This window comes from Natroniella sulfidigena (assembly GCF_023223645.1).
Classification (GTDB): domain Bacteria; phylum Bacillota; class Halanaerobiia; order Halobacteroidales; family Halobacteroidaceae; genus Natroniella; species Natroniella sulfidigena.
This window is the reverse complement of sequence record NZ_JALKBY010000005.1, coordinates 1-115,343: the sequence shown is the minus strand read 5'-3', so window position 1 is coordinate 115,343 and position 115,343 is coordinate 1. Positions and strand designations below refer to the sequence as shown.

The window sequence follows — 115,343 nt, the reverse complement described above, 5'->3', positions numbered from 1 at the left end:
TAAAACCAATAGCTATTGCTATAAAAGAAATCCAAACAAATACTAATCTACTGACTTCATCAATCCAAACAAGAGATCCACCAAAAAATCTACGAGAAACTATATTAGTAAAGATTATACCTACCAAAAATACTAACAGTCCCATCATCAAAATTTCTATCCCTTTATATACATAACTTAAAAGTTTATTCATAATTCATCCCTTTCATTTTAGTTATTAAATATATGGGAGCAATCCTGCCCCCATATTCAATACTAATTAGAGATAGTCTTCAGCTTTTTCTTGAATCTCATTAATTATATCTTCAGTATGTGGATATTCTTCAATGAATTCACCAATAATTGGTTGAACTTTCTCCATAAATGGTTCAAGCTCTGGATAAGTTACTTCTACTCCATCTTCAGTAATTTCTTCAATGATTTCTTCATCATTAGCCATTACATCATCTCTAATTTGTTCTCCTGCAAGTTCAGCAGCTCTCTGAACAACTTCCTGATCTTCCTCTGCAAGTCCATTCCAGATACCTTTGTTAATCACAATATATCCTGGACTATACATATGATTAGTTATAGCTACATGATCTTGAACTTCATACCATCCTGCATCATAACTAGTAGCAAGTGGGTTATCTTGTCCATCGATTACACCCTGTTGTAATGAAGTAAAGACCTCATCCATTGCCATGACAGTAGTATCAAATCCTAATCTATCCATCATATCTATAATTGTTTCACCTTCAAAGACTCGTAAGTCAATTCCTTCAGCATCCTCAACCGATTCGATTGCTCTTTCGTTATTTGAGATAACTCTAAAACCATTTGGAAAAGAGTTTAATACTTTAACATCTAAATCTTCTAGGTATTCATAAACCTCTGCTCCAATTGGACCATTTAATACTTCATCTGCATGGTCATAATCAACAAACATGTAAGGCATTTGCATAATTCTGAATTCTGGAATAGTATTCTCCCACATGTTTCCTGTCATCGCCATTTCAACACTTCCCATTTGTACTCCTTCAATAAACTCTTGCTCAGATCCTAATTGATTATTAGGATAAATTTCTACCTCTACTCTACCTTCTGTTTCTTCTTCTACCATTGTTTTAAATGTTTCTTCTAAGTTCTGATTTACTGGATGATCTGTAGCATAATAATTAGCAATTCTTAAAGTGACCTCTTCCTCCTCTGTAGAAGAACACCCAACAACTAAAAACATCATACTTAACGATAAAACTAATGCTATCACCATAGATTTTTTATTAAACATTTTATTATATCCCCCTTAATTCTTTAAAATTTAATTTTTAAATGCTTTAAAACCATTCAGTTGAACTTTTATCACCTCCATCATTTTAAATCACTCCATAACTCTACCTCCCATAAAAAATCCCGTACTTATAAACTTATTAAACTTGTTTTTGATTACAAAACATCGTTTTTGTATCTAGGAAAATAAAAAAAGCAATCAATAATTATGTTTCTTATACCAAAACAAAGTTTTGTTATATCGGCTTATATTGACTTATGTCATCTTATACTATACTTATTAAAGATTAAATCTAAAATTCCTGCAAAAATATTAAATTTTTTTAAAATTAATAATTATTTAATTGTCTAGGATTATACCCTAACCGCTGAGAAATCTTAAGTCCTATCTCTTTAACTAACTTAGATAATTCATCAATTCTATCTTTGCTGACCCTCATTGTTGGCCCGGAAACACTAACGGCAGCTACTGCTTCATCATTATAATTAAAGATTGGTGCCGCTACACAACGAATCCCTAATTCATGTTCAATCTCATCCATAGCATAACCTCTATTTCTAATTAAAGCCAACCGTTCCTTAAACTGCTCAGGATCAGTGATTGTATTTTCGGTATATTCTGGTAAACCTTTAGTTTCTATTATCCGATCTACTTCTTCTTCAGATAGATAAGCTAAGATTGCCTTGCCTAAACCTGTGCAATGAACAGGTGCTCTCTTGCCCACTTGGGAATACATTCTGATTGTATTAGAACTCTCAACTTTATCGATATAGATAATCTCTCCTTGATCAAGTACTGCTAAGTGAACTGCTTCTCCAGTCTCTTCAACCAACTCTTCTAAATATAGCTTAGCATATTCTCTAATTTCTAAATCATTAAAAATTTTACTCCCTAATTCAAAGATCTTTAAACCAAGTTTATAATTTCCAGTTTTAGAATCTTGCTCTACTAACCCTCGATAAACTAAAGTTGATAATAATCTATGAACCGAACTTTTATGAATATCTAATCTATTTCCTAATTCTGTTACTCCTAATCCCTCTTCGTACTTTGCTAACTCTTCAAGAATATTGATTGAGCGATCTACAGATTTGACTAAATTACTTGGTCTCTTCTTCATTAACAATCATCCCCTTCTAAAACTTATGCTACTTATTTCTAATTACAAAACTCTGTTTTAGTTAAAATTCAACAAAAATCTGAAAATTCCTGCTTCTAAACTAGATCTTATCATATTTTAATTATAAATTACAGAGGTTATTATTTGAATCCATAATAAAAGAGACCAGATTAAATAATCTGATCTTTTCAATAATTAGTTATATCTCTTTCTCATTCTCGAACTAGGAATCTTCAACTCTTTTCTATATTTTGCAACCGTTCTTCGTGAAATATCTATGCCTCTTTCTGCTAATTTCTGGCTGATCTTTTGATCACTCAATGGTTTATTAGGATCTTCATTATCAACTACTTCTTGTAACTGCTGTTTGACACTTACTGCCGATACTTGACCACCCTTAGTCTTAATACTACCACTGAATAAAAACTTCATTGAAAATAAGCCGTAAGGAGTCTGAATATACTTATTGCTAGTAGCTCTACTGACTGTAGATTCATGCATCTCAATCCGCTCAGCAACCTCTTTCATAGTCAATGGCTTTAAATACTTCAATCCCTTTTCCAAAAATTCATGTTGGACATCTATTAACTCTTGAACTATATTATAAACCGTTCTTCTTCTTTGTTCTATACTCTTAACCAACCACAAGGCAGATTCTAATTTCTCTTCCATATACCCTTGTAATTCGTCTTTAGATTTATTCTTAGCTAATAATTTTTTGTAGTACTTACTAATTCGTAAGGTAGGAAAACTAAAATCATTTAAGATAGTCACATACCTATCATTGACCTTCCTTACAACAATATCAGGTTCTATATAACTATTATCAGTAATTTCTTTCCTGAATTTATTAGCAGGAACAGGATCTAACGTCTTGATTAAATCAATTACTTGTTGAGCATGAATCGGCTTAATCTTTAAACTTTTCGCAATTTTTCTGACCTGGTTTTTACTTACTTCTTCCAAATGAGTATCAACAACCTCTTTAGCCAGTTCAATTTCCTGTTTGTTTTTCTTACTTTTTAATTCTTCTAATTGTGTTAGCAATGCTTCTTCCATCCCTGAAGTAGCTATTCCTATCGGATCGAATCTCTTTATCTTCTCTAAAACAACCTCAATCTGGCTGACAGCTACTTCTAATTCTGTAGCTAATCTAGCAGTATCATTAAAGAACCCAGATTGATCTAAATTGCCGATTATCTGCTTCCCAATCTCTTCTTCAGAAGAATTAGTAACAACCAATTTTAACTGTTGCCTTAAATACTCATCTAGCGTCAACTCTTTAGCAACAAAATTTTCATAATTGAACTCATCTTGATCAGCAGTATAATTAGCATAATCAGTTGCAGAGGAATCATAATCATCCTCTAGTTCCAATAAAGGATTCTCCAACATTTCTTCATCTATATAATCCTTTAATTCTAAAGAGGAAAGTTGTAACAGCTCTATCGCCTGCTGTAACTTAGGAGTCATCACTAATTGCTGTTCTTGCTTAACATCTAATCCATAATTTAATTCCATCATCTTTACTCACCTCTTTCAGTTCTTTACTTATAGTTTACTATAAAAAAAACAACTACTCAAGTCTGAGTAGTTGTTACCAATAATTAACTAATATTTAGCTAGTAGATCTTCAATTTGTTTAGCAGTAGATAGGGCCAACACCTGATCGACTACTTCTTCAGCCTGCTGCAAGGTTAAACTCCTAATAACCTCTTTAACCTCAGCAATAGAGACTGCACTCATACTAAATTCATCCAATCCAATCCCTACTAAAAATGGAGCCAACCTTCTATCTCCAGCCATCTCACCACACATCCCAACCCAGCTATCATGCTTATGAGCAGCTTCAACTACCCGTTTAATCAACCTTAATACTGCTGGATGGAAAGGCTGGTATAGATCAGCCACCTGTTCATTCATTCGGTCAGTAGCAGTAGTATATTGGATCAAATCATTGGTTCCAATACTGAAAAAGTCAACCTCCTTAGCCAATAAATCGGCAATCATTGCTGCAGCAGGAACTTCAATCATCATTCCTACTTCAAGCTCTGAATTGAATTCGACCCCTTCCTTAGTCAAATCTTCTTTAACCTCTGCTAAAATCTGATTAGCAGCTTGTAGTTCTTCTAATGATGAAATCATAGGATACATAATCTTGACTTGTCCATATTTACTAGCTCGTAAAATTGCCCGTAGTTGTGTCTTAAAGATATCTACCCGCTCTAAAGAGATTCTAATCGCTCGATAACCAAGGAATGGATTCATCTCATCTGGCAAATCCAAGTAGGGAAGCTCCTTATCGCCACCAATATCCAAGGTTCTAATCACCGTTGGCCCGTCTATTCTTTCTGCAACTTCCTTATAAGCCTCAAATTGCTCCTCTTCTGTAGGTAATGAATCACGATCCATATACAAAAACTCACTACGATAAAGACCAATTCCCTCAGCACCATTTTCTAAGGCACTGGTCACATCAGCAGGAGTTCCAATATTTGCTGCAAGTTCCACCCGATGACCATCTTCAGTTTCAGCAGGTAGATCTTTCAGTTCAGCTAACTTCTCTTGTCGCTTCTGATAATCTGCTAATTTTTGTTGATACTCTGTTAGTTGCTCCTCAGTAGGATCAACAATTACAACTCCAGCAATCCCATCGACTATCACAGTAGTTCCTGTCTCTACAGCCTCTAAAATCTCTTTAGCCCCTACAACAGCTGGAATCCCTAATGAGCGAGCCATAATCGCAGTATGAGAAGTTCGTCCTCCAATCTTAGTAGCAAATCCTAAGACTTGCTCCTTATCAACTTGGGCTGTATCAGATGGAGTCAAGTCATCAGCAATCAGAATAACTTCCCGTTCTAGTTGAGCCAAAGATTGAGCTTCAACCCCCAATAAATTTCGTAAAATCCGATCACCAACATCTCGAATATCGCTGGCCCGCTCTTTCATATAGTCATCATCCATATTAGCAAACATACTAGCAAACCCTTCAATAGCCTCCTCTAAGGCTGCTTCAACATTAATTGCTTCAGCTTCAAGCTTATTCTCAATAGCTGAAGTCAGCTCCGGATCATCTAAGACCATTAAATGGGCTTGAAATATTTCAGCCTTGTCACTACCCATCTCTTCTTCTACTTTCTTCTTAATAGCTATCAATTGTTCTTTAGAAGCTAATAATGCTTCTTTTAATCTATCTTTTTCTTCTGCAATATCTTCAACCTTAACCTTATCATAAGAGAGTTCTTCTTCTAATAGCAATACTTCACCAATAGCAATCCCAGGTGATGCTGCAACTCCAGTTAGTTTAATCAATTTATATCCTCTCCTTACTCATCAAATCCACTTTCAATCAACTTTACTACAGCAGCAACTGCCTCCTCTTCATCCTCACCTTCAGCCTTAACAGTAATTTCTGTCTGCTGACTGACACCTAAGCCCATAATTCCCATAATACTTTTAGCATTCACTTCATTATTATCTTTAGCCAGTTTGATTTCAGATTGATAATTATTCGCCTCTTGGACAATTAAAGAAGCAGGACGAGCATGAAGTCCAGCACTACTAGTAACCATAACTTGTTGTTCAGTCATCTTATTCCCTCCATAAATTTTAATTTTGTCTTTTCTACTTTTAGATTATGCAAGTTAAATTCCAACCTGATTTGTAAAGACAATAATTAATGATTATGTTTATTATGGGTATAATTAAAGAGTTATATTCAATTAATTGCTTCTAATCATGATCAAAAGTCTAATACCAGCTTAATTGTAATGTTTTTAAAAAAGCTATCAATTATTAGACCTCACATCACTAATTTGCAAGAAAAAAAGAACAACCACTTGATACTTTTTACCAAGTGGTTGTTCTTTTTTATCAGGTCAATCAACTAAGCCATACTTTCTAGCCTTAGCAGCAACGGTCTTATGGGTAATACCTAACGCCTTACCAGCAGCATTAAAGCTATGATGCTTCTCTAAAGCCAACTTAATAACCTCTTTTTCATAATCTTGCCAAGTAGCTACTTCTCCATCTGCTTGTAAACTGACTAAAGCATCAGCCCCTTGATAACCTTGTTTTAAGTAATCTGGTAGATTATCTACTGTAATTTGAGCTGTTTCTGTAAAGTTGATTGCCCGCTCAATTATATTCTGTAACTCCCTTACATTTCCGGGCCAACAATATTCAGCTAACAACTGCAAAGCAGCTTGAGAAATACTATCAACCTTCTGGTCCAACTTAGCTGCTAGCTTAGTCAAAAAATGTTCAGCCAATAAAGGGATATCCTCTTTTCGCTCCCGCAGCGCTGGTAAAACGATTGGAATTACATTTAAACGATAATATAAATCTTCTCTAAACTCTCCTTCTTCCATCATCTGCTCTAAATCACGATTAGTCGCAGTAATAATTCTGATATCAACCTCAATAGTTTCTACTCCACCAACCCGCTCAAAACTTCGCTCCTGTAAGACACGCAATAATTTAACCTGTAATTCAACCGGTAACTCCCCTATCTCATCCAAAAAAATCGTCCCACCATCTGCCAATTCGAACTTACCGATCTTATTATTAACTGCTCCTGTAAAAGCACCTTGCCTATGACCAAACAACTCACTTTCAATCAAATTAGGGGGTATAGCAGCACAATTAACCCGGATAAAAGGCCCATCCTTACGGGCACTAGCATAATGAATCGCCTCTGCAACTAACTCCTTACCAGTTCCACTCTCTCCTCTGATCAAAACGGTCGAAGTCGTTTCTGCTGCCTTAGTTGCCCTAACCAACGCCTCCTTTAAAACACCACTATTCCCGACAATTCTTTGGAAGGATTTATCTACTCCCCGCTCCCGCTTTAACTCCTGCTCTAAGTATTCCGCTTTAGCTGATAACTCATTTAATCTATTAGCTAATTTCTCTACTTCAGTCTTCTTTTTAGCAACTACTACTACCCCTTCAACCTCTCCATCAACCTGCAATGGATAGATATTAGAAATAATAACTAAACCATCATCTTTTTCAGTTACAACTCCAAAGACCCCCTGACCTGTCTCTAATACCTGCTGATAAGCTTGACTATCACTAATCTCTTGGATTGAACAACCAACAATCTCTTGTTGCTCTATTCCAATTAATTCCGCATAGCTTGGATTAACATAATCAATCTTACCAACTTGATTAATCACACAGATACCATCTTGAACCGATTCTAAAATCAGATCAAGCCGCTCTTTTAAGGCCTTTACCTCTCTTAATTCTCCAGATAACTTTTCCAGTGTAGAAACATCCTGAAAAACAGCAATCCCACCTACCACCTGTCCATTAACGATAATTGGTGTTCTATTGGTTATAATTATAGCCTGATTGATCTCTAGACGCCTACCAAGTTCAGGCGTTGCAGCTTGAATAACCTCTTTCAACCTAGAGTTTGGGATAATATCAGTTATATCTTCCCCCATTACTTGCTGGCTAGATAAACCAGTAATCTCTTCTGCTGCCCGATTAAAAGTTGTTATTCTCCCTTTATGATCAACAATAATTACTCCATTAGCAATATTATTAAATACCTTTTCTACAGTTAAAGTAGTCTGCTGCAAGAGTTGATCTACTTCATCTTGTACCTGTTTACCCTCTAAATTAAACTCACCTGCTAAAAATTGCATGAATTCAGCTAAAGACTCTGGAGCATTAGAGCCTTTACTTACTACTAACATTTGATCTTGATATCTAATATTTGAGGAAGTCAATGAGATTAAGCTACTAGCAGGAAGAAGCTTGGTTTCATCTTTACCAATAAATAGTTTATCTTGATATTTATTCTGAATCTTTGTTGCTTCTCTGACAATTATAGCTGCTATCCGAGCATGGAGGCCTTTCTGATGTTGAAAAACCATCCATTCCTTTACTTCCATTTTTCTCCCCCTCTATTATAGTCATCCAAATTTAATATAAATCTGATTTTAAAGTTGAATGACTTATAAACCTAGATTGGCTAATTTATTAGATATTTCTTCAGCCTTAGCTGTAACCAACGGAACCATTTCCTCATATAGAACCTCTTCTGTAATTCTAATATTAGGACCAGAAACACTAATTGCAGCCACTACCTTCTCGTTACTATCCCTAATTGGAGCAGCTACACAGCGAACCCCTTCTTCCATCTCTTCAAAGTCAATAGCATAACCTTGCTTTCTAATCTTAATCAACTCTTCTTTCAACTCAGTAGGATCAGTAATTGTATTAGCAGTAAATTCGGTTAACTCAATTTGATCTAATACTTGCTCTAATTGCTCCTCACCTAAGTAAGCTAATAATACTTTTCCTGCTCCTAGTGAATGAGCTGGCCCTCTACTGCCAACATTAGCAAACATCCTAATCATATTAGTAGATTCTACCTGATCTACGTATAAGACTTCACCCTGATCTAAAATAACCAAATTAACTGTTTCATTACATTCTTCTACAATCTCTTCTAAGTAAGGTTTAACTACCGTCTTTAGATCCATCGAATTTTCTAGAGTACCTGCTATCTCAAATAAATGCAAACCTAGTTTATATTTACCACTCTCTTCTTGAGCAGCAAATCCTCGCATTACCAATGTATTCAATAAACGATGAGCTGTACTGATATTTAGCTCAGCTTTCTTACTAATTTCACTTAATGTAATAGGTCGTTGTACCTCAACCAAAATTTCTAAAATATCTAAAGCTCTATCTACAGATTGTACTATTTTGCTTGCCATTCTCAGCCCCCCAATTTTAGATTATGAAATTCATTATATCATAGTCTTTCCTAAATAAAAAGTAACTAAAATTTAGGAATCGGAGGTGCTTGTAATTTATGCTTATTCTGAACTGCTAACCGTTCTACTTTTTCTTTTACCTCTGCTTCAGCTTCTCCTGTCAAGATATAATTATCCAATTGTTCGTAACTGATACCTAGTTCCTCTTCGTCAGTCTGACCTGACCATAATCCTGCAGAAGGTGGCTTGCTAATAATTTCTTTAGGAACTCCTAGTTCTTTGGCCAATTCCCGCACTTCTAATTTGACTAAATTACCTAAAGGAGCGATATCAACCCCTCCATCTCCATGCTTTGTAAAATAACCAATCTTCAATTCACTACGATTATCAGTACCTACTACTAAACTATTTCTCTTACTAGCATAATAATAAAGGGTTGTCATTCGCAAGCGTGGCTTAATATTAGCTACAGCCATATCCTTAGTTACCTCTTGCTCCCCTTCAACCGTCGTTAATAATTGATCAAATGTAGCTGCTAAATCAAAGACTTGATAATTAATCTCAAATTCACCTGCTAACTTCTTAGCATCTTCAGCATCTTGAGGATCACTATAGCAAGGTAAGATCAAACCTAAATTATTTTCTGGAAAGGCCTGTTGGCATAATACTGCAGTTACTGCTGAATCAATTCCTCCACTCAAACCAACTACAGTACCCTGACAACCTGCCTCTTCTACTCGCTCTCGAATCCAATCTACTAATTGCCCTTCTAGTTTGGTATAATTCCTATTTATCATATTATCCCTCCAAAACAAACTATAACCTTTAATTTTTAGCCTGAGTCAATTATATCATAAGCAGTTTGTTATTTTAAGTATAATCAGATTAAATAAAGGGACTTGCTAACCAATCTAATAGGGGATATGTCGGTAATGAAATATCTGTTTTAAGCTGGTAAGCAAAATCAAATGTACTATGTAATTTAATCTGTAATTGCTCTCCAGCTTTAGTAAACAAGTTCAAAGAATCTTCAGTTTTATAAATTTCAAGCTCATTGTGAGGAATCTCTAAAGCTAACTCTTGTCCTTGATCGGATTGATCAAGATATAGTTGATATTCAACTATAATCAACATCAACTTCTCTTGATAGCTAACTGCCCTTAAGAATGGAATCGGTTTAGAGATTCCACAGGGATAATCTTCACTTCTAATCCCTGGTACAACACAATCAAATAAGAGCCCTTGCTCTAAAGTAGTTAAGCTATTTAAAAAATTAACTGCTTCTTTACAATCAATCTTCTCTCCTTGCTTGTCAAATTGATCAGTATTAAATGTCATTAACATCTTGCCTCCTTATTATTAAAGTACCCTACTAAATTGATCTTAAACAAAAACCTTGGCTAATTGATATAAAGCGTAACTTCAATTGATAATTGATAGTTTAAAATTGGTAGTTAAAAACCTTCAAAAACTTTGAACTTATGGGCTTGATCTTCAACTCTCAATTATCAATTATCAACTCTCAATTGTTACATAACATTGTAATATAATTCCAAGATAGGGCGTTTAAAATTGTCCCAATAGTATATACTATTAACTAGCTAGAAAAATAAGTACTTATAGAAAGGTAATTACACATGTGGGATAAAATAAAAGATTTTTTTAAATCAAATAATTTTATAAACCGCTTAGACCTTGAAGCAGAAGAAAAAGTCAGCAGTAACCTTGAAGCTAATATTGATTATCTTAAGGATAACTTAGCTCCTAGTAGTGATCTAGTCTTTAGAAGCTTTCATATTGGCCAAAAGAAAGAAATTGATGCTGAGATAATCTATTTTAATGAGCTTATTAATGCAGATATCTTACAAAAAGAGGTTTTAAGATCATTGATGTTTGACTTGGAACTTGATTGTAGTAATAGAACAATTAAAAAAGAGATCAATGATACCCTGATCAATTCAACTATTCCAATTGGAGAGCTTGAAACTACTCAATCTTTAACTAAAGCACTTGAACAACTTCTTAGTGGGGATGTTATCTTATTCATTGAAGGAATCCCTAAAACCTTTATTTTAGGGATTAAAGAATTAGAAAAAAGAGAGGTACAAACTCCACAGATAGAAGCTGTTACTAGAGGCCCTCAAGAATCATTTATTGAACCTTTATCAACCAATATCTCTTTGATTAGGAGAAGAATAAAAGATAATAATCTGATGATCGATATTAAACAGATTGGAGAACGAACCAAAACCGATCTAGCTATCATCTATATTGATGACATAGTAGATCAAGATATAATTAAAAAAGTCAGGGATAGATTGGAGAGTATTGAGATTGATGGAGTCTTAGAAATCGGCTATATCAATCAATCTTTTCGAGATAACTGGGCATCACCTTTCCCACAATTTCAGACGACAGAACGCCCTGATAAAGCATTAGCTAATCTGTTAGAGGGAAAGGTAGTCTTATTATTGGATGGATCACCTTTTGCCAGTATTATGCCAACAACCTTTATTCAATTTCTTCAATCACCTGAGGATTATTATGATCACTTTTATATTGCTAGTTTATTGCGACTCTTTCGAGTAGCTGCTACTTTTATAACAATCAGTCTTCCTGCGATCTATATCTCTTTGGTTTCTTTCCACCATGAGCTTTTACCGAGAGAGCTAGCATTATCGCTTGCTACAGCAAGGGAAGGGGTTCCTTTTCCTTCAGTTTTGGAAGCATTTATTATGGAGATAAGCTTAGAGTTTTTACGGGAAGCAGGGATTAGATTGCCCGGGCCAATTGGACAGACGATTGGAATTGTAGGTGGTTTAATCTTAGGAGAAGCTGCAGTAGATGCAGGGCTGGTCAGTCCTCCGATGGTAATTGTGGTTGCCCTAACAGCAATCGCTTCTTTTGTTATTCCTAGCTACTCTGCAACAATCCCACTTAGGTTATTGAGATTTTCAATGATGTTATTGGCTGCTGTATTTAGTACCTATGGTTTAATGATTGGATGGCTTTTGATCTTGATCCATCTTTGTAGCTTAGAAAGCCTTGGAGTACCCTATTTTGCTCCCTTTGCTCCAATTAAGCTGACTGATCTAAAGGATAGTTTCATCAAATTCCCTCTTAAGTTTATGGGTAAAAGACCTGAATCGACTCCTACTCAACAGAAAAAAAGGCAACCTGACAAAGAATGATCCACTACCAGTTAGTATGAAAGGAAGATTTGTCTATGCAAAATAAAATCAAAATCATAACCTTACTTTTAATTCTAATGCTAATAGTAGGCTGTTGGGATGTTAGCGAGATAGATCGGACAAGGTTTCCAACCTATATTACATTTGACCAGAAAGCTGATGATGTTTATCGCTTTTCAACCAAAATTCCTGTTTTGAAGGAGGAAGCCCCTGAAGATGTTAGTAATTTCAGATTCAGTGGTCCTTCTTTTTATTCTGGATTTAAAGATCTACAACCTAGAGTCATGGGTAAGATCTCATTAGCACTGTTAAGAATAGCAATCTTTAGTGAAGCCGTAGCTCAAGAAGGACTTAAGCCTCACCTTGATACTTTTTTAAGGGATCCAGTTATACCAGGTAGTACATTATTTGCAATTACTCCTGGCAGAGCTGACGAAATTATTGATATTGAGGTTGCTCCTACTAATGATATCGGCGAATATTTAGAGTTGCTATTTAATGGAGGCACTGATGATCTAATCTTACTAGAGACAACATTAAATGATTTCTTTATTTCACTGCTGACTACAGGAGTTGATCCGATCATCCCCTTACTTAAATATGGGACAGATGATATGGAAGTTAAAGGGGCAGGTATCTTTCAAAACGATCGAATGGTTGGTCAATTAAGTGAAAAAGAGGTACGGGCTTTGACACTGGTTAAAGAAAAAGGTCTTAAAGGAGAAATCGAAATCAAGGTTGAAGATGAGATTGTCAACTATTATATCCAAAATAATAGAGCTAAGATCGAGCCTAGCTCAAAAGATGGTCGACTTAAATTCCAGATTGAATTGACCTTAGATGTTGATATTGATGAAGATACCAACTTTAGACGATTGATTGATAGCCCTTCGACTATTGAAAGATTAGAAGAGGAGTTAAACTCAAATTTAAAAAGAGAAATCTACCTTTTATTTGATACTTTACAAGAATTAAAGAGCGATCCTATAGGCTTAGGTCAAATCACACGGGCCAAACGTTTCGACTTATTTGATCCCGATGAGTGGAGACAAGATTTTAGTAGAGCAGAGATAGAGGTTGATATCAACTCTAGAATCAGACGGTTAGGAATTGCTACTTAAATTTATTGAGCAAAGGAGGAGTAGTATGGAACTTAGTAAGATAAAAAGAGAACAGATCTCAAATCGACAATTGATCTTCATTATTATTCATAATGCTGTGGGAACAGGATTCTTATCTCTACCACGCTCTTTAGCTGAAGTAGCCCAACGTGATAGCTGGTTACCAGTCATTATATCCGGGATACTCTGGAGTGGTGGCTTCTTTCTGATTTATAAACTGGCGATCAAATTTCCTAATGATACACTGGTTGGTTATAGTGATAAGATTGTTGGCCCGTATCTTGGTAAGATAATCAGCCTCAGTTATATTCTATATGCTACATTAGTAACAGGCCTTATCGCAAGAATTTCTATGACCGTCTTAGCCAGTGTCAATCTACCTGACACACCCATACCAGTTACATTAAGCCTCTTTTTATTCACAGGGTTTTATTTGGTTAGCCAAGGAACCAAGGCTTTAGCTAGATTGGATGAGTTTCTCTTTTTTGGTTTAACGCCCCTCTTTCTTGTCTTAGCTCCGATGGCTTTTAATGTTGATTGGATCAATTTTCGACCAATGTTCCAAAGTGAGCCTCTTGAGATTATAGAAGCTACATATCTTACAATGTATAGTTTTCTGGCAGTTGATATCATGTTTATTATCTTTCCCTTTGTCGAAGAACAAAAAAAGGCTTTAAAATCATCATTAATTGGATTATTTATTGTTACTTTGACCTATCTTTTCATCACAGTCTTGGTAGTGGGCTTTTATGGAATAGAGGCCATCCAATATATTACTTGGCCTACTCTTAGTATACTTAAAGCATTAAATGTTCCGTTCTTTGGTCGATTAGAGTTCTTTTTCTTCTTCTTATGGATTGCTATTGCCTTTACTAGCTTTGCTCCTTACTTTTATATAAGTAGCTATGGCTTAGCTGATCTATTCAATTTCAAGCATCAAAACTACAGTAGTTTCATTCTACTTCCGATTATTGCTTTCGTTGCTTTCTTCCCTAAAAATCTATTGGAGATATTCAGCTTCATGGAACTCATAGCTACGGTAGGACTCGCTTTAACCTTCGGAATTCCACTACTCTTTTTAACCATTATTAAACTTAGAGGTTTGGATTGACAAATTATTTAAAGGCCACAATTTTAACTGTGACCTTTAATCAAAAGCTTATTGATTTTCAAAAGTCTGACAATTAGTCTTTTCAAATCGCTCTGCTTGATTTCCACCATCATCCACATTAACCTCTATCGCTGAAGCTGTACAGTGTTCTTGTTCCCAATACCTACAGTTGCTTACATTACATTTTACATTATCTAATGTCATTGCTCTTCCCCCCTTACAAATTTATTATTTGAAAAAGAAAAAATAATATACCATTTATTTATTCTAAAAAATTTAGTTAACACTTTGATGATTTAGTGAATATGATGTACTAAATTATTTCAAGGAGGGTAACTAATGGTACTAAGTAGAGGAAAATTAGTAAATGAGGAACACTTAGAGTTAAGATTAGCTGAGGCATATGTTCCATTTCAAACTTACGAAGAACATTATTCACCAGGAAAGGGCTTAAGACAAGGAACAATCTTTCCTGAGCTCGATCTACCTTATATGAGAAAATAATGACTACTTTTAATTTGAATTGGAGGTGAAATAATGACTCGAGAAGAGCTTAGACTACTTAGAGAAATTCAAGCATTAGAATTTACTGTTCTTGAATTTGCTTTATATTTAGATACTCACTTAGACGATCAAGCTGCATTAGAAGAGTATAATGACTATGCTCAACAGCTTAGAGAGGCGCGAATGGAGTATCAAGACAGATATGGCCCATTGCATATTATGCATCCTAGTGACTATCCATGGGAGTATCCAGAAAGTCCATGGCCATGGCAAATTGAATATTAAAAAGGAGGAAAAAGAATGTGGAGATATGAAAAGATACTTCAATATCCAGTCAGGGTTTCAAGAACTGACTTAAGCTTAGCTAAATTATTATCTGCTCAATATGGTGGTCCAGATAGTGAGTTATCAGCAGGACTTAGATACTTAACCCAAAGGTATGTGATTCCAACTGATGAGGCTAAAGCAATCTTGACCGATATAGGGACAGAGGAGTTGGCCCATTGGGAAATTATTGGTACACTAATCTATAAACTAACTGAAGGAGTTCCTGTGCAAAGGTTACGCAGAGCAGGTCTAGGAGCTGATTATGCCCAACATGGGCGAGCAATCTATCCTAGCGATGCTACAGGCGTACCCTGGACAGCATCTTACATCCAAGCTCATGAAGACCCTATAGCTACTTTACATGAAAATATGGCTGCTGAACAGAAAGCAAGAGCAACTTATGAAAATTTAATTGATTTAAGTAATGATGCTGGAGTAATTGACACCCTTACTTTCCTAAGAAAAAGGGAAGTAGTTCATTTTCAACGCTTCGGAGAGGCTTTGAATATTGTTCGAGATTATCTTGACAATGAAGGGTAATTGATATTTAGTGTCAGTGTGAGTAGTGTGTGTGAGTAAAAGCAAAACATTAGACCTTATGGTTTTGACCTCACTCACACACATGACTGACACTTTTTTATCTATCTATCGCTTCCTGATAATCAGCCACCAACTTATTAAATACTTCCTCCCAAGACTTACTAAGTGAGTATTCTCTAGCATTTGTAGCCAATTTATCTCGTAACTGCTCCTTCTCAATCAACAATTTTAACTTAGCTGTAAACTCTTGACTGCAATTTTCTTGACAAGCTAAGCCATTATAATTATCAATCAAATTTTCCTTAACACCACCTGCCCAAATACCAACAACCGGTAATCCTGAAGCCATAGCTTCTAAAACAACATTACCATAAGTTTCAGTTACAGAAGGGAAAACAAAGATATCAGCAGTAGCATAGATCTTTCTCAACTTCTTACCGGTTAAATAGCCAGTAAAGGTAACATTGTTAGGAGCGTCTTGTTTTAACTTTTCATTCAACGGGCCATCTCCTGTGATAACCAATTCAATCTGCTCTTGATAATCTTCATTTAACTCTCTTAAACTCTTAAATAGTAATTCTAGATTCTTCTCTAAAGCTAAACGACCTACATATAACAAGGTTAACTTATCTTTTAACTGGTAAACCTCTTTTAATCTTTCATCTTCCAGCTGAGGTGAAAATAACTCAGTATCGATTCCTCGCTCCCAGAGCTTTAAATCTTTAATTCCTTGTTCGGCTAACTTTTGTAAGGTGTCTTGAGAGGGACAGAAATTACATTGACAATGGCTGTGAAACCACCTGAAAAATTTCCAGATTGGCCCTGCTAAAAAATCAAGATGATAATAATCAAGATATTTTATAAAACTAGTATGATAAGAAGCTACTACTGGAACATCATGACTAATAGCATACTTCAAACCAAACAGACCTAAATTAAAAGGGGTTATTAAATGAATTAAATCAGGCTGATAAGTTGCTAATTTATCTTTGATCTTAAAATAATTAGGAACAGCTAGTTTACACTCTGGATATAAGAAAAAGTTAAAGCTGAGTATTCTCTGAATATTCTCTTCAAGCTCTAGCGGCTTTTGATCATTATCAGGGCCAAAGATTATATAATCAACCCCTGCTTGTTCAAAATAATCAATCATCCTACTTAAGGTCTTAGTTACCCCATTAATCTGTGGTAAAAAGGTATCAGTAAATATAGCTACCTTCATTAATTTTACCTCCATTTTTATTCTCTTATTAATTGCTATGCTCAAATCAGCCAACTAATAAGTTACAGAAGTAAAATAAAAAAAGCTAACCCTCAGGTTAGCCAATTAAAAATTCATTTTAAATTAAAGCATAGGCCCACTTTGAAAAATAAATACCAATTGCTGCCCCAGTTAATATATCAGAAGGATAATGTACTCCAATATAAGCTCTAGAAACACCAACTAATCCAGCAATCATTTTAAACCATAAGCTGAAATCAGGAAAATTAAATCCCAAAACAATTGCTACTGAAAAGATAGCTGTCGTATGACCAGAAGGAAAAGAACGCATACAAAATGGTGGGTTGACTAGATTTACCTCTTTTAATGCTTTATACGGTCGATTTCGGTCAACGATCATCTTAATCACTTGGACTACTATTCCACTACTCACTAAAGCTAACAAAACTTGCCATCCAGTCTCTTTTAATCTTCCATCACCGAAAGCAACCAGAAAAATTGTTAAGCTACAAGTAAACAATGCTCCCCCTAAATGAGTTATTCGAGGCATTATTAAGTCCAATAGTTTACACTTTAATTTATGGTTAAATAAATAAAATAACTCGATATCCCCATTAATAATCCTCTGTAATAACATTCTCATCCATATGCACCTCTCTTCTTGATACTACATATTATATTATATTTCTCACTCAGACTCAATATTAAATTCAAAATTATCTTAATTTATTTGATCAACCTTCTTGCTCCAGCAAACTTCTTGCGCCAGAAGCGATTAAATGAAGCAACCTCTACATTTCTTTTCTGTAAAATATGGATGAATTCACTATCATTAATCATTACCCCTGAATGGGTTACTACATCAGGCAATAATTCAAAGTAGACCAGATCTAGTGCCTGTAAATCATCAAAATCAACTGCCCTTCCTACTTTTAATAACTCTCTTAAATAAATACTAGGATCTTCTCGATACCACTCTCTAGAATATGTTCTATCCTTCTCAGAAAGATCAATCCCAAACTCTTGATAAAAAAAGATAATCAGACCCAAACAGTCTAAACCCCTTAAAGAACGTCCGTTATGTTTATAAGGAATGTTACGATATTTATTGACTATTTCTCCTATTTTATCATCAAATTTCCTAGTCATAATTCCGCTCCTTTCACTAATTATTCAAATAATTTATTATTATTATATGTAATAATTAGCAATTAGTGCAGATTTAATTTAATTATCAGCGCTAAGTATATTAGCTAAATTAATTGAGCTTAATCTATCTTTAACCCATTGATGATTCTCTTCTAAATACTCTACTGATTTTAATTTAAATTCAAAATCAAGCTCATCATCACCTGAATTATTAAATTCTTTTTCATTAGATTTAGTTGAGTCAATGAAACATAATGGAGGAAATAAGACACACCACCAATTCTCCCCATCCCCTTGTCCAATTGTTATTTCTAATGCTTTATAATTTCCTTCATCTAAAGTTAAATTTCCATAAGTCCTAGTCGGAAAAAAAAGCTCTGTTATATTTAAATCAACTTGATAATCATAGCCTTTAGCTTGAATATTCTCTTCTATCAACCCTGTCAATTCTGCTTGATTATTGACTAATTTTTCTTGGGCCTGACTTACATCTGTTTCCTCTTTTAATAAGTTTTGGGTCATAGTTGTTATTTGCTCTTTTATCTCACGTTTCAATACTTGATCAGCAATAGAATTACTATTAGGAACAATATGTAACCTTAATAAATCTTCCTTTTGATAATCATCATCTACCAAAACAAAAGCTTGACTACTAGCCCACAAAATTAATACTACTAGAATAATACTTACACTGATTACTAATCTAACTCGCTTCATTATTTTTCCTCCTTAGTTGCAGCAGCCTTATGTAATTTGTTAATTGCCCGTTTTTGTAGCCTAGAAATCTGTGCTTGTGAAACACCAATTCGCTCTGCTACTTCAGCTTGAGTTCTCCCTTGATAAAACCTAAGTTTAATAATCAATCTTTCTCGAGCTGTTAAAACCTTAAGTGCTTCTCTAACATTAATCTCATCTGTCAACTCCAAGTTTTCTTCTTCGCTAAGTTGGTCAACTAATCTAATTGGTTCACCTTCATCTTCAAAAACAGGCTTAAATAATGAAATAGGACTTTTAGTAGCTTCTAAGGCATAAACAACCTCTTCTCTTGACATATCTAATTTCTCTGCAATTTGATCTAGAGTTGGTTCTTCAGCATTCTTCTTTCTCAACCTCTCTTTTAATTGCATAGCCCGATAAGCTGTATTTCTCAAAGAACGACTAATTCTTATTTCACGATTATCCCGTAGATAACGTTTTATCTCTCCAATAATCATTGGTACAGCATAAGTAGAGAATCTAACTCCTTTACTCAGATCAAAATTATCAACTGCTTTCACTAATCCTACACAACCAACCTGAAATAAGTCATCTACCGGATGATTAGTATTTCGATAACGCTGTAAAACACTCAATACTAATTTTAAATTACTACTGATTAATTTTCTTCTCGCTTCTTGCTCTCCAGCATTCATTTGTTCAAAAAGCTCCATCATCTCTTCATTAGATAATACAGGTAACTTTGAAGTATCTACTCCAGTTAACTCAACAGATCCCATACCAACACCCCTTTGCTCTATTTCTATCACCTATTATTAACAGTATTATCCAGAAATATACATTTAATTTTAGAAATTTTTTCTCAAAAAAAGAAAAAGCACTTACTGGATAAATTTATCCAGTAAGTGCTTTAAGATATAATTATAAAATTAGAATCAAAAGGCAAAAACCAACGCTTTTTACACTAAGTCTAATCCAACTCTACGATCATTAATAATGTCTTCTAAGCGATTGACCGTACTCTCTACTTCACCATCAATGATTAACTGCCCTCCAGTAATCTCTGGTAATTTCTCTGTTAAAGTTTCAACAATCACTTCACTCCCTGTTACAAAAGGAGGTGTAGCAAGGTGTAATGGTAACCCTAAAGCCAATCCAAATGCACCATCAGCTAAAGCCTGCTCTTCTAACCATTGAGGAGCAGATAATACTACAGGTAATTGTGGTAGATCAACTTCTAACTCTTTAGCAATCTCAACTGCTACCTGCTCAATTCTTCCAATAGATAAACACGGGCCAAAGTTTAAGACCGGTGGAATTCCTAGCTCTTCACAGACAGCCTGCAAATTATCACCAGCAAATTCTGCTGCAGTTGGAGATACTAAACCACAATTTTGTAAACCTCCTGTTGTACAGCCAGCTGATAAGACCAAGATATCTCGTTTAATCAACTCTTTAGTCATCTCTACAGTAAAGATATCATGCCCTTCTCCTTCTAAGTTAGAACAACCAACTACTGCTGCAACCCCCTTGATCTTTCCTTCAGCGATCAACTCAAGTAGAGGTTGATAATTGCCACCTAAAAAGCCACGCAAAGATCTTTCGCTGACTCCAGCTACAACATCATCAAAGCCATGCTCAGTTGGAATATCAATCTCAACTTGGCCTCTCCGCTGCTGATAACTAATTAGTGCCTGATTAATAATCTCTTCTGTAATTTCCTCAGCTTCTTCAGGCTTAAAATCAATCAAATCGGCAGTTGCTTTCTTAGCTACATCATCGATTGCTAACATCTTGACCTGATAGTCTTTAGCTATCTCTTCTAAGCCTGGTAGTGTACAATTAAACTCAGAGATAACTAAATCAATTCCTCCAGTTGCTAATAATGCTTCACTAGTAAAGTTATTACCAGCATGACCAGCAAAGACTTGCTTATAATGGCTACCTCGTGCTTGTAAATCCTGACCAACACAAGTAGAACCTACAATTTTAAATCCTTTTGCTCCCAGTTTTTGAGCCCTCTTTATTGCTTCTTCTGAAATTAAAGCATCTTGTAAGTGAGCAATCATACTCTGTTGATGGCCAGTTACTACAATATTAATATAATCTTGATCAACAACCTTAAATCCTACTTCTTCTTGAGTAATTTCTGGCTCTCCTACAATAACATCATTTAAGAGATTAGTCAGATGTAAACCATACAATCCAGTAGCAACTCCTAAATTTAAGACCTGCATTAGCATATCAACAGGATCACTTGCTAAGTTAGTACTAGTCTTAACCACCGCATCGAATACTTCAGATTTGGCCCCACCTGGAATAATATCTAACTGATTCCATTCTTCTAATCGCGGTTGATATGCCAACTTATCAACTAACTCCATCTTCTCAAACCTAGGTTTATATAAATCTGCCAGTACCTTATCTGCTACCTCAACAGCCTTTTGCTTTGGACTCTCTGCTTCAACCTCTAACAATTCGGCCAACTCATCTAACATCTCTAACCCTTTCAATTCAGTAGCATACTTTCCTTCTCCAATCTCCTTTAAGTTCTGAGCTGTCGTTTCTAATACATGTAAATAACAACCTGCTCCTGCAGCAACTTGGCGTAGGAAGTTACGAGCTACAATAGTATCAGCATCTGCCCCACAGACTCCTCGGGGACTCTTAGGTGTAATTCGACATGGGCCATTAGCACATAACCTACAACAGACACCTTGTCGACCAAATTTACACTTATTAGCTTGCTGTACCTGCCTATTAAAGGATGTTTCTAGCTCCTTCTTACCTTCCATAAAATCACATAGTTTACAATCAGCTGACTGACACATTTCCATTTTAACCCCTCCTGTTTGTATACTGTTTTAGTAGACTTTAAACTAAAACTTTAACTATACTAATTTAGTATAGTTAAAGTTAAAAAATTAATCCAAAAATTGAGCAAAATTATACTCTGCTAGCTTCTGATTAACTTCCTGCTGAATCTCAGCTAGAGCATTATGAATCTTACATCTATTGGTAGCTCGTTTATTACATTCATCTGGATCAATTAAACAACGATTGACTGTAATCTTACCCTCTACTATCTCTACAATATCTTTTAAAGTAATTTTAGCTGGATCAACTGCTAAAGCATAACCTCCATACTTTCCTCGATAGGATTCGACTACTCCTGCTTGAACTAACTTTCTAAAGATCTTAAGTAAAAAACGCTTAGGAATAACTTCAGCCTCAGAAATAGTTTGAGCATCTACCTTCTCTCCTACTCCCTGCCGGGCCAAATATAAGATAGCTCGAAAGGCATAATCTGTTGCTTGGCTTAATTTCATAATTATTACTTCATCTCCTAGTTATAGTTAATAATTTAGCTTATTTTAAGTATACTAAATCAGTTTACTTTTGTCAAGAATTATTCCTATTAAGATTAAAACCCCACAAAGTGAGGTTTTAATCTAGATCAATAGCTAATATTTCTGTCAGTCGATTAAACCCAGAAAAGAGATCAATCACAGCCACTACCTCTAATAATTCCTCTTCATCTAATCCTAATTGATTAAAATCATCATCGGTTAGCTCCTGATAATTATTGGTAGCTTGATCTACAAAGCTCAAAACTCTACTCTCTAACTCATCTAAATTACTATAATCACTAGCTTTAATCTGATCAAGAACTTCTGTAGAATAGCCTAAACTTTCCAAACCTTGATAGTGCTTAGCAATACAGTATTCAGCCTGATTTATAACTGAAACACGCAAAGCAACCATCTTTTTAAGTTCTACTGATAATGCGCCTTTATTCATCACACTGGTTACTTTATTCCAACTGGCCCGTAGAATATCAGGTTTATGGGCCAACGCCTTAAAGACATTAGGCACCATCTGAAATTGCTCTTCAATCTCTGCAAAGATATCTTTAGTAATTCCTGTTGCTTCTTCACTAGAGATATGCTTTATTCTAGACATGCAACTTATAACCTCCTTTAAAACTAGCATATCCTAGAGTTGAATTATAGATTCAAGCTAAAATTATCCATCAAAAAAACCCAGGTCAAGACCTGAGTTTTAGTAATCTATGTTCTTATAATTTAAATACATTTTCAGCTTGTAAACCTTTTTCAGTTTCTACAACTGAAAACTGAACTTCTTGGCCTTCTTCTAAGTCTTTAAATCCATCTTCTTCAATTGCAGAAAAATGAACAAAAACATCTTCTCCATCTTCTTGCTCAATGAATCCAAATCCTTTTTCAGAGTTGAACCACTTTACAGTTCCAGTTGTTCCACCGATATCATTTTCAACTTCAGATTCTGCTACAACCTCTTTTACATCCTCTTCATCAACAAGACCTGCGTCAGCAAATGCATCTCCCATAATTGATGCCATATCTATCCCTCCTATTTAACTAATGATTAACATTGTTTATAATATTGTTTACATCGTATAATGATAACATTTAAATTTTAAATTGTCAACTAATTTAAGCAATTTTTTTGATAAAGTTCTAAAAAATATAATCAGACCTTAATAAAATAAGGAGCATAAGCAATCACTTCACTAGGAACTTCAATAAAAATATTATCCTTTTGCAATGGCAATAAAGTTTTAACCTTTCCTGTTTCACTCTCTACTTTTAAAGCTTTCAAAGTAAAGTTTGATTTTGCTTTACGATACAGACTACTCTCTTCTGTAATTAATAAACCATTAGGGACTGATTTATTATTTAACAAAGAATACACTGCAATTAAGAAAGCATTACTAATATCAGCAGTTACTTGATGCATCAAAGAGGTAACCTTAACATAAAAATCATTCTGTTCAACTTTATTTTTTAATCTTAGATTTAACTTTCTATTTTTCAAATGAAGAAATGTCTTTCTAATCTGTTTTTTTAAGTTATGATCTAACTGACCAGTAAAAAGCAACTTTCCCTGGCCTGCTTTTATCTTGATCTCTAATTTAAGCAGAGCAAATTTTTGGCTTTCAAGAATTTGGCCAATATAGACTGTTCCTGGCTTGGCTAACTCACGCCTATACCCTGTATCCATTCTCTGCTCAGGAAGATAAATATGAAATTGTTGTCCACTCTCTTGTTCTACATAATTAAAACTGGTCTCTTCATATTCAAACGGAGCCATCTTGATTAGTTGTTCTTTAACCCTCTTTCTTCCTTCTAAAGCAAGATCTAAATAACTTCTTAAATCTTTTTGATCAAATTTCCCATGCGGATGTAGTAATTTTAAAAAACCAGCTACAGTCTTTTTGACAGCTCGCTTATCACGGACATCCATCTTCTGATCAAACTCAAAATGCTCATCTAACACTCCTTTGAAATCTAACTCTCTCAATTCAGCTAAAGCTTGGGCTAGATAAGAACTCTGTAAGCCATAATGGGTAGTAAAGCAATCTTCTTTTAATCGCTCCATCTCCCAGCCAGGTAAATAAAAATGAAAACGATCAATCAAGGCTATATCTTGCATTACTTGTGGCAAAGGCTTAAATAAATGGCTTTGATTTATTAAGACAGAAATATCCTGATTTATATTTCCTAAAAAGACCATTGATGCCTCAGCAACAATCTCTTCTTGGCCCCGACTAAAGGAACCTGATTCCATATAATCTTTTAAAATCTGTACTGCAGTTTTATCTTTAAAATCAATATAAGCTACTTCATCAAAAGCAACTACATCCCATTTGCCTACTAAACCTACTTGCTTAGTTCCCATATTATAAAAGAGATTAGCGACTGTAGTCTTACCTCCCGAAACCAGGATAGATTGTTCAGATAATTGGCGATAAGTATAAGATTTACCCGTTCCTCGTGAGCCTAATTCAATAAAATTATAATTTTTTTCTACAAAGGAAATTAATCTACTTAAATAAAGCAACTTCTTTCTCTCTGAGAGATCTAGCGGTTCAAATCCAATACTTCTAAGCAAAAAGCAACGCCATTGAAAATCAGTAAACTCTTCTCGCTTCTCTTTAAATTCTTCTAAATCAAAATTAGTATTATAAATAGGAGTCAACTCTGTTATTTCAAATTTATTCTGATCCTCAAGATAGCTAACAGAAACTTTGGCCCATACTCCATTCTCTAATAAACCAGGATATTTTTTCACAACCTCTTGTTTAATCTTTGCTTTTTTAAGACCTAAGTTCAATACTTGAGCTTCGTATTCAGCCTTATTTCTTATTTTAACCATAATTTTATCTATAATCATCTGATCTGCTTGTCTAATCTTATTTTGAACTTTTAAATCATCCTTAGTCTTAACCACTTGTTGGTTCAATAGTTGCTCAATTTCATCCAAGCTAGTCTCATCATCTTGGTAGGTTAAGATTAAATTTTCAATTAAATAAGTTGGCAAGCTCAAATTACCCTTAAACTGTTGAACTAATTCTTTGTCAATAATCTGTTTTGGAAAAACTCGTTCTGCTTTATTATCTATTAGTGCCATCTTGATATATCACCACTTTATTTAAATTAAATTCTTCCCTGTTTATACTTCTAGATAACTACTACAATAACCTGCAAGAAGCTACAGCAACCTTGAATTTCCTAACCAATCATTGAATAAATATCTAACAAGATAGAATAAGCTAACTAAAAATAATAACTTTTATTCAAATTATCAATTTCAATTGCAGTTGCATTGACTTTTTCTTTTTTCAACAAAAACAAAAGAGCCTTTAGCAAATGCTAAAGGCCCTTTAAAAAATTATTTATTATTCATTAACATTTACTTGCAATTGCTTACGAGCACTTGTCTCTCTTTTAGGCATTCTAATTCTTAAAACACCATTAGAATAGCTAGCATCTATTGCTTCTGCTCTAATAGTAGTTGGCAAAGGAATTGTACGATGAAGACTGCTTGTCTGATTTCCAATAAATGATTGAGCAGAAATAGACACAGAATCTTCTGTCGCAGTTAAATCAATATTATTAGGATTAGCATTTTGCATGCTACATGCAACCACTAAATCATTTTGTGTTTCAGAAATATCTATACTTGGTTGAAAGATGGATTGTTGTCCTCCCTGCATATATGAACCTGAACCAGAAAGATTATTGTTTTGTTGGAATTGTCCTCCAGTTTGCTGAGCAGTATTCATTGCAGTAGCAACTGGCTGTAAGCGATAATTCCAGGCATTAGATGTAAAACCTTGATTATAACCCATCATTCCACTTTGTAAATTTTGACCAACAAAAGCTTGACCTTGACCTAAGAACTGACTCTGATTTTGAGTATGATGCATATAATTTACCTCCTGCTTTATTTTGTATTTAACTCTACTAGTTATAATCTACTTAAATTAGCAAAAGTATTCAGGATTTTTTGATTTTAGGAAAGGTAACTTCTAACAATCCGGCTTTGAAATTTGCTTCCGCTGCATCTACTTCTACTTGTAAAGGAAGGGATAATTCCCTAAAAAAGATTCCCCGAGTGGATTCTTGGTGTAAAATTTCTTTTTCTTTATAATCTTTACTTTCAGCCATGATAAATACTTTATCTGTAGATAATTCTACATTTAAATCTTTTTCTTCAATCCCAGGTAGTTGATAGATATAATAGATCTGCTCCTTATCCTCTAAAATATCTACTTGTGGTGTAATATATTTTGGCTTCATATAACTAGAAACACCTGTTAAATACTTATTCTCTGAACTTTGCAGATCAAAATCAACCATTTTATGACCTCCCAATTTAACTCATAACCTTTTCAACTAATTAATAAATCCTTAAACTTAGTATTGCTTAAATTTGAATATTTATAATCAAATGATACATAAAAAGAACCTTAAATTAAAATACTAGCAAAAAAGAGTTTAATAAGGAGGACTAGTTTTATTGTGGGCCGAGAAAATAGATTAAAGATCATAAATCAAATCAGCAGTTTACGTAACTCAACTGTGCTTAGCTACGTCACTGGAGATAGAAAAAATATCAGTACTAGAATTGCACCTGATGCTATTAAAGTTATTTATCAACATTTAGAAAAAATTTCTCCAAAAGAAAAGATCGATCTATTCATCTATACTAGAGGTGGAGATGTATTAACTCCCTGGCGTTTAATCAATCTAATCAGAGAATATACAGATCATTTCAGTGTATTAGTTCCCTTTCGAGCCTATAGTGCAGGCACATTGATCTGTTTAGGGGCCAACGAAATAGTAATGGGCAAGATGGGAGAGCTAGGGCCAATAGATCCTACAGTAGCTAATGCATTCAATCCACAAAATCCAAATAATCCTACAGCTAAAATCCCAATCAGTGTTGAAGATGTTAGCTCTTATTTAAATTTGGCCCAAGAAAAATTCAACTTAAAAAGTGAAGAGAACTTAATCACAGTCTTTTCACATTTGGCTAATAAAGTCCATCCCTTAGCTTTAGGCAATGTTCATCGTAACTATCTCTTAATCAGATCTACAGCTAAAAAATTACTATCTCTACATCCACTAGGAGAAGATGAAGTAGTTGTTGAAAATATTATTAATTATTTAACTGAAAAACTTTATGCTCATAATTATATGATCTCCCGCCAAGAAGCTAATAAAATTAAATTACCAGTTAAATATCCTAACTCTAAACTAGAAGACTTAATCTGGCGCTTATATGAAGAGTATGAAAGAGATTTAGAATTACAACGTCCCTTTCAACCTTTAGAATATACAGATGAACAGAATCAGTTTAAGGTTAGTGGAGGCTATATAGAGAGTAAGAAAGCTTTAGACTCTTTTACATTTATAGGAAAAATAAATCAGGATAAAATGATGGAAGAACCAGAAGTCAATATAATTCAACAAAAATGGATTCCCTTAATTAGATAAACTTAAGGAGTGATTAGTATGAGAAAGGAATCAGATAAAACCACTCATTATATTATTAATGACAATTCCGGTTACCCTTCTGCTAATTTTTTACCTAATAAACTGAAAGAGAAAGAAGATATTCTTATTATTTCAGAAGACAATAATAAAAGTAGTGGATATATAAGAAAAAATAAACATTAATTAAATCGAACCAGACTTTAAAGTCTGGTTCGATTTGATTTACAAATAAGCCAAAAAATTTCTGAGTGTTGCTACTGAATCAAAATTTCAAAAAACTTTACTTTTTTGTCCAAAATTATTGAAAAATCAGTCAACTTTCTAGTATAATATAAAGCAAAGGTACTATTTTTTTACCTTTACCTATTTGTTACTAAATACTATTTAAACCTTTTTGTTTTTATTAGCTCTATCAAGAAAGTGTTGAACTACTATAAAGTATCGAAGATATACTTTCTAATTAGCAAATTTTCTGAAAATAGATCAAGTTATAATTTCTTCAAAAATTATTCTTCTCTAAAATATTTATTTAAAAGGAGGGATGACTAAAATGAGTAATTCTAAAGAAAACTTTACTGTAAAAGACGTGGCTGAATACTTAAATCGCTCTGAAACAACAATATATAATATGCTAAATAATGATGAGCTACCAGGCATTAAGCTTGGAGGAAAGTGGATCATCAGAAAAAAAGACTTAGATGAATTTCTAAATGAAAAACTAGCTGAGCAACAAAATTAACAAAATAAGAAAGACGGTATCCACCATGGATACCGTCTTTTTTTTGATTTGATGTATTAATATTTATCATTTGACAAAAAATGTAACTTGAGTTATAATATTGATATAAGCTTTTGGACAACCGTAACTAAAACAAGTAATTGATTAAAAATTTAAAAGGAGAGATTAACAATGAGAATAGAAAATGTTAATGTCCTTGGGGTCGATTTAGGTTATGACTCAGTTAAAATGCTTAATGATGAGCAAGAAATTGTTTTTCCATCTTTAGCAGAAAAAGATGGTCAAGGAGTTTTATCTGAAACATCATTTCAAGTAATTAAAAAAGAAGAAGAGTTAGTTGGGGAATTTAATTCTCAAAAAATTATTATCAAGATTCAAGACCAGCTAATTAAAGGGGTTAAAAATCCTGAATTTACTAGCTATCGTGTTGGAGATTATGTCCTAAATCAACACTCCTCTTCAATTGCTTATTCACTATCAGATAACAAATATAAAAACCCAGAAGAATTTGCAAAGCTACTATCAGGTATTTGTTTACTATTTCCTAAAGCAGATAAGATCAATATAAAACATTTAATTACAGGATTACCAATTAAGTATTATGAAAATCATAAAGATTTATTTAAGAATAAACTTGAAAATAAGTTTAAAGTCAAGATCAAAAATGTAAATAATCAATTTGTTACTAAAGAAATCGAAATCAGAAAGGCAACAGTAATTCCACAGGGATTAGCTTCTTATTATGATTTTGTAATGAACAAAGAAGGATTAGTTACTAAAAAGATTGAAGGTGGCTTTGGGATTGTAGATTTAGGAGGGTTGACCATTGATTGTGTTGCTTTTAATGATGGGGAACTAATTAAAGATTCACCAATCTCTTTTAGTGATGGAGTTAAGACAAGGATCTTTAAAAAGATTCAAGATTCTCTAGATATAGATGTTTCTCAAGATATTATTAAAAATCAAATCCTAAAAGAGAAAGATTATATTAAAGTTAGAAATGAAAAGTATGAATTTCAAAGAACCAAAGAACAGGCTATTGATAAATTGGCTTATGATATTGCTTTACAAATTAAAAATCGTTGGGAATCTTATCTTATGATCGATAAAATTTTAATTACTGGTGGAGCTACTGTATTACTATTTGAAAGCTTAGATACTTACTTAGAAGGCTTTCCATGTGAAAGAGTAAATAAAAATCCCCAATTGAGCAATTGTAGAGGCTATGTTAAATTAGGAAAAGCTCTAGAGCGTAAGCGACATAACAAGTTAAAAGAAAAAGCCAAAGAAAGGAAACTGAAAGCGATTAAAAATACTGCTGCTGCTCAAGAAGGATAATTAGGTGATAATTATGTCTAAATTATTTTTAAGCGTTAGAATTACTAAAAAGTTTTTTGAAGAAGAAGAAATAAAAGCAATTGAAAAAGAGATAGAAGCTTGTCAAAGTAAATCAGAATTTATTAGAAAAGCAATTAAAAGTTATCTCAAACAAGACAAGCCCTCCTCTTCTTTACCACAACCTGAAGTAGTTAAGCAAAAATATCTAGCTGATAAAGAAATAACAAAAATCAAAGAGTTAATTAAGAAAAATCAACTCTTATTAAAAGAACTAACCGAAAATAATTTTAATCCTAATTATACTCAAAAAACTTCAGAAATTTATGAAGGTAGAAGTCAAGAACAAAAAACAGAACAAGTTTTAAATCTGTTGAATGATTTTTAGAATGCCAAGCCATAGTGATATGGCTTGGCATATCTTTTTTACTCCTGTTCCTCTTTTCCCTCCTCATCATTATAGGGTTCTGACTTAACTGGTTGATTTGTTTCTTGAGCTTCACTTTCTTTACTCTGCTCTTTACTTTCTTTAATCTGGCTGATTAAATTCATCAATTTTAATAATAAAGTTGGATCTAGTTTACCATCTGAATTATTATTTCCTAGCATTCCTAAAATATTATTTAAAGCTGAATTCGTTTGGTTGTTATCTTGTTGTAAAAAGTTAGATAAAAGGCTACCTATGTCACCTGCATTAGAAGCATTGGAGTTATTACCAGTAGTATTATTAAATAACTGCTGAATCTGTTGTAAATTATCTGTTTGATTATTATTTTCAAAGGAATTATTAGAAGTATTCGAGTTACCTACTAAACTTGCTAGCTGATTAGACAAATCATTCTGTCCTTGCTGTTCTTGCATTACGTTGACAATATTCAATAAATTCAACAGCCCAAGAATTGTAACAACTGTATTGGGTTCTAATTGCTGTTGAGACTGAATATTAAAAACACTCAATAACTTATCAACAAGCTGAGCTTCAGGAAAAAATAAGTAATCATCCTGATACATACTATCTCTCCTCCTTTTTCTACTAATAAGTATATTAAAGGAAAGATAAAAAGTTTCTTAAAAAATCACATTTCTTTTATCTAATTCGTAGTATATATTGTAAAAAGTTGAATTAGAGAAGTTGAAATTTTTAATATTTCAATTAAAGGAGGGATTAGTCAGGATGGAAGATAAAAGAAAAATGGATGATTTGGATAGCAAAAATAGTAGTTCTAATTCCCAGTCTAATAATAATCTTCAACAAAATCTCCTAGATTATCTTGATAGTGATTTATTATTACTTTTGATAATTTTATTCATTTTCTTTCAAAATACAGATGTTTTTTCAAAACACCTAAACTTTTTGACTACGAATATTAAAAAAGTCAAAAAGTACTTAGATGCAGCTGATGCTACCTTACAAGCAATAGATCAAGCTAGCCATGTTCCTGAACAAATGTTAGATTAAATAAATAAAACCTTAAAGTGATATATCACTTTAAGGTTTTATTTATTTTTTTTAACTTGCCACCACATTCTGTACAACTCCAATAATGTTCCAAATATACATTTCCAATTTTATTCATTAAATCTTGTTGGCAGATCTCCTTACCGCAAATCTTACACTGCCAATTAAAATTGCCCCCTTGATGTTGTACATGATTTTTAGAAACTTTAAGATTCATATTTTCGCTCCTTCTCAACTACTCTTCACTCAAGACATCTTATTACAGATGATACGGCTCATTACGCAAAATTTTAAAAGCTCGATAGACCTGTTCTAACAAAATCAATCTAATCATCTGGTGAGTAAATGTCATATGAGAAAAGGTCAATACATAGTCAGCTATATTCCTAATTTTTTGAGCTAAACCTAAAGCCCCACCAATAATAAACTCAATAGTACTATAACCTTGTACCTGTAAATTTCCGATTGATTTAGCCAGCCCTTCTGAAGTCATTGGCTTACCTTGAGGATCTAAAGCTATTGTATAAGCTCTATCATCTAATTTAGTCATGATCTTTTCTGCTTCTTCTTCTTTTATTTGCTTCACTTCAGCAGAACTTAAGTTATTACCTATCTTTTCATCTTTAACTTCTAAGATATCTAATTTAGTGTAACCTTGTAGCCGCTTGCAAAATTGGTCAATACCTTGGTTAATATAATTTTCTTTAACCTTTCCTACTGTTATTATCCTAATTTTCACACTATCTCCTCCACTTCAAACCTAACCTATAAAAACCTAATATTACTATTATTGATTAATAGGTCTTTCCTCTAACTCTAAATTAGTAGTAATTAAGTCCCCATCTCGATAAATTAATAACTCAAGACTATCATTTACTTGATACTCTTGTAATAACTCCTTTAAATCTGACATACTAGTTACTTTCTGTTGCTCAATTTCTAAGATAATATCCCCTTCTTGCAATCCACTCTTAGCAGCAGGACTTTCAGCAATAATTTCAAAGATATAAATACCAGTCTCTTTTTCTAATTCATATCTTTCTAATAAATTATGGTTAATATCTCCACCATAAATTCCAATCCAAGGTCTAACTATCTTCCCTTCAGCAATTAATTCAGCTACTACTTCTTTAGCCAAATTAATTGGAATAGCAAATCCAATCCCTTGAGCCTGTTCAATAATAGCGGTATTGATTCCTATTACTTCACCTTGCTGATTTAATAGACCTCCCCCACTATTTCCTGGATTAATCGCTGCATCTGTCTGAATCATATCTGTTAATTCAGCTATCTCTTGAATCGGCAACCTTCTCTCTAAAGCACTGATTACCCCTACTGTTACAGTGTTAGAAAACCCATACGGATTTCCAATAGCTATAGCCTTTTGACCTACATTTAAATTTTTTGAATCTCCTAATTTAGGAACAGGTAATTCAACCCCTTCAGAATCAATCTTAATTACAGCTAAGTCAGTAATTGGATCCTTACCAATTACTTCCGCTTTATATTCCCTTTCTCCTTCAGCTAAAAAGACATTAATCTCTTCAGCACCTTCTATAACATGATTATTAGTAATAATATAACCTTCGTCATTATAAATAACTCCTGACCCTTCGCCTCTAATTTTTTCTTCTCTTCTACGAGTAAAAAAATCATACATAACTCTTTCCTTAGCAGTAGTTATTTTGACAATCCCCGGGCCAACATCCTTTACTACATCAACAATTTGACCTTGTCCCAAATCTTGATAACTAACCTCCTGATAATTCCTATCTGTCTCCTCCTCTTCTTTATCTTGAACTATCTCTTCCTCATTTTCTACCTCTCTTTGGCCCAATTCAACTGCAGATAGAACAGAATATAAAATACCTGCTCCAATCAACCCACTAATTATAACAATAATTAAATAAGTTCTCAGATTAAATCCAGCTTGGTCATCTTCAGCAAAGAAAAAACTCATTATTTACCCCCTAAGTTAGCCTAATTGATATAATGGAGTTACTTGTTCTTGATAAGTAAAATCTAATTTTATATCTTCATTTAATTTAATTCCTGCTTCAACTAACATGTTTTTAATCGTTAGAAATGCCAGTTCAGGTACATTATTATTTTTGCTAAGATGCGCTAATAATATACGGCTGACAGAATTTTTAGCTAACTTTACTACCTCTGCTCCAGCATCATCATTAGATAAATGCCCTTTAACACCCATGACCCTCTTCTTAAGAGACCAGGGATAAGGGCCAATCTTCAACATCTCCAAATCATGATTGGCTTCTAGAATAACTAAATCTGAATCACTAATCTCTGCTCTAACCTGCTCTGTCATCTCTCCCAGATCAGTAGCAACTGCCATTTTGGCCCCACCAGAAGTTATTGTATAGCCAACTGGTTCTTCAGCATCATGGGAGATACTAAAGGGTTTAATCTGACAATCCCCCAGGCTAAAAGCAGTAGTATCAACTACACATTTCTGTTGTGACTTTAACTTCCCTAACTTATCTGCTGCTATCTGCCAAGTGCCAGCTGTAGCATACAATGGAATCTTACACCTTCTAGCTAATACCCCCGCTCCCTGAATATGATCAGTATGTTCATGGGTTAATAAGATACCATCTAACTCCCCAACGCTTAAATTAATCTTTTGTAACCGCTTATTAATCTTCTTCCCACTCAAACCCGCATCAATCAAAAGCTTTTTTTCTTCCGACTCAACATAAATAGCATTCCCTGAACTCCCACTAGCTAAAACTGATATCTGTAAACTGATTATTATCATCTCCCTGTTACTAACCTTAGATTATTTTCCATTTAATAATAATTACTTTTAAAAAAGGAATTTTTATATCAAAGCTGAAATATTAATATAGTTCTTACTTATACTGTAAGACCAAATTATTACCCGAGAGGAGTTTATTAATGAATTTTCAAAACTTCATCAATAAAGTTTCACGTAAAATCGATATTGACCTGACCAGCTATAAAGAAAAAAGAGTTAAGCGACGTAGTAATAACCTGATGAAAAAACATGACATTACTGATTATCAAGCCTGTATAGATAAATTAAATAACAGCAAAGAATTCCAGAGAGAATTCTTAGAATATATGACAATTAATACTTCCGAATTCTTTCGTAATCCTGATAACTTTAAATATCTTAAAGAAAAGATCATGCCTGAGCTCTTTAAGAGAAAAAAGAAGGTTAAAATCTGGAGTGCAGCAGCTTCTAATGGTTGTGAAGCCTATACTTTAGCTATTATTTTAAATGAATTACAGATTGACCCTAGCCGTTATCAAATCATAGCAACAGATATAGATCCCAGTATTTTAAAAGAAGCAAAAACTGGTAAGTATAAGAAAAATTCACTCAAGAAAGTAAAACAGAAGCTTATCACTAAATATTTTACTAAACAAAAGAATTATTATCAACTGGATAATAAAATTATGAACCAGGTAAGATTTGATAGATTAAATTTATTAACTGATAGATACGATTCTAACTTAGATTTGATTTTATGCCGAAATGTCTTTATTTATTTTACAAAAGAGATCAAAGAGCAATTAACTACTAAATTGAGTAGAGCATTAGCCAAAGATGGAATCTTATTTTTAGGTAATACTGAATATTTACTTCAACCGGAAAAATTCAATTTGAAAAAGGTCTATACATCCTTTTATAAAAAAGTTGCCTCCGGCAACTCAGTTTAAGTCTAAGATTGAGTTTAAGTAAAACCAACAAATACAAACTATTAAAAGTTATTCACAACCTCTAAAAAGCATAATTTCCTTAATGATAAAAAGTGTTAGAGATGGCAATTGCCATCTCTAACATTACTTATACTTGATAATCTTTTAATCGCCGGGCCAACCTATTAGATATATTAGCAGTTATTTTGATCTTATTAGCCACATACTCTTCCTCTAAAACTCGCCCAGCCTGATGTAATTGATCAATCCACTTACCAGCCTCATAAGGCAACTCCAGATCAACAATTACCATATCCCTAGCTATAATATTAGATATTTTATCCAATAATCCATCTTTTCCTTGACCTGTTAAGGCAGAAATTGCGACACTATTTGGATAATTTTGTCGTAACAACTCCACATAATCATCTGCTACTAAGTCAGCTTTATTAAAGACTGTAATAATTTCCTTATTCAACACTCCCAACTCTTCTAATACCTGATGGACAGTAGCCATCCGCTCCTCCAGTTGAGCTTGACTACTATCTACTACATGTAACAATAAATCTGCCTGCTGAACCTCTTCTAATGTAGCTTGAAAAGCAGCTACCAACTGATGAGGTAACTTCTTGATAAATCCAACAGTATCACTGAAAATAACTTGCCGACCGATCGGTAATTTAGCTTGACGTAGAGTCGAATCCAAAGTAGCAAATAATTCATCTTCAACCTTAACATCAGCTGCAGTCAGCAGATTCATTAAAGTAGATTTTCCTGCATTAGTATAACCTACTAACGTAATCAAAGGATTCCTTCTTCCTTGCCGCTGCACAGCTCGATTCTGCCTGACTTCTGCTAATTGCTCCTTTAATCTATGAATCCGTTTTCTGATTTTACGACGATCAATTTCTAATTTGGTCTCTCCGGGGCCTCTCGTGCCAATTCCTCCACCTAAACGGGATAACTGCTTTCCTCTTCCTGTCAAACGTGGTAATAAATAATCTAACTGGGCCAACTCAACTTGAATCTTACCTTCTTTAGTATGAGCATGCTGAGCAAAAATATCTAAGATTAACTCAGTCCTATCAGTAACCTGTACAGCCAACTCCTCTTCTAAATTACTATGTTGAGCTGGAGTCAATTCATCATCAAAGATAACTAAATCACTTTGCTGCTTAAAGACTGCCTCTTTTAACTCTTCTAATTTACCAGTTCCAATATAATAAGTAGGATTCTTTCGCTCTTGTTTCTGTAAGACTTTAGCTACTACTTCAGCCCCAGCGGTAGTAGCTAAACCATTTAATTCCTCCAGTTCTTTTTCATCTTTACCAATTAATATAGCTCGTTGGCTGTCTTTTTTTACTCGATAATTATTCACTTCAGTTAAATCTTCTTCTAATTGAGCTACAACAGTTGACTGATCAAATTCAACTGCTTGATCAATAGTCAGATTCCTCTCTTCTATTCCTGCCAATTTTCCTTCAACAATCTTAGGCAGTACTAATGCCACAGAGTTAGATTGCAAACTAACCTTAACTAGATTATCAAGTCTAAATCTTACCACTAAATTTTTCTGACGAGAAGTAAGCTGTTGATCATTAGCAATACTGATCACTCTTACTCCTGATAATCTCTTCTGACTCTTTCTTCTTCTGAGCCCACTTAACAACTCAGCAGTTAGGTCTTCTTGCTCAATTTTAATAATCTTTCCATTACGATCGATAATTAAATTCAACTGATCTAAAACTGAATTTTCAAACTCAGTAATTAATTGTTTAGTAATTAAATTATTAGGACTTAATTTAGAATATAGAGCTTCCTTCCACTGATCAAAAGTTTTTACTTGCTTAATTATTTATCACTCCAATAATCTGATAGATGATAAGTCAAACCAACTAACCCAATCGATAGATCTTCATTCTTCAGCTTTACATCTTCTGGTAGTTGTAAATAAACTGGAGCAAAATTCCAAATTGCTTTAACCCCTGCCGCTACTAATCTATCAGCAACCTCTTGAGCTGCTTCAGCTGGCACTGCAATTATAGCAATCTTAATCTCTTCCTCCTTAATTATCTCTTCCATTTTTTCAACATCTTTGATTTCAACCCCATTAAAATCTTCACCTATCTTTTCTTGGTCTTGATCAAAGACATAATTTACATTCAAACCGAGCTTTCTAAAGCCATGATAATCAAGTAATGCATGTCCTAAGTTACCTGCTCCTACTAAAGCGAGATCCCAGTTTGTATTTAATCCTAAGATCTTTTCTAATTGTTTAATCAAGACCGAAACTTCATAGCCAACACCTCTTCTTCCAAATTCACCATAATAAGATAAGTCTTTTCTAACCTGAGTTGAAGGAATTCCTAGTCTCTCTCCTAGTTTTTTAGAAGAGATCACCTCCACATCTTGTTTATCTAGCTTTTGTAGTGAACGATAATACAAAGGTAACCGCTCTATAGTTGTTGCTGGTATTCCAATACCTTTCATTATATACACTTCCTTTCTAAATTAAATTTATTATTTTGGGTAATATATAGCTTAAGCCTAAGACTAAAGCTAAGGTTAAGATAACCATTAATTCAGCTTTTACTCAAAATTAGGGTTAGTCAGACAATTTTCACCCTTAAATTGGATAACTATACATAATCACTAAAAAACAATCAAAATAATATAAATTTGACTATTATTTTTATCTATTATATTATTAAATGTAGTTTTAAGCAAGCTTAAAGGAGGAATTAACGATGGATTCAGCTTATATTGATCCAATTGCATTTCAATTTGGTCCTGTTACTATCTTTTGGTATGGAATCTTTATTGCATTATCTTTCTTAGCTGGGATTGGAATTGCTACTCAAGAAGCTAAAAGAAGAAATATCAATCCTGATTTGATATTAGATTTAATTATCTGGACTATCCCTTTCACAATTATTGGAGCTAGAGCGTACTATGTAATCTTTAGATGGGATTATTATAGTCAATATCCAGCTCAAATAATTGGTCGTGGTGGTTTGGCAATTCATGGTGGTCTAATTGCTGCTATCATTGTAGCAATTATCTTCACTAAACGAAAAAAGATCAACTTCTGGAAAATAGCTGATATTACAGCTCCCGGAATTATTTTGGGCCAAGCAATCGGTCGCTGGGGTAATTTTATGAACCAAGAAGCCCATGGAGGCCCTGTCAGTAGATCATTTCTAGAAAGTCTTCAGTTACCAACTTGGATTATTGAACAGATGAGGATAGATGGTACTTATTATCACCCAACATTCTTATATGAATCACTCTGGAATTTAGTTGTATTTTGCTTTCTTTTCTTCTACTGGAATAAAAAAGATTTCTTAAAACCCGGTGAATTGTTTTTAAGTTACCTTGGTTTATATTCACTAGGTCGTTTCTTTATTGAAGGTATGAGAACCGATAGCCTAATGTTTGGCCCTTTTAGAGTCGCACAATTAATCAGTATCTTTATTATTGTAGTCTGTCTTGCTATTAGTTATTATAATCACAAAAATGAAAAATAATTACTACTGACTATATAGTTCTCGACTTGATACTTAAATTCCTGTTAACCAGTTAAATTTTTCACAATAAGATATGATTAAATAATTTAATCATATCTTATTTGATGACAACTACGACAACGTGCCTCGTAGTATTCCTCTTTTTCTTCTGCTTCATTATCAACTCCAGCTCCCACAACTACAATCGGATCATTGATACTAGCCGGCTCCCCATTGATCAATCTCTGATTTCTAGTAGCTGGATTAGAACATTTAACACAGACAGCATGTAACTTAGTTACATACTCTGCTCTAGCCATCAATTCCGGGATCGGTTCAAAACCTCTTCCAGCAAAATCGGTATCCAAACCTGCTATAATTACTCGATAACCTTCCTCAGTCAGTTGATCAGCCAATTGAACTAAGTTGTTAGAAAAGAATTGGCCCTCATCAATTGCTATTACATCTAATTTAGATTTTTTACTATGTTCTTCAACTCTTTGCTTAATCTCTGCTACTGAATCAACAATTTGAGCCTTAATCGTAATTCCATTATGGGTAGCAACCTCTGTTTCACTATATCGCTTATCTAACCTAGGTTTAAAAACAACTATATTCTGCTGAGCAATCATTGCTCGCTCTACTCTTCTGATTAATTCACTACTCTTTCCTGAAAACATAACTCCAGTAATTACTTCTAACCATCCTGTCTTTACAGCTCCATAATAACCATGCATTTACTTGCTCCTTTCAAAGTTACTCCATTTCAAGCTTGATTTTCTCCATTCAAATAATATAACAAACTCAAAATTTTGTCAATCAAAATCAAGAGGCTGATATTTAGTGCTACCTAACTCATTATCTGATTTAGTAGCTTGAAGAGTACCTTCAGGGCCAATTAAAGTAAGCATCTCCTCCACTTCAATGCCAAGTTTTTTCAACTGAGCTGCTAATTTAACCAATTGTTCATCTTCCTTCAGTAAAAAGGTTGTAATTATAACCCTTTCTCCTGGCTGTAGTTGATTATAGCGACAATTATCCAATCCTACCTCTTCTGGTTTAAAGACCGTAAACTTTTTGTTCAACTGTTTAGCAAGTAGATAAGAAAATAGATAATCATCACCTGTGATTGAAACAATACCATCAATCTGCTCAAGCTCAAAATTTTTCTTTAAATAACTGACCATCACTCTACTAAACTCCTCTATCTCAACAGTTGTAGCCCTAATCTCCCCCTGCTCAAATATCTTTGCTTCTCCTAATCGTCTATCTGTAAACTTTTTTAAATCATCTTTTACCCGCTGATACCCTAACTTGTATAACTCCTCTTTTTCTTCTAATGATAAAGAAAAATCAGTAGCTTTAGTATCACCGGTTGGAATTGAAATAATATAAGAATCAGATAATTCGATCTGCCGGAGCTCATTAACCGAAATTACCATATTCATTAGAGTAGTTAGATAATCTATAAAGTTATTAATCTCAGTCTGTTCTTGTTGTTCTTGCTCTAGTAGTAAAAAGCCTAAGACTGGTTCTTCTGCTTCATTAAATACATTTAAAGGGAGATTATTCATTACTCCTCCATCAACATATAATTGAGATTGATAGCGATAAGGAACATAAAAGACAGGAATTCCAATTGACATTCTCACAGCTTCAGCTACAGAAGCCTCTGGGGTTTCAGTCTTAGAAAAGACCTGCTCTTTACTATAAGTTACCTCTGAAGTTATAATTTTTACATTAATTCTTAAATCTTTAAATTTATTAATACCCTTAGCAGCTAATTTAGCCTCAATCCAACGCAAAAAATAATGACCACTATATAAACCATAATCCCTAATCAATCTAAATAAGGATAAACCATCTTTAAACTTATTAAAATCAACCTGATACATAATTTCTTTTAATTCATCACAACTATAACCTGCTCCATATAAAGCAGCTATAATTGCTCCAGCCGAACTACCAGCGATTGCTTTAATCTCTATTCCTTCTTCTTCTAAGGCCTTTAGACCTCCTACATGGCTAATCCCCTTAATTCCGCCACCATTAAGTGATAAGTTGACCTCCAAATTAGTACCTCCTTTCTGAACTAATTTAAAAGCTTATACTTATCATATAATTAGCCACGTTGATCTGTGAGTCTTTCTTGCAAAAATATACTTAAACCAATTTAATGGCCCGATTACTACAGTGTTTAATACATTTCCCACAACCATTACAGTATTGATTAATATAAATCTTTCCATCCTCAAAGTTTATAGCTTCTTTAGCACAATGTTGCCTAGCACTACAGTCGTCAGATTGGCTACATACTTCTAAATCAATATAAGCACGCTTGATCATATAACAATCCCTCCCATATCTCCGCTTCATTTCACCCCCTCCTATGGCGGGGTGTTTATGTGATTATACCTATTCTTTAAAATTATGTCAAATAAAAAGTTACCTCCGGTAACTCAATTTAAGTCTAAGATTGAGTTTAAGTAAAACCAACAAATACAAACCAGCAAAAGTTATCCACAACCTCTAGAAAACATGATTTTCTTAATGATAAAAAAAGAACCCCATCCGGGGCTCTTTTGCAATGTTTAAACTGTATACATCTTTGTAGACAATAGTTTATTTCTTAAAGTAATCTACTCCTGCTTTAAATAATTTTTGCTCTTGTTCACCGATTATATTCTTGGCAACATTACTTCCAATCCGCTCTGAATGTGCCATCTTTCCTAAGATCCGTCCATCAGGACTGGTAATTCCCTCTATAGCAGCTACTGAACCATTAGGGTTGAAAGCTATATCAGATGTTGGATTGCCATCTAAATCTACATATTGGGTTGCCACTTGACCGTTTTTAAACAACCTGTTTACCATTTCTTCACTTGCTACAAAACGCCCTTCTCCATGTGAAGCAGGGATTGTATGAATATCCCCTGTGTTTACATTAGTAAACCATGGTGATTTATTCGATACAATTCTTGTATTTACCATACAAGATGCATGGCGTCCGATCTTATTGTAAGTCAATGTTGGTGCATCCTCTGTCAACTCTCTGATCTCTCCATAAGGTACTAAACCTAGTTTAATTAAGGCTTGAAAACCATTACAGATCCCGATCATTAATCCATCTCGCTTGTTTAGTAAGTTCATCACAGCTTCTTTGATCTTAGGATTTCTAAATACCGTTGCTATAAACTTACCTGCACCTTCAGGCTCATCTCCAGCACTGAACCCTCCAACTAATGATATGATTTGAGAGTTATTGATTGCTTCTACCATAGCATCAATCGATTCCTCAATCTGATGTGGCAATAAGTTCTTAAAGATCACTGTCTCCACTTCTGCTCCTGCTGCTTTAAACTGCTCTGCTGTATCATATTCACAGTTCGTTCCTGGGAAGACAGGGATCAACACCTTTGGCTTTGCTACCTTTTCTTTACAGATATAGATCTCATCTGCTTCATAAGGTTTAAAATCAAAGGTCTCTTCCTCTTGCTCTACTTTAGTACGATAAATCTTCTCTAGAGGCTTCTCCCAAGTCTCGATCGCTTCATCAATAGCAAGCTCCATATTATCTACCTTAATAGCCTCTTCTGCAGTCGTTGTACCTAATACTTTATAGTTTACTCCTTTAAACAATTCTTCTACCTCTGTATCTGCTTTTACTTCTAAGACAAGTGAACCATAATTTGGGCCAAACAATAATTCATCTTCTACTTGCTCGGCAAAGTTTATTCCAATCTTATTCCCAAAGGACATCTTAGTTACTGCTTCTGCAACTCCACCTACTGTTACTGCTTGAGCTGATAAGACTAACCCCTCTTTGATCAAGCTGTTTACTCGCTGATAATTCAGCTTCAACTGCTCAAAGTCAGGTACTTCAGCTTCATCCTTTTCTGGATAGACGTATACAATCTGACTATCAGACTCTTTAAATTCTGGTGAGATTACATTATTTACGTCAACAGTGTCTACAGCAAAGGATACTAATGTCGGTGGAACATCAATATCATTAAATGTTCCTGACATACTATCTTTACCACCTATAGCAGGTAATCCAAACTCTTGTTGAGCATAAAAAGCACCTAATAGTGCACTAAAAGGCTTACCCCATCTTTCATAATCTTGATTTAATCTTTCAAAGTATTCTTGGAAGGTAAATCTGATCTTTTCATAGCTTCCTCCAGTTGCTACTACCTTAGCTACCGACTCAACTACTGCATACAATGCTCCATGAAAAGGACTCCACGTTGATAATTTTGAATTGTAACCATGGCTCATGATCGTACCCGTTGTTGTATCTCCATCTAGAACAGGTATCTTAGCTACCATACCCTGGGTTGGTGTCAATTGATACTTTCCACCATAAGGCATCAGTACACTTCCTGCTCCTATTGAGCTATCAAACTTTTCTACTAACCCTTTCTGGCTACAGACATTTATATCAGATAGATTTTCTAACCACTTTTCTTTCAACTCTACATCTTGTGCTAACCTATTTTGAGGTGCACTCTTGAAGTAATTCTCTTCCTGTTGTGGCTTCTTGACTATTACCTTTGTACTCTGACTTGCTCCATTAGTATCTAAAAAATCTCTACTTAAATTTACTATATCATTTCCATTCCAGTTCATAATCAATCTACCATGATCCTTTACTTCTGCTACTACTGTTGCTTCCAAATTCTCTGTCCCCGATAATTCAATAAATTTCTCTACGTCTTCCCTATCAACTACTACTGCCATCCGTTCTTGAGACTCAGAAATTGCTAACTCTGTGCCATCTAATCCTTCATACTTTTTCGGTACTACATCTAAATCAATCTCTAATGCATCAGCAAGTTCACCGATTGCTACTGATACTCCCCCTGCACCAAAGTCATTAGATTTCTTGATCAACGTACTTGCTTCAGGATTTCTAAATAAGCGCTGGATCTTTCTTTCTGTCGGTGGGTTACCTTTTTGTACTTCTGCACCACATTCCTCGATAGATTCTTCGGTATGTGCTTTTGATGAACCTGTAGCACCACCACAACCATCACGTCCTGTCTTACCACCTACTAATATAATCACATCTCCTGGTTCAGCATCTCCTCTGACTACGTTCTCTCTAGGTGCTGCAGCAATCACTGCTCCAATCTCCATATGTTTAGCTAGAAATCTTTCATTATAAGTTTCCTCTACTTGTCCAGTTGCTATCCCAATCTGATTTCCATAAGAGCTATATCCATCTGAAGCTTCTTGAGCAATCTTCTTTTGTGGTAATTTACCAGGAATTGTCTCCTCAATCGGCGTTCTAGGATCCCCACTGCCCGTAATTCTCATTGCTTGATAAGCATAAGAGCGTCCTGATAAAGGATCACGAATAGCTCCCCCCAAACAAGTTGCTGCTCCACCAAAAGGTTCAATCTCTGTTGGATGGTTATGGGTCTCATTTTTAAACATAACCAACCATTCTTCTTCTTCACCATCTACATCTACAGGAACAATAATACTAGAAGCATTCACCTCATCAGATTCTTCTAAATCTTCCAGTTTACCCTCTTTTTTTAACTCCTTCATTCCCATTAATGCTATATCCATTAAACAGATATCCTTTTCATCAGATGAATAGACTTTCTCTCGTGCTGTTAAATATTTCTGATAAGCAGTCTCAATTGGTCTAGTATACTTATCTTCTTCGATCTTGACATCCTCTATCTTTGTAAAGAATGTCGTATGACGACAATGATCAGACCAATAAGTATCCAAGACCCTTATTTCTGTAATTGTAGGATCTCTTCTTTCTTCTTCTCTAAAGTATCGTTGGGTATGGAGTAAATCTTCTTTACTCATCGCTAATCCTAGCTCTTCTAATAACTCCTCCAACCCTGCTTCATCTAATTCAATAAATTCCTCTATCACATCTACCTCTTCAGGTACTTCATATTCCATCTCTAAGCTATCTGGCTTAGCTAATTCTGCCTCTCGTGAATCGACAGGATTGATATAATAATCCTTTATTTTTTCTAACTCAGTTGTGCTTATATCTCCCTGTAGGACAATTATTCTTGCTGCTCTAACAGTTGGCCTCTCCTCAGCATTCAAAATCTGCATACACTGCTCAGCTGAGTCTGCTCGTTGATCATATTGGCCCGGTAAGTATTCCACTCCAAAAGCTACCTCATCTTCTGCTAGTTCTAACTCTTCCTCAGACAACTTATCTACCGGCGGTTCAGATAAGATTGTATCACAAGCTTGTCGATATCCTTCTTCAGACATCCCAGCTATATCGTAGCGATTAACAATTCTTAAATCTTCTAATCCTTCTAACTGTAAAGTTTCTTTAAAATCCTCTAACAACTGTTTAGCCTCTACATTATAGCCCTCTTTCTTCTCCACATAAACCCTTCTGATCTGTGACATTTTTGGCCCCCTCGTTTTTAATTTACAATTTATAATTGGATCTTTATTTATTAATTATCAATTATCCCTACGGGTCTTTATCAAGACCCTCCGTGAAAACCATAAAAATCATATCAACTGTCAATTAGCTATTTTAATTATACCGTGATATAATTAAGTAGTAAAATTAATATTACTTATGCTATTGATTAGGAGTGGTTATTAATGAGTATTAATTACGAACTCTATAAAGTTTTTTATTATGTAGCACAGCATCTAAACTTTTCTCAAGCTGCTGACGAGCTTTTTATCTCTCAATCGGCCGTCAGCCAATCAATCAAATCCTTAGAAGAGGAGTTGAATACTACTCTATTTATCAGAACAACCAAACAAGTTACCTTGACTAAAGAAGGTGAAATTTTATTTAAACATATTGAACCTGCCTTTAACCTGATCAAAAATGGTGAGCGAAATATTCAAGAGATTAACTCTTTTAAAGCAGGTGAGATTCATCTTGGGGCCAACGATACGATCTGTAAATACTTTTTATTACCTTACTTAAAGAAATTCCATCAACTTTATCCCCAAATCCATATTCAGATTACTAATCGCACCTCTAGCAAATGTGTCGAGTTACTAAAGCAAGGTAAGGTTGATCTGATTATCAGTAATCTACCCAATAAAGAAGTTACTGATTTTATGGAAGTTGAACAAGTCTATACCTTTAGTGATATCCTGATCAGTGGAGATAAATACAAGCAACTTAAAGAGAAGAAGGTTTCTCTACATGATTTAAGTGACTATCCTTTATTAATGCTAGAAAAGAAGACTACTACTAGAAAATTCTTTGAAGAGTTAATCAATCAATTAAGCATTGATCTACAACCTGAAGTGGAATTAGGTAGTGTAGATCTATTAGTTGAGATGGCTAGGATAGGACTAGGAATCTCTTTTGTACCTGATTACTGCCTTCAGGATACTGAAGCAGGGTTATTTAAGGTCAACTTAACAGAAGAGCTACCCCACAGAGACTTAGCAATCATAACCAATAAAAAGATTCCTTTCTCATTGGCCAGTAAAAAATTTATGAAGTTATTACTTGATAGGTGAGCATTGATGTATTAAAAAATGAAACCTAGAGTAAAAAAGCTACAAAAAATTACCTAAAATTTTATGACTTAGATAAAAGATTCATTGATTATAGTGAACTGAAGTTTTAACAACATTAATTAATGATCCTATTTCTTTAACTCTCGAAGGGAAACCTCAATCTTGGTGGTTCAATCCCTAACTTAGCTTTACCAGTTAATAGCTTTTCTGGTTGAGCAAATAAATATTCTTCTAATGTCAAATCATCAGCTACTATTTCAAGTGCAGCTTCTACTCCTACATATCTCAAATGCCATGGTTCATACTGATATCCAGTAATTCCTTCTTTCCCTTGTTGATAACGCACAATAAATCCATAACTAGGAGCCCATTTTTCTAACCACTGCCCTGCTTGATGTTGACCAAGTTCTTCTGTCAACTGATAATTTAGATCAGGAGTGGTTAGATCAATAGCCAAACCTGTTTGATGTTCACTATGTCCTGGCCGAGCACTTGAATAGCTATCATCGTCTCCAAATAGGATTACATTCTCTAGAAAGATCTCTAATTGGCGTTGATAAGAACGATAACCAGAAACTCCTATTAGCTCAATTTCTTCCTGTTGAGCCTGAAAAATAAGATTTTCTAACATTTTAGCTGCTTCAAATCTCATCTTTTGTCGCGAAGAATTCTCTACAACAGTAAATGGAATATTGACTGTTGTCAAATCAGGTGGACTAAAATTCCACTTCAAACGACGCTGTTTATTAACCAGTACCAACCTATCTAAAGGATTGTTTATAATAGATATTTCTTGAGCTAGTCCAACCTGCTCTCCCTTTAATTCAGTAGCAAAATTAAATATCAATAAGCTAATAACAATCACTATAATTACTATTATCGACTGGCTTAAATACTTTTTTAGCATCTACTCTAACTCCTTTATAATTTAATTTTATATCTTAATTAACACCACTTTACAACTAAAAACTTTAATTATTCAATAACCTAGATAATGTAAAAAAGACATACCATCCCCTAACGATGATATGTCTAGCGATCAAAATAATTAATTTTTAATTTGCAGTAGGTTTCCCCTTTGCACCATTCTACTAGCATTATAACAAATTTTTAAATCAAGTGAAAGGATATTATCGTATATTATGATTAGAAATATTTAATTAAATACTTTGACAATAAACAAACAGGATATTGAGTAACTAATTTAGAAAATCTAAGAGATAGGATATTTCTAACTGTTATGTATCAACTTATCTTTAATGTTTAAAATGTCTACGCCCCGTAAACACCATTGCAATTCCATGTTCATTAGCAGCTTCAATTACCTCTTCATCCCTCATTGAACCACCCGGTTGGATAATTGCCTTAATCCCTTTCTTAGCTGCCTGTTCGATAGCATCAGGAAATGGGAAGAAAGCATCAGAGGCAACAATTCCTCCCTCTTGTCGTCCATCTGCTTTCCGAGCAGCTATAATCATCGCATCAATTCGGCTCATCTGTCCTGCTCCGACACCAACTATCATCCCATCTTTGCCCATCACAATGGCATTGGAGTTGACATGTTTAACTACCTTCCAACTAAAGATTAGGTCCTTCAGTTGCTGAGCTGTCGGTTCAACCTCAGTCACAACTTCTAACTCGTCTTCTTTAAGTTCAACAATATCACGATCTTGGACTAATAAACCTCCAGTCACTTTCTTTAAATCATAACCTGGCTGTTTACGATTTATACTCAATGGGCCAGTCTCCAGTAAACGAACATTCTCCCATCGCTCTTTTAAAATTTCTAAAGCTTCTTCACTAAAGCTTGGAGCAATCACAACCTCAACAAACTTATCCTCCCCTGCTATCTCTTGAGCTACATCTGCACTGACCTCTTGGTTTAAAGCTACAATACTACCAAAAGCAGAAGTAGGATCTCCAGCATGAGCCTTCTGATAAGCCTCTGCTAAGTCATCTGCTACTGCCATACCACAAGGGTTAGCATGCTTAATTACTGCTACTGCAGGTTGTTCTGTAAACTCTTTAACCAACTCTAAAGCTCCATTGGTATCATTGATATTATTAAAGGATAATGCTTTTCCGTGTAGTTGCTTAGCTGTTGTTACTGATGGTTCATTTGATTGCTGTTCTTCATAAAAGGCAGCTTGTTGATGAGGATTCTCTCCATACCTTAAATCTGCCTTCTTAGTATAGTTATCTTGGATAGCTTCTGGTAAACTTTGTTTACCTTCTGTAACAATATTAGCTAAATAATCCTGAATTAAATGATCATACTCAGCTGTATGTTTAAAAGCTTTATACGCTAACTTTAGTCTTCTTTCCTCTGTTAAAGCGGTATCATTAGCTTCAAGCTCTGCTAAAATACTATCATAATCACCATTATCAACAACGACTGCTACATCTTGATTATTCTTAGCAGCAGAACGGATCATTGTTGGCCCGCCAATATCTATATTCTCAATCGCCTCTTGTAAAGTTACATCTTCTTTAGCAATCGTCTCTGCAAAAGGATACAAGTTACAGACAACTAAATCAATCGGCTTAATCCCCTGCTTTTTTAGTTCACTCATGTGTTCTTCATTCTCCCTAACAGCTAAGATCCCACCATGAACAGCAGGATGTAAGGTCTTAACCCGCCCATCCATCATTTCTGGATAATCGGTCACCTGACTGATCCCAACTACCGGCAGTCCTGCTTCCTTTAACTTTTTAGCTGTCCCACCTGTTGAAATCAAGCTCACTCCTAATTTATGTAAACCCTTAGCAAAATCAACAATCCCTTCTTTATTGGAAACACTGAGTAGTGCTTGACGGATTTTTGTCATCTTGATCACTCCCTCTTTATTAATAAATAGTGTCAGTGTGAGTAGTATGTGTGAGTAAAAGCAAAACCTTAGTCCTTATGGTTTTGACCTTACTCACACTCCCACACATAACTGACACATTATTATAATGATTCTTTAATCTTAACTTTCCCACCTTCAATTTCTAACTTACCTTCGGCATAAAGCTTAATCGCTGCGGGATAAATCCTATGCTCTTCTTCTAAGATCCTACTAGCTAAGCTCTCTTCCGTATCATCTTCCTTAACTTCTACTGCTGCTTGCAAGATGATTGGCCCTGTATCCATACCCTGATCAACAAAATGAACTGTACAGCCTGCAACCTTAACCCCATAATCTAAAGCCTGCTGTTGAGCATGCAACCCTTTAAAAGCAGGCAGTAGGGATGGATGTATATTCATAATTCTACTCTGATAATACTCAATAAAATAAGGACTCAATAATTTCATAAAACCAGCTAAGATCACCAGCTCTACATCATTTCGCTCTAACTGATCAATAATAGCTTGCTCAAAATCCTGGATATTATCATAATTTCCCGGGCCAACATACCGAGCTTCGATCTGATGCTTAGCTGCCCGCTCTAGTGCTTGAGCATCTTGATTATCACTGATCACAACTTCGATCTCAGCTTCTAGCTCACCTGCCTTGACAGCATCAATAATCGATTGTAGATTAGTTCCACGCCCTGAAGCTAACACACCTAGCTTTAACATCTTATCACCTCGCCATTCTAATTGACAGTTTACAATGTACAATTTACAATTAAAATCAAAGAAATTTATAAACCCAAAAATTATTCCATGAGCATTGACAACTTACTGCTTTAAAATTGCAATTTGCTACTAGCAGCTCTTCACTGCTCTTAATTAGTGTTAATTCACCCCAAGAGTAGTTCTTCAGGAAATAAAGATCACTTCCCTCAAGGCGCGTAGTTTCCAGTTTTTGACCTTTAACTATCAATTATCAACTATCAATTGATTTTTAACTGTACACTGTCAACTGTTAACTGTAAACTCTACTTTGTTCTCCCCTGCCTTAACTTCTCCGATCAAATAAGCTTCTTCACCTAATTCTTGAGCAGTCTCAATCACTTGCTCTGCTTCCTCTTCTGGAACTACCAAGACCATTCCTATCCCCATATTAAAGGTACGGTACATTTCTTTCTCTTCGATCGCCCCTAATTCCTGCATTAAATTAAAGACTGATGGTACCTCCCAACTATCTTGCTTGATTACTGCCTTAGTCTCATCTGGTAAGATTCGTGGTAAATTCTCAATCAATCCTCCTCCAGTAATATGAGCAATCCCTTTAACTTGATACTGCTCTAATAACTTCAAAACTGGCTTGACATAAATTCGAGTCGGTTTTAATAACTCTTCACCTAGTGTGGTTTCTAATTCATCAACTTGCTGATTGACCTCATACCCTGCTTTTTCAAAAAAGACCTTCCGGGCCAAAGAATAACCATTACTATGAATCCCATTCGATCCTAAACCGATAATCTTATCTCCTGGCTTAATCTCATCTCCAGTAATAATCTTATCCTTATCAACAATTCCTACTACAAATCCTGCCAGATCATACTCTCCAGTTTGATAAAAATCCGGCATCTCAGCTGTCTCTCCACCAATCAAAGCAGCTTCAGACTGTTTACAACCAGTAGTAATCCCTTTGACTATTTCAGCTACATGATCAGGATCTAACTTTCCAGTTGCTAAATAATCTAAGAAGAATAACGGCCTAGCACCCTGGGCCAAAATATCATTGACACACATCGCTACTAAATCAATTCCAACCGTATCATGCTGCTCCATCATAAATGCTACTTTAAGCTTAGTTCCTACCCCATCCGTTCCTGAAACAAAGACTGGCTGTTGATAATCACTTAAATCTGGAGCAAATAAAGCTCCAAAACCACCTAAATCTGTCAATACTTCAGGGCCAAAGGTCTCTTGCACATCATCCTTCAATTTAGCTACCGCTTTATCTCCTGCTTCAATATCAACACCTGCATCTTTATAAGATAATCCCATCTCAATCCCCCCAGAAATCAGTTAATAGTTTATAATTGACAATTGACAGTTAAATTCAAAAAATTAAACTCTCTTTTAAGTACTCTTACTTAACCTCAGCCTTAACCTTAAACTAAATTCGCAATAGCGAATTTATTCAAAGTCATACTTCCCTGAGCCCAACTCCAGTGGATAATCTCCATCAAGACAGGCTGTGCAGAAATCATATCCATTAGCCTTGATCGATTTAGCCAATCCTTCTTGGCTCAAATATCCTAGAGAATCAGCTCCAATATGCTTGCAGATTTCTTCTATGCTATTATTAGAAGCAATCAATTCCTTCCGCCGGGAAGTATCCAAACCATAAAAACAAGGATGAGTTACTGGTGGAGAAGAAATTGCCATATGAACTTCTTTAGCCCCTGCTGCTTTAACAGCTTTAATAATTAGTTTACTCGTTGTTCCTCTCACAATCGAATCATCTATTAAAACAACTTTCTTACCTTTGATAATCTCCTTGATTGGATTTAACTTGATCTTGACCTTTAAATTTCTGATCTCTTGAGTCGGTTGGATAAAAGTTCGACCAACATACTTATTCCTTAAAATCCCTTGCTCATAAGGAATTCCTGACTCCTCAGCAAAACCTAATGCAGCTGGAATTCCAGAACTAGGAACAGGAATTACTAAATCAGCTTCCACTTCCATCTCCTTAGCCAACTGTCGCCCCATCTCTCGACGGGCCAAGTGAACACTCTGTCCTCCAATCACACTATCTGGTCGAGCAAAATAGATAAATTCAAAGACACAGAAGTTATTTAACTCTCGCTCCCCATAATAGATACTATTAACCCCATCTTCATTGATAATTACCATCTCTCCTGGATTAACATCTCTGATTAACTTAGCCCCAATAATATCAAAAGCACAGCTTTCTGAAGCAACAACATAACTATCCCCTAACTTACCTATAGACAGTGGTCGAAAACCATGCGGGTCTCTAGCTGCTATTAAACTATCTTCAGTCATCGCAACAATACTGTACGCCCCTCTAATCTGTTGTAGGCTATGAGTAAAAGCTTCTATAATGTTATCTTTAAATGAACGAGCTACTAGATGAGCTATTACCTCTGTATCAAGCGTTGAATGGAAAATAGAGCCTTGTTGTTCTAAGTTAGCCCTCATTTCAGCACTATTGACCAAATTACCATTATGAGCAAGAGCAAGATCTCCCTTGATCGAATTGATCAATAATGGTTGAGCATTAGCTAATAAACTAGAACCTGTCGTTGAATAACGGACATGACCAATTGCCATCTCCCCAGTTAATTCTGCTAACTTCTCTTCATCAAATACATTAGTAACCAATCCCATATCTTTATAATTTCTAAATTCACCTTTATGATTAACACAAATCCCTGCACTCTCTTGGCCACGATGCTGTAAAGCATGAAGACCTAAATAGCTTAAATTAGATACATCCACTTTTTTATTAGCATAGATTCCAAAGACACCACATTCCTCTTCCATCTTATCAGATAAATCTTTATTATGGAGTGAATAATCTTTTTTCATCTCTTCCTCCCCTTTATATCAGTATACAGTGAACAGTTGACAGTTGACAGTTAAGACCATTAAAACCATAAAACTTACTAATGATTATATAAGAGTTTTAGAGATCTTAATTTTTTAATGTTTTGACCTTTAACTGTAAACTGTAAACCGTAAACTGTCAACTATATTGTGGCACAAAAGTGCCACAATATTTCACTATTATCTATTCATTGTTTTTTACTAACCGCTAACTCTTTCTAAAATTTCATAATAAGCCGCTTCTACTTCTCCTAAATCACGTCGAAAACGATCCTTATCCAGCTTCTTTTTGGTCTCACTATCCCAAAGACGACAAGTATCTGGAGAAATTTCATCAGCTAAATAAATCTGACCTTCCTCATCTTTCCCAAACTCCAACTTAAAATCTATTAGATCAATCCCTCGCTCTGCTAAAAACTCAATTAAAATCTGATTAATCTTTAAAGCCAACTCTTCAATCTCTGCTATCTCTTCTGCAGTTGCCAATTGTTGAGCATAAATATGATAACGATTAATTAATGGATCACCCAACTGATCATCCTTATAATAAAACTCTAAGACCGGTTGATTTAATTCAACCCCTTCTTCTAAACCTAACCGTTCAGCCAAACTACCTGTTGCTATATTTCTGACTACAACCTCTACTAAAATAATATCTAACTTCTTAACTAATACCTCAGTTTCAGTCAACTCCTTAATCAAGTGAGTTGGAATGCCATTTTCTTCTAACAACTCAAAAAAGATAGTTGAGATTTTAGCATTCAACCTACCTTTTTCTAAAATTTGGCCCTTTTTCTCCCCATCAAAAGCGGTAGCATCATCTTTATACTCTACAATTACCTGATCCTGCTCAGCAGTACTATAAACCCTTTTAGCTTTTCCTTCGTACAACATCTCTTTTTTTTCCATCCTTTAACCCCCAAATCCTAATCTTTCTTGCCAATAAGCAACGACCTGTTCTGTTTTTCGAGCAGAAATACCTGTATACTTCTCTGGATTGATCAATAACTCCTGTTGCTTCTCAGATAACTCTTTCCAGTATGATTCCAATTCAGATTCAGTTTGAATCAACTCTCGTAATGATTGGTCAGTTTGTTGTGCTTTTAAAGTCAATTTTCTAACTGCTTCATGAGCATCAGGATGACCTAGTGAAGCTAACAAGATATAAAGTGGTTCTGCTACTACCATCTCTTTATTCTGGTCAAAATTCTTCTCCAGATTATCATAATCAACTACTAACTTCTTACAGACTCTGATCAACCGATTCGTTGCCGATAATAAACCGACTATTATCTCAGGAATAAAACGGCTCGAAGCCGAGTTTGTCAAATCTCGCTGATGTTCAGATAACTGGTCTTGATAAACTGTAACCATCCGTGGCATAAACTGCTTCCATAGACTCTTTACATTTTCATAATTGATTGGATTTCTTTTATGAGGCATCGTTGAAGAACCAACCTGATCTTTACCAAAATGTTCTCCTACCTCTCCAATTTCTGAACGTTGTAAATGACGCATATCATCACTGAAGCTTGCTAAAACCCCAAAACAAGAAGTTAAAGCATGAACAAAGTCAGCTAAATACTCTGGTTCAACAATCTGGGTTGAGTGTGTACCAGCCTCCATCCCTAGCTCTGCTAAGACATCACTTTCAAATTTCTCTGGGGCTTCAAAGAATAAATGACTAGCATTATAAGCACCAACTGCTCCAGCAATCTTTCCTTTTAACTGTTGACCAGTCTTTTCGACTGCTTCAATCCGATTTCCCAACCTACTGACATACTCAGCAACCGCAAACCCAAAAGTAATCGGTACTGCATGCTGTCCATGAGTTCTACCAACCTGAATCGTCTCCTTCTCTCGCATAGCAATCTCCATTAGTACCTCTTCTAGCTCCAATAAAGTAGGTACAATCAACTCTGCCATACACTCTTTATAGCGTAATGAATTGGCAGTATCGACTATATCAAAAGATGTCGTTGTAAAGTGAACATATGGCTTTGCTTCCTCACTAACCTTCCTCTGTAAACAGTTGACCAAAGCTCGAATATTATGCTTCGTCTTCTTCTCCTCTTGATAAACCTCCTGAGGAGTTATCTGCTCAGCAGCATCTGCTATTTCTTGAGCAACTTGATTACTACAGATTCCATTCTTAGCTAAGGCCTTAACTAAAGCTACCTCTACTGTTGCTTGGTATTCTATTTTGGCCCGTTCAGATAAGAACTTACCATACTCTTTAAACTCCTCTTCTCGTAAGGAATAGCGATGATCTAATGGACTTATATTCTCAAAGATATCACGTTTAATCATAATTACTTCACTCCCTCGTCTCAACTTTACGGCACTTATTCCTGATTTATTATTATAAATATTTCTAGTTCTGTTCTAAATAATCTTGATAACCTAACTCTTCAACTTCTGCTGCTGTCTGTTCTACTTTAGTCCTTAGATTTTCTTTATAATCCTTTAACTGCTGACTAATCTTTTGATCTGCCACCCCTAAAACCTGTAATGCCAATAAACCAGCATTCTTAGCCCCATTAATAGCTACCGTAGCTACAGGAACTCCTCCTGGCATCTGAACAATTGAATGTAAAGAATCAACCCCGTTTAAAGTAGAAGTCTTAACTGGCACCCCAATAACTGGAACTGTAGTGATCGAAGCTACCATCCCTGGCAAGTGAGCCGCTCCTCCTGCTCCAGCAATAATCACATCTATTCCTTTCTCCTTAGCTGACTCTGCATAATTGTATAACCGCTCAGGCGTTCGGTGAGCAGATACAACTGTCAACTCATACTCAACTTCAAACTGATCTAAGATCTTTGCTGCTTCTTTCATCACCGGTAAATCTGAATCACTACCCATAATAATTCCTACAGTTGGCTCCATTTTAAATCCTCCTCTATTTATAAGGCTCTAACTCTAAAATAAGTTGTTTGACATTTTCGAATTTTGACTTTAACTAGTTACTAATTACTAGTCACCAGTTACTAATTACTCCCCCTAATTTGAATCAAGCTCTCAGCTTTACTCGCCCGTTCAGCTGCTTGCTCTACATCATCTGCCATCACAGTAAGATGGCCCATCTTCCGTTCATAATAAGACTCTTGTTTACCATAAATATGAACTTTAGTCTCTGGAACTTGTAAAGCATCCTCAATTCCATCAACCACTGCTTGACCTTCTTGTTTACCTCCTAGTAAATTCCGCATCACTATCGGTCGCAATAAAGTCGTTGGCCCTAATGGTAAACCTGTAATTGCCCTAATATGTTGTTCAAATTGAGAGGTAATACCCCCTTCAATACTATAATGCCCTGAGTTGTGAGGACGAGGTGCTATCTCATTAATTAGTACTTCCCCGTTTTCAGTCGTAAACATCTCAATACAGAAGATACCAACCCCTGCAAAAACATCAATCACCTGCCGGGCCAACTCTATTGCTTCTTTCTTTACTTCTTCTGTAATTTGAGCAGGAACCTTAGTCTCAATTAAGATACTATTTTGATGCTCATTTTCTGCAATTGGATAAACTACTCTCTTACCAGCCGTATCACGACAGATAATCACAGATATTTCTTTAGTAAACGGAATAAATTGTTCTGCCATCAATGGTTGTTGGCCTTCCCCTAACTCCTGATAGGCTGATTCAACCTCAGCTTCTTCATTAATTAAAGCATTACCTTTGCCATCATAACCACCAGTACAACTCTTTAACATTACAGGATAACCAAATTGATCAGCCACCTCTTTAATCTCTTTTACTGTACTGACCTTCTTAAACTCAGGTACAGGAAGATCTGCTGTAAACAACTTCTTTTTTTGCTGATATTTATCTTGAATAACTTCTAAACTGGTCGGTGTCGGATAGGTTTGATAACCTTGCTTCTCTAATCGCTTTAAGATCTCAACATTAATATGCTCAAATTCATAAGTTACAACATCAGACTGGTCAGCTAACTGCTTAATTGCTTGCTGGTCATCAAATTGAGCAACAATCTGTTGATCAGCAATACTACTAGCAGGACAGTCAGAACTAGGGTCTAAGATAATAACTTCAAAGTCCATCTTCTTAGCCTCTAAGATCATCATCTTTCCTAGTTGGCCCCCACCAATAATTCCAACCCTTTTATTTGTAATTTCTTCCTGAAGCATAATAACACCTCCATTTCATAGAGTTTACAGTTTACGGTTTACAGTTGACAGTTAAAAATCTAAACTCAAAACCACTTCAGATCTATAATTCTAAAGCTTTTCATGGATTTTAAGTTTTAAGATTTTGAACTTAACTGTAAACTGCTTACTGTTCACTGTCAACTCTTTTTACTGCCTTAGCTCCAATATCAGTCCGATAATGAGCCCCAGCAAAATCTATTTTTTCCACAGCTTGATAAGCCTGCTTAATTGTAGCTTGATAATCATCACCTAAAGCAGTAACCCCTAATACTCTACCTCCTGCTGTGACTAGCTTGCCATCTTCCTTAGCTGTCCCTGCTTGAAAGACAATCGCCTCTTCATCAGTTATCTGCTCTAAACCTGTTATCTCTTTACCTGTCTCGTACTCAACTGGATAACCACCAGATGCCATAACTACACAGACAGCCTTCTGTTTACGCCAGTTTACTTCTATCTCCTCTAGTTTGCCAGCAATCACTGCTTCTGCTATCTCAACTAAATCAGTCTCAAGTAGTGGTAATACAACCTGTGCTTCAGGATCACCAAAGCGAACATTATACTCTAATACCTTCACTTCAGCTTCATTAATCATTAACCCCGTATATAAGACACCTTTAAAAGTAATCCCTTCTTCTTTTAAAGCTTCAATTGTACGCTTTAAAATATTTTCGTAAACATTGTTTAACAACTCTTCTGTAACTACTGGTGCTGGAGCATAAGCTCCCATTCCTCCAGTATTTGGCCCTTGATCACCATCATAAGCTTGCTTATGGTCTTGAGAGGCTACCATCGGAACTATCTCTTCTCCATCAGTAAAAGCTAGTACTGTAGCCTCTTCACCAATTAAAAACTCTTCAATCACAACCTGGGCTCCTGCTTGACCAAATCTTTCATCAACCATAATCTCCTCTACTGCTGCAATTGCTTCTTCTTCACTCTCAGCTACTATTACCCCTTTACCTGCAGCTAAACCCTCTGCTTTAACTACAATTGGTGCTCCTTCTTGCTTTATGTATTCAATTGCTGCTTCTGCATCACTGAAACTTTGATATTTAGCTGTTGGAATCTCATATTTCTCCATCAAATCCTTAGAAAAGACCTTACTCCCTTCTAACTGTGCTGCTTGTTGATTTGGCCCAAAAATCTGCAAACCTTCCTCCTCAAAACGATCGACAACCCCTGCTACCAATGGGGCTTCTGGCCCTACAAAGGTCAGATCAATCTCTTCTTCTAAAGCAAAGTTTACTAAACCTTCAATATTATTGCTATCTAGTTCTACATTAGTAGCCAATTCATCCGTCCCCGCATTACCTGGTGCTACAAATAGCTCTGTCACCTTTTGATTCTGTTTTAACTTCCAGACTAAAGTATGCTCTCTTCCTCCACTACCAATCACTAATACCTTCATCAAATCCCACCTTCCATAATTAGTTTACGATGTATACGAAATAATATGAGTTGTATACAATATAAAAATACCCAGACAGAAAGACTCTACTACTAATCAAACTAAGAGTAGAACCTCCCCGCCTGGGCTTTTTTCCCTTCGGTGTAATATAATTATCTGTATCGCTTGGACCAGCCAATAAAGCAGTTAATAGTTTACAGTGTACAGTTGACAGTTAAAACCTCAAGTTCAAGCCCTTTAAGATCTTAGCTATTCACTATTCATTATTCTCTATCCACTGCTTTTATCGCGGAACCCTAGATACACTTCCCTCATAGTCAGATAGTTTATGGCTATCCGGTAGAAACTTGTGAGCCTTATTCTCACCTTTATATGAGGTGCTTATTCACTACTATTTTCTTTACAATTTTATAATAACAAATAAAAGTTACTTAGTCAATATTAATCCGAATGTTTTTAGCTGTTTTTTTATTATTATTCACCATTATAACTAACTATTATTTTTTATAGTAACTAATCCTCAAGCTCTTCTAATCTGCTCAATACCAGTTCCCCTTTGACTTCTATTACTTCATCATTTTCACTCATCTTAATTGCAGTTTCTAAATCTGCAATTGCTTCTTCCAATCTTTTAACTTCTTCCTCCTTTTCTTCTTCACCTTCCATACTTTGATCTATTTCAAAATGTAAATCTTTTAACCGTTCTAGTGCAATCTGCTGTTCTTCTTTTAATTGATGTTCATCTAGTTCTAGGCGATTTAAAAAGATTATCTTTCTAGTAGTAGCCATTGCCTCTTTTAGCTCTGCTTCTCCTTCTACATCATATCTTCTATACAATTTAGCAACTTCTGAATCAAATTGAGCTGTACTTAGTAAGGCTACCAAATAGAACTTATCAGCAATCTCTTCTGTTAGTTGATTTAGCTCAGCTTCAATCTTTCCAATCTGCTCTGGCTTTAAATTAACTTCACTCTCATACTCATTCCAATTTTGATGAAGAGCTTCAACTTCACCTTCCAACTCATCCCAACTTTCTTGTAACTCTTCTGTTAATTGTTCCTCTTCTTCGGGTAGTTGATTCTGTTCTTCTTCATCACTTTCATTATCTGTTTCCTGATCTGGTTGATTTAAATCGACTTCCCTACTCTGTCTTCTTCTTTCTAACTTTAACTCCTCTTCCTCTCTTCGCTCCTCAATCTGACTATAAATACCCTCTAACTCGTCAATAATTCCTTCACTAGTAGTACTAATCTCTAATAAAGAATCAGGAGGAAGATTTTCATCTGGGTTATTTTCATTATCCCCTTCTTCCCCACAACCAACTAAGACCAGTAAAAAACCAGTAAGCACTATTATAATTAATTTTTTATTAGCTAACACCTTTGCCACCCCTAAATCAAGGCTTTTAGCTTATTATAACTTAACCTAAACTCTATTATTCATGAATAAAATGACTTCAGTATAGTCTGAGTCTAAGTAACCCAGTAAAAAATTCAAAAATAAAACCTGACTGATTACTCACCAGTCAGGTTAATTAAATTAAACTATTCATCTCTCCCAAATAGTCGATCAAGCACCATTGCCAAAACAACTACAGCCAAACCAGCTTCAAATCCTAAACCAATATCAACTGTGGATAAAGAGCGTAAAACTGGTTCACCTAATCCTCCAGCTCCAATCATAGCAGCAATTACTACCATAGATAATGACAACATAATGCACTGGTTAATCCCTAACATAATTGAAGGTAAAGCTAATGGCAGTTCAACTTTATATAACATTTGCCAGGTGTTACAACCATAAGCCTGACCTGCTTCTTTTAATTCATCCGAAACCTGCTTAATCCCTAAAGCAGTTAAACGGATTGGTGGAGCAATAGCAAAAATTACAGTAGCTAATACCCCTGAAACATTTCCTAATCCAAAAAACATTAACGCAGGAATTAAATAAACAAATGGAGGAATTGTCTGAATAAAATCAAGAAATGGTCTAGTAATTAAATCAATTGCTCTATTATGAGCCTTTAGAATCCCAATTGGAATCCCTAACATTAAAGAAATAATAACTGAGGTAATAATAGCAGCCAAGGTAATTACCAAGTAGTCCCACATTCTTAAATTTAATACTAATAAAAGACCTAAAGCTATAAAAACAGCTACCTTACCATCTTTTAATTTCCAAGCCAATAAAACAAAAATTGTAATTAATAATAACGGATGACCAAAAGACAAAACCCCTTCAAAACCATCAATTAGTGCAGCAATAGCTCCAGAAAAAAGGTTTAATGGGCCACTAAAATTAATAATTAAAAAATCTACTACTGCTTCCACCCAATCCCCTAAAGGAATTTTAGTACTTAACAAGTCAACTAAATTGTTTATCATCACTCAACCCCCTCTAACCAAATTAATAATATAAAATTTAGCGACATTCATAATTATGAATGCCGCTAGATAAGAACTTAGCAAACCTTATTGAACTTCCCGCTCAATTACTTCTATTGCATCTTCTCCTTCTACAGAACTAAGTCCTACGACCCATTCTTCAACAAGATCTAAATTATTTTTAATCCATTCTGCAGCTACTTCATCAGCCGGTCTTTCCTGTTTGCCATACTCATAAATCCATTCATTTTGAATCTCTGAGGTTACAGCAAATCGCTCTAAAAATTGATAAAACTCAGGTGATTCATCTTTGATTTCAGGTCGAGCTACAGTCTTAACTCGATCATTTTCACCCCAAATTCCTTCTGGATCATCTAAATACTTAATATCATAAGCAACATTCATCCAGTGAGGCTTCCACCCATGAAAAGCAATCCATTCATCATTTCTAACTGCCCGTTCCAAGGCACTCATCATAGCTGGAGTACTGGAAACTGTCAACTCCCACTCTTCTAATTGATAAATATCATCTTCAATAGCTTCTTGGATAATGATATTACCATCATTACCTGGTTCTAATCCAACTATCTCATGATCAAACTTTTCTCCATACTCATGTAAATCCTCCAAAGATCGAACCCCAGCTTCCCAAACATACTCAGGAACTGCAGTCCGATAAAGAGTCTCATCAAGATTGACTCGAACAGGCTCAACGCCCCCTCGTTCCTCATACTCTCTATAATTTACTTCCATCGTTGGCAACCAAACTGCTAAAAAAGCATCAATATCTCCTGCTTCCATTCCTTGAAACAACGGCTGCTGCATTAAAGCATGCATCTCTGTCTCATATCCTAAGTAATCAAAAATTGTATCTACTACATGAGTCTTAACTGTAGCTCCTGGCCATTCTACATAACCAAAGTCAATACTAACCTCCTCGTCAGTAGCGACATCTTCCTCTCCACAACCTACTACAGTAAATACTAACAATAAAATTAACAATACTGAAATCCACTTAGTTTTAAACATACATTCCCCTCCTATTTAAATAATGATTAAACTTTATTTCCAGCTAAATTTGCTAGGACATTACTCTTAATTACTATCCCTAATAACCGACCTTGATCATCTAAAACCGGTAAAGGAATATCTAACTCAGCCATTTGAGCAAATAAACTATCTATATTCTCTTCTGGGCCAACTGTAGAAACCTCTTGTATCAAACCACTCAGATCCTCTTTTCCTTGATTAATTGCTGTCACTACATCCTCCATCTTAACTATCCCCTTCAACTTTTGCTTACCTTCAACAGCAAAGATACTAGAAATTTGATTGTTTCTCATCTTATGTAATGCTGTATGTGGGCCATCCTGCTCATAAACCAAGTCAAGTGGTTCAGTCACAATATCTTCTGCAGTTAAGATGCGAGAACGATTGACATCCTGGACAAATTCACGAACATAATCATTTTTAGCATTAGTTAAGATTTCTTCTGGAGTTCCTAACTGAACTATCTCTCCATCATTCATAATCGCAATCCGATCCCCCAATTTTAATGCTTCATCCAAATCATGGGTGATAAAGATTATCGTTTTATCCAATTGATAATAAAGCTCTAATAATTTATTCTGCATTTCCTTTTTGATTAAAGGATCTAAAGCACTAAAAGGCTCATCCATTAATAAAATATCAGGATCAACAGCTAAGGCCCTAGCTAACCCCACTCGTTGCTGCATTCCTCCACTTAATTGTTCTGGATACTGCTCTTCCCAACCAGCTAAACCAACCTTCTCTAATGCTTCTTTTGCTTTAACCTCCCTTACTGACTTATCTACTTGCTGTACTTCTAATCCAAATTCTGCATTTTCCAATACAGTTTTATGCGGGAAAAGAGCAAAGTTTTGAAATACCATCCCAAATTTATCTCTTCTTAGTTGGCGTAACTCCTCCTGATCCAATTCTAATAAATCATCTCCTGCCAACTTAATTTCACCAGCAGTTGGCTCATTCAATCTATTTAAACATCTTAATAATGTTGACTTCCCACTACCTGATAAGCCCATAATCACGAATATTTCTTGAGATTTGATATCAAAACTAACATCATTCACTCCAACCGTTAAACCAGTCTCTTCTAATACTTCAGTTTTAGAATAGCCTTCATTTAATAACTTTAATCCTTGCTCTGGTTTATCACCAAATATTTTAAATAAATTTCTAATCTCCATTACCTTCATTATCTAAGTCAACCTCCTTAACTTATTATCCCTCTAAATATAAAAAAGCTTTGAGGTAAACTTAAGTTTACCTCAAAGCTTTTAAATCACTATTTTGCCCCATTGAATAATTATCTCTCAATAATTCCTTCATAAGAATATAATATCTAAAGTGATTTGTCAAATAAATCTAATTGTTAATTTATGAAAATTGAGTCCATTTATTTAAATAACACCCTGTTCTACCATCGCATCAGCAACCTTCAAGAAACCAGCAATGTTAGCTCCCGCAGCTAAATCACCTTCCATGCCATACTCTTTAGCTGTCTGACTTGAAATCTTATAGATATTAACCATAATTCCTTTTAATTTCTGATCTACTTGCTCAAAAGTCCAAGACTCTCGCATACTATTTTGTGTCATCTCAATAGCAGAAGTAGCCACTCCACCTGCATTAGCAGCTTTAGCAGGTGCAAATAAGATATTATTTTCCTTAAAGATTTCAATTGCTTCAGGAGTTGAAGGCATATTAGCTCCTTCACCCACTAGCATAACACCATTATCCACTAAAGCTTGAGCTGAATCTTTATCCAGTTCATTTTGAGTAGCACAAGGTAGAGCTATATCACAATCAGTCTGCCAAATAGCGAAACTATCAGCAGTAAATTCAGCAGAAGGATGCTCTTCAACATACTCTTTAATTCTTCCTCTTCTTACTTCTTTAATCTCTTTAACTGTATCAAGTTTGATACCTTCTGGATCATGAATATAACCACCAGAATCACTGAGTGCTACAACCTTACCTCCTAGCTCTTGTACCTTCTCTGTAGCATAAATTGCAACATTACCAGAACCAGAAATCACAACCTCTTTATCAGCAATCGAATCACCTTGATCTTTAAGCATCTCTTCAACCAAATAAACCAGACCATATCCTGTTGCTTCAGTTCTAGCAAGACTTCCACCCCAGTTTAGACCTTTTCCAGTTAAAACTCCTGCCTCATAAGCATTGACTATTCTTTTATATTGGCCAAAGAGATAACCTATCTCTCGACCACCAACACCAATGTCACCAGCTGGAACATCTAAATCCGGGCCAATATGACGATATAGTTCAGTCATAAAGCTTTGACAAAACCTCATAATCTCATTATCAGATTTCCCTTTAGGATCAAAGTCACTACCACCTTTACCCCCACCGATTGGACGACCTGTTAAAGAGTTTTTAAAGATCTGCTCAAAGCCTAAGAACTTAATGATTCCTACATTGACAGATGGATGAAATCTTAAACCACCTTTATAAGGGCCAAGTGCACTATTATACTGAACTCTAAAACCACGATTTACTTGAACATTACCCTCATCATCTACCCACGGTACCCGAAACATAATCTGACGTTCAGGCTCTACAATTCTTTCTAAGATCCCCGCTTCTTTATACTCAGGATTCTTTTCAAAGACTGGCTCTAACGACTCAACAACTTCCTTAATCGCCTGATGAAACTCAGGTTGATTAGGATTTCTCTCCTTCATTTCCTCAATTACTCTTCTCGTATACTGACTCATTCTCTCACTCCTCAATTTTGATATGATTTAATTAGCCTACTCTTCTCCACCACTCTACCTCTAACTTCTTTTACATTATAAAAATCATTTTCATAATATCCATTATCTTATTCTTTCTATGTTCATCAGAGAAATCCTCCTTCAAACTAAAAAAAGTATGGTATTAATAATTAATACCATACTCTTCTTAATCTAAAATATAACTTAATTTTGAATTTTATTACTAACACTTGATTTCTTAAGCTAACAGATCCCTTAAAATCATTGTCTCCTTTCGTTTCGGGCCAACAGAAACGATTGAGACTTCAACACCGACTAACTCTGAAATATAGTCTAAATACTTTTTAGCATTTTCAGGCAACTGGTCATAAGACTTAATTTGAGTAGTATCCTCTTGCCAGCCTGGTAAAGTTTCATACACCGGCTCACACTCTGCTAAGATATCATCCCGTGTAGGGAATTCCTTAATAACTTCCCCTTGATATCTATAACCAGTACAGACCTTAATCTCATCCATACCATCCAATACATCCAATTTAGTAACTGCCAATCCAGTCAGGCCATTGACTCGAACAGCATAATCAAGAATAACTGCATCAAACCAACCACAACGGCGTGCTCGCCCTGTAGTCGTACCAAATTCATGACCCTTATCCCTTAAATGCTCTCCAACTTGGTCTTCTAATTCAGTTGGAAATGGGCCTTCACCAACTCTAGTAGTATAAGCCTTGACTATTCCTAAAACCTCTTCAATCTTTGTCGGGCCAACACCTGTACCACTGCAGACACCACCAGCAGTCGGATTAGATGAAGTTACAAATGGATAAGTTCCATGATCAATATCCAATAAAGTACCCTGTGCTCCCTCAAATAAGACATTTTTGTCAGCTGCTAGCTCTTGGTTGATCAAAACGGAAGTATCTGTAATTAACTCTTTAATCTCTTCTGCATAACCCATATACTCCTCAATAATTTCATCTGCATCTAAAGGTTCAATATCATATACCTTCTCTATGATCAGATTCTTTAATTCTACAACCTCTTTTACCTTAGCAGCAAAGATCTCTGGAGTCAATAGATCCTCCATTCTAATACCGAATCTTCCTATCTTATCCATATAAACCGGGCCAATCCCTTTCCCAGTCGTTCCAATCTTACCATCACCCTTTCTAACTTCCTCAGCCTTATCTAATAGACGATGATACGGCATAATCAAATTAGCCTTAGAGCTAATATAAAAATCAGTTACTTTAACCCCTTTTTCCTTTAAGTAATTTAATTCTTTGATTAAAACCTTCGGATCGACAACAACTCCATTACCAATTACACATTTAGTATCTTGATAGAGAATTCCTGATGGAATCAAATGTAATTTATACGTCACATCATCTACAACAACAGTATGTCCTGCATTATTACCTCCTTGATAACGAACTACAACATCCGCCTGCTCAGAGATCAAATCTGTAATCTTACCCTTACCTTCATCGCCCCACTGCGTTCCAACTACTACTACAGTTGACATCTAAATCCCCCTTGAAAATCAGTGTATAGTTTACAATTGACAGTTGACAGTTAAAATCTCAAAATCAAAACCAGTAAAACTCCTTAGTTATAAAAACTTGACCTTAACTGTAATCTTTAAATTGTTTTTAACTATTCATTATTCACTATTATCTATTATCTGCTCTTATTATTCCAGTCCAAGTCTTTGATAGATAGTATCAATATTTCGTAAGTGATAAGCATAATCAAATATCTCCTCTATCTCATCCTGACTTAGATACTCTCTAACATCTTCATCAGCTAATAATAGCTCCTTAAAGCTCTCTTTATCTTCCCAAGCTTGTAAGGCATTACGTTGGACTAGTTCATAAGCATCATCCCTTAATAATCCTTGATCAACTAACGTAAGCATTACTTTTTGAGAAAAGATCAAGCCCTTAGTTTTATCTAAGTTGGCTTCCATATTCTCTTCATGAACTCCTAAGTTTTGGACTACATCAACAAATTTAGTCAGCATATAATCAACTAGAATACTACTATCAGGCAATACTACTCGCTCTGGTGAAGAATGGGTTAGATCCCGCTCATGCCAGAGATTAACATTATCTAACCCTGTCTGGACATTAGATTTAACTACTCGTGATAGGCCAGATACCCGTTCACAAATAATTGGATTCTTCTTATGTGGCATTGCTGATGAACCTTTTTGGCCCTTCTGAAAGGACTCCTCTACCTCTAAAATATCTGTCCGTTGTAAATTCCTAATCTCAGTTGCAAATTTATCCAAAGAACCAGCAATAATTGCTAACGTTGATAAATATTCAGCATGGCGATCCCGCTGTAAGATCTGTGAAGAGATTGGTGCTGGCTCAATCCCTAACTTTTGACAAGCTAACCTTTCTACTTCTGGAGTAATATTAGCAAAAGTACCTACCGCTCCAGATATCTTACCCACACTGATTCTTGCTAATAATTGCTTTGTTCGCTCTAGATGACGTTCTATCTCAGCATACCAGGTAGCCAATTTCAAACCAAAGGTTACCGGTTCAGCATGAACGCCATGGGTTCTTCCGATCATAACCCTCATCTTATATTTCTTAGCTTTTTCACCTAAGACTTCTTTTAGCTCTTCTAAATCAGCAATGACCAACTCAATTGCTTCTTTCATCTGTAAAGCACGAGCTGTATCCTTAACATCAGATGAAGTTAGACCTAGATGAATATACTTAGATTCTTCATCTAAGCTCTCAGCTACAGCAGTCAAAAAAGCTAAGATGTCATGGCGTGTCTCCTGTTCAATCTCTTTTACCCGACTGACTTCAAATTGAGCATTCTCTTTAATCTGTTCCACTGCTTGCTGTGGTATCTCTCCTACCTCAGCTAAAGCTTCACAGACAGCTATCTCTATCTCTAACCAATAATTTAATTTATTTTCTTCTTCCCAAATTTCTTTCATTTCAGCTAAACTATAACGTTCAATCATTTATTAGCCTCCTATTAAGATTAAACTTGAAAGTTTTAACAACACTAATATAATAGCAAATTATCAGCTTATTGTCAATGAAATCTCGAATTTTATTAAATCAAACTAGTATAATATTCGTTTATTATGTTGCTTTAATACCCTAAAGAATAATTTATAACTGCTCAAAAAAATTAGTGTAGGCTAATATTAGCCTACACTATTACTAATCTACTTATCCTTCTTTAAAGCCTTTGGTAATTTTGGCTCATAAACCGAAACACCACTAGTACAGCTGCTACTTTTATGAGCAATCTTTTTTAATACTTTTGCTATCACCTTTTTTCCTTTCATTGATTACACCTCCTCCTTACATATTTTCTATTAAATAGCCTATAAACAACTGGAGTCATTGAAAACAAAGTCCAAAACATTCCTAATAATCCTGCTAATACATAAGAATTATCAACTTGATTTAAACTTAAAATCAAAAGAAATAGATTTAGACAGCTAAAAATAACAATTGAGTAAATCTTAGCTTTTTTTCTCTTTTTAGCTGAATTTAGAGGTTTTTCTTCTACATCAGCTGGTGCATACAAATATAAAATATAAGTTCCACTTATAAATATTATTAAAAATAATAGGTTGTTTTCAATAATATTCAAAGAACTAGCATGATAACTAAACCAACCTATTGTTGTGAAAACAATTGCACTAATAGTAGCACAATTTCTAAAGTTAGCAGCATGAACTCCACCTGAAAAAATTTTAAGTATTGAAGCAATTAAAGTAGCAGTTATAGCTAATGATGTTACCCCCACTAAACTGGATAAGAAAATAATTGCTAAAAAACTACCAATTGTCGTACAAATAACTGTCAACCCATAAGCCATGATTTCCTGTTCCTCTTCTGCTTCATCAGCAAATAATTTATCAATCATAGCTGCACTGAATTTTTCCACTTTAGTTTTATTATCCACCCTATCTACTCCTCGCTGTTAATATAATCCTAATGTTAGTAATTATATCATAAAAGTATTATTTTTAAAACCACTATGAAGAGTTTCCTCTCCTTTTATTAAATTATCAATCCATTTTGTTAATAGAGAATCTACAGTTAAATTCGGTCCCATAACCCTCTTCACTCTTAATAGTTAATTCTCCCCCTGCTTCAGCAACTAATGACTCAATAATATGTAACCCAAATCCTCTATCTTCCCCTTTAGTTGAAAATCCAGCCATAAAGATTTTATCCATTAGCTCATCTGGAATAATTGGCCCTGTATTATAAACAGAAAGAAGATACTCATCTTCCTTCTTTATCCCCTTTACTTTAATCTTCTTCTCTGCTTTATATTCCTTAGTAGCATCTAAGGCATTATCAATCAAATTAGAAATGATCCGAAATACTTTATTTAATGGTAAATGCACCTGTTCAATTCCTTCTTCAACCTGATACTCAAAATCAACTCCTTCTTTGACCGCTTTCATCTTTTTAGGAATCAAAATTGAATCAAGTACCGAATCAGCCAGATTAGTTTGCCCAAACTTAAGTTTAGCTAACTCTTGACTTAAGGACTTAATATATTCTTCTGCTTCTTGTTGCTTTTTTAGCTGAAGCATACCATATAACGTCTGTAAGTGATTCGAAAAGTCATGCTTCTGCTGTCTTAAACTCTTAATCAACTTCTGATTTTCTTCCATTTTTATCTCTAGTACTTTAAAATCAGTCTTAAATTTATTTAATTTAACTAATTTTTTAACCATCACTATTGATAAGACCGATAGAACAAGTGCTAACAATAAGATAACATCTAACAATAACTGAGAAGATAATAGATCTAAAAGACCGATACTCCTCCACGAACTCAGTAACAACAATAAAAATGTTTGGGCCAACAAAACAATTATAATTGTCTTAAAACTGAACTTATTAAAGTCATGCATGCTCTTCACCAGCTAAATCACTGAAATCAATCTCAAAAAAGCGACTAGCCTGAGCAATTAAGAATAATAACAATTGGGTTGAATAAGCAATTGAATAACTTAAAGGTAAACTTTCACTAACCTCTATAAGGGTAAAGCTAAAGTAATTAATAACTAGCAAGTATAAACCTGCTTCTAATAAGACTAGAACAACAAAGCCCAATAAAGCAGCTGCAAAAGCTACTTGTAAATTTAATTCAACTATTAACTTTAATAGCATCGCTAATAATAAACCTAGCAACAAAGTATGTAATCCGTAAATATCAAATACACCTCTAATAATTATTAAACCAACTGTATGTAACAGACCAACTTTAAGATAGTTACTTAGATCAGTATTAATCCCCACTAAACCTAAACCAAGATAAGCTAATAATAGACTTTCTGGAAACCCAATCAAAATAATCCTCACTAATGATAACTCCACCTTCTCCCCCCTTTTTTATTTCATTTCTAAATTAGAAAATTAGATTCAACTATCATCTACATTAGCTAGCTCATTGAATTTTAAATCACAAAAATGTATCAGTAGAGCAACAATCAATAGTGGAAGTAGAATTGAATAACTGAATAAATAATTAAAAAATGAATCACCATTAAAAATTTCTGCAATATCAACCTCAAAATAGTTAATAAGAATTGAAATCACGACTGCCTCTATCATAAATAAAATGATAAACGCCAATAAAACACCTATCACAGCTAATTTTAAATCTAGCCTGACTATTAACTTTAGTAGTATCACTAGTAATAAAATCAATAGTAAACTATGTAGTCCATAAAGTTGAAGTACACCTCTGATTATTATTGCGCCACTCGTATGAACTATACCAATCTTAAGATAGTCCTTAAGCTCTGTCTTAACTCCTACTAAACCCAAACTAACATAAGCTAATAGTAAACTTTCTGGAAATCCAGCTAAAATTATTCTCAATAATGATACCTCCACCTTCTCACCTCCCTAACTATAAAGCATTAGGTACTAATTTTTAATTTTCTTACTTGTTAACATTTTACTAATTATATTTTATTAACCATAACATTGCGTTCATTTAATAATTTCTCTGTTTATTAATAAATTCCTGCATCAAAAGAAAGTGAAGGGGTTTACTCTAACAAATATTATCAATTGTAATTAAATTACTAAAAGACTTGAAATTTTTACAGTAAACATAAAAAAAGAGCAGATAAAAACATCTACTCTTCTGTCCGTTTTGCTAAATCAACAAACTTTGTATATTCTTTTTGGAAGGCCAACTCAACAGTACCAACTGGGCCATTTCGCTGTTTACCAATAATAATTTCCGTAATCCCTGCTTTTTCAGAATCAGGATTATAATAATCATCCCGATAAATAAAGGCTACTATATCAGCATCCTGCTCAATAGAACCACTAGATCGTAAGTCACTTAATTGTGGTCGTTTATCATTTCTCTGTTCTACAGCTCGACTGAGTTGGGATAAAGAAACAACCGGTACATCAAGCTCCCGGGCCAATCCCTTTAGTGACCGAGAAATCTGTGATACCTCTTGTTGCCTGCTTTCCGAATTTCTACGCCCCTGCATCAACTGCAAATAATCGATCAAGATCAACTCTAGACCATGTTCAGCTTGGATTCTCCGCGCTTTGGCCCGCATCTCCATCACCGTAATCCCTGGTGTATCATCAATAAAGACCTTAGCTTCTCCTAATCGACCCGCTGCCTGAGAGATTCTACGCCAATCAGTCTCATTCAAATAACCCGTTCTTAGCCTATGACTATCAACCTGTGCTTCTGAACATAACATCCGTTGTACTAGTTGGGCCTTAGACATCTCTAGTGAAAAGATAGCCACTGGAATATCCTCTTCAACAGCAGCATGTTGAGCAATATTTAACGCTAAAGCAGTCTTTCCCATACTAGGACGGGCAGCTATAATTACTAGATCAGCCTTTTGAAAACCGGAAGTCATCTTATCTAAATCTCTAAAACCAGTTGGAACCCCAGTCACATCGCCCTTATGCTTATAAAGTTGCTCTAAATTATCAAATGTATCCATTAAAATATCTTTGATCATCGAAAAACTTTGCGTATCTCGACGCTGGGAAAGATTAAAGACCAACTGTTCAGCCTCATCTAGGACAAAGTCAATTCCTTGATCACCTTGATAGCCTAATTGAGCTATCTGATTAGAAGTCTTAATCAACTTCCTTAAAATTGACTTTTCCTCTACAATCTTAGCATAATGCTCCACATTTGATGCTGTCGGTACACTATTAACTATAGATGTAATATACGATGCACCACCGACTTCTTCTAATTTACCTTTCTCTCGTAACTGTTCACTAATTGTAACTAAATCAACGGGCTTTCCTTTATCAAAGAGATCATTAATTACATTATAAATAATACTATGCGTCTGACGATAAAAATCTTCCGGTTGCAAAATCTCAATTACTTTAGCTATTGCATCACGATCAAGTAACATTGAACCTAAGGTTGATTTTTCCGCTTCTAAACTATTTGGAGGAACCTTATCTACATTGTCCATTCAATTACCTCCTCTCTAGTAGCAAAAATTTTAGCCAATACTTGCTCTATATCAGTTACTGGAGTAACCTTAATATCTTCATCTTCTACAAAACAGGTTTGATTTTCTGCTGGTATTAAAACTTCATCTACCCCTGCTTGATAAGCACCATGAATCTTTTCTACAACTCCACCAACAGGTTTTATCTTGCCATGGAGCGAAATTTCACCGGTTACTGCTATATTCTGCTTAACAGGAATCTTCTTTAAAGCACTAATAATCGCTACTGAAATAGCTACACCTGCTGAAGGCCCATCAACTTGGCCCCCTCCTACTAAATTAACATGCAGATCATAATTATTGATATCTTCACCGGTCACCTTTCTAACTATAGAAGCAGCATTAAAGATTGAATCTTGGGCCATACTTCCTGCAGTCTGGTTAAACTTTAATTTGCCCTTCCCAGCTTCAGCAGCAGAAAAAGCTACAGCTTCTACTTCTAATACTGAACCTAAAAAGCCACTAACCCCTAAGCCTAAGACTTGTCCAATCTGACTATCTTGACTTGCTGTTGAACGATGAATCGGTACCAAACGGCTCAACTTAATAGCTTCTTCTACTTCACGCTTAGTAATCTTTTGTTGCTCAGTCTCTAAGACTAGATTATAAGCATCTATCAATAAATTAACAGCTTTCCGTCCTTGCACTGTATATTGAGCTATCAATTCACCAACCCCAGCTTCTAATTTAATATCTAATTTAGCACTAGCTTGATTAACAATCTCTTTAATATCATCTTTAGTTAAAGGAGCAAAGAAGATACTTGTCGTTCTAGAGCGTAAGGCTGGATTCAATTCTTGGGGGCTTCTAGTCGTTGCTCCCACCAATATAAAATCAGCCGGTGCTCCATCCTTAAATAACTTCTTGATATATTGAGGAATATTTTCATTATTTGGATCATAATAAGAAGAATCAAAATTAACCCGCTTATCCTCTAATACCTTCAATAATTTATTCTGTAATAAAGGATCTAACTCCCCAATCTCATCAATAAATAAAACCCCTCCATGGGCTTCAGTAACTAGACCAGGTTTCGGTTCTGGAATTCCCTGCTGAGCCAAATTCCCTTTACCACCTTGATAAATTGGATCATGGACAGAGCCTAATAAAGGGTTAGTCACCTCTCGTGGATCCCAACGTAAAGTAGTAGCATCGACCTCCACAAAGTTAGCATCAGTTTGAAATGGACTCTGCTTTTTAGCTTTAGCTACTTCTAAAGCTAAACGAGCTGCTGTTGTCTTTCCAACCCCTGGTGGCCCATGAATAATGATATGCTGGGGATAAGGGGAAGCCAATTTTGTCAATAAAGCTTTAATCCCTCTTTCTTGTCCAATGATTTCTGTCAAACTATCAGGTCTAACTAAACCTGTTGCTGAGCAGTTCAACCTCTGCTCCTCTAGCTGTTCTAATTCAATATATTTTTTTAAAGTATGAGGATTATCTGCTGGCTCTTCTTTAATTTCATTTTTAATGATCTCTTCTTTAATTTCATTTAAATACTCTTGATGCTTTCGCTCTAGTCGAGCATTAATCTTATCTTCTAATTCTTCTTTAGCAGCCTTTTGTGCTAGTTTATCAGCCAATTCATTCTCTAACTCTGCAAGCAACTCCACCTTACCGCTAAATTTTTCAGGGATATCATCTAACATTGGATGATCAAAAATCAACTTCTGTAGTGCAATTAATTGTTTATCGATATCTTCAGCTTCTAGCAAATCTAAAATGTCTAATTTTCCTGCTTTTAGTAGTAGTTCATCTGTGCCATATAATTCTGTTAACAGACCAAAAAGAGCAGTAATTTTAACTGTTAACTGCTCTTTTCGCTCTTGGCTTTTATCATCCATCTAATCACCCTTCTATTTCTATACTTTATGCTTCTATAACCTTGACTTTTATTGTAGCTGTTACATCTTTATGTAACTTAATATCTACTTTTCTAATTCCTAAACTTCTAATATTTTCAGCTAAATCAACTTTGCGTTTATCAATCTTTTCTCCAAGAAAATCTGAAACTTGCTCAGCAATATCATTAGTAGTTACTGAACCAAATAACCTACCATTTTCTCCTGCTTTAACTGGAATTGTAAAGACTTGATCTGCAATCTTATCTGCTTTTGCTTGAGCTTCCTCACGCTCTTTCTCTTTCTTTTTAGCCTTAACCTTCTTTTTCTGCTTTAACTTCTTCATATTAGCATCTGTTGCTTCTTTAGCTAGCCCTCTAGGGATTAAATAATTCCGTGCATGACCATCAGCTGCCTTTACAACTTCTCCTTTACTACCTAAACCTTTAACATCTTCTTTTAAAATAACCTTCATTAATTATCCCTCCACTAACTTAATGTAATTATATAGTATCAATTCAAACTTGACAATAAATTATTGTTGACAAAAATCTAAATCTTATCCAAATTACGAAAGTCAAACCACAAATCTAAGATTCCGATTAATAATAATGCTGGATTAAATAATGGAAAGAAGATTAGAAAAAAGATTAATCCCATAGCTAACCCTTGATTTAGACCCCACTGCATAAAATAATAATAACAGACTGCTACACCTTCTAGCAACAATAAAAAGGTTGTAATCACATAAATATTCTGCCAGATAATTGAATGATTAAAGATTATAGAAATAATATAAATAACTATCATTATTTTAGGAAATTTAATCTCTCGTACTGAAAACTTAGCAGGTAATTGAAGGTCGAGCCTGTCCAAAATAGTATAACTGAAATAATAATTAACACTAGAAATAATAACCCCTGCAGTTAAGAATAAGGCAGGATAAGTAGCCTTAATCAATTCAATAACCTCTTTAAACAACTCCTCTGCTTGCAAAATTACTTCAGTTGGAAGACCAAACTGTCGATACAACTCCAAAGAAAGTTGTAAACTATGATCTAGTTGAGCTACAACATCAACTTCTAGAATATAAATACTAATCCCCAAACTCAACAGTAAAGAAAATGCTCCAGCTACAACTCCTACTACTAAAATTACTACTGAAGAAAATCGCTCTTCAAAAGCTGCCCCCATACTGATTCCAATCAAACCAGTATTTAAAATAACAATCAAAAACATCATTGGATTAATCAACAACCCTAAAATTATAGCTGTTGCTAAACTGGCCGTAATCCCAACCTTACTACCACATCTAACTATCAATATAATTAAAGGGACAGGCGTTAATAAGAATAATAGACTTCCTAATATTGGTAGATAGATTCCTAAGATAGCTAACATTACTGTAACTGCTGTTAAAATTGCTCCCTCTACTACTGCCTTAGTTTTCAATTGCTCCACCACCTTAACTTCTATCCTTTAAGTGTTCTAATAATTCAGTCAAGTCTCCATACCAAGCTTCTATTTGATGTTTATCATTAGCATTAGCCTCGACCTTTTTTTGTAACTTTCTATCTATCTGCTCAAAAGAATATCCTAATCGCTTAGCTAGTAAGTAAGTTATCATAATAACATTTGTGATTATATCTAATAATTTCAATTCATTATTTCTGATCATTACCTTAAATAATAATGACACATTGCTCAATAACTCAGTCTTTAACCATTCAATGATCTTTAGATTCTTGGTAATAGAGCCTTTTTTAGAGTTAAACTTCTTCATGGAGAACCTCCTGCTTAAAACAATGTATCTACCTATTTCTGCAAATAAAACTTTTTTCCTGCATGATAAAGATAAAAGGAGACATTGAATGTCTCCTTTTATCTTACGTAATTTAGTCAATTTTAAATGGCAATAAAGCAACATTTCTTGCTCTTTTGATTGCCTTAGTTAACTCTCGTTGATGCTTAGCACAATTACCAGAAATTCTTCGTGGTAATATCTTTCCGCGGTCCGTTACATATTTATTTAGGATATTGGTTCTTTTATAATCAATTTTATCTACTTTGTTAGCACAAAAATCACATGACTTTCTTCTTCCACGTCCCATCTAATTTCCCTCCTTCAATCAATTTTAGAAAGGGACATCTATATCTTGTTTTCCAGGTCCCTGCCGCTCATTATTGCGATTTGACCAGTCCAAAAACTGAACATTATCAGCTACAACTTCAGCATTTCTCCTTTTTTGTCCCTTATCAGTTTCATATGAACGAATCTGTAATCTACCTTCAACTGCAACCAATCTTCCTTTATTCAGGTGGTTTGCACAATGCTCTGCTTGTTTACGCCACACAACAGTCTTAATAAAGTCAACATCACGTTCTCCAGCCTTATTTTTATAATTTCGCTCTACAGCTAAAGTAAAATTACAAACAGCCGTACCATTTGGAGTATAGCGTAATTCTGGATCCCTAGTTAGTCGACCTATCAAAATAACCTTGTTAAGCATTTCAAAACACCCACCTAATTTATTTATTACTCATCTTTTAAAATTAAATAACGCATGATATTATCATCAATACGATAAATTCTTTCTAATTCATCAAGAGTAGCAGGTTCAGCTGTAAAGTTAACTACTGTATAATAACCAGCAGATTGATCATTGATTTCATAGGCTAACTCCTTAGTACCCCACTTGTCCAACTTAAGTACTTCACCTTCAGAGTCTTCAATTACACTTGTTACCTTTTCTACTGTTGCTTCAGTAGTCTCTTCATCTAGATCAGGACTTATAATTAACATAGTTTCATATTTAGTCATCTCTGTCACCTCCCCCATTCGGTCACTGGCCCTTAATTTATTAAGAGCATGGATTTTACCAATCTATTATAACACTAACCTAATCAAATTGCAACAATTAGACATTAAATTTGAAATAACAGACATCGCCATCTTCAATAATATATTCTTTACCTTCCACTCTTAAAGTACCTGCTTCTCTAGCTTGAGCAAAAGAACCTGCCGCTACTAATTCTTGATAACTTATTACCTCAGCTCTGATAAACCCTCTTTCCATATCAGAATGGATTACACCAGCAGCTTCTGGAGCTGTAGCACCTTCTTTGACTGTCCAAGCTCTAACTTCTTTCTCCCCAGCAGTAAAGTAAGTAATTAGCCCTAACAACCGATATCCAGCTTTAATTAGTTTGTCCAAACCAGATTCACTTATACCTAATTCTTCCAAGAACAGTTCCTTTTCCTCACCGCTCAACTCAGCAATTTCTGCCTCTACTTGAGCACTGATTACTACTACTTCAGCATCTTCATCTTCAGCTTTATCCTTAACTGTAGTAACCAGCTGATTATCTGCTAAACCAATCTTATCTTCAGCAACATTAGCAGCATACAAGACCGGCTTTAAAGTCAATAGATTTAAATCTCTAATTAACTTCTCTTCTTGCTCAGTTAAGTCAACACTACGAGCAGGATCTCCTTCTTCTAAGGCATCATTTAATTTAGTCAATACCTCAAACTGCTCTTGATAAATCTTCTCACCTGTTTTTAGCTGTCTTTCTGTCTTTTCTAACTTCTTACTGACACTTTCTAAATCAGCTAAGATTAACTCCATCTCAATGATTTCAATATCACGTAAAGGATCTACATCTCCCTCTACATGAGTAATGTTTTCATCATCAAAACAGCGAACAACATGAATAATTGCATCAACTTCTCTGATATTACCTAAGAACTTATTTCCTAAACCTTCTCCCTTGCTAGCTCCTTTAACCAAACCAGCAATATCAACAAATTCGATTGCTGTAGGAACTGTCTCTTGAGGTTCAACCACTTCTGTCAACTTGTCCAATCTCTGATCTGGCACTTCTACAATTCCTACATTAGGATCAATTGTACAAAATGGATAGTTAGCTGAATCAGCTCCTGCTTCAGTAATTGCATTAAACAATGTTGACTTACCTACATTAGGTAACCCAACAATTCCACATTTCATTCCCATAATATAAACGCTCCCTTATATTAGTTTACAGTGTACAGTTGACAATTGACAGTTAAATTCAAAACCATTAAAACTAACATCTACGATATAAAATCAAGATCAGCTTTATTTTTAGCTATCAATTATCAATTATTAACTATCAACTATTTTTTTTACGCTCTTCTCAAATTTAGGACGTGGTAACATGATTACTCGTCCACATTTTAAACATTTAACCCTAAAATCCATCCCAGTCCGTAAAATCTCCCATTGGTCACTACCACATGGATGCTCTTTTTTAAATTGTACAACCTCTCCAACTGCAAATTTCATCTTGCCACCTCCCAAATTTAGCTTCAACTAACAGTATACAAAGAATTTTTTTGAAATTCAAGCTTCTTTATCCTAAATTTTGATTTTAAACATTTTATACGGTTTAAGTTTAAGCCTAAGCTTAAGGTTAAGTCAACCACTAAAAACCAAGGTTTTAGTTCTTACTTAAACTTGAACTTAGACTTAGACTTAAGTCACTCTTTATTCACGATAGTCAAATGTTGATACGGAATTGCAATCCCAACTTGATCAAATCGTTCTTTAATCCGCTGTTTTATAACTCTTCCTATCTGCCATGAATCCATTGGGTCTACCATTGCAATCACTCTAATTTCAACACTAGAATCACCTAACTTATCTACTCCTTGTACTGTTGGCCCTTCCTTTATCTGTTGATACTCCTCTTTTAATTCACTGGATAATTGTTCTAAAACATCAATTGCTTCCTCTATACTCTGGTCATAATCAATTGGAGCATTGACCACAACCCTTCTTGCTTCTGTACTAAAATTAGTTACCTGTTCAATATTACCGTTAGGAATAATATGTAAGTCACCATCAAAGTTCTTAATTTTAGTAACCCTTAAACCTATCTCTTTTACAATCCCTTCTACCTCAGCAATCTTAACATAATCACCAACTACAAATTGCTTTTCAAAGAGAATAAAAAAACCTGTGATTACATCTTTAACTAAATTCTGAGCACCAAAACCCAAAGCTAGACCAACTACTCCGGCACCTGCTAATATAGAACTTGTAGGAACGCCCACTACATCTAAAGCCATCGTTCCTCCAATAAAATAGATTGAATACCTTAACGCGCTTTTTAAAACAAAATTTAAAGTCTTATTTCTCTGTTTGGTATACTTTCCATACCCTTCTCTTTCTTCAAATAATCTCTCAATCAAAAAATATCCAAATCGCAATAATAACTTAGTAGCCACTAAAATCGCAGCTAGTTGTAAAAAAGCTAGTCCAATCTGTTGTAAAATTGCAGCCGATAATAAATCTACTGTAGCCAATTTAAAAATCCGATCTAAAACATTACTTAACCTATCCATTATCTTCCTCCTATATTCCGATTTTAAAACCATTTAAACAAATTTAAACATCAGTATATTAGTGTAAACAACTCCTTATTAAATTCTCTTTTGATACAGATAATTTATAATTAATACTGATAATAAAACTAAACTAGCTTTTCCTAGTTGAGGATAGATCAGCCCAATCAATCTAGCAAAGGATAAATTACTAACCGGGCCAACTAATATCATAATAATAAGTAATATCTTTTCTCTACTTAATTTAACCGTTGACTCAATCCTATCTAATAAACCATATAAGTTACAGCTAGCAGTTGTTAACATCGCTAACCATAATGTAATCGCATAAATATAATACAAGTCCTTTCTATAGCTTAAAATCACTTCTAACATTGGAATCTCACTATTTAATATCTGAGGATAAAATTGATTCAATACATAGCCGATCAAAAAGGCTAACATTCCTAATGATAATCCTCCTGCTATAACCCCTACAGTCAACTCCTTCTTCTGTGATTTGATTGCTAATGGAAGCAAGACTGTTAACCCTAAAATCAGATTATATCCACTATAAACAAAAGAAGAAAATATCCAATCTAGTTCAAGATTAACTATAGTTAAATCGACTTCAAATCCAGTTATCAAACCATTAATTACAACTAAAGTAACAATAATTAAGAAAGGGATCAATAATAGATTTAATTTCATAATTCCTTCTAATCCATAATAATTAGCCAACACTACTATTATCATTGAAACTAAGATTCCGAAGTTGAAATTGAGACTAAATAAAAAGCTAGCTATCTCTTTACTTCCTGCCAACATAACAACCAGACTACCTAATAAAAATAAGGTAAAAAAGAAGTCAGCTATAAAACCTAACTTCTTACCAGCAAGCCTGTAAAATAGTTGTTGATAATTAGCTACATTTAAATTTTTGGCAATGTAAACAATGTTGACACCTAGTATACTAAAGATTACCCCTGCTAAGACAGTTCCTAGTAACCCATTATTTCTATAGATAATAAAGAATTGAAATATTTCTTGGCCCGAAGCAAATCCTGCTCCTATTACCGCTCCAATATAAGTTACTGCTATTTTTATAATCACTCCCAATTTCAAAGTAATCCCCCCTCTACAAATCTATATTACTCTTAAATTTAATAAGTCAAGGTAATAATTTACAGTTTAATCAGAGGAGAAATTACATACAGTAAAGGTAAGTAAAGAATAAACTACGATTATAGATCTTCTAAAGCTTCATTAATGATTTTAACAGCCTAAACGTATAGATTACATACAGTAAAGTAAGGGGGAGAATAATGAAGACTAGCAGAGAAGTAAACTGTTGTCACTGTGGAAAACCCTTAAATGAATTAAAATTTATTGCAGACAAAAAAATATTCTGTCAAAATTGTTATTTAAGTTATCAAAATATATCCTCTACTAAATCGACCAGCTTTAATCGCCAAGAACTATTGAGTCGGAATCGAGTACATATCGACGACCCTTTAGCAATGACTAATCTTAAAAAGATAATCAATAACCAGTTAAGAAAGATTTATAACCCCCTCAAACAAAAATTAGCAATTATCTGTATTGGAACCGATCGCTCAACAGGAGATTCTTTAGGCCCTCTAACAGGTTCAAAATTATCTAATTTTAAGTTGAACAACAATCTCAACGTCTTTGGTACCTTAAATTCTCCTATTCATGCTACCAATTTAAATGATAAGTTGGAATTTATTGAGCAAAAACATCCTGATTCATTCATTATTGCTATTGATGCTGGCTTAGGAAAGAGCAGTAGTGTAGGTTCAATCTGTGTCAATGAAGGGCCATTAAAACCTGGCTCTGGTGTTGATAAAAAATTACCTGAAGTCGGTGATATGCATATAACAGGCCTGGTCAATGTTTCAGGTTACATGGAATATTTCGTTCTACAAAGTACGAGATTAAGTTTAGTAGTTAAAATGGCTAAGATAATTTCTTACTCTCTAATCCAAGGAGTCAGAAAATTTAACCAATAATAAATCAACTAAGGATTTAATCCTTTAAAAGATTAAATCCTTAGTTCTATAACTTCATATTCATTTTAATATGTTCAATTCCTGCTTCTACAAAAATTTCTTCATTCACCGCCTTAAAACCTTGGTTTAGATAAAAATCTTTAGCTTGTAATTGGGCATGAATACTAATTTGAGATAACTTTGTTTTTTTAGTTGTTTTAATAACCTCAGCTAATAGAGCGGATCCTATTCCGTATCCTCTCCATTCTTTTTTTACAGCCATTCTTTCTAATTTGCCAGATCCATTACCCATTAACAATCGACAAGTCCCTACTACTTCATCAGCCAAGAAGGCTACAAAATGAATTGCTTCTTTATCTTTACCATCAAATTCTAATTTTGCAGGAACTTTTTGTTCTTTAACAAATACTTCTTGCCTTAATTTTAAAGCCTCTTTTAAACTCTGCTCATCTGTAGTCTCTGTTACTTTAAGCTGATTTAGTTCTTTTTTTTTTATTAGTATTATTTTTACTACTTTCTTTGTTGCTAGTTTCTTTTTCTTTACTTTCAGCCATTTTAGATGTACTATTCCCTTTAAATATAGCTCCATCATGGATAATTAAATTTGAAATAGAGATATCACCAATCAGCTTTCCAGTACTAACAATTTCTAATTTACCTGCTGCTGTAACATCTCCTTCTATTTCTCCTGCAATCATTATATCGTCACCTTCAACATCTGCTCTTAGTTTACCCTGCTTGCCAATGAAGATATCACCTTCAGCTTTTAGCTTTCCTTCTATCTCCCCATCAATCCTAATTGATTCTTCAACTTTGATTTCTCCTTGAATCTTTGTCCCAGCACTTATTACAGTTCCTACATCTTTAGGATTTTTAACCTTCTTCTTCTTTTTCTTTTTACTTCCAAACATTACTTTTAGCCTCCTTATCTCAATTGGTTATTCTTATTTTATGTAGTCAATTGGGTCAAGTGGTTCGCCATTAAAATGTACTTCGTAATGAAGGTGTGGCCCTGTACTTCTACCAGAGTTTCCGGATAAAGCTATTGTTTCGCCTCGTTTTACTTTATCGCCAACATTAACTAATATTCGATTATTATGAGCATATAAGGTTCGATAACCAAAGCCATGATCTATAACCACAACTCGACCATATCCACCTTTGTTTCCAGCTTCAACTACTTCTCCATTTCCAGTAGCAATTACTTCATTGTTATACCAAACTGCTATATCAATTCCATTATGAAAGGTCATCCGCTCTAAGACTGGATGAAAGCGATCTCCAAAAGCAGACGTTATTCTCCTATCCTCAGTTTTGAGTGGCCATCCTTCTGGTCTAGCAGCTAAATAATCTCTATACTCTTCAATATCCCTCTCTAAATAATCTAACTCTTGCTTTTTTTGTGGTAAAGAGTTCTGTAGTCGCTCAATAGTAGATTCGGTATGTTCAACTAACTCTTTGCTAGAACCATTGAATTGATTGTAATCAACTGTCTGAACTGAATAATCATCTGAGTTATCAAATTCAAACTCTTGACTACTAAATTCTTCTTGAGAGTCTATTAATTCTTTAATCTTCGCATTTTCCTGTTTAATATTATTAAACTTTACTTCTATCTTCTCTGTCTCTTGGGAAATTTGGGCCAACTTATCATGTAAATATTGATTTTTTTCAGCTAATTCAACATTCTCTTCTCTATAATGAATTAATTGATCAATTCTTTGTAGAGAAAGACCATATTGCCGATTATAATAATACAATGCTCCAACTAAGCCTAATAAGCTAATTATTATCAAGGTACAGATAAACTTGATCAATTTTTTAGATAACCGCAATGTAAACATATCTCGCTGTGTATGAGGAACAATTTTAACTGTTATTTTCTCTTTTTGCTTATAATATGACATATTACTGCCCCTCCATTTTTAATAATCTAACATCTAGTACACATATTCTACACAAAAAAACTTTTTCCTTTTTTTTTTACCATAGGAAATAAAAATTATAATTAGTAATTATGATTTAATTATATTTTAACTACTAATCTCTCTAATAAATATAACAAATAATTTTATTATATAAAATTACTAAAATAAGTATACTAAAACTACAACTACACCAATAGCCGGTAATAAATTACCCACTTTAATTTCAGTTATTTCCAACAGATTCAAGCCAATAGCAAAAATCAACAATCCACCGACAGCTGTCATTTCAGTAATTACAGCCGAAGTCAAGATCACTCTAACTTGAGAAGCTAATAAACTAATCAAACCTTGATAAATAAAGACAGGTATAGCTGATAAAATAACACCTACTCCTAATGTTGAAGCAAAAGCAACTGCAGAAAAACCATCTAATAATGACTTAGCATATAATGTAGAAGGATCCTGTTGTAAGCCATCTTGGATAGCACCCATAATAGCCATTGCTCCTACACAATAAATCAAACTACATTGCACGAATCCCTCTGCTATACGTCCTTGATTCTTCAATAATGATTCAAACCACTTACCTAGTTGATTTAACCTCTGTTCAATATTAATTCCTTCTCCAATTAATCCCCCTAACAATAAAGCAAAGATAATATAGACTGGATCTTCAGTTCCTAAAGCCATCTTAAGACCTAGTAATAAAACTGCTAGGCTCAATCCCTGCATTGCAATCTTTTTAAATCGTTCCGCTAGTCTATTTCCTAATAAGACTCCTAAACTTCCTCCAAGTATAATTGCTAATGTATTAACTATTGTTCCTCTCATATCAATCTCCTTATTTAATTATTATTTAGTATTTAAATTTCATCTGCTATTTCATTAATTGCCATAATAAATTCTTCCATCTCCTCTTCAGTATTGAAGTAACTCGGGCTTACTCTGATAACTCCTTGTTCTAAAGTTCCTAAACTTTGATGAACCAAAGGTGCACAATGTAATCCAGTCCTAACCGCAATATTAAAAACCTTATCTAAAATATAACCAATTTCTCCTGCATTTTCAAGCCCAAGGTTAAATGATAAGAGTGGAACTTGTCGCTTTAAATCCATTGGCCCGTATAAAGTTACTTCTGGTATCTGTTTTAATTCATCTTGTAAATACGCTACTAACTTCTCTTCATGCCTTCTAATCTTATCCAACCCTTCTGCTAATACAAACTCTACTCCTGCTTTTAAACCAGCAATTCCAACTGTATTTGGTGTTCCACTTTCATAGCAATCAGGCCTTAACTGTGGTTGATTTACATCTTCAGAATAACTACCAGTTCCCCCTTGCATTAGTGGCTCTAATTCAACCCCTTCTTTAAGATATAACCCTCCCGTTCCTTGCGGGCCAAATAATCCTTTATGACCAGTAAATGCTAGCATATCAATCTCTAACTGCTGTAGATCAATCGGATAAACACCTGCAGTTTGAGCAGCATCAACCAATAACTTAACCTCAGAATCTACCAATAATTGAGCAACTTCTTCAATCGGTAATAAAGTTCCTGTTACATTAGAAGCATGGCCCATTACTACTAACTTAGTATTTTCTTGAATAGAATTCTTGATCTGTTTAGCTTGGATTTGGCCCTGTTGATTAGGATCTACAATTGATACTTCTACCCCTTGCTTTTCTAATGCCTTGACTGGACGCAAGATAGAATTGTGGGCCAAACTAGTAGTAATTGTATGTTCACCTGGTTTTAAATATCCCTTAATTGCCAAATTTAACGCTTCAGTGGCATTACCTGTAAAGATAATCTCTTGAGCTTGCTCAGCATTAAATAATTTAGCAAGTAATTTTCTGGTTGTATAGATTATCTCTCCAGCTTGATTAGCCATCTGGTGTCCAGCTCGTCCAGGGTTGGCCCCATAATTTCTCATAAAATCATCAATTGCTTGATAAACCTGTTCTGGTTTAGGCCATGTAGTAGCTGCATTATCTAGATAAATCATCCTGCTCCTCCTTTGATTTATTCTGCCAAATTCTATTTGCATTTGGAAATGGCTCTAAAGCTCGCTCTAAAATCCCATACCGATAAGCAATCAAGATTCCATAGTTGACAATTGGAATTCCTAAACTAGCAGCCAATTTTACTCTATATAATATTTCTTTGCGATTGGTCATACATCCTCCACATTGAACAATTAAATCATATGCTGTCAAATCTTGTGGGAATTCCCGACCAGCTACATGATTAAATTCTAATTCAGCTTCTGCTATTTCTTCAAGCCAAGCTGGAATTTTAACAGTTCCTATATCCTCTGTTGTTCGATGATGGGTACATGACTCAGCAACTAAAACCTTAGCTCCTTGTTGCAAGTTTTTAATAGCTTTGACTCCTTTAGTCAAAATTTCTAAATCACCCTTATAACGAGCAAACAGAATAGAAAAACCTGTTAGTTTAATTTCTGCAGCTAAATTAGCAGCTACCTCCTGAAAAACCTGTGAATCAGTCACCACAAGCTGAGGTGGATCTTTTAACTTAGCTATTGCCTGCTCTAATCCATCCTCCTTAACTACCAAAGCTTGAGCATTATTATCAAGCAAATCCCGCAAGGTTTGAACTTGAGGTAGAATCAACCTTCCTTTAGGAGCAGCAATATCTATTGGTACTACTAATACAACTATATCATAAGGTTTAACTAAATCGCCAATAAGATCCGTTTTTTCAAAATTTTCTGGAGCAGATATGGCAATCTCCTTCTTTAATTGCTCAATCCCAGTTCCTTCTTTAGCACTAACTGATAAAAGCTTGATACCCAACTGCTTAATCAAGCTTTTTAAATTAAGTTCTTTAGCTTTATCTATCTTATTTACAACACCAATTACAGGAATCTCTCGTTCTTGTAGCTCATTTAATAATTTCTGCTCATAATCACCTACCCCAACTTGAGGATCGATTACTAATAAAGCTAAATCGGTTCGACTTAGAACCTCCTTTGTCTTTTTAACACGCAACTCTCCTAGTTGGCCCTGATCATCTATTCCAGCAGTATCGATCATTACCACGGGCCCTAAAGGCAATAGCTCCATCTTTTTGTAAACAGGATCAGTAGTAGTTCCTGCTACTTGAGAAACGACTGCTAACTCTTGATTGGTTAAAGAATTGACTAAGCTAGACTTACCAACATTTCTTCTTCCTAATAATGCAATATGCACTCTATTAGCTTGTGGTGTACTCTCCATATTATTCCCTCCCTTAATTGATATAAAGCTTCAGTTTATAATTGATAATTGATAGTGGATAGTTAGAAAACCATAAAACATAAAAAAGCACATTACCCCTTATTTATAAAGGGTTTAACAGGTTTAGGTTTTGAATTTTAACTATCAATTTTAAACTATCAATTATCAATTGAAGTTACACTATTTTGTAATAATCCTTTACTTTGCAATCAAAAATAAGCTGTATACAATGTATACAGCATTCTCGTAACTTCTTTAAATCCCTTGTTTAATATATCCAGGAACTTCCCTTCCAGCTTTCTTAATTGAGCTAATCGCTGTCTTTAAGCCAACCATATTCTTACCACTATAAATCTGATACTTCTCCCTTAAAATAGTTGGAGTCATAATCAGCATAATTACGTTGGCCCCTACCTCTAAGCCTCTAGTCAACCCATCCTCTGCCAAAGATGCTAAAGCTGTGGTAGAAGGGATGTAAACATTTTGACAGACCAATCTCGTTACAGCAATTGTTTTTAAAGATAACAGTAAATCCCCTGGTGGATGATTTTGATAAGGGGTTCCTTTAGCTGGTAAGAATGGGCCAATCCCAATCATATGAATCCCATACTCTTTATAAAATAGAATATCAGCAGCTAAATCCTCTATCTTTTGGCCTGGTAAACCAACTATATTACCTGATCCAGTAATATACCCTAGCTCTTTTAACCATTTAGTATGCTCCCTCCTTACCTTAAATTGATCATCTGGATGTAGCTGTTTAAAGAGTTTACGGTTAGCTGCTTCAAGCTTTAGTAAATAATTGTCAGCACCTGCTTCTTTAAACTTTTTATACTCCTGCTTACTCCTCTCTCCTAAACTGAGAGTAATCTTCATCCCAAATTTATCTTTGATCTCTTGAATAATCTCAATAATTTTATCAGTTGTATACCAGGGATCCTCTCCAGATTGTAAAATAACTGTCTCTATCCCTAATTGATTAATCTCTGCTACAGCAGAGATGATCTCTTGTTTACTCATTCGATAGCGGTTAATCTGCTGTTTACTCCGTAAACCACAGTAGTTACAACCTTTAATACAATAATTTGAAAACTCAATTGCTGCTCGAAGATCAACTGTAGCTCCTAACATTTCTGCTCGAATTTTGCTTGCTGCTTTAAATAAAGCCGTCAACTCATCACTCCTTTGAGCTTGTAAAAGAATAATAATCTCTTCTTTACTCAATACCTGATCTTGAGCAACCTTCTGTAATATCCTCTCAAATTCACTTCCTAAATTTAATTGCCATAAACCATCCCAGGTATCTATCCTATCTTTCTTCTCAATAGGATAGATACCTGTCCACTCAATTGAACTATCCTCTAGTAACTTCCTTACTAAATCTTCTTTAGCTCGAACAAAACGAATAGCTGTCGTACAAGCAGAGCCAATCCCCGAGGGAGCAGGAACCAATTCTATTTCAACTCCAGATGAGCTTAAATGATGCTTTGCCTCTAACAGATGATGAGTTGAAGAACAGAGCAAGACTGAATTCTTCTCTCCACCAGTCGTAATAAATTTATCACGTAAAGCCATTTAATCACCTACTTTCTCAACACTAATTGATCTATATCCTAAGTTTGAGTCTAAGTTCAAGTAAGAACTAAGAGCCCTTATGTTTTTTACGCTTGACTTAGACTTAACCTTAAACTTAAGCTGTTTAAAAGTAGAGATCACGCTCTCCATCAGCTATCAATTCCAATTTATCAACCACTTGCTCTTTAAGCTGTTGCTCATTAATCTCTGTTACTTTTGCTTGAATTAATCTCTCTCCTATCTCTTTTGTTTCCTGAGAAGCATAATCCTCTAAATACTCTTTAAAAGTTAATAAGGCATTTGGTGTACAATATTTTTTAATAAATCCTGGTTTAGCAAATTCCATAAAATGCTCTCCAGTCCTTCCTAATCGATAACAAGAAGTACAAAAAGATGGTAAACAACCATCCTTAACTAACTCATCAATCACTTCATTTAAAGAACGAGTATCACCTAATTTAAACTGCTCCCGTTTAATATCTTGTTCCTGTTTAAAATCTGTATACCCTGCCATTTCAATCCTAGTTCCTGCATCAATCTGAGAAACTCCTAGCTCCATTACCTCTTGTCTCAACTTAGGTTCTTCTCTAGCTGTCAAAATCAAACCTGTATACGGTACTGCCAATCTCAAAATAGCCACTATACGCTTTAATTCTTGATCAGTTACTAAGTATCTATCATCAACTTCTAAGTTAGTAGCTTCCTTTAATCTAGGAAAGGAGATTGTATGCGGGCCAACATTATAAGTCTCTTCTAAATGAATTGTATGCTCTAATAATCCTAACACTTCATACTTCCAATCATATAAACCAAATAAAGCACCAATCCCTACATCATCAAGTCCAGCCTCCATTGCTCGATCTAACCCAGTCAACCTCCACTCAAAGTCTGACTTTGGCCCGCTAGGATGAACCTGTTGATAAGTTTGCTGTTGATAAGTCTCTTGAAAGATCTGATAAGTTCCAATTCCCACCTCTTTTAACTTTCTATACCCTGCAACATCCAAAGGAGCAGCATTAATATTAATCCGCCTCAACTCACCGTCATCCTTTATTTGATAGGCCGTTTTAACAGTTTCAGCAATAAAGTCTGCATCGTAATCAGGATGTTCTCCATAAACAAAGATCGATCTCTTTTGGCCCTGCTCCTCTAATGCCTTAATCTGTCTTTCCAGCTCTTGATTAGATAAGGTACAACGCTCAACCTCTTGATTAGAAGATTTAAAACCACAATATTTACAGTCATTAATACATTTATTCCCAATATATAGTGGAGCAAATAATACTATTCTATCTCCATAGATTTCATTCTTCAATTCTCTAGCTGCAGCAAAGATCTTTTCTAGCCATTCTTCTCTTTCTGCCTGTAACAATAAAGCGGTTTCTTCTCTGTTTAATCTCTTCTTATTTAAAGATTTTTCAATAATCCTATCAATCTTCTCTCCTGTTGGTTCAACCTTATTTAAAATCCCCTTAATCTGCTCATCATTAATAAAGTTTTGGCCCATTTATTCTTCCTCCTTATTACTACTAGAAGCCTATCACTTTAGATAGGCTTCTAAATGGTCTAATTTCTGATCTATTTACCCTAAAATCTGCTCTTTAAATAACTTCGCCATTTTAATAGAGAATACCTACATAGAAAGCTGCTTCAGATGAAACATCTTTTTATGTATATATTATTATTTTCAACTCTATTTATGTTAATATCAGGCTTAATCTTTCTAATCTTAATATTGATCTCTCTCTTGATAAGTAGTATGCAATAGATTATGAGCTTTTTGACCACCAATTTCTCCTAAATAATCTTTGTATATCTCTTTTATTATAGGGTTTTCATGCGATTTTCTAATCTCTTTAGCCTGATCAATATCATACAATCCCTTTCCACGTTGGACTATAATCTCTTCAGTAGTTGGGATTGGTTGGCCCCCTCCACCAATACATCCACCAGGACAACTCATAACTTCAACAAAGTGATACTCCTTTTCTCCTTCTTTAATAGCCGTTAATACCTCATCTACATTGCCTAAACCATTGATGATTGCTACATTAACTTCTTGACCAGCTAAATCAATACTTGCTTCTCTAACCCCTTCAAAGCCTCTGACCTGATTAAACTCTAACTTTTCTAATTCATTTTCTGTTACCTCTTCATAAACTGTTCTCAATGCAGCTTCCATTACTCCACCAGTTATTCCAAAGATATCTCCAGCTCCAGTAGTAATTCCAAGTGGAGCATCAAATTCTCCAGCGGGTAATTTCATTAAATCTACCCCACAAACCCTCAACATTCTTGCTAATTCTCGAGTAGTAAGTACTATATCTATATCTCTATTCCCATTTACCTCCATCTCTTCTCTTGTAGCTTCAAACTTTTTAGCTGTACAAGGCATAATAGAAACTACTACTATATTTTCAGGCTCTATCCCTTCAGTTTCAGCATAATAACTTTTAGCTAATGCTCCAAACATCTGTTGAGGTGACTTACAACTAGAAAGATGATCTAATAAATCACTATGAAAATGCTCAATATATTTAATCCAACCTGGACTACAGGAAGTAAATAGTGGTAAAGGACCATCATTCTTTAAACGAGCTAATAACTCATGACCTTCCTCGACAATTGTTAAATCTGCTGAAAATACCGTATCAAAGATTTTATCAAACCCTAATCGGCGACATGCTGTGACTATCTTTTCAGTTATTGGCGTACCCGGGGGCAACTCAAATTCTTCTCCTAAGGCAACCCTCACAGCTGGTGCTATTTGTAATACAACATGCTTGTTTTCATCATTTAATACTTGCCAAACTCGCTCAGTATCATCTTTTTCTTTAATCGCTGCTACTGGACAAGCATGGATACATTGACCACATAAAACACATGACACATCCTTTAATTCTTGCTTATAACCAGGAGAAATTATTGCTTTAAAACTACGTTGATTAGGATATAAAGCCTTAACCCCTTGTACTTTTTCACAAACACTTACACAACGTCGACACTTAATACATTTATTATAATCTCGTACAATAGAGGGAGTACTCTGATCTAACTTATAACCACCAGAGTCTTGAGCAAATCTTACCTTTTCTACTCCTAGCTCCTTAGATAAACTCTGTAATTCACAATTAGTACTCCGCTCACACTTTAAACAGTCCTGCGGATGATTAGCCAAGATCAACTCTAAATTTAACTTCCTTAACCTTCTAATCTCAGGAGAGGTAGTTTTAATTCTTAACCCTTCACTGACCGGAAAGGTACAAGCTGTTTGGTAGCCCTTACCTTCTATTTCTACTATACAGATTCTACAAGCCCCAATTTCATTGACTTCCTTAAGATAACAAAGAGTTGGGATTTTGATTCCTATTTGTTGGGCTGCTTCTAATACTGTTTGGCCTGCCTCAGCTTCACACTTCTGTCCATCAATTATTATTTCCATAGTCTTTTCCCCCTCTTTTATCTTGCACTTCCAAATCAACTAGACCTCGACAACTACCAGTAGTACAATTATTATCTTCAATATGGGTTAAATACTCATCCTTAAAATACTTAAGAGTAGTATAAATTGAAGTTGGAGCCATCTGCCCTAGACCACAGAGGGCTGTCTTGGACATAGTATCTGCTAAATCTCTTAACCTCTCTAAATCTTCTAACTCACCTTCACCTTTTGATATTTTATCTAATCTATTATAAAGTCTTTTATTTCCTTCGCGACACGGTACACACTTACCACAAGATTCATGTTTAAAAAATTGCATAAGACATTTAGCTATATCAACAATACAGTGCGTCTCATCCATAACCAATAACGCACCTGAACCTAAAGTCATTCCAATTTCAGCTAAAGAATCATAATCCATAGGAGTATCTAATAACTCTTTTGGCATACATCCTCCCGAACTACCTCCACTCTGTGCTACCTTAAACTCCTTATCATCAACCATACCGCCTCCAAAGCCTTCTATGATCCTTCTTAATGGAGTTCCCATAGGTAATTCAATTATTCCTTCATTCTCTACATCTCCACTTAAAGTAAAGACTTTAGTTCCAGGACATCCCTCCGTTCCAATTTCATTAAACCATTCTGCACCTTCTCTAATAATAACCGCAATATTAGCCAAAGTCTCTACATTATTGATTAAAGTAGGTTGGCCCCATAAACCTTCATTAGTAGGATAAGGTGGTTTTACTTGTGGTTCTCCTCTCTCTCCTTCAATCGATTTTAATAAAGCGGTTTCTTCACCACATACATAAGCTCCAGCTCCTTCTCTAATCTTAATTTCAAAATTAAAACCGGAGTCAAATAAATTCTCACCTAATAATCCCATCTCTTTAGCCTGAGCAATAGCAATCTTTAATCTCTTAATCGCTAGTTGATACTCTCCTCGAATATAAATATAACCAGTATTAGCACCTATAGCATAGCCTGCAATAGCCATAGCTTCTAGCAAGCTATGTGGATCTCCTTCCATAATCAATCTATCTTTAGAAGTTCCCGGCTCCCCCTCATCAGCATTAGCCACCACATACTTCTCTTTTCCAGCTGCTTGATGAGTAAACTTCCATTTCAAACCGGTTGGAAAACCTGCTCCTCCTCTACCTCTAAGCCCAGATTGTTCTATTATCTCAATTACTTCTATTGGTTTTAACTCAGTTACAACAGTACCTAAAGCTTGATATCCATCCCGAGTGATATAGTCTTTTATATTTTCAGGGTCAATATGCCCACAATTTCTCAATACAAGCCTCATTTCATCTGCAAATACTTCCTGTTCAGTATAAGAAATTATTGTCAGTCACTCCTTTCATTAATATCTATCTAAAATAGAATCCAACTTTTTAGAAGTTAAATTACCATAAACAGTACCATTGATCATAATTGCTGGTGCAACTGCACAAATACCTAAACAACTGGTCATCTCTAAGCTGAATTTATTATCATCCGTAGTTTCTCCAACATCAATATCTAACTTATCCTGTAATTCAGTTAAAATATTAGTAGCTCCTTTAATATGGCAAGGTGCACTCTCACAGAGCCTGATGACATTCTCCCCTTTTTCTTCTGTATCTAGTAAAGTATAGAAGGTTGCTACTCCATATACCTTACTCAAAGGTATATCTAACTTTTTGGCCACTATTTTCAATCCCTCTGTACTTAAATAACCCAATTCTGCTTGAACAGCATGCAAAACTGAAATCAAAGGAGTTCTTTCTGAATCCAAAGCCTTTGTAATCTCTTCAATGGTTGCCTCCATAATCTTCCCCCCAAAAAAAAATTATTTTTGCCTAACTTAATTAACAGCTAGCAATAATTTGATTATCGACTATATGATTCTTAACAACCTCACGGGCCAACTCTGGAGTTAAATTCCCATAAAAGACTGCTGGTTGATCCTCTATTTTTATTTTAACTAATGGTTCTTGCTCACAAAGCCCAATACATCCCGTATTATGAATACTTATATCTTCTAATCCCCTAGTAGTCAACTCATCTGAAATAGCTTCTAAAATCTCTTGAGCTCCAACAGCAATTCCACAACTTCCCATAGCAGTAGTAATTCTTACACCTGCTCGCTTTTGATTACCTACTCTTTCTTCTCTAATTTCCTCTTTAAAGTCATTCAATTCCCTTAATGAATTTATTCTTTTATTCTCCAGCTCACAAGTCCTCTTTACCCTCTTTACCTCTGCCATAGCACTACCTCCTTTTATTAATTTAAAATCTTAATTAACTTCACTAATATACAAATGCAACTTTCATGCCAATTTTTATACTAGAGTTTAAAAATTCTGAAAAGTGGCACAAGGATTAATCTGACAGCAAGCTAAAAAATTCACAAAAATCTGTTCCAGATTACAATTTTCTGAATTTTCACTAACAAGTGTACACTTTTTATACACTTATTAGATGTGATAAGATACACTTGATGTTATAGTCGTTACTATAGGACAAAATAAAAGACTGTATGATTTTCATTCATGAATGAAAATCATACAGTCTTTTAAAGGGGATTTATTCTTCTATTATTTTGTTTTTACTGATTTTACTTAACCTTAAACTATAACCGAAGGTCATTTTATTCCTTAAATATTATATTTATCAATCTTCTGGTAAAGAGTTGAACGAGATATCTGTAATAATTCTGCAGTTTGTTTCTTATTCCAATTAGTTGCTTCTAAAGCTTTCTTGATTGCCTGTTTTTCAACCTGACTTGTCAACTGAGCAAGAGACTTAACTTCTCCTTCTCTTATCAAAGGAGAAGCTTGATTCTCACCTTGTAATAGATAATTAGGCAAGTGTTCAACTTCAATCATTTCTTCATAAGTTAGGCTGAATGTTTGCACAATCACATTCTCTAACTCCCTTACATTACCAGGCCAATCATGCTGCATCAATCTATTTAAAGCTTCTTTAGAAAAAGATTTTCTAGGCATCCGCTGCTCAACAGTTAGCTTATTAATAATATGATCTATAATCCCTGGTAAATCTTCTATCCGAGAACGTAATGCAGGTGTTTTGATCGTAATTACATTTAATCTATAATAAAGATCTTCTCTAAAATCGCCATCCTTAACCATCTGTTTTAAATCTCGATTAGTAGCAGCAATAACTCGAAGATCTATAGTTATAGTTTTATTCCCCCCTACTCTCTCTATTTCACCCTCTTGAAGTACACGCAATAATTTAGCCTGCATTTGTAAAGGCATATCTCCTACTTCATCTAAAAATATAGTTCCTCCATCTGCTAGCTCAAACTTCCCAGGCTTACCACCTCTTTTAGCCCCAGTAAAAGCACCTTCTTCATACCCAAACAATTCTGATTCTAATAAACTTTCAGTAATGGCTGCACAATTAATTTTTATAAATGGCTCATCCCTTCGCTGACTAGCATTATGAATAGCATGAGCAAACATCTCTTTTCCAGTACCACTCTCCCCTAAAATTAAAATAGTCGATTTAGTTTGAGCAGCTTGTTGAGCTTTAACTTTCGCCTCTTTCATCTCTACACTTTTACCTTTGATATCCTTAAAAAGATATTTAGTCTGTGAATCTTGAGCTAACTTATCTTTATAATAATCTGCTTCTTCACGAGCTTGCTCTAAAAGATAAGGTAAGCACATTTCAACCTCTGCTAATTCTTGATAAACAGCTACAGCTTTTTCTCGACAAGTCTCATAGCCACATGCTCCACAATTTAATTCATCACTAGAATTAACTTTATTTGTATAAGCTAATATCTCTTTGATCTTTCCTTCTGTTGGAAGCTTTTCTTGATATGAAAAATTTTCAAACTCACACCCTAAATCCAAATTTTCTACTTCCTTTAAAAGCTTTTCTTGCTCAATACTTTGTTGCTTCTTATTATCGCTATTAGTTGTTTTATTTTCTTTAGAATATTCAGCCACTTTTTTTTGACGAGCAAATAAAGAAAGTTCACTATCGATCCGTGGCCCATCAATACAACCACGACAGAATAAAATATCTAATAATTTTGCTTCTATTTTATCTTCTAAGACACCACTAATTAATTCTTGACAGTTATAACTTCCTTCAGTAATTAACATCTCGTCAGAAGAAATATTATTTAAATTAGAAGTCAAACCTCCTGATAAAGCAAAATCATCACTCTTCTGAGGCAAATAGATTTGACTAAATTCATTAGAATTTAATTTCTTAAGCTCTGTAATTCCTTCTTCACGATAGATTTCCTTAAGCTCTTTAAAGGTTAAAACTGCATCTATAACTCCTTTTAACCCCTTGATTTCTATTTCACCCTTCTTAGCAATACAAGGGCCAATAAATACAACTTTAGAATCTGGTTTTTCCGCTTTTATTAGCTTCCCAAGAGCTACCATAGGTGAGACCAAAGGAATTAAATTATCTATTAGTTGAGGATAGTGCTTCTCTATCAAGTTAACTATGGTTGGACAAGCAGTACTGATTAGATTTCTTCTCTTTGTATTAATTAGATATTCATCGTATTTTTGTGCTGTCAACTGAGCTCCTAAAGCAACTTTATAAACTTGATCAAAACCTAATTTATGCAGTGCGGTTACTACTTGTCCAGGCTCACAATCTACAAAAGAAGCAATAAAAGAAGGGGCTACACAGGCTATTAATTCTTTTTCTTGCTGATTCCAACCTTTAATTTGGTAACGATAACTCTTAGCTTCTCTTGCATTACGTGCACAGGCATCAAGACAATAACCACAGTTGATACATCTATCATCTACTATCAAAGCTTGATTATCTTCTACTTTAATAGCTTTAACTGGACATTGTCGCACACAAGAATAACATCTTTTGCATTTAGTTCCATCTATTTCTATTATCGTAGTCAATAAAATCCTCCTTTTAGCTAGCAATTGTTTTTACAAATTAGTACAGTATTTATATTTACAATTATAACTGATGAGTAATTAGATGTCTACTCTATCTTCCCCCTTAAAGATTCAAATACAAAAATCACTAAAGGATTCTAATCCCTTAGTGATTGCTTTTAATTAACAACTGTTTCATGTGAAACTATTGTTCCATAACCTCAATAACTCGCTCTAAATCCTCTGTTGAATAATACTCAATTACTATCTTTCCTTTCTTCTTACCTGGGTTAATATCAACTTTAGTCCCTAAAATATTCATTAACCGCTTTTCGATAAAGGCTACATTAGGATCCTTTTTCTGCTTAGAGTCATCTTGTTCTGACTTACCTTCTTCCGCTTTAACTTTTTTAATCAATTGCTCAGTCTGTCTAACCGTTAACTCCTCGTTGATAATCTGGCTGGCTACTTGTTGTTGTAATTTGATTGAAGATAAAGCTAACAAAGCTCGAGCATGACCTTTAGTTATCTGTTCTGTTATCAATAACTCTTTGATTTCATTTGGTAACTTTAACAACCTTAATGAATTAGCAACCGCCGAACGGCTCTTACCTACTTTAGTAGCCAACTCTTGTTGGGCTAAACTAAATTCAGTAATCAATTTCTGATAAGCTTTTGCCTCTTCAATTGGGTTTAAGCTCTCTCGCTGTAAGTTTTCAACCAAAGCAATCTCCATCATTTCTTCTTTTTTTACCTCAATCACAATTGCTTCAATTTTCTCTCTTCCTAAACTTTTAACTGCTCGATATCTTCTTTCTCCAGCTACAATTTGATACTTTTGCCCAACTGTTCTAACCAAAATGGGCTGAATTAGTCCTTGCTCTTTAATAGATTGACTTAGTTCTCTTAATTTACTAGCTGCAAAGTCACTTCTAGGCTGATAAGGATTAGGCTCAATCAATTCTAGTGGAATCTTAATTACTTTATTTAACTCTTCATCAATAATTGATTCTTCCTTACTTATCCTTTCAGCTAAATTACTTTCTTTCATACTCATCACTTCCTTTATCTAACTTTTATTGATAACTTACTACTATACTTTCAACCCAAAAATGGAAATTCCTTCCATATGGAAGGAATTTTTTAGTTTAACTATTTTAAGTTTATTTATAATGGATTTTTCTTAGGTTTACCTGCTCTACGCGGATATTGAACAGGGGTTTGAGCCATCTTATCGATCACAACTAAATACCGTTCTGCTTCACTATAAGGTAAGTTAACCTTCCTTAAATCAAAAATTGTTCCTCCTAAACTTTCTACTGCTTCTTGACTTTCTATTACTTCCTGTTCAGCTTCAGAACCCTTTTGAGCAATTAAAGTACCATTAACTCTAACAAAAGGTAGTGTATATTCAACTAAAACATTTAAAGAAGCTACTGCTCTAGCTACTACATAGTCATATTGCTCTCGATAGTTTTCATCTTGTCCATAATCTTCAGCTCTACCATGGATAAATTCTATTCCTTCTAAATCAAGTTTATAACATAATTGCTTTAAAAAATTAGTTCTTTTTCGTAATGAATCAAGTAAAGTTAATTTAAGATTAGGATAGATTATCTTAAGTGGTACTCCAGGAAAACCAGCTCCCGTTCCTACATCAATTACACTCTTTTTTCCAGTTACATCTAACTCAACTAAGCAGGTCAATGAATCTAAGAAATGTTTAATAACAATTTCTCTAGGGGTATCTAAAGCAGTTAAATTCATCTTTTGATTCCACTCTTGTAATATTTCTAAATACTTCATAAATTTATCTGTTTGCTCCTCAGTCAATTCAACTCCTAACTGTTGAGCACCGGTTACTAATAGTTCTTTCTCCTCCATTAATTATTCCTCCTCATTCCTACTTAACTGCTCTAAATAAACGGTCAATACCGATATATCTGCTGGAGAAACACCAGAGATTCGAGCAGCTTGTCCAATAGATAGAGGTCTAATTTGATCTAATTTCTCTCTAGCTTCAATCCTCAGACCTTCTATTTGATGGTAATCTATTTCTTCAGAAATCTTTTTATCTTCTAGCTCCCTCTGCTTTTCAATCTGTTTTAATTGCTTTTTGATATAACCTTCATATTTTAATTGAATTTCAACTTCTTCTTGTACATCATAAGATAGATCCGGTCGATTCGAATCAAGTGGGGCCAATGATTCATAATCAAGCTCTGGCCTCTTGATTAATCGCCCTAGATTATCCTTATTCTTCAACTTAGTACTACCTAAATCCTCTAACTGCTTTTGAATTTCTTCCTTAGGATAAATAGTAGTCTCCTTTAAGCGAGTCATTTCCTCTTCAATTGCTTCCTTTTTATCTGTAAATTTTTCAAACCTTTTTTCAGAAATCAATCCCAATTGATAACCTAAAGAAGTCAATCTCAAATCTGCATTATCTTGACGTAATACCAATCTATATTCAGCTCGAGAAGTCAACATCCGATATGGCTCTTCAGTTCCTTTAGTAACTAAATCATCAATCAAAACCCCAATATAAGCATCAGAGCGTTTCAAAATAAATGGTTCCTCTTCCTTTAAATCTAAGACAGCATTAATTCCAGCTAATAAACCTTGAGCTGCTGCTTCCTCATAACCACTTGTGCCATTAATTTGTCCGGCTGTATATAAGTTTTTGATCTGCTTAGTCTCTAAAGATGGCTTCAACCTAGTAGGATCGATAGAGTCGTATTCAATTGCATACGCAGGTCTAATAATCTCTGCCTCTGCAAATCCATCTAATGTTCGTAACATCTCAACTTGAATATCTACTGGTAAGCAAGTTGAGAAACCGGATAAATACATTTCATAAATATATTCTCCTTCAGGCTCAACAAAGACCTTGTGGCGATCCTTATCAGGAAATCTATCAACCTTTGTCTCAATTGAAGGACAATAACGAGCTCCCTCCCCTTCAATTTGACCACAATGCATTGGAGAACGCTCTAGGTTATCCATAATTACTTGATGAGTTTGTTGATTAGTATAGACCATCCAACAATCACGGCGTTCTAGTTGATTATCAATCTGTTGGTTAGTAAAAGAAAAAGCTATTGGTCGGTCAATACTCGGCTGTTTTTTCAACTGATTAAAATCTATAGTTCGCTTGTCAACTCTAGGAGGTGTACCAGTCTTAAATCTCCTCAACTCAAAACCTAATTCTTTTAAATGATCAGATAAGGCATTAGATGGAAATTGATTATGAGGGCCAGAGTTAAATCTTCTCTCTCCAATAATTATTTCACCTTTTAAGAAGGTTCCCGTCGTTAAGATAACCTTCTTGCCTTTGAATTCAACTCCACTTTTAATCCTAACACCCGTTACACTATCCTGCTCAACAATTAACTCCTCTACCATCCCTTGGCGTAGATCAAGGTTTTCTTCTTGCTCTAGAGTCTCTTTCATCTTAAGATGATACATCTTCTTATCGGCTTGAGCCCTTAAAGCATGAACTGCTGGACCTTTACCTGTATTCAACATTCTTAACTGAATACAAGTCTTATCAATATTTTTAGCCATCTCTCCTCCTAAAGCATCTATCTCTCTTACAATATGGCTCTTAGCTGGTCCACCAATAGCAGGGTTACAAGGCATCAAAGCAACATTATCTAAATCAACAGTTAATACCAAACTCTTAAACCCCATTCGTGCAGCAGCCAAACCTGCTTCACAACCAGCATGTCCTGCTCCTACCACAATCACATCATAATCAGTCATCATCTCCTCCTCCTCTCTTTAACTCTTCCAAGTGAATCATCAAAACTGAAATATCAGCTGGTGAAACTCCAGAAATTCGAGAAGCCTGACCTACAGATACTGGTCTAATCCGTTCTAATTTCTCTCTAGCTTCTTTCCGTAAATTATCTAAATTTTGATAATCAATCCCCTCAGGAATCCTTTTATCTTCCATCTGCTTAAATTTCTCAACTTGACTTAATTGGCGATCAATATAGCCTCGATATTTAGTTCTAATCTCCAACTGCTCTGCTATCTCTGTATTTACCTCTGGTACTTCAGAGGTGAATTTATCTAAGTCTTGATAATCTATCTTTGGTCTCTCTAAGATAGTAGCTAAGCTGACAGGTTTCTTTAACCCCCCACTACCCAATTCCTTGAGTGCCTCTAGTACCTTTTGAGTCGGAGTGATTTGAATATTATTTAATTCTTCTAAATTTTTAGCAATAGTTTTACGTTTATCCTCAACCTGCTGATATTGCTCTTCACTGATTAATCCTAAACGATAACCAATTGAACTCAACCTTAAATCAGCATTATCCTGCCTTAAAATCAATCTATATTCTGCTCGAGAAGTCAACATCCGATACGGCTCATTAGTCCCTTTAGTAACTAAATCATCAATCAAAACTCCAATATAAGCATCAGAACGTTTCAAAATTAATGGCTCTTTACCCTGCAAAGCCAAGACAGCATTGATTCCAGCCATTAATCCTTGTGCTGCTGCTTCTTCATAACCACTTGTTCCATTGATCTGACCTGCTGTATATAGATCTTGAACTACCTTATTCTCCATTGTTGGCTGCAATTGATATGGTGGGATATAATCATATTCAACTGCATAACCAGGTCGCATAATCTCTGCTTCTTCTAAACCAGGAACACTTCTGATAATATCAGCTTGAAAATCCTCAGGCATACTCGTTGTCAATCCATTAAGATAAAGTTCATTAGTATGTAATCCTTCAGGTTCGACAAATACCTGATGGCTATTCTTATCAGGAAACCTCATTATTTTACGGTCAATTGAGGGACAATACCTTGGCCCTTCCCCTTCAACAATTCCAGTTGTCAAAGGTGAATGTTCAATATTATCTTCAATCACCTGTTTTGTCTTATGATTAGTATAAGTCAACCAACACGGAACCTCTTCTCTTTCTTGACGAGGTTGAAAGAAGGAAAACTGAATTCTTTCTTTCGAGCTAGGATGAATTGTCATCTTAGAAAAGTCTACCGATTCTTTATCAATTCTAGGAGGTGTTGCTGTTTGAAATCTATCTAATTCAACTCCTGCCTCCTTTAAACTTTCTGCTAAATCAGTTGCTGCAAACTCTCCTTGTCTTCCTCCAGTATATTTAATATCTCCAATGATTACTTTACCATTAAGTGAAGTTCCAGTAGTCAAGATAACTTTAGAGGCTTGATAGTCCATTCCAGTTATCGTTTTAACTTCTGTCACTTGATGGTTATCTATTATCAAATCAGTTACTACAGTCTGCTTTAAGTCTAAGTTATCCTGTTCTTGTAAGACTTTAGTCATCTCAAATTGATATTTATTCTTATCAGCTTGAGCTCGTAAAGCATGAACTGCTGGCCCTTTAGAAGTATTTAGCATTCTAATATTAATATAGGCCTTATCAATATTTTTGCCCATTTCTCCTCCTAAGGCATCTATCTCCCTTACAATATGCCCCTTAGCTGGCCCTCCAATTGATGGATTGCAAGGCATTAAAGCAATGTGATCAGCATTTAAAGTCAATAATAAAGTTTTACAACCCATTCGTGCACTAGCTAAAGCAGCTTCACAACCTGCATGTCCTGCTCCAATAACTATAATATCATAGTTTCTCATCTTTCCCCCTCCTTATTTCCCCAAACAAAAATCAGCAAAAATTTGATCAATAATATCTTCACCAATTGTATCTCCTGTAACCTCTCCAACTGCTTCCAAAGCCGCCCTTAGATCAATCGTAATAAAATCATTTGGTAATCTTTTTTCAAAAGTTTCTCGCACATCCAATAACCTTTGATGAGCCCTATCTAAAGCATTCTTATGCCTCATATTTGTAATTAAAGTCTGATTACTAGCTCTAATATCACCACTGAATACTAAATCTGAAATTACATCCTCTAATCTATCAATTCCTTCATTCTCTATCGCAGAAGTCTTAACAATCGGAGTTTCGGGCAACAATTCTTCTAGAGAATCTAAGTTTAAATTATTATCAAGATCGAACTTATTAGCAACAACAACCTTCTTTTTATCCTTAATCAATTTTATCAAGTCTCGATCTTCTGTAGTAATTCCTTGATTTATATCTACTACTAACAATACCAAATCTGCTCGCTTTAAAAACTGTTCACTCTTTTCTACTCCAATCTTTTCTACCTTATCTTCTGTCTTTCTAATCCCAGCAGTATCGATTATCTTTAATGGAATCCCATCTATGTTAATTACTTCTTCGATTACATCTCGTGTCGTTCCTGGTACTTCAGTTACAATCGCTCTTCTTTCTCTCAACAATGCATTTAAGAGGCTGGATTTTCCGACATTTGGTTTGCCAATAATAGCTACCTCTAGGCCTTCCTTTAAAATTTTACCTCGTTGACTTGTTGCTAGTAAGTCACTTGTCTTTTTAATTGCTTCATTAATCCTAGCACCTAACTGGTCAGGATTAAAATCTTCAATCTCATCTTCTGGAAAATCAATAGTTGCCTCTAAATGGGCCAACAAAGAGACTATATCCTGTTTAATCTGATCAACTTTTTTAGATAATCCACCTTCTAGCTGATCAATAGCTACCTCTAATCCCACTTCAGTTTGAGAACGAATTAAATCTATAATCGCTTCAGCCTGGGCCAAATCTATCCTTCCATTTAAGAAGGCTCGTTTTGTAAATTCACCAGGATCAGCTAGTCTTGCTCCACTATGTAAGACTACATCTAATATTTTCTGGACTACTATTGGCCCACCATGGCAATCAATCTCTACAATATCCTCAGTCGTATAAGTTTTAGGAGCTTTCATCACTAGAGTAATCACTTCATCCACAATCTGTTGATTGCGTGGGTCAATAATTTGACCATAATGAGCAGTATAACTATCTACCTCAACTAAGCTCTTCTCCTTCTTACTTACAAAGATTTCTTCTACTATTTCAATAGCTTCTGGACCGCTAATTCTAACAATTCCAATTCCACCTTCACCTACTGCAGTTGAAATAGCAGCAATTGTATCAGTTACATACATTAATCTCACCCCTAATTAATAAACTACCCTAAGTTAATATTTTTAATTACTAATTAAACAAACCCAGCATTTTAATTAAAATACTGGGTTTAAATCTTAATCAGCTACAATAGCTACCTTGCGATAAGGTTCTTTTCCCTCACTATAAGTAGAAACACCAGACTTGTTTTGCAAAGCACTATGAATAATCTTTCTTTCATGAGCAGGCATCGGATCTAAGATCACTTTTCTTTTCTTTTTCTTCGCCTTCTTAGTCATCCGAAAGGCTAATTTTTCTAAAGTCTTTTTGCGCCGTTGTCGATAGCCTTCAGCATCTACAACTACACGCACATATTCACTATCACCCTTATTAATCGCTAAATTAGTCAAGTATTGTAATGAATTTAAAGTTTTACCCCTATATCCAATAATAATCCCTAATTCATCACCAGTTATATCTAAAATTATTTTTCTATTATTTAAGTCTTTTTCAACAACCTTAACCATCAAATTCAACTCCATCTGCCCAATAACTTCCTCTAAAAACTCTTTAGCTAGTTCAGCTTTATCTATCTTTTTAACAACCTCAACTTTAGCATCTCTTTTCCCAAAGAGACCTAAAAAGCCTGATTTAGATTCTTCTAACACTTCATAATTTACATCTTCTTTACTTACTCCTAGTTTTTCTACTCCTTTAGTAAGGGCCTGTTGAACCGTTTCCCCTGTTGCAATGACCCTCTCCATTTTAAGTTGATTCCTCCTTTGATTCAGTAGGTTCTCTATATAAAAAGTACTGCTGTGTTGCCATAATCAGATTAGAAGTAAACCAATACACTAAAACACCAGCCGGTAACCTAAACCCAATAAAGATAATAAATACTGGCATAAATAATGCCATCTTATTATTACCACCTTTTCCTGTCAACTTCTGAGTCATTAAACTTTGTCCCAACATTACCAAACCAGTTAAAATAACCAATGGTAAATAAGGACCACTCAAATCAGGAATTACTAAGAAGGATTCTCCTATTAATTCTTCCCAATCTTGTAATGCTCTAAATAAAGCGACTAAAATCGGCATTTGAACAAGTAATGGTAAGCAACCTGCCGCAGGATTTACTTTATGTTTTTGATATAATTTCATAGTTTCCTGTTGATATTTTTCTTGATCATCACCATACTTTTCTTTTAACTCTTCCATTAGTGGTTGTAACTCTTGCATCTTCTTCATAGAACGTGTCTGTTTAGATACTAATGGAAATAAAAGTAACCTAATACTTACAGTTAATAAAATAATCGCTGAACCATAACTCCCGGTAAAACTATATAGCTGGGCTAATAATGTTTTCATAAAATCTCCCAACCATCCAAAAACTCCTACTGAAAATAAATTTACCAAAATAAACCCTCCCAAATTAGTTTAATCTACTGGATCATATCCTCCAGAATTAAATGGATGACATCTTAAAACTCTACTAATTGCTTTAATTCCTCCTTTTAAAACACCATACTTTTCAATCGCTCTAATTGCATACTCTGAACAACTAGGATAAAACCGACAGCTCTTTCTCAATTTCAAAGGAGAAATAAAGACTTGGTAGAATCTAATTATTTTGAGCAATATTTTTCTAAATAATCCATTCATCAGATCAACCTTTCAATATTTTAGCTTTTCTAAATAAATGATTCATTGCACTCTCTATCTGCTGATAAGATGCATCTACAATCGGCTTTCGGGCAATTAAAACAAGATCTAATCTTGTAGTTAATTTATCTTTGTTATGCCTATAAGCTTCTTTTAGAACCCTCTTTACTCTATTTCTGACTACAGCCTTACCAATTTTTTTGCTGACTGAATAGCCTACTCTTCTTGTTGGTTCTCTAGTAGCTAGTACATACAAAACAAGTAACCGATTAGCAACTGAGTTTCCCCTTCTATAAACTCTTTTGAACTCATGTGTCTTCTTCAATTTTCCATCCTTGACCATCAATAAGTTCCTCCCTAAAACTAAAGAAGTTTAATTCTTTAGCTATCTTTCTTACAATTTTTTATAATCTAAGACACTATACTAAATTATAGATTATCTAGTCAGGGCATGTCAAGACTTATTAAATTATTTTATTGAATTATCCACAAAATTTGTTGATAAGTTGTTAATAATTTGTTATTATTAGTGTGTAATATTGAACTTGATTGCTTAAAATTTAATATATTAATAATTTAGTACTTAAATTATTACAAAGATTAGTTATTCACCTAAATCAAGGCTTTCTTGTGGATAACTAATTCTTTTTTTAGCTTTATTTTTAGATAATAAACAATTTATCCACAAAAAGATTAATCTTTTTGTGGATAAGTTTTCTAGGAGGTTATAGTGTGCTTGAAAAAACTCCAAAAAAATTATGGGACAAGGCACTGAGTAAAATCGAAACTAAATTGAGCAAACCAAGCTTTGAAACTTGGTTTAAGTCAACTAAAATTCTTACAATTCAAGGAAATTCACTCGTTATTGAAGTTCCTAATGAATTTGCTAAAGACTGGCTAGAAACAAGATATTCTAATCTAATCCAAGAAACGATTTCAGAAATAACTAATGATTCTTACAATATCAAATTTATTATTCCTGAACTAAAGGAAACTGAAGAGATATTATTAAAAGATGATTCAAAAGAGGTTACAGAAGAGGCTCAACAAGAAGAAAACCCTTCAGTTTTAAATTCTAAATATACTTTTGATACTTTTGTCATTGGGAATAGTAACCGCTTTGCTCATGCTGCATCTTTAGCAGTAGCAGAAGCACCAGCTAAAGCCTATAATCCACTCTTTATTTATGGAGATGTCGGTTTAGGAAAAACTCATTTAATGCATGCAATTGGGAATTATATCCTTCAACATAATTCTGATATGAAAGTTATGTATTTAACTTCAGAGAAATTTACTAATAAACTAATTAATTCCATTAGATATGATAAAACTATACAATTCAGAGACCAATATCGAAGCATCGATATTTTACTGATTGATGATATTCAATTCTTAGCTGGTAAAGAAAGAACTCAAGAAGAGTTTTTCCACACCTTTAATGCTTTACATGATGCTAATAAACAAATTATTGTTTCAAGTGATAGACCACCTAAAGAAATACCAACTTTAGAAGAACGACTGAGATCAAGATTTGAATGGGGGCTTATTACTGATATTCAAAAACCAGATCTAGAAACTAAAATAGCAATCCTAAAAAAGAAAGCTACTCTAGAAGACCTTGATATTCCAAATAATGTAATAGTTTATATTGCTAATAAAATAAAATCAAATATTCGAGAATTAGAAGGGGCATTGATTAGGGTAGTAGCTTACTCATCATTGATTAATGCAGATATTACTATTGATTTGGCCCAAGAAGCACTCAAAGATATTGTAGATAATTCTTCAAATGCTAAAACATCTAAAGAAATTACAACTAATCTAATTAAAGAAGTTGTTGCACAACACTATGGTATTAGAATCGAAGATATGAAGTCGAAAAAAAGAACAAGAGCAATTGCTTTTCCACGTCAAGTAGCAATGTATATTTCAAGAGAATTAACTGATCTTTCTCTACCCCAAATTGGAAATAGATTTGGAGGAAGAGATCACAGCACAGTATTACATGCTTACAACAAAATAGAAAATAAAAGCAAGGAAGAAGAAAGTTTCAAAAATAATATAGATAAATTAATAAACCAGATTAAAAAACATTAATGATGCCTGTGGATAACATTGTGGATATCCTGTTGATAACTTGTTGATAACTCTATTTTTTTGTGGATAATTCTTCTGCAAAAAATACCCCTGTGGATATGTGGATAACTATCCACAACTTATCCACAACTTATCCACAGGGACAAACCCTTTCATGTCAAGGGTCGAAGTTACTTATCAACACTATCCACAGGCCCTACTACTACTACTACTATCTTTTATAATAAATAAAGTAATAATAGTTTTTAAGATAAATAATTACGTAACCCTAATATAGAGTAATTAAAATTAACCATCAAGGAGGTTTTAAAAGTGAGAGTTAAATTGCAACAAAAAGAATTTTACCAAGGAATTCAAACTGTAAGAAAAGCTGTTTCATCAAAAACCACTTTACCTATTTTATCAGGAATATTATTAAAAACAGAAGGAGATAAATTAAAACTTGTTGGTACAGATTTAGAAATAGGAATAGAATGTTTTGTTAATACTCAAGTTATTCAAGAAGGTGCCATTGTTTTACCTGCTCAACACTTTACTAATATCATTAGGGAGTTGCCTAATGAAGAAATAATTTTATCAGCAGAAACATCTAATAATACAGCTCAAATTAAATGTGGCAATTCTCAATTTAATATTCATGGTTCACCAGCAGATGAATTTCCATTATTACCTGAAGTTGAGTCAGGAACCAAATTAACAATTGAACAACAGAGATTAAAGAAAATAATTGAACAGATTAAGTTTGCAACTTCAAAAGATGAAAATAAGCCTTTTTTATCTGGGGGACTGTTATTACTTGAAGATGAAACGGTTAAATTAATTGCTACAGATACTTATCGTCTTGCCTATAAGGAGAATACTATTACTGATAAGCAAGGAGAACTAACTAAAGCAATAATCCCTAATACTACTTTGCAAGAACTAACAAAATTATTGGATAACCAAGAAGAAAAAACCAAAATTGTTCTTACTGATAATCAAATTTTATTTAAATTTTCTGGGATTTCAGTTGTATCAAGGTTAATAGAAGGACAGTTTCCAAACTACAAGCAAGTTATCCCTGATACTTCAGAAACAGAAATAGTAGTCAATACTCAGCAATTGTTACAAGCAACTAAACGAGCAGCTTTATTAGCTAAAGAAGATTCTGATATTATCAAGGTTAACTTTAATGAAGATGGACTGATTATCACTTCTAATGCTCCCGAAATCGGTCAGGCTTATGAAGAAATCCCAATTTCTTTAGTTGGCCAAGAAACAGAGATTGCTTTTAATGCTAAGTATCTTCTAGATGCTTTAAAAGTAATTTCTGATGAAGAAGTCACTATAAAATTATCAGGGCCATTAGCTCCAGGTGTAATTAAAACCAAATCTGAACAAGAATATATTTATGTAATCATGCCGGTAAGAAGTGCTTAATTAAAATAGGAGGGGAATTATGGAAAAAATAAAGTTAAACACAGAGACTATTAAACTAGATCAGTTTTTAAAATGGGCCAATTTAGTTAGTACAGGCGGAGAGGCTAAAATGCTTATTCAAGCAGGAGAAATTATGGTTAATCAAGAAATAGAACAGAAAAGAAGCAGAGTTTTAAAAGCAGACGATATAGTTGAATACAATGGTCGTAAATATCAAATAATTACTTAGGGAGTGGTTAGACAACCTTGTTTTTATCCCAGCTTTATCTAAGAAACTTTAGAAATTATAATCATGAACATTTAAGTTTTAATCAAGATTTAAATCTAATTATTGGGGCCAATGCTCAAGGAAAAACCAATCTTTTAGAAGCTATCTATTTATTAGGAACTGGAAGTTCTCATCGGACTAATATAGATTCCGAATTAATTAAGTGGAATGAAGATAAGTTTTATTTAAAAGGAGAATTAATTAAAGACAACCAAAAATATCAGCTAGAGATAAATAGTAAAGGTAGAAGTAAGGAGATTAAAGTTAACTCTAATAAGTTACAGCGAGTAAGTGATTTAGTCGGTTACTTAAACATAGTCATTTTTTCGCCAGAAGATTTAAATTTAGTTAAAGGAAGTCCTAGTCGAAGAAGAAAGTTTATTAACCTAGAAATTTCTCAAGTTAGCTCTTATTACAAGCACTTATTAACAGAATACAGAAAAGTTTTAAAGCAAAGAAATAATCTGTTAAAAGAAATTAGAGATAACAATACTCCTCAACATATGCTACAAGTCTGGGATCAACAACTAGTTGATTTGGGAAGCAAAATTATAAAGAGAAGATTAGAAGCACTAGATAAATTAAGTATTTTATCTAAGCTAATGCAGAGAAAAATTACTGATGGAAAAGAAACACTTATCTTAAAGTATGACACTAAATTACAATTAACCAGTGATTCGAAAGAAGAAATAAAAGAGAAGTTCAGTCAATCATTGAAAAAATATAGAAGGCAAGAAATTGAACATGGTGTTACAAAAATTGGCCCGCACAGAGATGATATTTCATTACTTGTAAATGACATTAACATAAGAAAATTTGGTTCACAAGGACAACAGCGAACAACCGCACTAGCTATTAAATTAGCTGAATTAGAATTTATGAAAGCGGAGATAGGGGAATATCCGCTACTTTTATTAGATGATGTATTTTCAGAACTAGATAATCAACGTCAAATTCAACTATTACAAAATATTCAAAATAAAATTCAAACTTTCATTACAACTACTCACTTAGATTATAGACAAAGTTTTGACAAGGAATATAAATTTTTTAAAATTAAAAGTGGATCTGTAACTGAGGGATAATAATGGCTAAATTAATTAAAGAAATTTTAGAAAACACGTTAAACAACTTAGGAATTGAAAAGAAAATAAAAGAAAAGCAGGTGCTAATCTTATGGCATCAAATCAATAATAAAGAAATCAACCTTCATACTGAAGCAAAATATATCAACAGAGGAGTTTTATTTATAACAGTAGATAATCCCACATGGGCACATCAGTTATTATTTATGAAAGAAGATCTAATAACAAAGCTAAATCAAAAATTAGACTCCAATTTAGTTAAGGATATTAGGTTTAATGTAGGAAGTATTTCAAAGACTAAAAATAAAACAAAGGTTAAAAAAGAGACTGGATATCAAGAAGTTAAATTGAGTTTGCAGGAAGAAGAAGATATAGAAAGAATAACAAATCAAATTTCAGACTCAAAATTAAAAGATAATTTTTATAAGTTAATGAAAACATTTAAAGAAAAGAATAAGTGGAAAAAATCAAATAGCTGGAAGGTATGCCCTGAATGTTCAGTTCTAATTTCCCCTGACAACGAGAAATGTCCAATTTGTGAATTAAAGAATAATGAAGGGCTCAATTTAGAAGTAGAAAGTTTATTATCTAGTAGTCCATGGTTGAGCTATAAAGATATTATGGAGCTATATCCTAATCTTTCAAAACAAGAGTTTGAGTCAATAAAAAATAATTTAATTCAAAAATTAAAATTAAAAATAGATCGATTGATGATTAAAGCTTTAGAAAAAGAAATCGAATCTCAAGAAGTGAAAGTGATAATTCAAAACTATGTAATGTTAAAAACAGAACTAAAGCCAACAAATTTAACTAAAAAATTAATCGAAGAGGTAATCGGGAGCAATTATATGAAAATTTACCAACAATTATAAGGAGGGTAGTTCATTTATGTTACACTTAGGAAAGGGTAATGTTATTTCCCTCAAGGATGTTGTTTTGATAGCTGATTTAGAAACTACTACACAAGCGAAAGAAACAGAAGAGTTTCTAAAAATAGCAGAAGCAGAAGGCTTTATAATAGATTACTCTGAAGGTAATCCAAGATCTTTTATTGTTACAGATGAAACAGTTTATTATTCAATGATTTCTTCAAATACCTTAGCTAAAAGAGTAAATGTCAAAGATAATCTAAACTGTGATTAATTAATCACAGTTTAATAAGTTTAAACGGAGGTTTTATAATGGAAAGAGAATTAAACTATGACGCAGAACAGATTCAAGTATTAGAAGGATTAGAAGCTGTTCGCAAAAGACCAGGTATGTATATAGGAAGCACCGGAGAAAAAGGGCTTCATCATTTAGTTTATGAAGTTGTTGATAATAGTATAGATGAAGCATTAGCTGGTTATTGTGATCAAATTGAGGTTCAGATTAAAGAGGATAATGTAGTTACGATAATAGATAATGGACGTGGTATTCCAGTTTCTGCACATTCGAAAATGAAACGACCAGCTGTTGAGGTTGTAATGACCGTATTACATGCTGGAGGTAAATTTGATGCAAAAAGTTATAAAGTTTCCGGTGGGTTACATGGAGTTGGAGTATCAGTAGTCAATGCTTTATCAGAGTGGTTAGAAGTAGAGGTTTGGCGAAATAATAAAGTTTATTATCAGCGATATCAACGAGGGATTCCTGAAGAAGATTTAAAAGTAATAGATGAAGCTGATAAAACGGGAACTAAGATCACATTTAAAGCTGATGAAGAAATTTTTGAGATTCTTAGCTATAAATATGAAACATTAGCTCAAAGGTTAAAAGAATTAGCTTATCTAAACAAAGGAATTGAGATTAAAATAGTTGATAGTAGGAAAGAAGAGGAAGTCGAACAAGACTTCAAATATGAAGGCGGAATTATCTCGTTTGTTAAAGAAATAAATAAGCACGAAGTTCCCTTGCATGAAGAGGTTATTTTTTTTGAAGAAGAAGTAGATGATGCTCAAGTTGAAATTGCAATTCAATACAATACTAACTATGTAGATAAGATATTTACTTTTGCTAATAATATCAATACTCATGAAGGGGGAACGCATCTTAGTGGGTTTAAAAGTGCCTTAACAAGAACAGTTAATGATTATGCTCGAAAGAATAATTTTCTCAAAAAAAATGATGCTAACCTTTCAGGAGATGATATTAGAGAGGGCATTGTAGCTATAATCAATACTAAACTAGTTGATCCTCAATTTGAAGGTCAAACTAAGACTAAACTAGCTAATAGAGAGATAAGAGGAATAGTAGATTCAATTGTATCTCAGAAGTTAAGCACTTTTTTAGAGGAAAATCCTAAAGAGGGAAAGAAAATTGTTGAAAAAGCAATTACTGCTGCTAGAGCTAGGAAAGCCGCTAAAAAAGCTAGGGACTTAACTAAACGTAAAAGTGCTTTAACAAGTACTTCCTTACCAGGAAAGCTAGCTGATTGTTCTTCTCGAAATTCGGAAAAAAGTGAAATATATATAGTTGAGGGGGATTCAGCAGGTGGATCAGCTAAGCAAGGAAGAGATAGAGAGTTTCAAGCCATTTTGCCCTTAAAGGGTAAAATATTGAATGTTGAAAAGGCTAGACTGAATAAAATTTTAAATAACAAAGAGATAAGAGCGTTAATTACTGCTTTAGGTACTGGTATAGCAGATGAATTTGAGATTAGTAATCTTAGATATGAACAGATTATTATTATGACCGATGCTGATGTAGATGGAGCTCATATAAGAACTTTACTATTAACTTTCTTTTATCGGTACATGAAGCCTTTAATCCAAAAAGGATATATTTATATTGCACAACCTCCACTTTATAAAGTGACTAAAGGAAGAAAAAGTGAATATGTTTATAATGATAGGCAACTACAAGAATTATTAAATGAAATTGGTTCGAAAAGGGTTTCCTTACAAAGGTATAAGGGATTAGGAGAAATGAATCCAGAGCAATTGTGGAAAACTACAATGGATCCTGAAAATAGAACACTTTTGCAAGTGCAAATAAATGATGCTATTATGGCAGACGAAATATTTACAAAATTGATGGGAGATAAAGTTAAGCCTCGCCGTGAATTTATTCAAAGTCATGCTAAAGAAGCTCAGAATTTAGATGTTTAGGGGGATATTTCATGAAAGAATTAAATGATAATGTAAAGGTAGTAGATATTGAAGAGGAAATGCAAGAAGCTTATATTGATTATGCAATGAGCGTTATAGTTGGTCGTGCTTTGCCAGATGTAAGGGATGGTTTAAAACCTGTTCACAGAAGAATTTTATATGCTATGAATGAACTAGGAATGAAGCCAACACAATCTCATAAAAAATCAGCTCGAATTGTAGGAGAAGTTTTAGGTAAATATCATCCCCATGGAGATACAGCTGTGTATGATACTATGGTTAGAATGGCCCAAGATTTTTCTTATCGTTATCAGCTAGTTGATGGACATGGTAACTTTGGTTCGATTGATGGAGACTCAGCTGCAGCAATGAGATATACTGAAGCAAGAATGACCAATATAACAACTGAGTTATTATCAGATATAAAAAAAGATACAGTAGATTTTGTTGAAAACTTTGATGGGACTTTAGAAGAACCAGAAGTTTTACCAGCAAGAGTTCCTAATTTATTGATTAATGGTTCCTCTGGGATTGCAGTAGGGATGAGTACAAACATTCCACCTCATAATATTAAAGAGGTTATTGATGGGGTTATAGAATTAATAGATAACCCTCAATTAGAAATTACCGAACTAATGAAAATAATAAAAGGCCCTGACTTTCCTACTGGAGGAAAGATAATGGGACGTAAAGCTATAAAAAAATATTTTGAGACTGGAAGAGGTAAGGTTAAGCTTAGAGCAGAAACTAAAATTGAAGAATTAAATAATGAAAAAGCACAAATAATAATTACAGAATTACCTTATCAAGTAAATAAAGCAAAATTAATAAAAAAAGTTGCTCGATTAGTAAGAGAAGAGAAAGTTGAAGGGATTACAGATTTACGTGACGAATCTGATAGAAGAGGGATGAGAGTAGTTATTGAATTAAAACGTGGGGTTAATCCACGAATCATTTTAAATAAGCTATATAAGCACACTAGATTACAAACAACTTTCGGTATTATCATGTTAGCTTTAGTTGATAAGGAACCACAAATTTTAGGGATTAAAGAAGTGTTGAACCATTATATAAATCACCAAAAGGATGTAATTACTAGGAGAACAAGATATGATTTAAATAAAGCAACAGCTAGAGCTCATATCTTAAAAGGGTTTAAGAAAGCTTTGGATAATATCGAGCGAGTAATAAAAGTTATCCGCTCTTCTAAGAACTCTTCAATTGCTCGCAAAAGATTAAAAGATGAATTTGAATTTTCTAAGAAACAAGCTAAAGCAATTTTAAATATGAGATTACATCGGCTAACTAATTTAGAAAGAGATAAAATTGATAATGAGTATGAACAATTAGAGAAAAAGATCAAATACTTACAATCAATTTTAGCTAGTGAAAAGAAATTATTAGATGTTATTAAAGAAGAAATACTAAAGTTAAAAGATAAATACTCTGATGATAGAAAAACTAAAATCATTGACCAAGATATTGATTTAGATTTGGAAGATTTAATTGAAGAAGAAGAAGTGATAATTACATTAACAGAACAGGGGTATATAAAAAGAATGCCATTAGATACATATCGTAATCAACATCGTGGTGGGAAAGGAATTATAGGTATCAAAACTAAAGAAAATGATACGGTTCAAAACATCTATACCACCTCAACCCACGACTATATCCTGTTCTTTACTAATATGGGACGCGTTTATCGTTTGAAAGGTTATCAGATTCCTGAATCAGGAAGACAAGCGCGAGGAACAGCAATTATAAATTTATTAGAAATTGAATCAGATGAAAAAGTTACAACTGTAATGCCAATCTCTGAGTTTGGAACTGACCAATACCTAGTAATGGCCACTAAGCAAGGAATTATAAAGAAAACTAAAATTGATGAATATGATACAAACTATACTGGTTTAATTGCTTTAACGCTAATTGAAAACGATGAATTAATTGATGTTAAATTAGCTAATGATGAGCAAGAAATTATGCTAGCTACTAAGCAAGGGTTGGCTATTCGTTTTTCTGAGCAAGATGTAAGAAGTGTTGGTCGAACAGCTAGAGGAGTGAAGGGTATAAGTTTGGAACAAGGTGATCAAGTAATTGGTATGGAAATTGTCAATGAGGATGGAGATTTATTGGTGATTACCGAAAAAGGGTATGGCAAGAGAACCCCATTACATGAATACAGAACTCAAAGTAGAGGTGGCAAAGGACTAATTACTTTAAATAGAACTGATACTAATGGAGATTTAGTTGAAATTAAGATGGTAGATGAAAATGAAGAAATTATCATTATTAGTGAGGAAGGTATATTATTAAGAACTTCAATTTCTGAAATTTCTTGTACAGGTCGAAATACTCAAGGAGTTAGAGTTATGAATTTGAATGAAGATGATAGAGTTGCTTCTATTGGGTATGTTGATTAAAAAGCAAGGGGGTTAAGCCCCCTTTATTCTACTTCTTTAACTTTTAAGTTTACGATGTGTACTGGGTGTATACGATATCTGCATAAAAAATTAATCTTTTTCTTGACAAGTTTGGAGTAGGGTGATATACTACTCGATGTTGCCGCAAAAAAAGGAAGTTTGGCGACAAAAAAGATTTCAAAAAAGTTCTTGACAAACAAGAACGAATTTGA

114 protein-coding genes and 1 riboswitch (1 of these 115 running past the window's edge) are annotated in these 115,343 nt (G+C 34.4%); of the genes, 24 read left to right on the top strand and 90 right to left on the bottom strand.

The genetic code is table 11. The features are described from left to right. From MWH28_RS04960 to MWH28_RS04905, 10 genes are all read right to left on the bottom strand, one after another. On the bottom strand, positions 1-148 hold the start of the coding sequence (locus MWH28_RS04960; RefSeq protein WP_248618188.1) for a TRAP transporter small permease. Its footprint begins 308 nt before the window's first position; the window shows 148 of its 456 coding nt (coding positions 1-148); it begins with the start codon at positions 146-148; its stop codon lies beyond the left edge, outside the window. A gap of 111 nt (positions 149-259) precedes the next feature. Further along, positions 260-1,270, bottom strand: coding sequence for a TRAP transporter substrate-binding protein (locus MWH28_RS04955; RefSeq protein ID WP_248618187.1), 1,011 nt, complete (start codon positions 1,268-1,270; stop codon positions 260-262). Between the two features lie 328 nt (positions 1,271-1,598). After that, positions 1,599-2,390 (bottom strand): IclR family transcriptional regulator, encoded by a 792-nt coding sequence (locus tag MWH28_RS04950; protein ID WP_248618186.1) that lies wholly within the window; start codon positions 2,388-2,390, stop codon positions 1,599-1,601. A gap of 195 nt (positions 2,391-2,585) precedes the next feature. After that, positions 2,586-3,914 carry an RNA polymerase factor sigma-54 gene (gene rpoN / locus MWH28_RS04945; RefSeq protein ID WP_248618185.1) on the bottom strand — a complete coding sequence of 443 codons (1,329 nt, stop codon included), beginning with the start codon at positions 3,912-3,914 and terminating at the stop codon, positions 2,586-2,588. A gap of 87 nt (positions 3,915-4,001) precedes the next feature. Then, complete coding sequence (gene ptsP, locus MWH28_RS04940; RefSeq protein WP_248618184.1) at positions 4,002-5,702, bottom strand: phosphoenolpyruvate--protein phosphotransferase; 1,701 nt, start codon at positions 5,700-5,702, stop codon at positions 4,002-4,004. 14 nt (positions 5,703-5,716) lie between these two features. Then, positions 5,717-5,980 (bottom strand): HPr family phosphocarrier protein, encoded by a 264-nt coding sequence (locus MWH28_RS04935; protein WP_248618183.1) that lies wholly within the window; start codon positions 5,978-5,980, stop codon positions 5,717-5,719. 288 nt (positions 5,981-6,268) lie between these two features. Then, on the bottom strand, positions 6,269-8,296 hold the full coding sequence (locus MWH28_RS12830) for a sigma 54-interacting transcriptional regulator (RefSeq protein ID WP_282580127.1): 2,028 nt from the start codon (positions 8,294-8,296) through the stop codon (positions 6,269-6,271). A 63-nt stretch (positions 8,297-8,359) separates the two neighbouring features. Further along, positions 8,360-9,127, bottom strand: coding sequence for an IclR family transcriptional regulator (locus tag MWH28_RS04915; RefSeq protein WP_248618182.1), 768 nt, complete (start codon positions 9,125-9,127; stop codon positions 8,360-8,362). Positions 9,128-9,192: 65 nt separating this feature from the next. After that, a complete protein-coding gene (gene nadE / locus MWH28_RS04910) occupies positions 9,193-9,924 on the bottom strand; it encodes an NAD(+) synthase (protein WP_248618181.1) in 732 nt (243 codons plus the stop codon). Positions 9,925-10,012: 88 nt separating this feature from the next. Further along, entirely contained in the window at positions 10,013-10,465 is a 453-nt protein-coding gene (locus MWH28_RS04905; RefSeq protein ID WP_248618180.1) for a hypothetical protein, read from the bottom strand. Positions 10,466-10,764: 299 nt separating this feature from the next. Here MWH28_RS04905 and MWH28_RS04900 point away from each other — a divergent pair, with 299 nt between their 5' ends. The 3 genes from MWH28_RS04900 to MWH28_RS04890 are packed head-to-tail and all read left to right on the top strand — an operon-like array spanning position 10,765 to position 14,550. After that, positions 10,765-12,318: a spore germination protein gene (locus tag MWH28_RS04900; protein WP_248618179.1), complete on the top strand. Its 1,554-nt coding sequence runs from the start codon at positions 10,765-10,767 to the stop codon at positions 12,316-12,318. Between the two features lie 35 nt (positions 12,319-12,353). Continuing rightward, entirely contained in the window at positions 12,354-13,439 is a 1,086-nt protein-coding gene (locus tag MWH28_RS04895; RefSeq protein ID WP_248618178.1) for a Ger(x)C family spore germination protein, read from the top strand. 25 nt (positions 13,440-13,464) lie between these two features. Beyond that, on the top strand, positions 13,465-14,550 hold the full coding sequence (locus tag MWH28_RS04890) for a GerAB/ArcD/ProY family transporter (protein ID WP_248618177.1): 1,086 nt from the start codon (positions 13,465-13,467) through the stop codon (positions 14,548-14,550). A 48-nt stretch (positions 14,551-14,598) separates the two neighbouring features. On the opposite strand, the gene MWH28_RS04885 is transcribed toward MWH28_RS04890, so the two are convergent. After that, complete coding sequence (locus MWH28_RS04885) at positions 14,599-14,754, bottom strand: DUF1540 domain-containing protein (protein ID WP_248618176.1); 156 nt, start codon at positions 14,752-14,754, stop codon at positions 14,599-14,601. 135 nt (positions 14,755-14,889) lie between these two features. Here MWH28_RS04885 and MWH28_RS04880 point away from each other — a divergent pair, with 135 nt between their 5' ends. The 3 genes from MWH28_RS04880 to MWH28_RS04870 are packed head-to-tail and all read left to right on the top strand — an operon-like array spanning position 14,890 to position 15,921. After that, a complete protein-coding gene (locus tag MWH28_RS04880; RefSeq protein ID WP_248618175.1) occupies positions 14,890-15,054 on the top strand; it encodes a spore coat associated protein CotJA in 165 nt (54 codons plus the stop codon). A 33-nt stretch (positions 15,055-15,087) separates the two neighbouring features. Next, positions 15,088-15,339: a spore coat protein CotJB gene (locus tag MWH28_RS04875; RefSeq protein WP_248618174.1), complete on the top strand. Its 252-nt coding sequence runs from the start codon at positions 15,088-15,090 to the stop codon at positions 15,337-15,339. Between the two features lie 15 nt (positions 15,340-15,354). Then, positions 15,355-15,921 carry a manganese catalase family protein gene (locus tag MWH28_RS04870; protein WP_248618173.1) on the top strand — a complete coding sequence of 189 codons (567 nt, stop codon included), beginning with the start codon at positions 15,355-15,357 and terminating at the stop codon, positions 15,919-15,921. 97 nt (positions 15,922-16,018) lie between these two features. On the opposite strand, the gene MWH28_RS04865 is transcribed toward MWH28_RS04870, so the two are convergent. The 12 genes from MWH28_RS04865 to MWH28_RS04810 all read right to left on the bottom strand — a co-directional run bounded on the left by MWH28_RS04865 (position 16,019) and on the right by MWH28_RS04810 (position 26,694). Beyond that, positions 16,019-17,143 carry a glycosyltransferase family 4 protein gene (locus tag MWH28_RS04865; RefSeq protein WP_248618172.1) on the bottom strand — a complete coding sequence of 375 codons (1,125 nt, stop codon included), beginning with the start codon at positions 17,141-17,143 and terminating at the stop codon, positions 16,019-16,021. 118 nt (positions 17,144-17,261) lie between these two features. Next, positions 17,262-17,786 (bottom strand): phosphatase PAP2 family protein, encoded by a 525-nt coding sequence (locus tag MWH28_RS04860; protein ID WP_248618171.1) that lies wholly within the window; start codon positions 17,784-17,786, stop codon positions 17,262-17,264. An 83-nt stretch (positions 17,787-17,869) separates the two neighbouring features. Then, a complete protein-coding gene (locus tag MWH28_RS04855) occupies positions 17,870-18,292 on the bottom strand; it encodes a C40 family peptidase (RefSeq protein ID WP_248618170.1) in 423 nt (140 codons plus the stop codon). Positions 18,293-18,370: 78 nt separating this feature from the next. After that, positions 18,371-19,009, bottom strand: a complete 639-nt coding sequence (gene spoIIR / locus MWH28_RS04850; protein WP_248618169.1) for a stage II sporulation protein R — start codon at positions 19,007-19,009, stop codon at positions 18,371-18,373. Next, positions 19,009-19,788, bottom strand: a complete 780-nt coding sequence (sigG, locus tag MWH28_RS04845) for an RNA polymerase sporulation sigma factor SigG (RefSeq protein WP_248618168.1) — start codon at positions 19,786-19,788, stop codon at positions 19,009-19,011. The genes spoIIR and sigG overlap by 1 nt, the downstream gene beginning before the upstream one ends. A gap of 180 nt (positions 19,789-19,968) precedes the next feature. After that, a complete protein-coding gene (cooS, locus tag MWH28_RS04840) occupies positions 19,969-21,846 on the bottom strand; it encodes an anaerobic carbon-monoxide dehydrogenase catalytic subunit (protein ID WP_248618167.1) in 1,878 nt (625 codons plus the stop codon). 87 nt (positions 21,847-21,933) lie between these two features. After that, the gene (locus tag MWH28_RS04835) at positions 21,934-22,338 is read right to left on the bottom strand and encodes an RrF2 family transcriptional regulator (protein ID WP_248618166.1); all 405 of its coding nucleotides are present in this window, start codon (positions 22,336-22,338) and stop codon (positions 21,934-21,936) included. A 118-nt stretch (positions 22,339-22,456) separates the two neighbouring features. After that, the gene (locus MWH28_RS04830) at positions 22,457-22,972 is read right to left on the bottom strand and encodes a carboxymuconolactone decarboxylase family protein (protein WP_248618165.1); all 516 of its coding nucleotides are present in this window, start codon (positions 22,970-22,972) and stop codon (positions 22,457-22,459) included. A gap of 115 nt (positions 22,973-23,087) precedes the next feature. Then, positions 23,088-23,294, bottom strand: coding sequence for a cold-shock protein (locus MWH28_RS04825; protein ID WP_248618206.1), 207 nt, complete (start codon positions 23,292-23,294; stop codon positions 23,088-23,090). Between the two features lie 227 nt (positions 23,295-23,521). Next, complete coding sequence (gene brxL / locus MWH28_RS04820; RefSeq protein ID WP_248618164.1) at positions 23,522-25,462, bottom strand: BREX system Lon protease-like protein BrxL; 1,941 nt, start codon at positions 25,460-25,462, stop codon at positions 23,522-23,524. 268 nt (positions 25,463-25,730) lie between these two features. Then, on the bottom strand, positions 25,731-26,261 hold the full coding sequence (locus MWH28_RS04815) for an Hsp20/alpha crystallin family protein (RefSeq protein ID WP_248618163.1): 531 nt from the start codon (positions 26,259-26,261) through the stop codon (positions 25,731-25,733). Positions 26,262-26,331: 70 nt separating this feature from the next. Beyond that, positions 26,332-26,694: an Hsp20/alpha crystallin family protein gene (locus tag MWH28_RS04810; protein WP_248618162.1), complete on the bottom strand. Its 363-nt coding sequence runs from the start codon at positions 26,692-26,694 to the stop codon at positions 26,332-26,334. Between the two features lie 162 nt (positions 26,695-26,856). On the opposite strand from MWH28_RS04810, the gene MWH28_RS04805 reads away from it, so the two are divergent. The 5 genes from MWH28_RS04805 (at position 26,857) to MWH28_RS04785 (ending at position 30,296) form a co-directional block, all read left to right on the top strand. After that, a complete protein-coding gene (locus MWH28_RS04805; RefSeq protein ID WP_248618161.1) occupies positions 26,857-27,834 on the top strand; it encodes an SDH family Clp fold serine proteinase in 978 nt (325 codons plus the stop codon). Between the two features lie 18 nt (positions 27,835-27,852). After that, positions 27,853-28,017 carry a hypothetical protein gene (locus MWH28_RS04800; protein WP_248618160.1) on the top strand — a complete coding sequence of 55 codons (165 nt, stop codon included), beginning with the start codon at positions 27,853-27,855 and terminating at the stop codon, positions 28,015-28,017. Between the two features lie 367 nt (positions 28,018-28,384). Next, entirely contained in the window at positions 28,385-28,573 is a 189-nt protein-coding gene (locus MWH28_RS04795; protein ID WP_248618159.1) for a helix-turn-helix domain-containing protein, read from the top strand. A gap of 171 nt (positions 28,574-28,744) precedes the next feature. After that, complete coding sequence (locus MWH28_RS04790) at positions 28,745-29,911, top strand: ParM/StbA family protein (protein ID WP_248618158.1); 1,167 nt, start codon at positions 28,745-28,747, stop codon at positions 29,909-29,911. Positions 29,912-29,915: 4 nt separating this feature from the next. Further along, the gene (locus MWH28_RS04785; RefSeq protein WP_248618157.1) at positions 29,916-30,296 is read left to right on the top strand and encodes a hypothetical protein; all 381 of its coding nucleotides are present in this window, start codon (positions 29,916-29,918) and stop codon (positions 30,294-30,296) included. A 38-nt stretch (positions 30,297-30,334) separates the two neighbouring features. On the opposite strand, the gene MWH28_RS04780 is transcribed toward MWH28_RS04785, so the two are convergent. Beyond that, complete coding sequence (locus tag MWH28_RS04780) at positions 30,335-30,919, bottom strand: hypothetical protein (RefSeq protein WP_248618156.1); 585 nt, start codon at positions 30,917-30,919, stop codon at positions 30,335-30,337. 163 nt (positions 30,920-31,082) lie between these two features. Between MWH28_RS04780 and MWH28_RS04775 the strand changes: the two genes are divergently transcribed. After that, positions 31,083-31,367, top strand: coding sequence for a hypothetical protein (locus MWH28_RS04775; RefSeq protein WP_248618155.1), 285 nt, complete (start codon positions 31,083-31,085; stop codon positions 31,365-31,367). Positions 31,368-31,392: 25 nt separating this feature from the next. Here MWH28_RS04775 and MWH28_RS04770 read toward each other — a convergent pair whose 3' ends face one another. The 4 genes from MWH28_RS04770 to MWH28_RS04755 are packed head-to-tail and all read right to left on the bottom strand — an operon-like array spanning position 31,393 to position 34,146. Next, the gene (locus tag MWH28_RS04770; RefSeq protein WP_248618154.1) at positions 31,393-31,584 is read right to left on the bottom strand and encodes a hypothetical protein; all 192 of its coding nucleotides are present in this window, start codon (positions 31,582-31,584) and stop codon (positions 31,393-31,395) included. Positions 31,585-31,626: 42 nt separating this feature from the next. Beyond that, complete coding sequence (gene rlmH, locus MWH28_RS04765; RefSeq protein ID WP_248618153.1) at positions 31,627-32,106, bottom strand: 23S rRNA (pseudouridine(1915)-N(3))-methyltransferase RlmH; 480 nt, start codon at positions 32,104-32,106, stop codon at positions 31,627-31,629. Between the two features lie 48 nt (positions 32,107-32,154). Beyond that, a complete protein-coding gene (locus MWH28_RS04760; protein WP_248618152.1) occupies positions 32,155-33,327 on the bottom strand; it encodes a S1C family serine protease in 1,173 nt (390 codons plus the stop codon). Positions 33,328-33,342: 15 nt separating this feature from the next. After that, positions 33,343-34,146: an MBL fold metallo-hydrolase gene (locus MWH28_RS04755; protein ID WP_248618151.1), complete on the bottom strand. Its 804-nt coding sequence runs from the start codon at positions 34,144-34,146 to the stop codon at positions 33,343-33,345. Between the two features lie 140 nt (positions 34,147-34,286). Between MWH28_RS04755 and MWH28_RS04750 the strand changes: the two genes are divergently transcribed. Further along, a complete protein-coding gene (locus MWH28_RS04750; RefSeq protein WP_248618150.1) occupies positions 34,287-35,075 on the top strand; it encodes a CheR family methyltransferase in 789 nt (262 codons plus the stop codon). 127 nt (positions 35,076-35,202) lie between these two features. Here MWH28_RS04750 and hflX read toward each other — a convergent pair whose 3' ends face one another. Continuing rightward, entirely contained in the window at positions 35,203-36,789 is a 1,587-nt protein-coding gene (hflX, locus tag MWH28_RS04745) for a GTPase HflX (protein ID WP_248618149.1), read from the bottom strand. Between the two features lie 116 nt (positions 36,790-36,905). Next, positions 36,906-37,544: a redox-sensing transcriptional repressor Rex gene (locus MWH28_RS04740; protein WP_248618148.1), complete on the bottom strand. Its 639-nt coding sequence runs from the start codon at positions 37,542-37,544 to the stop codon at positions 36,906-36,908. 257 nt (positions 37,545-37,801) lie between these two features. Between MWH28_RS04740 and lgt the strand changes: the two genes are divergently transcribed. After that, positions 37,802-38,581, top strand: coding sequence for a prolipoprotein diacylglyceryl transferase (gene lgt / locus MWH28_RS04735; protein ID WP_248618147.1), 780 nt, complete (start codon positions 37,802-37,804; stop codon positions 38,579-38,581). Between the two features lie 86 nt (positions 38,582-38,667). Here the strand turns inward: lgt and MWH28_RS04730 are convergent, their stop codons facing one another. The 4 genes from MWH28_RS04730 to MWH28_RS04715 all read right to left on the bottom strand — a co-directional run bounded on the left by MWH28_RS04730 (position 38,668) and on the right by MWH28_RS04715 (position 44,962). After that, on the bottom strand, positions 38,668-39,297 hold the full coding sequence (locus tag MWH28_RS04730; protein ID WP_248618146.1) for a thymidine kinase: 630 nt from the start codon (positions 39,295-39,297) through the stop codon (positions 38,668-38,670). 78 nt (positions 39,298-39,375) lie between these two features. Then, complete coding sequence (locus tag MWH28_RS04725; RefSeq protein WP_248618145.1) at positions 39,376-40,632, bottom strand: patatin-like phospholipase family protein; 1,257 nt, start codon at positions 40,630-40,632, stop codon at positions 39,376-39,378. A gap of 91 nt (positions 40,633-40,723) precedes the next feature. Beyond that, positions 40,724-40,936, bottom strand: coding sequence for a ferredoxin family protein (locus MWH28_RS04720; protein WP_248618144.1), 213 nt, complete (start codon positions 40,934-40,936; stop codon positions 40,724-40,726). A gap of 246 nt (positions 40,937-41,182) precedes the next feature. Next, a complete protein-coding gene (locus MWH28_RS04715; RefSeq protein WP_248618143.1) occupies positions 41,183-44,962 on the bottom strand; it encodes a phosphoribosylformylglycinamidine synthase in 3,780 nt (1,259 codons plus the stop codon). Between the two features lie 204 nt (positions 44,963-45,166). Between MWH28_RS04715 and MWH28_RS04710 the strand changes: the two genes are divergently transcribed. Further along, positions 45,167-46,051 (top strand): LysR family transcriptional regulator, encoded by an 885-nt coding sequence (locus MWH28_RS04710; protein ID WP_248618142.1) that lies wholly within the window; start codon positions 45,167-45,169, stop codon positions 46,049-46,051. 136 nt (positions 46,052-46,187) lie between these two features. Here the strand turns inward: MWH28_RS04710 and MWH28_RS04705 are convergent, their stop codons facing one another. From MWH28_RS04705 to MWH28_RS04540, 34 genes are all read right to left on the bottom strand, one after another. Continuing rightward, the gene (locus MWH28_RS04705) at positions 46,188-46,958 is read right to left on the bottom strand and encodes a M15 family metallopeptidase (protein ID WP_248618141.1); all 771 of its coding nucleotides are present in this window, start codon (positions 46,956-46,958) and stop codon (positions 46,188-46,190) included. Between the two features lie 349 nt (positions 46,959-47,307). Further along, positions 47,308-48,879 carry a bifunctional phosphoribosylaminoimidazolecarboxamide formyltransferase/IMP cyclohydrolase gene (purH, locus tag MWH28_RS04700; RefSeq protein ID WP_248618140.1) on the bottom strand — a complete coding sequence of 524 codons (1,572 nt, stop codon included), beginning with the start codon at positions 48,877-48,879 and terminating at the stop codon, positions 47,308-47,310. Between the two features lie 122 nt (positions 48,880-49,001). Then, positions 49,002-49,613: a phosphoribosylglycinamide formyltransferase gene (gene purN / locus MWH28_RS04695; RefSeq protein WP_248618139.1), complete on the bottom strand. Its 612-nt coding sequence runs from the start codon at positions 49,611-49,613 to the stop codon at positions 49,002-49,004. A 282-nt stretch (positions 49,614-49,895) separates the two neighbouring features. Continuing rightward, positions 49,896-50,933: a phosphoribosylformylglycinamidine cyclo-ligase gene (gene purM, locus MWH28_RS04690; protein ID WP_248618138.1), complete on the bottom strand. Its 1,038-nt coding sequence runs from the start codon at positions 50,931-50,933 to the stop codon at positions 49,896-49,898. Between the two features lie 132 nt (positions 50,934-51,065). Further along, a complete protein-coding gene (gene purF / locus MWH28_RS04685; RefSeq protein ID WP_248618137.1) occupies positions 51,066-52,487 on the bottom strand; it encodes an amidophosphoribosyltransferase in 1,422 nt (473 codons plus the stop codon). 219 nt (positions 52,488-52,706) lie between these two features. Continuing rightward, positions 52,707-53,414, bottom strand: coding sequence for a phosphoribosylaminoimidazolesuccinocarboxamide synthase (gene purC / locus MWH28_RS04680; protein WP_248618136.1), 708 nt, complete (start codon positions 53,412-53,414; stop codon positions 52,707-52,709). Between the two features lie 3 nt (positions 53,415-53,417). After that, entirely contained in the window at positions 53,418-54,815 is a 1,398-nt protein-coding gene (locus MWH28_RS04675; protein WP_248618135.1) for a lyase family protein, read from the bottom strand. Between the two features lie 64 nt (positions 54,816-54,879). Continuing rightward, complete coding sequence (gene purE, locus MWH28_RS04670; protein WP_248618134.1) at positions 54,880-55,395, bottom strand: 5-(carboxyamino)imidazole ribonucleotide mutase; 516 nt, start codon at positions 55,393-55,395, stop codon at positions 54,880-54,882. A 101-nt stretch (positions 55,396-55,496) separates the two neighbouring features. Beyond that, positions 55,497-56,660: a 5-(carboxyamino)imidazole ribonucleotide synthase gene (locus MWH28_RS04665; protein ID WP_248618133.1), complete on the bottom strand. Its 1,164-nt coding sequence runs from the start codon at positions 56,658-56,660 to the stop codon at positions 55,497-55,499. Positions 56,661-56,805: 145 nt separating this feature from the next. After that, a complete protein-coding gene (gene purD / locus MWH28_RS04660) occupies positions 56,806-58,089 on the bottom strand; it encodes a phosphoribosylamine--glycine ligase (protein WP_248618132.1) in 1,284 nt (427 codons plus the stop codon). Between the two features lie 294 nt (positions 58,090-58,383). After that, positions 58,384-58,485: riboswitch (purine riboswitch) on the bottom strand. Between the two features lie 117 nt (positions 58,486-58,602). Next, the gene (locus MWH28_RS04655) at positions 58,603-59,469 is read right to left on the bottom strand and encodes a hypothetical protein (protein WP_248618131.1); all 867 of its coding nucleotides are present in this window, start codon (positions 59,467-59,469) and stop codon (positions 58,603-58,605) included. 164 nt (positions 59,470-59,633) lie between these two features. Beyond that, entirely contained in the window at positions 59,634-60,473 is an 840-nt protein-coding gene (locus MWH28_RS04650; RefSeq protein WP_248618130.1) for an ABC transporter permease, read from the bottom strand. 87 nt (positions 60,474-60,560) lie between these two features. Further along, entirely contained in the window at positions 60,561-61,502 is a 942-nt protein-coding gene (locus tag MWH28_RS04645; RefSeq protein ID WP_248618129.1) for an ABC transporter substrate-binding protein, read from the bottom strand. 26 nt (positions 61,503-61,528) lie between these two features. After that, complete coding sequence (locus tag MWH28_RS04640; protein WP_248618128.1) at positions 61,529-62,710, bottom strand: quaternary amine ABC transporter ATP-binding protein; 1,182 nt, start codon at positions 62,708-62,710, stop codon at positions 61,529-61,531. A 204-nt stretch (positions 62,711-62,914) separates the two neighbouring features. Beyond that, positions 62,915-64,255, bottom strand: a complete 1,341-nt coding sequence (gdhA, locus tag MWH28_RS04635; protein ID WP_248618127.1) for an NADP-specific glutamate dehydrogenase — start codon at positions 64,253-64,255, stop codon at positions 62,915-62,917. Between the two features lie 238 nt (positions 64,256-64,493). Beyond that, positions 64,494-65,780: an adenylosuccinate synthase gene (locus MWH28_RS04630; protein WP_248618126.1), complete on the bottom strand. Its 1,287-nt coding sequence runs from the start codon at positions 65,778-65,780 to the stop codon at positions 64,494-64,496. A 168-nt stretch (positions 65,781-65,948) separates the two neighbouring features. Next, positions 65,949-67,244, bottom strand: coding sequence for an adenylosuccinate lyase (purB, locus tag MWH28_RS04625; protein ID WP_248618125.1), 1,296 nt, complete (start codon positions 67,242-67,244; stop codon positions 65,949-65,951). 210 nt (positions 67,245-67,454) lie between these two features. Beyond that, positions 67,455-67,577: a cyclic lactone autoinducer peptide gene (locus MWH28_RS04620; protein WP_248618124.1), complete on the bottom strand. Its 123-nt coding sequence runs from the start codon at positions 67,575-67,577 to the stop codon at positions 67,455-67,457. Beyond that, positions 67,574-68,203: an accessory gene regulator ArgB-like protein gene (locus tag MWH28_RS04615; protein ID WP_248618123.1), complete on the bottom strand. Its 630-nt coding sequence runs from the start codon at positions 68,201-68,203 to the stop codon at positions 67,574-67,576. Before MWH28_RS04615 ends, MWH28_RS04620 begins: the two co-directional genes overlap by 4 nt. Positions 68,204-68,309: 106 nt before the next feature. Next, a complete protein-coding gene (locus tag MWH28_RS04610; protein ID WP_248618122.1) occupies positions 68,310-69,170 on the bottom strand; it encodes a sensor histidine kinase in 861 nt (286 codons plus the stop codon). Then, positions 69,163-69,636 (bottom strand): hypothetical protein, encoded by a 474-nt coding sequence (locus MWH28_RS04605; protein WP_248618121.1) that lies wholly within the window; start codon positions 69,634-69,636, stop codon positions 69,163-69,165. The genes MWH28_RS04610 and MWH28_RS04605 overlap by 8 nt, the downstream gene beginning before the upstream one ends. 45 nt (positions 69,637-69,681) lie before the next feature. Continuing rightward, entirely contained in the window at positions 69,682-70,158 is a 477-nt protein-coding gene (locus MWH28_RS04600; protein WP_248618120.1) for a hypothetical protein, read from the bottom strand. 248 nt (positions 70,159-70,406) lie between these two features. Then, positions 70,407-71,741 carry a replicative DNA helicase gene (gene dnaB / locus MWH28_RS04595; RefSeq protein WP_248618119.1) on the bottom strand — a complete coding sequence of 445 codons (1,335 nt, stop codon included), beginning with the start codon at positions 71,739-71,741 and terminating at the stop codon, positions 70,407-70,409. Continuing rightward, positions 71,729-73,624: a Lon family ATP-dependent protease gene (gene lonC / locus MWH28_RS04590; RefSeq protein WP_248618118.1), complete on the bottom strand. Its 1,896-nt coding sequence runs from the start codon at positions 73,622-73,624 to the stop codon at positions 71,729-71,731. Before lonC ends, dnaB begins: the two co-directional genes overlap by 13 nt. Before the next feature lie 25 nt (positions 73,625-73,649). After that, a complete protein-coding gene (gene rplI / locus MWH28_RS04585) occupies positions 73,650-74,096 on the bottom strand; it encodes a 50S ribosomal protein L9 (RefSeq protein ID WP_248618117.1) in 447 nt (148 codons plus the stop codon). A gap of 77 nt (positions 74,097-74,173) precedes the next feature. Continuing rightward, positions 74,174-75,082 carry a DUF2232 domain-containing protein gene (locus MWH28_RS04580; protein ID WP_248618116.1) on the bottom strand — a complete coding sequence of 303 codons (909 nt, stop codon included), beginning with the start codon at positions 75,080-75,082 and terminating at the stop codon, positions 74,174-74,176. A 4-nt stretch (positions 75,083-75,086) separates the two neighbouring features. Continuing rightward, positions 75,087-75,404: a MazG-like family protein gene (locus tag MWH28_RS04575; RefSeq protein WP_248618115.1), complete on the bottom strand. Its 318-nt coding sequence runs from the start codon at positions 75,402-75,404 to the stop codon at positions 75,087-75,089. A 112-nt stretch (positions 75,405-75,516) separates the two neighbouring features. Continuing rightward, positions 75,517-75,732: a 30S ribosomal protein S18 gene (gene rpsR / locus MWH28_RS04570; RefSeq protein WP_248618114.1), complete on the bottom strand. Its 216-nt coding sequence runs from the start codon at positions 75,730-75,732 to the stop codon at positions 75,517-75,519. 24 nt (positions 75,733-75,756) lie between these two features. Then, complete coding sequence (locus MWH28_RS04565; RefSeq protein WP_248618113.1) at positions 75,757-76,131, bottom strand: single-stranded DNA-binding protein; 375 nt, start codon at positions 76,129-76,131, stop codon at positions 75,757-75,759. A 26-nt stretch (positions 76,132-76,157) separates the two neighbouring features. Continuing rightward, the gene (gene rpsF, locus MWH28_RS04560; RefSeq protein ID WP_248618112.1) at positions 76,158-76,442 is read right to left on the bottom strand and encodes a 30S ribosomal protein S6; all 285 of its coding nucleotides are present in this window, start codon (positions 76,440-76,442) and stop codon (positions 76,158-76,160) included. A gap of 97 nt (positions 76,443-76,539) precedes the next feature. Beyond that, positions 76,540-77,637, bottom strand: coding sequence for a redox-regulated ATPase YchF (gene ychF / locus MWH28_RS04555; protein ID WP_248618111.1), 1,098 nt, complete (start codon positions 77,635-77,637; stop codon positions 76,540-76,542). Between the two features lie 132 nt (positions 77,638-77,769). Continuing rightward, positions 77,770-77,949, bottom strand: coding sequence for a DUF951 domain-containing protein (locus MWH28_RS04550; protein WP_248618110.1), 180 nt, complete (start codon positions 77,947-77,949; stop codon positions 77,770-77,772). A gap of 194 nt (positions 77,950-78,143) precedes the next feature. After that, positions 78,144-79,010 carry a mechanosensitive ion channel family protein gene (locus tag MWH28_RS04545; RefSeq protein ID WP_248618109.1) on the bottom strand — a complete coding sequence of 289 codons (867 nt, stop codon included), beginning with the start codon at positions 79,008-79,010 and terminating at the stop codon, positions 78,144-78,146. Positions 79,011-79,088: 78 nt separating this feature from the next. Continuing rightward, on the bottom strand, positions 79,089-80,114 hold the full coding sequence (locus MWH28_RS04540) for a YkvI family membrane protein (protein WP_248618108.1): 1,026 nt from the start codon (positions 80,112-80,114) through the stop codon (positions 79,089-79,091). A 200-nt stretch (positions 80,115-80,314) separates the two neighbouring features. On the opposite strand from MWH28_RS04540, the gene yyaC reads away from it, so the two are divergent. Next, positions 80,315-81,022: a spore protease YyaC gene (yyaC, locus tag MWH28_RS04535; protein WP_248618107.1), complete on the top strand. Its 708-nt coding sequence runs from the start codon at positions 80,315-80,317 to the stop codon at positions 81,020-81,022. 46 nt (positions 81,023-81,068) lie between these two features. On the opposite strand, the gene MWH28_RS04530 is transcribed toward yyaC, so the two are convergent. The 22 genes from MWH28_RS04530 to rnpA form a co-directional block, all read right to left on the bottom strand. Next, entirely contained in the window at positions 81,069-81,518 is a 450-nt protein-coding gene (locus MWH28_RS04530; RefSeq protein ID WP_248618205.1) for a GNAT family N-acetyltransferase, read from the bottom strand. Further along, positions 81,490-81,933, bottom strand: a complete 444-nt coding sequence (locus tag MWH28_RS04525) for a bactofilin family protein (RefSeq protein ID WP_248618106.1) — start codon at positions 81,931-81,933, stop codon at positions 81,490-81,492. Before MWH28_RS04525 ends, MWH28_RS04530 begins: the two co-directional genes overlap by 29 nt. Before the next feature lie 33 nt (positions 81,934-81,966). Next, positions 81,967-82,929: a M23 family metallopeptidase gene (locus MWH28_RS04520; RefSeq protein WP_248618105.1), complete on the bottom strand. Its 963-nt coding sequence runs from the start codon at positions 82,927-82,929 to the stop codon at positions 81,967-81,969. A gap of 180 nt (positions 82,930-83,109) precedes the next feature. Then, positions 83,110-83,781 (bottom strand): DUF554 domain-containing protein, encoded by a 672-nt coding sequence (locus tag MWH28_RS04515; RefSeq protein ID WP_248618104.1) that lies wholly within the window; start codon positions 83,779-83,781, stop codon positions 83,110-83,112. A 32-nt stretch (positions 83,782-83,813) separates the two neighbouring features. Continuing rightward, positions 83,814-84,956 (bottom strand): aminotransferase class V-fold PLP-dependent enzyme, encoded by a 1,143-nt coding sequence (locus MWH28_RS04510; protein WP_248618103.1) that lies wholly within the window; start codon positions 84,954-84,956, stop codon positions 83,814-83,816. Continuing rightward, positions 84,940-86,190, bottom strand: a complete 1,251-nt coding sequence (gene hydF, locus MWH28_RS04505) for a [FeFe] hydrogenase H-cluster maturation GTPase HydF (protein ID WP_248618102.1) — start codon at positions 86,188-86,190, stop codon at positions 84,940-84,942. Before hydF ends, MWH28_RS04510 begins: the two co-directional genes overlap by 17 nt. A 255-nt stretch (positions 86,191-86,445) precedes the next feature. Further along, positions 86,446-87,765: a [FeFe] hydrogenase H-cluster radical SAM maturase HydE gene (gene hydE / locus MWH28_RS04500; RefSeq protein WP_248618101.1), complete on the bottom strand. Its 1,320-nt coding sequence runs from the start codon at positions 87,763-87,765 to the stop codon at positions 86,446-86,448. Positions 87,766-87,889: 124 nt separating this feature from the next. Beyond that, complete coding sequence (hydG, locus tag MWH28_RS04495) at positions 87,890-89,272, bottom strand: [FeFe] hydrogenase H-cluster radical SAM maturase HydG (RefSeq protein ID WP_248618100.1); 1,383 nt, start codon at positions 89,270-89,272, stop codon at positions 87,890-87,892. Positions 89,273-89,494: 222 nt separating this feature from the next. Continuing rightward, positions 89,495-91,207 carry an NADH-dependent [FeFe] hydrogenase, group A6 gene (locus MWH28_RS04490; RefSeq protein WP_248618099.1) on the bottom strand — a complete coding sequence of 571 codons (1,713 nt, stop codon included), beginning with the start codon at positions 91,205-91,207 and terminating at the stop codon, positions 89,495-89,497. Continuing rightward, positions 91,191-92,519: an NADH-quinone oxidoreductase subunit NuoF gene (nuoF, locus tag MWH28_RS04485; protein WP_248618098.1), complete on the bottom strand. Its 1,329-nt coding sequence runs from the start codon at positions 92,517-92,519 to the stop codon at positions 91,191-91,193. The genes MWH28_RS04490 and nuoF overlap by 17 nt, the downstream gene beginning before the upstream one ends. Positions 92,520-92,576: 57 nt before the next feature. Next, positions 92,577-93,023 (bottom strand): NADH-quinone oxidoreductase subunit NuoE, encoded by a 447-nt coding sequence (nuoE, locus tag MWH28_RS04480; protein ID WP_248618097.1) that lies wholly within the window; start codon positions 93,021-93,023, stop codon positions 92,577-92,579. Between the two features lie 40 nt (positions 93,024-93,063). Then, positions 93,064-93,462: a (2Fe-2S) ferredoxin domain-containing protein gene (locus MWH28_RS04475; protein ID WP_248618096.1), complete on the bottom strand. Its 399-nt coding sequence runs from the start codon at positions 93,460-93,462 to the stop codon at positions 93,064-93,066. Between the two features lie 390 nt (positions 93,463-93,852). Beyond that, the gene (locus tag MWH28_RS04470) at positions 93,853-96,111 is read right to left on the bottom strand and encodes a sigma 54-interacting transcriptional regulator (RefSeq protein WP_248618095.1); all 2,259 of its coding nucleotides are present in this window, start codon (positions 96,109-96,111) and stop codon (positions 93,853-93,855) included. 184 nt (positions 96,112-96,295) lie between these two features. After that, positions 96,296-97,141 (bottom strand): ParB/RepB/Spo0J family partition protein, encoded by an 846-nt coding sequence (locus tag MWH28_RS04465; protein ID WP_248618094.1) that lies wholly within the window; start codon positions 97,139-97,141, stop codon positions 96,296-96,298. Positions 97,142-97,257: 116 nt separating this feature from the next. Continuing rightward, the gene (rsmG, locus tag MWH28_RS04460) at positions 97,258-97,974 is read right to left on the bottom strand and encodes a 16S rRNA (guanine(527)-N(7))-methyltransferase RsmG (RefSeq protein ID WP_248618093.1); all 717 of its coding nucleotides are present in this window, start codon (positions 97,972-97,974) and stop codon (positions 97,258-97,260) included. A gap of 3 nt (positions 97,975-97,977) precedes the next feature. Then, on the bottom strand, positions 97,978-99,855 hold the full coding sequence (gene mnmG, locus MWH28_RS04455; RefSeq protein ID WP_248618092.1) for a tRNA uridine-5-carboxymethylaminomethyl(34) synthesis enzyme MnmG: 1,878 nt from the start codon (positions 99,853-99,855) through the stop codon (positions 97,978-97,980). Next, a complete protein-coding gene (gene mnmG / locus MWH28_RS04450; RefSeq protein WP_248618091.1) occupies positions 99,848-101,725 on the bottom strand; it encodes a tRNA uridine-5-carboxymethylaminomethyl(34) synthesis enzyme MnmG in 1,878 nt (625 codons plus the stop codon). The genes mnmG (MWH28_RS04455) and mnmG (MWH28_RS04450) overlap by 8 nt, the downstream gene beginning before the upstream one ends. Positions 101,726-101,737: 12 nt before the next feature. Continuing rightward, the gene (gene mnmE / locus MWH28_RS04445; protein ID WP_248618090.1) at positions 101,738-103,123 is read right to left on the bottom strand and encodes a tRNA uridine-5-carboxymethylaminomethyl(34) synthesis GTPase MnmE; all 1,386 of its coding nucleotides are present in this window, start codon (positions 103,121-103,123) and stop codon (positions 101,738-101,740) included. Between the two features lie 96 nt (positions 103,124-103,219). Further along, positions 103,220-103,846, bottom strand: coding sequence for an RNA-binding cell elongation regulator Jag/EloR (gene jag, locus MWH28_RS04440; RefSeq protein ID WP_248618089.1), 627 nt, complete (start codon positions 103,844-103,846; stop codon positions 103,220-103,222). Position 103,847: 1 nt separating this feature from the next. Then, positions 103,848-104,501, bottom strand: coding sequence for a YidC/Oxa1 family membrane protein insertase (locus MWH28_RS04435; RefSeq protein WP_248618088.1), 654 nt, complete (start codon positions 104,499-104,501; stop codon positions 103,848-103,850). Between the two features lie 21 nt (positions 104,502-104,522). Continuing rightward, complete coding sequence (yidD, locus tag MWH28_RS04430; RefSeq protein ID WP_248618087.1) at positions 104,523-104,747, bottom strand: membrane protein insertion efficiency factor YidD; 225 nt, start codon at positions 104,745-104,747, stop codon at positions 104,523-104,525. A 4-nt stretch (positions 104,748-104,751) separates the two neighbouring features. Beyond that, on the bottom strand, positions 104,752-105,090 hold the full coding sequence (gene rnpA, locus MWH28_RS04425; RefSeq protein ID WP_248618086.1) for a ribonuclease P protein component: 339 nt from the start codon (positions 105,088-105,090) through the stop codon (positions 104,752-104,754). A gap of 389 nt (positions 105,091-105,479) precedes the next feature. Here rnpA and dnaA point away from each other — a divergent pair, with 389 nt between their 5' ends. The 8 genes from dnaA to gyrA all read left to right on the top strand — a co-directional run bounded on the left by dnaA (position 105,480) and on the right by gyrA (position 115,131). After that, positions 105,480-106,844: a chromosomal replication initiator protein DnaA gene (dnaA, locus tag MWH28_RS04420; RefSeq protein ID WP_248618085.1), complete on the top strand. Its 1,365-nt coding sequence runs from the start codon at positions 105,480-105,482 to the stop codon at positions 106,842-106,844. Between the two features lie 312 nt (positions 106,845-107,156). Beyond that, on the top strand, positions 107,157-108,263 hold the full coding sequence (gene dnaN, locus MWH28_RS04415) for a DNA polymerase III subunit beta (RefSeq protein WP_248618084.1): 1,107 nt from the start codon (positions 107,157-107,159) through the stop codon (positions 108,261-108,263). Between the two features lie 19 nt (positions 108,264-108,282). Next, positions 108,283-108,492: an RNA-binding S4 domain-containing protein gene (locus MWH28_RS04410; RefSeq protein WP_248618083.1), complete on the top strand. Its 210-nt coding sequence runs from the start codon at positions 108,283-108,285 to the stop codon at positions 108,490-108,492. A 17-nt stretch (positions 108,493-108,509) separates the two neighbouring features. Then, positions 108,510-109,616 (top strand): DNA replication/repair protein RecF, encoded by a 1,107-nt coding sequence (recF, locus tag MWH28_RS04405; protein WP_248618082.1) that lies wholly within the window; start codon positions 108,510-108,512, stop codon positions 109,614-109,616. Between the two features lie 2 nt (positions 109,617-109,618). Further along, positions 109,619-110,488: a DciA family protein gene (locus MWH28_RS04400; RefSeq protein ID WP_248618081.1), complete on the top strand. Its 870-nt coding sequence runs from the start codon at positions 109,619-109,621 to the stop codon at positions 110,486-110,488. A 16-nt stretch (positions 110,489-110,504) separates the two neighbouring features. Then, positions 110,505-110,759 (top strand): extracellular matrix regulator RemB, encoded by a 255-nt coding sequence (gene remB / locus MWH28_RS04395; RefSeq protein WP_248618080.1) that lies wholly within the window; start codon positions 110,505-110,507, stop codon positions 110,757-110,759. A gap of 38 nt (positions 110,760-110,797) precedes the next feature. Continuing rightward, on the top strand, positions 110,798-112,705 hold the full coding sequence (gene gyrB / locus MWH28_RS04390; protein ID WP_248618079.1) for a DNA topoisomerase (ATP-hydrolyzing) subunit B: 1,908 nt from the start codon (positions 110,798-110,800) through the stop codon (positions 112,703-112,705). 11 nt (positions 112,706-112,716) lie between these two features. Continuing rightward, complete coding sequence (gene gyrA / locus MWH28_RS04385; protein ID WP_248618078.1) at positions 112,717-115,131, top strand: DNA gyrase subunit A; 2,415 nt, start codon at positions 112,717-112,719, stop codon at positions 115,129-115,131. Positions 115,132-115,343 lie beyond the last annotated feature (212 nt).

Bases quoted from the DNA above. Each gene is read 5' to 3' on its own strand.
- MWH28_RS04955 (WP_248618187.1), bottom strand. From the start codon at position 1,270: ATGTTTAATAAAAAATCTATGGTGATAGCATTAGTTTTATCGTTAAGT.
- MWH28_RS04950 (WP_248618186.1), bottom strand. From the start codon at position 2,390: ATGAAGAAGAGACCAAGTAATTTAGTCAAATCTGTAGATCGCTCAATC.
- rpoN (WP_248618185.1), bottom strand. From the start codon at position 3,914: ATGATGGAATTAAATTATGGATTAGATGTTAAGCAAGAACAGCAATTA.
- MWH28_RS04935 (WP_248618183.1), bottom strand. From the start codon at position 5,980: ATGACTGAACAACAAGTTATGGTTACTAGTAGTGCTGGACTTCATGCT.
- MWH28_RS12830 (WP_282580127.1), bottom strand. From the start codon at position 8,296: ATGGAAGTAAAGGAATGGATGGTTTTTCAACATCAGAAAGGCCTCCAT.
- MWH28_RS04915 (WP_248618182.1), bottom strand. From the start codon at position 9,127: ATGGCAAGCAAAATAGTACAATCTGTAGATAGAGCTTTAGATATTTTA.
- nadE (WP_248618181.1), bottom strand. From the start codon at position 9,924: ATGATAAATAGGAATTATACCAAACTAGAAGGGCAATTAGTAGATTGG.
- MWH28_RS04905 (WP_248618180.1), bottom strand. From the start codon at position 10,465: ATGACATTTAATACTGATCAATTTGACAAGCAAGGAGAGAAGATTGAT.
- MWH28_RS04900 (WP_248618179.1), top strand. From the start codon at position 10,765: ATGTGGGATAAAATAAAAGATTTTTTTAAATCAAATAATTTTATAAAC.
- MWH28_RS04895 (WP_248618178.1), top strand. From the start codon at position 12,354: ATGCAAAATAAAATCAAAATCATAACCTTACTTTTAATTCTAATGCTA.
- MWH28_RS04890 (WP_248618177.1), top strand. From the start codon at position 13,465: ATGGAACTTAGTAAGATAAAAAGAGAACAGATCTCAAATCGACAATTG.
- MWH28_RS04885 (WP_248618176.1), bottom strand. From the start codon at position 14,754: ATGACATTAGATAATGTAAAATGTAATGTAAGCAACTGTAGGTATTGG.
- MWH28_RS04880 (WP_248618175.1), top strand. From the start codon at position 14,890: ATGGTACTAAGTAGAGGAAAATTAGTAAATGAGGAACACTTAGAGTTA.
- MWH28_RS04875 (WP_248618174.1), top strand. From the start codon at position 15,088: ATGACTCGAGAAGAGCTTAGACTACTTAGAGAAATTCAAGCATTAGAA.
- MWH28_RS04870 (WP_248618173.1), top strand. From the start codon at position 15,355: ATGTGGAGATATGAAAAGATACTTCAATATCCAGTCAGGGTTTCAAGA.
- MWH28_RS04865 (WP_248618172.1), bottom strand. From the start codon at position 17,143: ATGAAGGTAGCTATATTTACTGATACCTTTTTACCACAGATTAATGGG.
- MWH28_RS04860 (WP_248618171.1), bottom strand. From the start codon at position 17,786: ATGAGAATGTTATTACAGAGGATTATTAATGGGGATATCGAGTTATTT.
- MWH28_RS04855 (WP_248618170.1), bottom strand. From the start codon at position 18,292: ATGACTAGGAAATTTGATGATAAAATAGGAGAAATAGTCAATAAATAT.
- spoIIR (WP_248618169.1), bottom strand. From the start codon at position 19,009: ATGAAGCGAGTTAGATTAGTAATCAGTGTAAGTATTATTCTAGTAGTA.
- sigG (WP_248618168.1), bottom strand. From the start codon at position 19,788: ATGGGATCTGTTGAGTTAACTGGAGTAGATACTTCAAAGTTACCTGTA.
- cooS (WP_248618167.1), bottom strand. From the start codon at position 21,846: ATGGAAATGTGTCAGTCAGCTGATTGTAAACTATGTGATTTTATGGAA.
- MWH28_RS04835 (WP_248618166.1), bottom strand. From the start codon at position 22,338: ATGAAATTAAGCCAAGCAACAGATTATGCCTTTCGAGCTATCTTATAT.
- MWH28_RS04830 (WP_248618165.1), bottom strand. From the start codon at position 22,972: ATGTCTAGAATAAAGCATATCTCTAGTGAAGAAGCAACAGGAATTACT.
- brxL (WP_248618164.1), bottom strand. From the start codon at position 25,462: ATGGCACTAATAGATAATAAAGCAGAACGAGTTTTTCCAAAACAGATT.
- MWH28_RS04815 (WP_248618163.1), bottom strand. From the start codon at position 26,261: ATGCATCATACTCAAAATCAGAGTCAGTTCTTAGGTCAAGGTCAAGCT.
- MWH28_RS04810 (WP_248618162.1), bottom strand. From the start codon at position 26,694: ATGGTTGATTTTGATCTGCAAAGTTCAGAGAATAAGTATTTAACAGGT.
- MWH28_RS04800 (WP_248618160.1), top strand. From the start codon at position 27,853: ATGAGAAAGGAATCAGATAAAACCACTCATTATATTATTAATGACAAT.
- MWH28_RS04795 (WP_248618159.1), top strand. From the start codon at position 28,385: ATGAGTAATTCTAAAGAAAACTTTACTGTAAAAGACGTGGCTGAATAC.
- MWH28_RS04790 (WP_248618158.1), top strand. From the start codon at position 28,745: ATGAGAATAGAAAATGTTAATGTCCTTGGGGTCGATTTAGGTTATGAC.
- MWH28_RS04780 (WP_248618156.1), bottom strand. From the start codon at position 30,919: ATGTATCAGGATGATTACTTATTTTTTCCTGAAGCTCAGCTTGTTGAT.
- MWH28_RS04775 (WP_248618155.1), top strand. From the start codon at position 31,083: ATGGAAGATAAAAGAAAAATGGATGATTTGGATAGCAAAAATAGTAGT.
- MWH28_RS04770 (WP_248618154.1), bottom strand. From the start codon at position 31,584: ATGAATCTTAAAGTTTCTAAAAATCATGTACAACATCAAGGGGGCAAT.
- MWH28_RS04760 (WP_248618152.1), bottom strand. From the start codon at position 33,327: ATGAGTTTTTTCTTTGCTGAAGATGACCAAGCTGGATTTAATCTGAGA.
- MWH28_RS04755 (WP_248618151.1), bottom strand. From the start codon at position 34,146: ATGATAATAATCAGTTTACAGATATCAGTTTTAGCTAGTGGGAGTTCA.
- MWH28_RS04750 (WP_248618150.1), top strand. From the start codon at position 34,287: ATGAATTTTCAAAACTTCATCAATAAAGTTTCACGTAAAATCGATATT.
- MWH28_RS04740 (WP_248618148.1), bottom strand. From the start codon at position 37,544: ATGAAAGGTATTGGAATACCAGCAACAACTATAGAGCGGTTACCTTTG.
- lgt (WP_248618147.1), top strand. From the start codon at position 37,802: ATGGATTCAGCTTATATTGATCCAATTGCATTTCAATTTGGTCCTGTT.
- MWH28_RS04730 (WP_248618146.1), bottom strand. From the start codon at position 39,297: ATGCATGGTTATTATGGAGCTGTAAAGACAGGATGGTTAGAAGTAATT.
- MWH28_RS04720 (WP_248618144.1), bottom strand. From the start codon at position 40,936: ATGAAGCGGAGATATGGGAGGGATTGTTATATGATCAAGCGTGCTTAT.
- MWH28_RS04715 (WP_248618143.1), bottom strand. From the start codon at position 44,962: ATGTCACAGATCAGAAGGGTTTATGTGGAGAAGAAAGAGGGCTATAAT.
- MWH28_RS04710 (WP_248618142.1), top strand. From the start codon at position 45,167: ATGAGTATTAATTACGAACTCTATAAAGTTTTTTATTATGTAGCACAG.
- MWH28_RS04705 (WP_248618141.1), bottom strand. From the start codon at position 46,958: ATGCTAAAAAAGTATTTAAGCCAGTCGATAATAGTAATTATAGTGATT.
- purH (WP_248618140.1), bottom strand. From the start codon at position 48,879: ATGACAAAAATCCGTCAAGCACTACTCAGTGTTTCCAATAAAGAAGGG.
- purN (WP_248618139.1), bottom strand. From the start codon at position 49,613: ATGTTAAAGCTAGGTGTGTTAGCTTCAGGGCGTGGAACTAATCTACAA.
- purM (WP_248618138.1), bottom strand. From the start codon at position 50,933: ATGGGATTATCTTATAAAGATGCAGGTGTTGATATTGAAGCAGGAGAT.
- purF (WP_248618137.1), bottom strand. From the start codon at position 52,487: ATGAAAAAAGATTATTCACTCCATAATAAAGATTTATCTGATAAGATG.
- purC (WP_248618136.1), bottom strand. From the start codon at position 53,414: ATGGAAAAAAAAGAGATGTTGTACGAAGGAAAAGCTAAAAGGGTTTAT.
- MWH28_RS04675 (WP_248618135.1), bottom strand. From the start codon at position 54,815: ATGATTAAACGTGATATCTTTGAGAATATAAGTCCATTAGATCATCGC.
- purE (WP_248618134.1), bottom strand. From the start codon at position 55,395: ATGGAGCCAACTGTAGGAATTATTATGGGTAGTGATTCAGATTTACCG.
- MWH28_RS04665 (WP_248618133.1), bottom strand. From the start codon at position 56,660: ATGCTTCAGGAAGAAATTACAAATAAAAGGGTTGGAATTATTGGTGGG.
- purD (WP_248618132.1), bottom strand. From the start codon at position 58,089: ATGAAGGTATTAGTGATTGGTAGTGGAGGAAGAGAGCATACTTTAGTC.
- MWH28_RS04650 (WP_248618130.1), bottom strand. From the start codon at position 60,473: ATGATAAACAATTTAGTTGACTTGTTAAGTACTAAAATTCCTTTAGGG.
- MWH28_RS04645 (WP_248618129.1), bottom strand. From the start codon at position 61,502: ATGTTTAAAACTAAGTGGATTTCAGTATTGTTAATTTTATTGTTAGTA.
- MWH28_RS04640 (WP_248618128.1), bottom strand. From the start codon at position 62,710: ATGAAGGTAATGGAGATTAGAAATTTATTTAAAATATTTGGTGATAAA.
- gdhA (WP_248618127.1), bottom strand. From the start codon at position 64,255: ATGAGTCAGTATACGAGAAGAGTAATTGAGGAAATGAAGGAGAGAAAT.
- MWH28_RS04630 (WP_248618126.1), bottom strand. From the start codon at position 65,780: ATGTCAACTGTAGTAGTAGTTGGAACGCAGTGGGGCGATGAAGGTAAG.
- purB (WP_248618125.1), bottom strand. From the start codon at position 67,244: ATGATTGAACGTTATAGTTTAGCTGAAATGAAAGAAATTTGGGAAGAA.
- MWH28_RS04620 (WP_248618124.1), bottom strand. From the start codon at position 67,577: ATGAAAGGAAAAAAGGTGATAGCAAAAGTATTAAAAAAGATTGCTCAT.
- MWH28_RS04610 (WP_248618122.1), bottom strand. From the start codon at position 69,170: ATGCATGACTTTAATAAGTTCAGTTTTAAGACAATTATAATTGTTTTG.
- dnaB (WP_248618119.1), bottom strand. From the start codon at position 71,741: ATGGACAATGTAGATAAGGTTCCTCCAAATAGTTTAGAAGCGGAAAAA.
- lonC (WP_248618118.1), bottom strand. From the start codon at position 73,624: ATGGATGATAAAAGCCAAGAGCGAAAAGAGCAGTTAACAGTTAAAATT.
- rplI (WP_248618117.1), bottom strand. From the start codon at position 74,096: ATGAAGGTTATTTTAAAAGAAGATGTTAAAGGTTTAGGTAGTAAAGGA.
- MWH28_RS04575 (WP_248618115.1), bottom strand. From the start codon at position 75,404: ATGAAGAAGTTTAACTCTAAAAAAGGCTCTATTACCAAGAATCTAAAG.
- rpsR (WP_248618114.1), bottom strand. From the start codon at position 75,732: ATGGGACGTGGAAGAAGAAAGTCATGTGATTTTTGTGCTAACAAAGTA.
- MWH28_RS04565 (WP_248618113.1), bottom strand. From the start codon at position 76,131: ATGCTTAACAAGGTTATTTTGATAGGTCGACTAACTAGGGATCCAGAA.
- rpsF (WP_248618112.1), bottom strand. From the start codon at position 76,442: ATGACTAAATATGAAACTATGTTAATTATAAGTCCTGATCTAGATGAA.
- ychF (WP_248618111.1), bottom strand. From the start codon at position 77,637: ATGGGAATGAAATGTGGAATTGTTGGGTTACCTAATGTAGGTAAGTCA.
- MWH28_RS04550 (WP_248618110.1), bottom strand. From the start codon at position 77,949: ATGAAATTTGCAGTTGGAGAGGTTGTACAATTTAAAAAAGAGCATCCA.
- MWH28_RS04545 (WP_248618109.1), bottom strand. From the start codon at position 79,010: ATGGATAGGTTAAGTAATGTTTTAGATCGGATTTTTAAATTGGCTACA.
- yyaC (WP_248618107.1), top strand. From the start codon at position 80,315: ATGAAGACTAGCAGAGAAGTAAACTGTTGTCACTGTGGAAAACCCTTA.
- MWH28_RS04525 (WP_248618106.1), bottom strand. From the start codon at position 81,933: ATGTTTGGAAGTAAAAAGAAAAAGAAGAAGAAGGTTAAAAATCCTAAA.
- MWH28_RS04520 (WP_248618105.1), bottom strand. From the start codon at position 82,929: ATGTCATATTATAAGCAAAAAGAGAAAATAACAGTTAAAATTGTTCCT.
- MWH28_RS04515 (WP_248618104.1), bottom strand. From the start codon at position 83,781: ATGAGAGGAACAATAGTTAATACATTAGCAATTATACTTGGAGGAAGT.
- MWH28_RS04510 (WP_248618103.1), bottom strand. From the start codon at position 84,956: ATGATTTATCTAGATAATGCAGCTACTACATGGCCTAAACCAGAACAG.
- hydF (WP_248618102.1), bottom strand. From the start codon at position 86,190: ATGGAGAGTACACCACAAGCTAATAGAGTGCATATTGCATTATTAGGA.
- hydE (WP_248618101.1), bottom strand. From the start codon at position 87,765: ATGGCTTTACGTGATAAATTTATTACGACTGGTGGAGAGAAGAATTCA.
- hydG (WP_248618100.1), bottom strand. From the start codon at position 89,272: ATGGGCCAAAACTTTATTAATGATGAGCAGATTAAGGGGATTTTAAAT.
- MWH28_RS04490 (WP_248618099.1), bottom strand. From the start codon at position 91,207: ATGGAAATAATAATTGATGGACAGAAGTGTGAAGCTGAGGCAGGCCAA.
- nuoF (WP_248618098.1), bottom strand. From the start codon at position 92,519: ATGAGGCTTGTATTGAGAAATTGTGGGCATATTGACCCTGAAAATATA.
- nuoE (WP_248618097.1), bottom strand. From the start codon at position 93,023: ATGGAGGCAACCATTGAAGAGATTACAAAGGCTTTGGATTCAGAAAGA.
- MWH28_RS04475 (WP_248618096.1), bottom strand. From the start codon at position 93,462: ATGGCAGAGGTAAAGAGGGTAAAGAGGACTTGTGAGCTGGAGAATAAA.
- MWH28_RS04465 (WP_248618094.1), bottom strand. From the start codon at position 97,141: ATGAAAGAAAGTAATTTAGCTGAAAGGATAAGTAAGGAAGAATCAATT.
- rsmG (WP_248618093.1), bottom strand. From the start codon at position 97,974: ATGGAGGAGAAAGAACTATTAGTAACCGGTGCTCAACAGTTAGGAGTT.
- mnmG (WP_248618092.1), bottom strand. From the start codon at position 99,855: ATGACTGATTATGATGTGATTGTGGTAGGAGCAGGACATGCTGGTTGT.
- mnmG (WP_248618091.1), bottom strand. From the start codon at position 101,725: ATGAGAAACTATGATATTATAGTTATTGGAGCAGGACATGCAGGTTGT.
- mnmE (WP_248618090.1), bottom strand. From the start codon at position 103,123: ATGTATGTAACTGATACAATTGCTGCTATTTCAACTGCAGTAGGTGAA.
- jag (WP_248618089.1), bottom strand. From the start codon at position 103,846: ATGGAGAGGGTCATTGCAACAGGGGAAACGGTTCAACAGGCCCTTACT.
- yidD (WP_248618087.1), bottom strand. From the start codon at position 104,747: ATGAATGGATTATTTAGAAAAATATTGCTCAAAATAATTAGATTCTAC.
- rnpA (WP_248618086.1), bottom strand. From the start codon at position 105,090: ATGGTCAAGGATGGAAAATTGAAGAAGACACATGAGTTCAAAAGAGTT.
- MWH28_RS04410 (WP_248618083.1), top strand. From the start codon at position 108,283: ATGGAAAAAATAAAGTTAAACACAGAGACTATTAAACTAGATCAGTTT.
- MWH28_RS04400 (WP_248618081.1), top strand. From the start codon at position 109,619: ATGGCTAAATTAATTAAAGAAATTTTAGAAAACACGTTAAACAACTTA.
- remB (WP_248618080.1), top strand. From the start codon at position 110,505: ATGTTACACTTAGGAAAGGGTAATGTTATTTCCCTCAAGGATGTTGTT.
- gyrB (WP_248618079.1), top strand. From the start codon at position 110,798: ATGGAAAGAGAATTAAACTATGACGCAGAACAGATTCAAGTATTAGAA.
- gyrA (WP_248618078.1), top strand. From the start codon at position 112,717: ATGAAAGAATTAAATGATAATGTAAAGGTAGTAGATATTGAAGAGGAA.